Genomic DNA, 113,034 nt, shown 5'->3' on the forward strand with positions numbered 1-113,034 from the left:
CGGTCCCATTCCGAACCCGGAAGCTAAGCCCGCCAGCGCCGATGGTACTGCCAGGGGGACCTGGTGGGAGAGTAGGACGCGGCCGAACTAAATTTGGTACTCAGGCCCCGAACCTTTGGTTCGGGGCCTGAGTCGTTTTGGCGTGCCGTCGACGGCTCGGCTAACGGCTCAGCAGCGCACAGACCGCGTCTTCCTCGACCTTCCGCATCTGGTCGAAGAGCGTCTGGTCGCTGTTGGGAGTGATCTGCGCGTTCACCGAGAACGTCATCGAGTGCGTGCCGTCCGGCGAGGCCGCGGTGAACTGCGTGTACCCCGACGTGTTGCCGGTGTGTCCGTAGACGACTCCGCACCGGGTCGAGTAGCTGAAGATCCCGAGCCCGGCCGCGTTGGTGCCGGGCCCCGGCGGTTCGGAGCTGCCGGCGATGAACGTCAGCTGCGCCTGGCGCACGCTCTCTGGCAGCAGCCGGGGGCCCGCGTAGGCCGCGATGAACGTGTTCAGCTCTCTCGGTGTCGACACGATGCCTCCGGACGCCCAGGAGGCCGATGCGCTGTACTCCGTGCTGACGTCCTTCAGCACGCCGTCTCGGACTCCGTAGCCGTGCATGTAGAAGGGCGGCATCTTGTAGCCCTTCGGAAGGCTCGTTCTGTAGAGCCCGAGGCGGGTGTAGAGCAGAGCGTTCAACAGCTGCTCGTACGTCCGGCCGGTGGCGGCCGCGGTCATGAGCGCGACCGCGATGTTGTCGGAGTTGGAGTACTGATACTGCGTACCCGGTGGGAACCGCAGGGGCTGTGCGGCTGCGAAGGACAACAGCTGGCTCGGCGCGAACACGTGATGGGGATCCGCGATGAGCACGGCGTGGAACGCCGGCTCCGCCGAGTAGTCCGGGAGCCCGCTGGTGTGCTGCAACAGCTCGCGGAGTGTGACGCGGCCCCAGGCGGCCGGCAGCGTCGGGAGCCAGCGTGCGATGGTGTCGTCGAGCCCGAGCACTCCCCGCGCGGCGAGAGTCAGCGCCACGGCACCGCTGTAGGCCTTGGAGACGCTGGCGATGCGCATGGCGTCGTACTGCCCTGGAAGCCGTCCTGTAGCCAGATCTGCGACCCCTGCGCGGTAGACGCTTAGAGCGTTGTGACTCTTGAGGGTCACGATGACTCCAGGCGGCCCGCCGGGTTCGTGTACCAACGCTTCCAGTTCCTGCTGGAGACCGGGATTGTGGTGCGTTGCCGGTCTCGGGTTGCCGGCCGCTGTGGCCGTCGCGGTCGCTGTCGTGGCGGAGACCGCGACCAAGCCGGCAACGGCTGCGCAGGCCGCCACGAAACGGAGGTGTCCGAACATGGAGCAGATCTAGCCGGACGGCTCCCGGGACAAACGCACTGGTCCGGCCATGCAGTCATATGCAGTAGCGCGAAGAAACGCATTGGGGCCTTCCAGACTTCTCTGGAAGGCCCCAATGCGTTGTGTGGACCTGAGGAGATTTGAACTCCTGACCCCCTCGATGCGAACGAGGTGCGCTACCAGGCTGCGCCACAGGCCCTTCAACGAGTCTGAAATCTATCACATGGGCCGACTCGTTCTGAAACCCGTTTCCCAGCGCTAGCCGTTCGCCGCACGCCGGTACTCGTGCTGGGACTGCGCGGGGCGCCACACGGTGGATTCCGGCTCGCGCACCACCGCGTCGGCGGGCGCCACCTGGGGCGCCGGCGCGGACGTCCGCTGCTCGGCCTGGCGCTGCCGCTCCCGGCGCCGTTCGGCGACCAGGGCGGCCTGGCGGCGGCGGAAGCGCTCGCGGGCACGCTGCTTCTCGTCCCGGCGGATGTAGACCACGTAGCCGGAGAACAGCGCGGCCGGGGCCAGCATGGCCCAGATGTAGTCCAGGCCCAGGAACGTGCTCACGACGGCGCCCAGGGTCGCCAGCGTGAACAGCGCGGCGACCACGCGGCGGCGGCGCATCAGGAGCACGCCGCGGCGCCGGGCGGCGGTCGCGGCCGTCGACGCCGGGGACGGCTTGGCGGCGGGCTTGGCGACCTTCGCGGCCGGCTGCTGGTGGTGCGGCAGGTGCGCGGTGACACCCTTGCGGGGCTGCGCGGCCGCGGCCGGCTTCGGCTTGAGCGCGGGCTTCTGCTTGACGCTCTCGACGGAGGCTGGCGTCGGCAGGACAGCGGTCTTGCGCGGCGCGGGCTTCTCCGGCGTGCTTCCGTCGCCGGCGCGCGGGCCGGGAGCGCCGTCGGTGCCGGTGGCCGCCAGCGACTCCTCGGCGAGCACCTTCTTCTCGAAGCGTTCGCTGCGGCCGAGGGTGCGGATGGCAGCGGCGTATCGCGCCTTCTCGCGCGCCTCGTTCAGCTGCTCTTCTCTGCGCAGCCACACTGGGACGAGGTACACGGCCCAGGCGCCGACGATTCCCGCGTAGATGAGGCCGCTACTGCTCACAACACAGCACAGTAGAGGGGCCGACGATCATCAAGGCGCATTCTGTCGGCGTGTCGTTGAGGTTGTGACGAGACTGTTGTGACAGATGGGGCCAGTTGATCAGTCTAGGGTGTCCGCTGTTCCCCCATCAAGCACGCTCCACACCATTTGTCACCCTGTCGGAGTAGAGCCGGTGCTCGAAAGAGTGACGTGCCAGCGGGCGAGCAGCCCGTCGGGCACCTCCTCGGCGGTCAGCGCGAACGCCTCGTGGTCGCGCCAGTCGCCGTCGATGTGCAGATACGCGCGGCGCAGCCCCTCGGAGCGGAAGCCGAGCTTGTGGACCACGCGCAGGCTCGCCGCGTTCTCCGGCCGGATGCAGACCTCGATCCGGTGCATGCCGGCGGCCCGGAAGCAGTGGTCGACGGCCAGGGCGACGGCGGTCGGGGTGATGCCGCGGCCGGCGACGGTCTCGTCGACCCAGTAGCCGACGTTGGCCGAGCGCAGCGAGCCCCAGGTGATGCTGGAGACGGTGAGCTGGCCGACCAGGCGGTGCACGGCCGGCGCGGCCGGCTTGCCGGCGGGGCGGCGTCCGCGGCGGGAGTGCCCGGACAGCTCATAGTCGGCGAGCTCGTCGTCCGGCAGGTCGCTCGGGTCCGGGGGCTCGGCGTAGTCGATGGCGAACGGCAGCATCCGACCGGCCAGCGCCTCGGTGCGCAGCCGCCGCACCATCTGCCGGAAGGTGATCCGCCCGCTGGTGTCGCCGGGCGGCACGGTGGCCTCCCAGCGGGTCAGCCAGCTCCGGTTCCGCTCCTTGAGCTCGCGCCACGCCGGGGCGTCGGACAGCGCCAGCGGGCGCAGCCGTACCGGTCCGTCGGCCAGCACAGCGGGCCAGGCCGCGCCCCACCCGGCGGGCCGGTTCAGTGGTCGCCCCCGTGCAGCTGGTCGAGCGCGTGCCCGAGGATCCGCCCGAGCACCGCCATGCCGTCGCGCACGCCGCCGGGCGAGCCGGGCAGGTTGACGATGAGAGTGTTGCCGGCGACCCCGGCCGTGCCCCGCGACAACGCCGCGGTCGGCACCTTCGGCAGCCCCTCGGCGCGGATCGCCTCGGCGATCCCCGGCACCTCGTAGTCGAGCACCCGCCGCGTCATCTCCGGGGTCTGATCCGTCGGCGAGATGCCGGTCCCTCCGGTGGTGACGATCGCGTCGTACCCGAGCGAGAGCATCCGCCGCAGCGCGGCCTCCACCGGCGCCCCGTCGGGCACCACCTCGGGGCCCGCGGCCGCGAACCCGAGCTCGGTCAGCCGCTCCACGATGATCGGGCCCGTGGTGTCGGCGTACACGCCCTGCGCCGCACGGTTGGACACCGTCACGACCATCGCGCGCCGCATCGCGTTCCCCCTGTTCGGTTGAGTGTCGCCCGCCAACGGTACTCACTTTCCTCGCCGAGGGAAGCTGGAAACGAAAGAACCCCGCCGGTCACCCGACGGGGTTCTGCAGTCGTACTCCGAGGTGGCCAGGGGCGGGGTCGAACCGCCGACCTTCCGATTTTCAGTCGGACGCTCGTACCAACTGAGCTACCTGGCCCTACCGCGAAAGCGTCCGGTCTCCCGGACACCTCGAACAGCATACCGGATGGCGGGGGGTGCCTCCCACCGAGTTCGGCGGACCCGTTCGGCGGTACCGGCTACAGCTGTACGAGGGCGGCGCGGCGGCAGCCTCGCGGCAGCGCGGTCAGCGGTATCCGTACCGGTAGTCGGCCTGCTGGGTGGTGACGATCTCCTTGCCGAGCGGGGCCAGCGAGACCGGGATGAGCTTGAAGTTCGCGATGCCCAGCGGGATGCCGATCACGGTCAGGCAGAGCAGCACACCGGTCACCGCGTGACCGATGGCCAGCCACAAGCCCGCGACGATGAACCAGATGACGTTCCCGATGAACGACATGGCACCGGCAGTCGGCTTGGAGACGATGGTCCGCCCGAAGGGCCACAGCGCGTAGTTCGCGATGCGGAACGAGGCCAGCCCCCAGGGGATGGTGATGATCAGCACGCAGCAGATGATCCCGGCCACCACGTAGCCCAAGGCCATCCAGAACCCGCAGAGCACCAGCCAGATGATGTTCAGGATGAAGCGCATGTCTCCCCGTTTCCCCTCGCGCAGGCAGTTCGAACGGTGAACGGTTGAGCTGATCACCGGGTTCCATCATGCCGAAGGCCTGCGGCACGGACCGGCGATGCAGACCGGCGGTTGTAGGCCGCTCGGGTGGCCGCCACCGGCACACGGAACGCAGAAAAGCCGCCTTGCGGCGGCTCTTCGTGTGCGGTCCCGACGGGATTTGAACCCGCGGCCTCCACCTTGACAGGGTGGCGAGCACTCCTAGCTGCTCCACGGGACCTTGTATGTACTTGTCTTGCTTTGCTTCACCAGTTCGGCCGATTCCCCGACCGCCCGCTAGAGCATATCGGATTACCGCCCCGGTTCATAACCGCCTCCGGGCCCAACTGGTACCGCGTACCCCCAACGGGATTCGAACCCGTGTTACCGCCTTGAAAGGGCGGCGTCCTAGGCCTCTAGACGATGGGGGCTGGTCTGCCCTCAACGTCCATCCGTCCGTCGGGGACGAGTTGAAGCATAGAGCACGATCAGCCCGGGAGCCAAAATGATTAGCGGGTACCCGCGGCGCGTCCACCCGGCGAGCGACCCGTGAGCGAACCCGTAACCGGTTCTGCTAACGACGACCGACCCGCTACCCTGGTACGCGACACACGCCAGAGCGTGTGTGGGGCGCTAGCTCAATTGGCAGAGTAGCGGGCTTTTAACCCGTGGGTTGTGGGTTCGAGTCCCACGCGCCCTACGAACATGTTTGCGGGCGCCTCCGATTCGGGGGCGCCTTTTTGCTGGTCGGGGTGGTGCGGGGGCGGGAGCGGCGACCGGAGCTGATGGCGGATCCGGCTCACACCGCGGCGATGGGGTTCGGCTGGGCAACAGGCTCCGGGAAGTGGAGTGCCAGTCGTTCGAAGGCGGCGACCGAGTCCTTGTCGCTCACCGGATCGCCCAGCTCATCGGCCAGCCAGTCTCGGATCTTCGGGAAGCCACTGTCGCTGTTCCAGAACCGGACGTGCCAGTTGATCAGCTTGTCCAGGAAGTCGACGGCATCGGGCTTGTCCTTGGGCCGGCGGTGCCTGTCGGTCATGCTGCTCCGCCCGCCTTCTATCCGTTCGAAGCTCCAAAGGAGCGTGAAGTATGCGCGGCGGACGTCACCCACGTCGTGTCCGGGTGACGCCGCGTCGGTGAACGTCACAGTGCCCAGCAGGGCGCGGGCGTCGGCGACCAGGCCGGTGGTCAGATCGGTGTGCAGGGCGCGGGCGAGTTCGAAGTCTTCGCGTCGGTGCTGGACGCGGGCCTGGAGCGCTGTGAAACCGGCGGCTCCGAGTGCGACGATCGCCCCCAGCGCGCTGCCGTAATCCCCGAGGTTCGACATGCGGGGCAGTCAACCATCTCAGGGTCCTGAGGTAAATCCGGTCGGCCGGTTCGTCGGAGTCGTGCCGAACGGTGATCGGCGGCGGTGGCCTGGTTATCCTGGCGCACAAGGCGGGGTCGGTGGGGGCCGCGATAGGCGAATACGGGGGAAGCTTGTGAACAGCCGGTCTGTTCGGGTGGCGGCGGTGGCCGCGATCGCGGGGGTTCTGATCGCCGGGTGTGGTGGCGGCGGAAGTGGTTCGGCGCAGGGGGCGGTGTCTGGGGGCGGGCTCCGGTTCAGCGTGAGTGCTGCTTCGCCCGGGGTTTACGATCCGGTGGATGTGCGGCTGTCCGGGCTCAAGCCTGGCGCGGCTGTCACCATCACGTCCGACAGTGCGGATTTTGATGAGGTCCACTGGCATGGCAGCGGCCAGTTCCAGGCGGATGCGTCGGGTGTGGTGGATGTGGCCAAGCAGCCTTCGACGGCGGGCACCTATACCGGTGTGGACGAGATGGGCTTGCTGTGGTCCATGGATGCGCCGCAGCCTGCCGACAGTTCTGCCGTCTACTTCGGTAGCAACTGTTCCGCGCCGTTCGTGGTCACGCTGACGGCGGTTGTCGGCAAAGCCTCGGCCACCACGACTCTGACCCGCCTGTGGCAGGTCCCGGGCGTCACCACCACGGCGCTCTCGGTGGCGGCGGATGGCTTCGAGGGCAGGCTGGCCATGCCGTCGTCCGGGGGCGGTACCCGGCCGGCGGTGCTGCTCTTCGGCGGGTCCGAGGGCGGGAATCTCGAGACCTGCCGGGCGGAGATGCTGGCGGAGAAGGGGTTTCCGGCTCTGGCCGTGGGTTATTTCGGCGAGCCTGGTACGCCCAAGACGCTGAACGACATCCCGATCGAGTACTTCGCGAAGGCGGCCAAGTACCTCGCCGGCCAACCCGGTGTCGATCGCGGTCACATCATCGTGCTGAGTCTGTCGCGGGGGTCTGAGGCGGCGCTGCTTCTGGCGCAGAACTACCCCGATCTCATTCACGGCGCGATCGTCATGGCGCCGAGCGCCCAGGTCGGCCCGGGGTTTCCGACGGGTCCCCACGGATGGACCCTGGGCGGTGTCGGGCTGCCCACGGACGAGACGATCCCGGTCGACAAGATCAGCGGTCCGGTTCTGGCGCTCACGGGAGTCGATGACAAACTCTGGGGATCGTTCATTTGGGCCCCGCAGATCATGAGGGAACTCGATGCCGCCCACAACCCGTTCCCGCACAAGGCCGTGCTCTATCCGAATGCGGGACACGACATGGTCGACGACCCGTGGATGCCGGGGATAGGGCACCTCGACGAGCGTGGCGGCACGCGTCCGGGGAATGTCGCCGCCGCGAGTGAATCGTGGGACCAGATCCTCAGCTTTCTGCGAGGGCTGCCGCGCTGACCGTCGGCGTAAATGTGGCCGGGCAGCGGCCGGAGAGGTAGTACCTTCCACGCAGTGATCACTGTGTCGAACGACGACCTCATCGCCGCCGCCCAAGCCGTCGTCCATCCGCATCGGGTCGGTGACCGGCTGTTCGGTGACGTCGGTGCGGCGTTGGTTACCGAGGACGGCAACGTCTACGCGGGTGTGTGCATCGATACCGGGTCGGGCACCGGGTTCTGTGCGGAGGCCGCGGCGATCGGGGCTATGGTCACCGCTCGTGAGTACCGCATCGCGCGGATCGTTGCGGTTTGGCGTGACGACGACGGGGTCTGGGTGGTTCTGCCGCCGTGCGGACGGTGCCGGGAGTTCATTCGTCAGATCGACTGGGCGAACATCGATACCGAGGTGATTCTGGGACGCGGGCGGACGGCGCTTCTGCGGGAGCTGCTGCCCGCTCACGAGTGGCCCGGGCCGCTTGACTGATGCGGTCAGGCGGCTTGCCATGGGCGGATCTTCTCGGGGTTTGCCACTGCCCAGATGTGCCGGATGCGTCCGTCCACGACTTCGAACGCGAACACGCTCAGGGTGCGGCCGTCCTGCTGTGCGACCAGTCCGGGTTGTCCGTTGACCGTGTACTCCACGAACATCGCGCGGTCTGCCACCGCGTACGCGAGCTTGGCGTAGGCGTGGGCGATCTCCACGCCGCCCACGATGGGCTCCGGGTGCGTGGGGACGAAACCGCCGCCGTCGGCGGTGGCTGTGGCTTCGGGGTCGAGGAGGCCGATCAGCGCGTCGATGTCCTGGGTCGCCCACGCCGCCTTGAAGTCGCGGACGATGGCGGCCTGGTCGGCGCTGGGGCCGGCCGGTGTTCGTGCGGTGCGGATGCGGCGGCGTGCGGAGGAGGCCAGTTGGCGGCAGGCTGCCGGGCTGCGGCCGATGACCTCGGCGACTTCGCTGAAGGGGTAGCGGTAGACGTCGTGCAGGACGAAGGCGACGCGCTCGGCCGGGGTCATCGCGTCCAGGACCACCAGGAAGGCCATCGTCACCGACTCGTCGAAGGTCACCCGGTCGGCCGGGTCGCCTCCGACGGCGGCGCGGGGTCCGGCGACCCACTCCGTGGGCTCGGGCAGGGGCTCCGGGATCCACTCGCCGACGTACGTCTCCCGCCGGGCCCGTGCCGAGGCCAGCAGGTTCAGGCAGATGCGGCCGGCGACCGTGGTCAGCCAGGCGCCGGGCGACGCGATCTCCTGCTGCTCCCGCGCGGACAGGGCGTACCAGCGGGCGTACGCCTCCTGGACGACGTCCTCCGCGTCGGCGAGGGAGCCGAGGAGGCGGTAGCCGATGTTGATCAGCGAACGCCGCTCGCTCATGAGCGCGCTCACGGCGGGGTCGAGTCCGCCGCGGCCCGGCTCGGATCGCGTGGTCATGGTCCCTCACCTCCTCGGTCGTGTGTGTCGCTACGTCTCCACCTATATCGACAAGACAGCGTGGTGGATTGTGAGGTCGGTCCACCTCACATTTCATGCGGCTGTCTTGTCGAAGTGGTGAGACCTCAAGACAGGAGACCGCCATGAGTGAGTCGTTCGCCACCCCGGCGAGCCCGGACCAGCTGGACCGGGCCGCTGCCGCGCTGCGCGACCACGGCTTCGTCGTCGAAGTGCTCGACGACGTCGCCGCGGCCCGGGTGCGCATCGCGGAGCTGATACCCGAGCAGGCCACCGTCTTCACCGGCGCCAGTGAGACCCTGCGGCGGTCCGGCATCGACGACGACATCAACGCCGGCGGCCGGTACGACGCCGTGCGGCCGCGCGTGCTGGCCGCCGACCGTGCCACCGAGGCCGACGCGATCCGCAGGATGACCGCCAGTCCCGACTACGTCGTGAACAGCGTCGCCGCGGTCACCGAGACCGGCTCGCTGGTTCTGGCCTCGGGCACCGGCAGTCAGCTGCCGGCCAGCGCGGGTGGCGCCGCGCACGCGATCTGGGTCGTCGGCGCGCAGAAGGTGGTGCCCGACCTGGCGGCGGCGCTGCGCCGAGTCGAGGAACACTGCCTGCCGCTGGAGAGCGCGCGCACGATGCGGGCGTACGAATCGCCCAGCATGGTGAGCCGCATGCTCGTACTCAACAGAGAGCTGATCCCGGGACGCGGAACCGTGCTGCTCCTGCGCGAGGCCATCGGATTCTGACCGTCTGACGTCAGAGTACGATGTGCCAGCGAACCGCGGTCCGGCTCACCGCCGGCGTCGAGATCGAGGGGGCCGGCCGGTGTCGGAACTGCCGCAGCACAATGTCGTGAGCCCCGTGAGCGAGGGGTGGGCGCCGCCCGAGGTGGACACCTCGATCGCCCATCCGGCGCGCATGTACAACTACTTCCTCAAGGGCAAGGACAACTACCCCGTCGACCGGGCCGCCGCGGGCAAGGTCCTGGAGTTCTATCCCGAGGCGTTCGCGATGGCGCAGGCGAACCGCGAGTTCCTGGGGCGCGCGGTGCGGTTCCTGGCCGCCGCGGGGATCCGGCAGTTCCTGGACATCGGCACCGGCATCCCGGGGCCCGGCGGGACCGGCGAGGTCGCGCACGCCGTGGCGCCGGGCTCGCACGTGGTGTGCGTCGACAACGACCCGATCGTGCTGGCGCACTCGCGGGCGCTGCTGGTCCGGCCGGACCTGGCGCCGACCACGATCGTCCAGGCCGACCTGCGCCGCCCCGAGGAGATCCTGAACCACCCCGAGGTGCGCGCCGCGCTCGACTTCGACCGGCCGGTGGCGCTGATGCTGGTGGCGGTCCTGCACTTCGTGACGGACGCCGAGGATCCGCGCGGGATCCTCGACCGGCTGCTGAAGGCGCTGCCCTCCGGCAGCTACCTGGCGATCTCGCACGTCACCGACGACTTCGACTCCGAGCGGGCCCGGGCGACCGCGGCGGCGTACGACAAGGCCACGGCGCCGATCGTGCTGCGGCCGCAGGCGGCGGTCGAAGAGTTCTTCGACGGTCTGGAGTTGGTCGAGCCGGGTGTCGCGCACCTGCCCTGGTGGCGGCCGGACGGAGAGCCGCCGGAGGGGTCCGAGCGGATCTGGTACTACTGCGGGGTCGCGCGCAAGCCCTGAGCTGACGGGATGCCGAGCCGACCGGACCCTGAACCGGCCGCCGACGTCCGGCGCAGGGACAGCCGATGTCCTGGCCCCTCGTGCGCTGACTACCGACTCACCGCCCGGACATGAGCGCGCTCGCCCTGCCGCCCGATGAGGCTCAGGTACTCGACGGGCCCGGCCGCGGTGGCCCCGAACCAGTGCGGGGTCCGGGTGTCGAACTCCGCGACCTCGCCGGGCTTGAGCAGCAGGTCGTGTTCCCCGAGGACCAGCCGGAGCGTCCCGTTCAGCACATAGACCCAGTCGAACCCCTCGTGCGTCCGCAGGTCCGGGGCGTCGTCGTCCCGGCCGGCCGGCCGCACGAACTTGTACGCCTGGATCCCGCCGGGCCTGCGGGTCAGCGGCAGGATCACCGAGCCGTCGTCGCAGGAGATGGGCCGCAGGTTGAGGCGGGGGTCGCCGGTCGGCGGCGCGTCGACGAGCTCGTCGAGGGTGACGCCGTGCGCGCGGGCCAGCGGTAGCAGCTGCTCCAGGGTCGGCCGGCGCAGGCCGGCTTCGAGGCGGGACAGGGTGCTGGCCGAGATGCCGGTCTGCTTCGCCAGGTCGGTGAGGGTGACGTCGCTGCGCTGGCGCAGGCGTTTCAGCCTCGGTCCGACGGCGTCCAGCGTGCGGTCGATGTCGTCGTGGTCCTCAGGACCCTCGGGATTCTCCTCCATGACTCCATTTTGCCATTCGGCAAGAAGGTTTGCGTTTCGGTGACACGGTCCGCACTCTGACGGCGTACCGCTCGCGAAGGGAAACGCTCATGCCGACCAACCGGTCCCCTCAGACCTCCGGCCTCGATACGGCCGTCCTAGACCCGCGGCAGCGCCGCACGATCCTCGCCGCCGTCTGCATCGCTCTGATGGCGGTCATCGCCTCGGTGTCCGGACTGAGCGTCGCGCAGCCGGAGCTGTCCGCATCGTTCGGTGCCTCGCAGACCGAGGTCCTGTGGATCATCAACATCTACACCATCACCCTGGCCGCGCTGCTGCTGCCGCTCGGCGCGCTCGGCGATCGCTGGGGCCGCAAGCCGATGCTGCTGGCCGGCCTGCTCACCTTCGGCGTGGCCAGCGCGGCGGCCGGTCTGGCCGGCTCGCCGGAGGTCATGCTCGGCGCCCGCTTCCTGAGCGGCGTCGGCGCGGCGATGATCATGCCGGTCACGCTCGCGGTCATCACCTCGACCTTCCCCGAGGCCGAGCGCGCCAAGGCGATCGGCGTATGGACCGGTGTGGCCGGAGGCGGCGGCATCCTCGGGATGTTCCTGTCCGCCGCCCTCGTCGACCTGGCCAGCTGGCGGTGGCTGTTCGTGCTGCCGGTCGCGCTCGTCGTGGTGGCCGGCGCGATGACGCTGCGGTCGGTGCCGAACTCCCGCGAGGTGCCGACGCACCGCTTCGACCTGGTCGGCGCGCTGACCTCGATGGTCGCGGTGGTCGGGCTGGTCTACTTCCTGCATGAGGGCCCGGCCAGCGGCTGGACCGCGCCCGCGACGCTGCTGAGCGCGCTGGTCGGAGTGGTCGCCGGGGTCGGGTTCGTGGTCTGGGAACTGCGCAGCGCGGCTCCCCTGCTCGACGTCCGCCTGTTCCGCCAGCGCGGCCTGGCTGGCGGTTCGGTGTCGCTGCTGGCCGTGTTCGGGGTGCAGGCGGGCATCTTCGTGGTCCTGTTCCCGTTCTTCCAGGCCGTGCTCGGCTGGTCGGGCCTGGAATCCACGCTGGGCCTGATGCCGATGGCGCTGCTGATGATGGCCGCCTCGGGCCTGGCCCCGCAGCTCGCGCCGCGCGTCGGCAGCCGCGCGACGATGGCCGTCGGCATCCTGCTGAGCAGCGGCGGGCTGGTGCTCATGGCCGCGATGGTGTCCGTCGGCGGCGGCTACCTCTCGATCCTGCCCGGCATGCTCGCGATGGGGCTCGGCATGGGCCTGACGATGACGCCCGCAACCGAGGCCATCACGAGCTCGCTGCCGCGCGAGAAGCAGGGCGTCGGCTCGGCGCTGAACGACGTGACCCGGGAGTTCGGGACGGCGCTCGGCATCGCGCTGCTCGGTGCGCTGGTGACCACCGGCTACCGGAGGGCCATCGGTTCGCGGCTCCACGCGGTCCCGGCCCAGGTCGCCGACACCGCTCGCCAGGGCGTCGCGAACGCCCTCGCCGCCGCGCACGAGGCCGGGCCGCAGGCGCACGCGGTGGCCGTCGCCGCGCGCGAGTCGTTCGTGAGCGGTTGGCAGCACGCGATGTGGGCCGGTGCGGTGGTGATGGCGATCGTGGGCGTGGTCATCCTGGTGCCGGGCTCGCGGCGGCCGGCGCACCAGCAGCCGGAGCCGCACCTGGAGCCGCAGCTGGAATCGCAGCCGGAATCGCAGCCGCAGCCCTCAAACAGCGATGCCTCGGCGAATGAGGAGCTCATCGCCGAGGCGCGGTGAACCGGCCACGAGCCGCCGGCTACCAGGGCAGAGCGGCCTTGTCCCAGTTGATGAAGGACCCTGTGACGGTGTCGTCCGGGGACAGCGCGAGCCGGACGGCTGCGGCGGCAGCCTCGGACGGGTCCCCTCCGTTCGCCGACGCAGCGTTGAGGCCGGTGCGCCGTAGTCCGGGCGCCAGGGAGTTGACCGCAATCCCGTCGCCAGCCAGGCTCTGCGCGTAAAGGACAGTCAGGGCATTGAGCGCGGTCTTCGAGGCCCGGTAGGAGGCATAAGCGCCCTGGTACTTCGCCATCTCCCCAGTCGCCAGGGCCAGCGAGCCGGTGCCGCTGGAGATGTTGACGATCCGGGGCCGCGCGGAGCGTCGCAGCGCAGGCAGGAACGCGTTCGTCACCGTGACCACGCCGAAGACGTTCGTCTCGAAGACAGCGCGGAAGGCGTCGGCGTTCTCATCCTGCGCGGGACGGCCCTCGGACGGCGAGACACCGGCGTTGTTGACCAGGATGTCGAGGACTTCGACCTGCTTCGCCGCCGCAGCGACGCTCGCCGCATCCGTGACATCCACGACCAGCGGCCGAGCATCCGCGCCGATGTCCGCCGCCGCTTCCTGAGCGCGGTCGGCGGTTCGGGACCCGACGTGGACGGTGAGGCCGGCCTCGGCCAGCTGGCGGGCGATTTCCTTGCCGATCCCCTGGCTGGCGCCGGTGACCAGTGCGATCAATTGAGTCATGGCTTCAGACTCACTCGCCTCCGAGGGAGCAGCCAGGGACAATTAGTACCAGCGAGTGACGCCGTGGCGAGTTGCGAGCTGCCGGCAAGCGCAGAGGGAGGTGAGCCGCGATGGCCAGAGACGAACTGGCGCGCTTCCTGCGTGACCGCCGGGAGCAGCTCCACGCGCCCTCCACAGTCACCGCACCTCAGCGCCGCACTCCGGGCCTGCGCCGCGAAGAGGTCGCCGACCTGGCGAACATGTCGCTGGACTACTACGTCCGCCTGGAGCAGGCCCGAGGCCCGCGCCCCTCGCCGCAGATCCTCGAAGCCCTGGCCGGCGCCCTCCGCCTGGAACCGGCCGAGCGCATCCACCTGTTCGCCCTCGCCGGCCAGAACCTGCCCTCTCCCGAGAACCCGCCCCGCGAGGTCACGCCGCACGTGACCGACCTCCTCCGGCGCCTCCCCCTCGCCGCGGCCCTGGTCACCTCCGCCGCCTACGACGTCGTGGCCTTCAACCCCCTGGCCCAGGCCCTCTTCGGCGACCTGGACACCCGCCCCAACCTGGCCCGCCGCCGCTTCCTCGACCGCGAACAGGTCCTCACCGACGGCCACGAGGACTTCGCCGAGATCGCCGTCTCCCGCCTTCGCGCGTCCGCCGACCGCTACCCCCGCAGCCAGCACCTCCGCGACCTCCTGGCGCAGCTCAGCGCGGGCAGCGCGGAGTTCCGCGACCTGTGGGCCGGCAAGCAGGTCCGCCTCCCCGGACACCGCACCAAGTCGATGTTGCACCCGGAGCTCGGCCTGCTGCGCGTGAACTGCGACGTGATCCCGATCGCGGACGCCGACCAGCAGATCGTGTTCATCACGCCCGACCCCGATACCCCCAGCGCCGACGCGCTGAGCTGGCTGGCGCGCGCAGCGGTGTCTTAGTGGCCTGACGCGTCGCTATGCACGCTTCAGGCAGTACGCACCTTGAGATGCGCACGCTCTCCCTGCTTCCCGAACAGGATCAGCAGCTCGACGGTCCGGTCGCCGTCCGCCCCGAGCCAGTGCGGCACCTGGGTGTCGAACTCGGCGGCCTCGCCCGGCTTGAGCACCAGGTCCTGGTCGCCGAGCACGAGGCGCAGCCGGCCGGCGATGACGTAGAGCCACTCGAATCCCTCGTGGGTCTTCGGCTCCGGCTCGGTGTCGGGCCGCGGCGGGATGAGGAGCTTGTGGGCCTGGACGCCGCCGGGATGGCTGAGCGGGATGTGCGTCATGCCGTGGCGGGTCACCGGCCGCAGGTGGATGCGCGGGTCGCCGGTGCGGGGCGCGCCGACGAGGTCGTCGAGCGGGACGGCGTAGACCTCGGCGAGGGGGAGCAGGAGCTCCAGCGTCGGTTTGCGGGTGCCGTTCTCCAGCCGGGACAGGGTGCTCTCGTTGACGCCGGTGTGCTCGGCGAGCTCGGCGAGCGTCATTCCGCGACGGTGGCGCAGGTCGCGCAGGCGGGGGCCGACGGCGTCCAGGATGTGCTGCTTGGTGTTCGCCATGGCTCCAGATTGCTGAAAAGGCACGAAGGATTGCAAGTTCGGCAGGGCGCGGCGCAAGGTCGACGGTGACGGACCACGCTGCGAAAAGGAGACCTCAGGTGCACAGCGACCTTGATACCGATACCGACTCCGCGACCTTCTGGGAGGCGCACTACGCGCGGCTGAACGCCAACTGGGGCACCAAGCCCAACGTGGTGCTGAAGGACCTCGTCACGACCTTCGCCCCGACCCCGGGCGCGGCGCTGGACCTGGGCTGCGGCCACGGCGGCGACGCGATCTGGCTCGCCGGCCTGGGGTGGGACGTCACGGCCGTCGACGTCTCGCAGACCGCGCTGGACCGCGTCGCCGAGTGCGCCTGGGCGGTCAGCGTGGCCGACCGGGTCCACCCTGTCCGCAACGACCTGGCCGAGAGCTTCCCCTCGGGCGACTTCGATCTGGTCTGCGCGACGTACTTCCACACGCCGCTTGAGTTCCCGCGCACCGAGGTGCTGCGTCGGGCGGCGCACGCGGTGGCGCCGAACGGTCTGCTGATCGTGGTGGAGCACGCGTCGGTGGCGCCGTGGTCGTGGCAGGCGGGTCAGGACGTGCGGTTCCCCACGCCGGCGGAGGTGCTGGCGTCGCTGCGGCTCGATGAGGGATGGCGCGCCGAGCGGTGTGACGCGCCGCGGCGCACGGCCACCAACCCGCAGGGGCAGACGGCGACGGTCACCGAGAACATCATCGTGGTGCGGCGCCTTGCGACGCCGGACCTGGGCCCGAACCAGATCCAGAACCCGAACCCGAACCCGAACCCGAACCAGGTCTAGGACAACCGGGTCGCGGTGTAGTTCTTGAACAGGATGTACGTGTCGATGATGTCCGAGGGCGCGCTCTCGATCGAGCGGTAGATGCCCCACTTGGGCCGCACGTACGACGTGTTCGCGGGGATGACCACGTTCTTCTCGCTGCCCTTCATGTAGACGGGAGAACTCGGGTCGGTCCCGTCGAGCAGCGCGAAGGTGGCCGCACCCCGCTGGCCGATGGTCAGCGTCCACTGCACCGTGACCCACTTGTCCCGCAGCGGTGCGAGGCGGCCGGCGGCGATGTCGGGCGCTCCGGGGGTGCCGTACGCCCTCGCGTTGATCATCTCCGTCCCGCCTGAACCGCGCGTCAGGTCGAGCGTGCACCAGGGGCCGGCGTCGGGGTCGACGGTCTTGGTCTGGAAGATGTGCGTGAAGCGGCTGGTGCCGTGCAGCGTCGAGGGCATGTACATGGCGTACTCGATCTGCCAGGTCTGGCCGTTCAGCATCTTGAAGGCCGTGCCGTTCTGCACCATGCCCTTGACCTCGGTGCGCTGGCGGTCGTTGTTGCCGGTGGTGTCGAGGTCGTCGTGCCAGATGTTCAGCCGGTAGTGGTCGGCGTCCTCGACCAGGACGTACGTGCGGTTCGGGTGCCGGTGGCCCCGGTCGGCCTCGACGCCCTCGAACGCGTTGAGCTTGTCCACGGCCGGGACCGGATGCCACAGCGGCGTCGCCGCGGGCCGCGATCCGGTGGCCCAGGCGGGTGCTTCGCCGAGCGCGGCGAGTGCGGCCGGTGCGGCGATCGAGGAGACCGCCAGGGAGCGGATGACTGTGCGCCTGCTCATGATCGTGGGGCGACGGGTGGGGTCTGTCATGATCACGATTCCTTCCGTCTCAAGGGCGAGGAGAGGCTTCACGGTGGGTTCGCGCGGGCGCGACGTGATGTCTCATACATCTGATATCTCATCAGGTTAGTTAAGTTTCCTAACTCTGTAAATACTCGAATCCGGCCTCTGGGGGAACGCCGAAGGCGCGCCCGGAGCGATCCTGTGGGGATCGTCCGAGCGCGCCCTCGGCGTGTCAGTGTGCGTCGATTACTCGACGAATCGACTCATCGACTACGAACTCATCGGCTGTGTCATCGACTACGGCAGCGCCGGAGCGTCCCGGTCGACCGCCGACTCCCAGGCACCGGACCCGAACGCGTTGTTCGCGATCGCGCCGAGCGCGCCGTTGCTCACCACCGAGGTCCCGCCGAACACGACGAGCCCCTTCAGGTGCGCGCCGCTCACCACCGCGGCCTGCGAACCCGGGGTGCCGGCGGCGTCCGCGAGCAGCAGCGGGCCGCCCTGGTTGCCGATCAGCGCGCCGCCGGACAGCGCGTCCGGCCAGTTGCCCGCGGTGGCGACGCCGACCATCGAGTAGCGTCCGGCCGCGCCGGAGCCGAACAACGGCGAGGCGGCGACCTTGGCCGCGGTCTCGTAGCGGTTCGCGCCGGCCAGCGGCGTGACGCCGGTCCAGGACGGGAACGCCGCCGCGACCGCCTTCACCGCCTGGCCGCCGACCGCGTAGACGCGCTGGACGTGCGGGTCGATCTGCTTCAGGTAGTCCGCGGTCTCCTTCGGCATCGATGTGCCGTCCGTGAGCACCACCACGCCGCCGTTGAGGGCGTTGGACTCGCCCGGCCCGGTGTAGCGCTCCTGCCCGGCCGCGACACCGGCGGCCAGCGCGTCCGGGTAGTCGACGCCGGTGGCGACCAGCACCGAGCCGGTCTGGTGCGGGGTCCCGCTGATGTCCTCCGCGATCGCCACGGCGGTCCCGTAGCGGTTGTCGCCGGCGACCCGCTCGACGTTGTAGCCGAGCGCGGTCAGACGGTTCGCCACCGCCGGGCTCAGCGCCGCGGTCCCGCCGAGGACGAACACCGTCGAGTGCGGCTGCAGAATGCGGGTGAGCTCGCTCTCGACGCCCTTGTCCAGCGACGCCGTCGGGGTGAGCAGCAGCGGGCCGTTCTCCTGGATGGCCAGCGCGGTACCGCCGAGCGCGTCGGCGAAGGTGTCGCTGCGGGCCAGGACCGCGGAGGAGGCCTTGCGCCCGCTGCCGTCCTTGTCGTCGTAGGTCCACTTCGACGCCGCGATCGACGTGGCGATCCGGTCGCCGCCGCCGACGCGGTCGGCGACCGGCCGGGCGCCGAAGTTCGCCGAGCCGTCCACCCAGTCCACGAACTGCACCGGCATGGTGTTCGGCTTGGTGCCGACGATCGTGGCGACCGTGTGCGGGGCCTGGTTCGGCCGGTCCGGGACGGTCTGGATGGTCGAGGTCCAGGTGTCGTTCCCGGGGCTGGTCTGCACGGAGGACGTGTCCGCGTAGACCAGGCTGCCGGACGCGCCGTAGGCGAGTGCCTGCATCGTGTGGGTCGCCGCCAGGCGGACCGTGGGGTGCATGATGTCGTCGCTGTTCACCGGATCGACGAACAGCGTGTCGGCCGGCTGGGTGGAGCCGGGCTGGGCCAGTTGGTAGTCCATCGCGTACCGGGTGCCGTCGGGCGAGATCGCCGAGGGCGTGAAGTTGCTCCCCCCGGTCGGTACGGGCAGCAGGTCGCCGGGGCGGTGGATCGCGTAGCCGCCGTACTGGGCCGGCGAGCGGCCCGAGCAGACGCGGACGAAGTAGATGTAGCCGTTGTGCGTGGTCTGCGGCGAGGTGTCCTTGCAGTTGCCCGAGTCGGTGAACGCGACGGTCGGGGTGCCGGAGCCGTCGGCCTTTGTCTGGAAGATCTGGCCGTTCGCGGAATAGTAGACGAGCTTGCCGTCCGGCGACCAGGCCAGGCTGGTCCGGTAGGTGTCGTCGATCACGCCGACGACCTTGTGCGCGCCGCTGCCGTCCGCGGCGGACACCCACAGTGCCGACCCGCCGCTGCCGCCGGCCGCGAACGCGGCGTGCGATCCGTCCGGCGAGTACTTGAGGCCGAACACGGCCATCGTGCCCGGGTCGTAGCCGCCGCCGCTCGGGGTGATGGCGTGCTGGTCGGAGCCGTCGGCGTTGACGACCGACCAGCCCGGGCCGGTGCCGCCGAAGGCGATGAACGAGTTCTGATAGGCCGGAGCCGCCTGCGCCGCGGGCTGCGACACGGCCAGCATCCCGCCGACCGCTGCCGCCGCTACTGCGGCCGCGCCCAGGCGGACGCGCATACGTGAGGTCATTTCTTGCCGATCCCTATAAGCAGACGAGATAAGGAGACGAGAGGAGGATTCAGGACTACTTGAGCGCAGGAGCCTGGCGGTTCAAGCCCGCGTCCCAGCCGCCCGCACCGAACGCGGTGTTCGCCGTCGCGTTCAGCACCGCGCCGGAGACCACGGACGTGCCGCCGAACACCGCGATCCCGCCGAGTCCAGGCGTACCCAGGACACTGGCTTCCTGCGCGGTCAGACCGTTGGGCCCGGCCAGCAGCAGCGGCCCGTGCTGCAGCCCGATCAGCGCACCGCCGGACAGCGCGTCCGGCCAGTTCGCAGCCGTCGCGATCCCGACCTCGTGCAGTGTCGGACCGAACATCGAGTGCGTCGCGACCTGGTAGGCGGTCTGGTAGCGGTCGGCGCCGGCCAGCGGTGTGGTCAGGCCCTTCCACTGCGGGAACGCCTTGGCCACGGCGGCGGTCGCCTGGCCGCCGACGGTGTAGACGTGCGTCTTGGCCGGGTCGAGCTTGGCCAGGTAGGCCTGGGTCCAGGGCAGCAGGCCGGTGCCGTCGGAGAGCATCACGACGCCCAGGCCGTTCGGGTCCTGAGCCGCCGCCGCGCCGGCGGCCAGCGCGTCGGGGTAGTCCAGACCGGTCGCGACGAACACCGAGTGCGGGGCGGAAACCGGGACCCGCACGCCGGCCCGCCAGCTGAAGCCGGTGATCTGGTCGGCGATGGCCTGCGCGGTGCCGTAGCGGTCGTCGGCGTAGGCCTTGCCGTCGCCGGCCACCCGCACCGGCGTGAAGCCCAGCGCTCCGACCTCGGTGTCGATCTCGGTGCTCAGCGCCCTGGTGCCGCCGAGGATGTAGACGTTCGCACCGCGCGGCAGGATGCGGGTCAGCTCCGCGCCGACCCGCGGGTCGAGCGCGGTGGTGCCGGTCATGAACAGCGGGCCGTCCTTCTCGGCCGCCAGCGCGTTGCCCGCGAGGGCGTCGGCGAACAGGTCCGAGCGGGTGATGACGGCGCTGGCCGCCTGACGGCCGCCGGTGCCGGTGGTGTCGAAGGACCACTGGGAGGCCTTGACCGAGGTGTCGACGCGGTCGGCACCGCCGATCCGGTCGGCGACGGGGCGGGCCGGGGCGGTGCTCGGGCCGTTCTGCCAGCTGGCCTCGGCGCCGATGGTGGTGTTGGTCGCGATGGGCACCAGCGGGGAGTCAGCCTTGACGGCGACCTTGTTCAGCACGTTGATCTGCGTCGAGGGACCCATGGGCGCGCTGGGCTTGCTGGTCCAGGTGAGCAGGCTCGCTCCGTCCGGGGACCAGGTGATCGAGCCGAAGACGTTCGCGGCGCTGATCTGGATCGGGGCGCCGCCGGCGGCCGGGATGATGTTCAGACCGGTGCCGCTGGGTCCGGCGTTCGAGATGTAGGCGATCCACTTGCCGTCGGGGGAGTAGGCGATGGACGACTGCGGCCGAAAGCCCAGCTGGCGCAGCGAGGTCGCGCCCGGGTCCAGGGCCACGGGGACCGCGAAGGAGGACCCCGCGCAGACTTCTGCGAACGCGACGAGGCCGTTCGGCGCCACGGTCGGCGAATACGACACGCAGTTGGTCTGCCCGGGCAGTACGGACAGTCCCGAACCATCGACGTCGACCACGTTGACCTGGCCGGTGTCGTACGGCTGCGTCTTGTCCCCGACGAAGTAGATCTTCGTGGCGTCGGGGGACCACGCCAGGTTCCGCAGGTGGGCGAACGCGGCGACACGGTGCGCGTTCGCGCCGGACGCGTCGGCGATCCACAGCTCGGCCCTCGCGCTGGAGTCGGTGGGCGTCGCCCGGAGCACCAGGACGAACGCGACCTTCGTGCCGTCCGGCGAATACTCGACCTGCGACACCACGCCGGCATCGGTGTACCCGCCACCTGTTGGGGTCACCGCGTGGGCGTTGGAGCCGTCGGCGTCGGCCTCGGTCCAGCCAGTAGTGCTGTCGACCCAGATGATGTGGCCGTTGACATGCTGTGCGGCCGCCTGCGCGGCGGTCGACGGCAACGCCATGACCCCGGCGGCTGCGGCGAGCACGCCGACCGAGGCCAGCACGCGGGACTTGCGTCGAGACATGGAGGATCCCCCTGTTGATGGACTTGAGGGGATCTTGGGGCTTGGAGTACCGCGACGGGTCCCGCAACCTGCGTATTCAGGGGACGTACAAAGTGTCTATACGCAGGTTGCGATGGGGGTCAGTTGATGCAGGGGATCCCGTTCTGCGAATCGGGGCCGTTCCCGGCGATCGTCCCGCCGTTCTCGCCGTTGCCGGAATCGGTCGTCGTTGCCGAGGACGACGGCGTCGAACTGCCCGACGTCGTGCTCGTCGTGCTCGTCGTGCCCGACGTCCCCGGCGTCGTCGGAACCGTCCCGATCGTTCCGGCGGCGATCGCGTCGCCCTTGTCCGTGCCGATGAAGACCTGCACCGCGCCGGCGTTCAGCGAATCGCTGGCGGTCGGGGTCACCCCGGCGCCGAGTTGCGCGGCGACGGCCTGGGCGGCTGCCGAGGCGCCGCTTCCGTACAGCACCGTCGTGTGCTGGTGGTAGGGGCGGATGTTGTTGCCGATCGAGGTGGTCAGGCCGAGGGTGGTCAGGGCCGCGGCCTCCTTGGTGGCCACGTCGTTCACGCCGGAGGCGTTGAACACCATGGCGGTGCCGCTGACGTGCGGGGGCGGGGTGCTGGTCGCGGTGGAGGTCGGGGCCGGGGTCGGCGAGGTGATTGGCGTTGTGGGGGCCGGGGCGGTGGCGTCGCTGCCGGCGAAGGCGTTCTTCACGAAGGCCTGGACCGTCGGGATGTCGATGCCGTTGCCGACCTCGTGGTTCTTCCCGATCCACTTCCACTCCGAGTCGGTGACGATCGGGGCGGTGCGGAAGGAGGTGCTGCTGTCGGACAGGCTGGAGGCGTTGCCTGCGAAGTCCAGCAGGTCCCAGCCGCTGTCGATGATGACGTCCTTCTCGGCGGTGCCGATCAGGCTGTCCATCTTCGACAGGTCGCTGAGGATGCCCTGGTCCTTGAGCTTCTTCAGCACCGCGGTGATGTAGGCCTGCTGGCGGTGCGTCCGGTCCAGGTCGCCGTTGGGCAGGTCCTCGCGCTCCCGGACGAAGGACAGCGCCTGCGTCTGGGTCTGGAGGGTGAAGACGCCCGCCGGGAAGTCCGCACCGGAGTTCGCGTCCTTGGTCGCCCGGTTCAGGCAGACCTGGACCGGGCCGACGTCGCCGGCGACGTCGTAGAACCCCATCAGGTTCACCTCGGCGAAGTGGTCGATCGGGATGTTCAGCAGCGTCTCCAGGGTGGCGATCTGCGCCTTGATCCCGGCGGCGTGGCCGATCTTCGCGAGCTGGTGGACGTCGGTGGTGCCGGCGGCCGAGGCCTTCTGCGTCGCGTAGTAGTAGGCGTTGCCGTAGGCCTCCTTCACCTTCATCGTGCCCATCGAGTTGCCGTCGCCGTCCTGGGCGTCGACCCAGTCGTCGCGCGGGATCGACACCGCGGTCGGCGTCCCGTTGTTCGCCGGGATGTGCAGGATGATCTCGCTGTTGGCGTTCTCGCCGCCGAGCAGGTCGGAGGCGGAGCCGGCGTGGAGCTCGTCGTGCACGACGCTGTCCGGCAGCGGGTCGCCGTTCATCGCGTACCGCGAGTCGAGGCCGACCAGCAGGACGTTGACGGACTTGTCCAGGCCGGTGTGCTTGGGAGCCGGCGCGCCGTGGGCCAGGTGTACCTGGCTGGTGTCCACGGTCTGCACGCCGCTGTCCAGCTTGTGCACGCCGTACCAGGCCACGCCCGAGCCGGCCAGGACGGCGGCCCCGGCCAGTGCGAAGACGCTGCGCGCGGCGATGATCGCCGGCGGGGTGCGGCGCACGGCGGTGCCCGCCTGCGCGGCCTGCCCTGCCTGCCCTGCCTGCCCGGCCTTTTTCTCTGTCTTAGCCACGGTGCGCCCCAGCCGACTTCGGCTCCACACCCCGACCGACGGCGGCCTTCAGCAACGCCACGACGAGCACCGCCCCCAGCGCCACCAGCGTGATGACGAAAGCATGGTGCAGCGCACTCACGGTGTCCGTGCCCATCTTCGTGCGGTTGGTCCCGCTCGGCTCGGACAGCAGCATCCCCAGCACCGCGGAGGGCACCACGATCATCGGCTGGGCCGGCAGCAGCCACCACAGCCCGCGGCGGGTCGCCAGCAGCGTCGCCGCGCACGCGCCGAGGACGGCGCCGGCCTGGAACACCGGACCGTCGCCGTTGCCGCGCATCCCGGCCGCGATGCCTGCCGCGACCGGGATGCCCACGGCGAGCAGGGCTGTCAGCCCTGCCCGCGCGCGTTCGTCGAGCCCCGCCATGTCCTGACCCCCATCTGCGCTGTGCTTTCTCCCCAAGTGGGGGACGCATGGATGTTCGGGGCGGTTCCCTGTCGTGACAAATTTGTGACGGCCGTGCGCTCAGGAGATCGTGAGCACCGCGTTGCCCCGCACCCGGCGCTCGTAGACGTCGGCGATGGCCTGCGCGGTCTCGGCCCAGTCGGCGACCCGCCCGATCTCGGGGTGCAGACGGCCCGCGCCGACCAGGCGGACCAGGGTGGCGATGTCCTGGCCGTCGGTGAACAGCGAGATCCAGTGTGGGAAGTGCTTGATGGTCAGCGGGGTCGCGGCCATCAGGCTGAAGAAGTCCAGGGTCGGCGCTTTCAGACCGGCCTGGCCGTACCAGAGCACCGTGGCGCCGGGCGCGGCCTTGCCGACGGCGTCGGCGAACTCCTGGCCGCCGATGGATTCGAAGACCAGGTCGTAGCGGCCTTCGGCGTCGGCGGCACGCTGCACGACCGCTGCGGCGCCGAGTTCGCGCAGCCGGACCGCCCGGGCGTCGTTCGACGTCACGGCGACGATCTCGGCCCCCGCGCCGGCCAGCAGCTCGGTCAGGAAGAAGCCGACGCCGCCGGCCGCGGCGGTGACCAGCGCGCGATGCCCCACGACGTCGCCGGCGGCCCGGACCAGCCGCAGCGCCGTGAGCCCGGCGAGCGGGAGCGCGGCCGCGGCCGTGGTGGAGACGTCGTCGGGCAGCTCGGCGAGTTTGCCGGTCGGGACCGCGACCCGCTCGGCCCAGCCGGTGCCCTCCGGGTGGCCGGCGACGCGGGTGCCGACGGCCGGACCGGAACCGTCGGCGGCGGCGCGGACCACCACGCCGGCGACGTCCTGGCCGGGACGCCAGCCCTTGTCCGCGGGGCGGCCGTAGCCGCCGGTCAGGAACAGGGCCTCGCCGCGGTTGACGGAGAAGGCTTCGACCGCGACCACGGCTTCGTCGGCCTGCGGCGCGGGCTCGGGGACGTCGGCGATTTCCAGGGAGTCGGCCAGCACGTTCAGGCCGGTGGCGATGACAGCTTTCATGTCCTCGACGGTAGGCAGCCAACTCTCTCATTGAAAGAAGGCACTCGTCGGTTGTATAGGTACCTGGTGGAAACCATCGAGGTAAAGACCTGGAACGTCTTCGAAAGCAACTGTCCTTCCCGGCAGATCTTCGAGCGGATCTCGGACCGCTGGACCGGCATCGTCCTGATGGCGCTGGAGGACGGGACGCTGCGCTTCTCGGAGCTGAAACGGAAGGTCGAGGGCGTCAGCCAGAAGATGCTGACCCAGACCCTGCGGGCCCTGGAGCGCGACGGACTGGTCAGCCGCGAGGTCTTCCCGACCGTGCCGGTGACCGTCGAGTACACGCTGACCCGGCTCGGAACCAGCCTGCTGGCCACGGTGCAGCAGGTGCGGGCCTGGGCCTACGCCAACATCGAGGAGATCGACGCGGCGCGCGGCGAGTACGACCGGCGCGCGCTCAGTTCCTGACGCGGCGCACCCGTGCGGCCGCCGGCTGGACCGCGACCGCACCGGCCGGCGGCGTGGCGGGGATCGCGCGCAGCGCCTCGGTCGCGGACTTCACGACCTCGGGCGGCAGCCCGGCGAACACCGCCTCGTGGGCCGCGCTGGTGGCCCGGACCGCGCGCTCGGCGAGGGCCACGCCCTCGGGGGTGAGGCGGACCAGGGTGCTGCGGCCGTCCGCGGGGTCCGGTTCGCGGTGGACCAGGCCGTCGGCGGCCAGCCGGTTGATCACGTTGCTGGTGCCGCCGGTGCTGAGCAGGAGGTCCTGGGTCAGCTCGTTGGAGCGCAGGCGGTAGGGCGCGCCGGCGCGGCGGAGGGTGAGCAGGACGTCGTAGGCCGCGACGGTGAGGCCGAGGGCGGGCAGTTCGGCGCGGGTGGCGGCGTCCAGGCGGCCGGCCAGGATGAGGACGCGCTTGGTGAGCTCGGTGGTCGGGCCCAGGATCTCCGGCAGCTCGGCGCGCCAGGCGGCCATGAGCTGTTCGGCGCGGTCGGGAGGGCTCGTCACGCTTGACAGCGTAGACCCCTTCCCCGATAGCTTTTAAGAAAGCTTTCCTTGGAGGGGATTTCCCATGAGCGCTTCCCGCCTGCTCGTTTCCGGCATCGCGTGCCTCATCGACTTCGACGACGCCGGTCCGTCCAGACCGCCGGCTTCCGCCGTCCCGACCGTGCGCTCCGGCGTCGACCTGCTGATCGAGGACGGTCGCGTGATCGAGGTCGGCGTCGGTCTGCCGGCCGGGACCGCCGAGGTCGTCGACGCCTCGGACCGCGTGGTCCTGCCCGGCTTCGTCGACACCCACCGCCACCTGTGGCTGACCGCGCTGCGCGGGCTGACCGCCGAGACCGACCTCGGCGGCTACCTGGAGCTGGTCGCGGGCCGGCTCGGACCACGGTTCACGCCGGACGACCTGCGCGCGAGCGCCTACTTCGGCGCCCTGGAATGCCTCGACGCCGGGGTCACCACGGTGCAGGACTACGCGCACGCGATGCGGTCGCCCGACCACGCCGACGCGGCCGTGTCCGCGCTCGACGCGTCCGGGATCCGCGCGGTGTTCGGCTACGGCTTCCCGGTCTTCAGCACGTCCCGCGACCTCGCCGACATCCGCCGCGTCCGCGAGCGCTATTTCCCGACCGACAACGGCCTGCTAACCATGGCGCTGTCGCCGATGGGGCCCTCGTACTCACCGATCGAATCAGTGCGCGAGGACTGGAAGCTGGCGCGCGAGCTGGCGCTGCCGATCGCCGTCCACGTCGGCGCCGGGCCGGTTGCCGAGCGCCCGATCGCCACGCTGGAACGCGAGGGGCTGCTCACCGCTGGCACGGTCTACGTCCACGGCAACTCGCTTCCGGACGAGGAACTGCGGCTCATCGCGTCCTCCGGCGGCTCGGTGGCGATCGCCCCGGCGGTCGAAGCCCAGATGGGCCACGGCGCGCCGATGATCGGACGGCTCCGGGCCGCGGGGATCGGCTACGGCCTCGGCGTCGACGTGGTCACCGCCACTGCCGGCGACATGTTCACACTGATGCGCGCCGCCCTGGTCACCGGCTACCTCGGCGAGGGCACGCGGCCCTCGCCGGCCGACGTGCTGCGGGCCGCGACGCTCGGCGGGGCCGAGATCCTCGGCCTGGCCGGGAAGGTCGGCTCGCTGCGCCCCGGCAAGCGGGCCGACCTGGTGCTGCTCCGCGCCGACGCGCCGAACCTGCTGCCGCTGCACCACGACCCGGTCGGCACGGTCGTCTCGTCGGCGCACCCCGGTAACGTCGACACCGTGATCGTGGACGGTCGCGTGGTGAAGCGGGACGGGGCGCTGGTCGCCGGCGGTCTTCCGGCCGCGCGCGAAGCCCTGCTGGCCGCCGCGCACCGTATCGCGCAGTGAAATCGGCTTATACACTCGCCATGGACGTGGTGGGTTGAACACGAGGGGGGCGTGAAATGCCAGATCTTGCTGTTGACGTCGATGCGCTGGACACCTTCGGCGGCCAGTTGGAGTCCATCAGGACGCGGATGAACGCGGCGCGCGACTGGACGCACCAGTACGACGGACAGATGGGCGCGGCGGAGGTCGAGGACGCGTTGCACTCGTTCTCGTCGGGGTGGAAGGACGGCCGGTCGGAGATCGACGGATCCCTGAAGGCCCTGTCCGACATGCTGAAGAACTCGGCGGAGAACTTCCGGCAGATGGACACCGATATGGCGAAGCCGCTGCAGCAACAGCAGTAGCGGCCGGGATCCGACGCGGCGTCGGCGGCCATGGGTCGTCGGCGCCGCCCGGTTGAACGCTGTCGGACAGTTGAACACCCCGTGGAAATAAGACGAGCTGACGGTACTCTGTCAGCTGCTTGTCAGACGGACGGGGAGGGAACCGATGACCGAGCAGCCGAATAGCGGTCAGCCGTACTACGGTCAGCCGAACCAGCAGCAGCCGCAGCCCTATCCGCAGGGGCAGGCGGCGCAGCAGCCGTATCCCTATCCGCAGCAACAGCAGGGGTATCAGGGTCCGCCGCCGCAGCAGCCCTCTGGGAATCCGTACCCGCCGCAGCCAGCTCCGCAGCAGCCATACCCGCCGCAGCAGTACGGAGCGCCGCAGCCGTATCCGCAGCAGCAGCCGTATCCTCAGGTCCCGCCGCAGCAGTACCCCGGCCAGCCGCCTACGGGCCAGCCGTCTCAGGGGCAGCAGTATCCGGGCCAGCAGTATCCCGGGCAGCAATTCCCAGGCCAGCAGTACCCGGGGCAGCAGTTCCCGGGCCAGCCGCCGCAGGGTCCGGACCAGGCGCAGGCTCAGGCGGCTCCGAAGCCGAAGAAGAAGCACGGCTTCTGGTGGTACTTCTTCGTCATCCTCTTCAGCCCCCTCATAGCCGTCGCATTCGTGCTGTACGGCCTCTACTGGACCCTCTGCTGGGTCCTGACCCCGGTCGCGCTGGTCCTCCACCTGGTGTTCTGCGGCCTCGGCCTCATCTGGTACTCGGGCGTGAAGGTCCTGGCCTCGGGCCGGTCGAAGTTCCGCCTGTTCCAGCCGCTGTACCCCAAGTTCCCGCCGCTGTGGACCGGCGAGTACTGGGTCCGGCTCAACAGGAACATCCGGTCGTTCTTCGAGTTCCTCGGCGGCCTCGCGGAGCTGCTCAACTGGTGAGCTACCGGGCCAGATCCGCCAGGTGCCCGGCCATGACCGCCCGGGCCTCGTCCGCGGACAGCCGGGGCGGATCGGCCGTCAGCTGGATCACCAGTCCGTCCAGCAGCGCGTGCAGCCGCTGGGACTCCAGGGCCTGATCCCGGCCGGGCCCGAGCCGCCCGATCTGGTCCAGCACCATCACGACGCTCTCCACCGAGCCCCTGATCGCGTCGTCGATCTCCTGCCGCCGCCGGGCCAGGCGGACGTCGGACCGGGCCAGCGTGACCAGGGAGAACCAGACCTCGGATTCCACCCGGCGCGGCGGGTCCAGCGGCAGCAGCTGCTCCAGGTGCTCCTGCAGCACCTCCGGCGTGGGCACGCCGCCGCCGCCCTCGTGCAGCTCCCGGACCCGGTCCTGCGCCATGCCGACGATCAGGTCCACGGCGAACAGGACCATCTCCGCCTTGTCCGGGAAGTAGTGCCGCAGCGCACCGGCCGACCAGCCGGCTTCCTGCGCGACCGAGCGCACCGTCACCGCGTCGAAACCGTCCCGCAGCGCGACCCGCCACAGGGCCTCGCTGAGCTCGGCGCGGCGGCGCTCGTGGTCGACGACTTTCGGCACGGCGCCATTCTCACACACGTGTGTTAGATTGTTTTTGATACCGATGTGTTAAAAACGGGAGGCAGCCATGAACGGCGGATGGACTCGGCGGGGGCCCTGGTGGCTCTACGTGCTCGTGGTGGGCGGCCTGAACGTGGTGCGCCAGATCCTGTTCCCGCCGTCGCGGGTCGGGAGCCTGGCCACGATCGGCCTGTTCTTCGTGGTGCTGATCGTCAGCTTCGTCGTGATCGAGCTCCTGCGGCCGCTACGACACCGGGCCGACCGGCCCCGGTGATGGCGGGGTCGGCCGGCCCGGCGGTCGGCGGACCGGTCCCCACGGTGGTGGGTCCGGTCTATTGGGCCGGTTGTTGAATCCCGGCCCGTCCATGGTGGAGAAACAGGCTCCTCTGCCGCAACATTCCTCGGGACATCCGCAGTGTGGCGAACGCCTCAGATCACTGATTCAGGCCGGAGACCGCGGCCTGCCGCAGCTCCTTGCGATAGGCGCCGGGCGGCATCCCGAACCGCCGCTTGAACGCCTTCGCGAACGCGAACTCCGAGGTGTAGCCGTTGCGCTGGGCGATCGCCGCCAGCGGAGCGCCGGACTGCCGCAGCATCCGGGCCGCCGTGACCATGCGCCAGTCGGTGAGGTAGGTCAGCGGCGGGTCGCCGACCACGGTCGCGAAGCGGCGGGCGAACGCGGCGCGCGACAGCCCGGCGCGCTCGCCCAGCGACTCCACGGTCCAGGGATGGCCGGGATCGTCGTGGATGGCCTGGAGCGCCGGGGCGACCACCGGGTCGTCCAGGGCGGCGGCCCAGCCGCGGGCACGCTGGTCTGGCTGCTCGGCGTACCAGGACCGCAGAATATAGAGGAGAAGCAGGTCGACCAGCGTTGCGACCACCGTGTCCGAACCGGGCTGCGGCGCCTGGATCTCCGCGCAGAGCTGCTCGACCGCCGAGCGCAGCGCGGGGTGCCGGCCGGGGCGGGCGGGCAGGTGGATGACCTCCGGCAGGTCGCCGAGGACCGGGTGCCGACGCTCGACGTCCAGCGGGTACGCGCCGCACACCAGGACCGCGGCGGCGCCGTCGCCGGGCACGGTGAAGCGGCCGATCGGGGAACCCGCGCCGACCTTGTCCGGGACGAAGTCGATCGCCGGGGTGCCGGGGGTGTCGCAGAGGGTGTGGCCGCTGCCGCGCCGCAGGAAGATGATGTCGCCGGGGCCGAGCGCCAGCGGCTCGCCGTCCGGCGGCACCAGATGGCAGCCGCCCTCGGCGACCACGTGGAACCCGGCCCCGGCGACCGGCTGGAAGCGGACGGCCCACGGCGCGCGGGCCTCGGTGCGCACCACCGCGGGCCGGCCGGTGCGCAACGCGTCGAGCGCGTCGCTGAGAATGTCCATGACGCCACGGTAGCCGCCGATCGGCGAGACGATAAGACAGCGAATCAAGATTCTTAGCCATTCATCGTCTCGCCTCGCCGACGTACTTTCATCGCATGACGACCACAGTGCTCGAACAGACGAAGGCGGACGCCGCGTCGGGCCCGGCCCGGGCGCGCCGGCCCCTGGGCCCGGACGCGGGCCTGTCCAAGAAGACGACACTCCTGTTCTCCGCCGCGGCCGGGATCGCGGTCGCGAACCTCTACTACGCGCAGCCCCTGCTCACCGCCATCGCGAAGTCCTTCGGCCTCGGGCCGGGCACCGCCTCGCTGCTGGCCACGGTCGGGCAGGTCGGCTACACGGTCGGGCTGGCGCTGCTGGTGCCGCTGGCCGACGTCGTCAACCGGCGGCGGCTGCTCGTCGGACTGCTCGCGGTGACGGCGGCGGCGCTGGCCGCCTCGGCCGCCGCGCCGGGGTTCGCCGTCCTGGTGGTCTCGGCGGCGGTGCTGTCCACGGCGGCGGTGGCCGGGCCGGTGCTGGTGCCGTTCGCCGCGACGCTGGCCGAGCCGCGGCAGCGCGGAGCGGTGACCGGGTCGGTGATGAGCGGCGTGCTGATGGGGGTCCTGCTGTCGCGCACCGCCGGCGGCCTGCTCGCGCAGCTCGCCGGCTGGCGCGCGGTCTACGCGGCGGCTGCGGTGCTGACGCTGGGCCTGGCCGCGGTGCTACACCGGGTGCTCCCCGACCTCGCGCCGTCCCAGCACCTCGGTTACGGCGCGCTGCTGGCCAGCGTGGTCCGGCTGGTGCGGGAGGAAGCGGTGCTGCGGCAGCGGATGGCGTTCGGCTTCCTCGGCTTCGGGGCGTTCTCGGTGCTGTGGACGTCGGTCGCGTTCCAGCTGGCGCGGCCGCCGTACTCCTTCGGCGAGGCGGCGATCGGCCTGCTCGGTCTGGCGGGCGCGGCCGGTGCGACGGCGGCGAAGGTGACCGGCCGGGCCACCGACTCCGGACGCGACGGCCTGGTCAGCGGCCTGATGTTCGCGACCATGCTCGGCGGCTGGCTGCTGCTCGGCGTGCACGGCGGGCACTGGCTGCTCGCGCTGGTCGCCGGCGTCGTGGTGCTGGACCTCGGGGTCCAGGGCGCGCACGTCACCAACCTCGCCGTCGCGCTGCGGCTGCGTCCGGAGGCGCGGAGCCGGATCACCACGGCCTACATGACCTCGGTGTTCCTCGGCGGCGTCGCCGGTTCGGCGGCTTCCGGCGCGGCGTTCGCGGCCGGCGGCTGGACCGCGGTCGCCCTCACCGGGGCCGCGTTCTCCGGAGCGGCGCTGGTGTTGTGGGCGGCCGGCGCGATCGCAGGCCGGCAGGACTGATAGTCCGTTTTCGACAGCAACGCTTTGACGTACTCGCCGCGTCGTAGTGGTTAGACGGGTTCTGGACCGTGGGGCGGTCCGGAACCCGTCTTGTTTGCAGCGCGCGGCTCTTCAGCGCGCGATGCCGAGCCCTTCGAGGACCTGCGCGCCGGGCAGGCCGGCGATCGCGGTGCCCGGCAGCCACAGCTTCGAACCCCGGATCCCGGAGCCGACCACCGCGACCGGGGCCGCGGCCACCGCCGCGTCGACCAGGATCGGCCAGTCCTCAGGAAGGCCGATCGGTGTGATGCCGCCGTACTCCATGCCGCTGAGCTCCACGGCCGTGTCCATCGGTGCGAAGGACGCCTTGCGCGCCCCGAGGTGCTTGCGGACCAGGGAGTTGACATCAGCCTTCGTGGTCGCCAGGACCATGCAGGCGGCGTAAGAGGTCTGCTCACCGCGGCGGGCCGCGACGATCACGCAGTTCGCGGACTCCTCGGGCAGTACTCCGTACGCGGCGCAGAACGCCTCGGTGTCGGCCAGCTCGGGGTCGATCTGCGCCACCTCGACCAGCGGGGCGAGGGCCGGCAGCGCGTGCAGCGCGGTCGCGACCGGCGCCGCGAGCAGATCGGGGCGGTCCAGGGCGGGGGTGCGGACTACGGCTTCGGTGGGCATGGACCGAATCTACGCCGGTGATCCGAGCGGCGCGGAGGCCGCTCGGGGACGGGTTCGGGTGACGGCGCGACTTACCGCGCGACCGGTTACATCGACCGGTTACAGCTGCCGGCTACAGCTGCCGGCTACAGCACGACCGGGATCGGCGCCTCGGCCGCGGTCGCGGTCAGCTCGGCGGCCAGCACCGCGCGGTGCGTGGGCCGGGCCTCGGCCAGCCGCTGCATGCCCTCGTCGGTCAGCACCACGAAGACGCCGCGCCGGTCGGAGCTGCACAGGGCCCGGGTGACCAGGTTCTGGGCCTCCAGGCGGCCGATCATCCGCGACAGCGCGCTCTGTGTGATCGGGACGTGCGCGGCCAGCTCCTGGACCCGCGGCGGGTCGGCGCAGTCGTACTCCGACAGCGTGTCCAGCACCTCGAACTCGCTGGCCGACAGCCCGTGCTGCCGGTCGAGCTCCAGCTCCAAGGCGTTCCACACGCGGGTCTTGCGCGCGACGAGCTCTCGCCACTGTTCGACGAGGTTTCGCTCAAGGAGGGACTCGGTCTCCATGGTGCCATGGTAACACGTGCCAGTGCACAAGGTTCTCCTGCACAAGGTTCCATCACATAAAGTGCCGTCGCATAAATTGCTTGCGCACTATGTGCACGTGCATGTAATCTCCACGGCATGAGCCACAGCGACACCTCGACAACTCTGCGTCCCGGCGAGTCCGTCTCGTCGGGACGTTGGCCACTTCGTTTGTGGGGCGCCCTCATCGTTCTGTGCGGTGCCCTGTTCCTCGACGCCCTCGACACCTCGATGGTCGGCGTCGCGCTGCCGTCGATCCGTGAGTCCCTGCACCTGTCCACCTCGTCGTTGCAGTGGGTCGTCAGCGGGTACGTCCTCGGCTACGGCGGTTTCCTGCTGCTCGGCGGACGCGCGGCGGACCTGCTCGGCCGGCGCCGGGTGTTCCTGACCGCGCTCGCGGTCTTCGCCGTGGCCTCGCTGCTGTCCGGCCTGGTCGACGACGGCAGCCTGCTGATCGCGACCCGGTTCGTGAAGGGGATCAGCGCGGCGTTCACCGCCCCGGCCGGCCTGTCCATCATCACCACCACGTTCGCCGAGGGGCCGGACCGCAACCGGGCCCTGAGCATCTACACCACCTGCGGCGCCGCCGGGTTCTCGCTCGGCCTGGTGCTCTCCGGACTGCTCACCGAGGCCGGCTGGCGCTGGACGCTGTTGGTCCCGGCGCCGGTGGCGGCACTGATCCTGGTGATCGGCGCGAAGCTGATCCACCGCGACCAGCCGGTCGCCAGGCAGGACCGCGGCGGGTACGACATCCTGGGCGCGGTGACCAGCACCGGCTCGGTGCTGCTGCTGGTCTTCGGCATCGTCCGGGCGCCGCAGATCGGCTGGCTGGCGCCGGTCACCATCGGCACGTTCGTCGCGGCGGCCGCGCTGGCGGCCGGGTTCGTCGCCACCGAGCTGCGGGTGGCCAACCCGCTGGTGCGGCTCGGCGTGCTGCGCTCCCCGTCGCTGATCCGGGCCCTGATCGGCGGCGGTCTGATGTTCGGCGGCTACGCCTCGTTCCAGTTCGTCGTGACGCAGTACCTGCAGACGCTGTCCAAGTGGAGCGCGCTGCACACCGCTCTGGCGTTCCTGCCGGCCGGCCTGATCGTCCTGGTCGCCAGCTTCAAGATCGCCGACGTCCTCAACAAGTACGGCACGGCCCGGGTCGGCGTCGCCGGCTTCGCCGCCCTGTCGCTGGGCTACCTGCAGTTCCTGCGCATCGGCTCGACCCCGAGCTGGTGGGTGATCCTGCCCTCGATCGTGCTGCTGGGCCTGGGCTTCGGCCTGGCCTTCCCGGCGATCAACGTGCAGGCCGCCTCCGGCATCGCCGACGAGGAGCAGGGCCTGGTCTCCGGACTGCTGAACACGGCGCTGCAGGTCGGCATCACCGTGGTGCTGGCCGCCTCGACCGCGATCATCGCCGCCAACGGCGGCAACACCGCCCAGACCAACGCGCAGGTGCTCTCCAGCTACCGGCCGGTCCTGGTGTTCGTGGCCGTGGCCACGGTCGGCGGCCTGCTGATCCTGGCCGGGGGGCTGTTTCGCAGCCGCCGCACCCCGGTCGAGTCCACGCTCGCCGAGGAGCTTGAAGACGAGCTCGACGTCCTGGTTCTGCGCGAGCAGGATCTGATGGTCTGAGGTCACCAGCCATCTGGTAGGACGCCAGAGCGCGCATCGGCGCCGGCCCCCGGAAACGGGGGACCGGCGCCGATGAGTTTCGCGAAGCGGTTTCGTCTGTTGTGCTGGGGGCGGGAAACGCCTCGCGATCCACGACTCACGACGTATGAACACGAACCGCTGGAGGACCGCCATGGCCGACAAGACCGTCGCCGAGAAGCTCGCCATCAAGCCGGGCCGCTCGGTCTGGACCTCGCATCCGGACCGGTTCGCCGAGGTCGGTCAGCTGCCGGACGGTGCGGAGCGGATCGAAGACCTGGCGGCGGCCGACGTCGCGGTCCTGTATGCCGACGACGCCGACTCGGCCCGGGCGCTGCTGACCGCGAACAAGGCCGACATCGTCAAGCCGCCGGTGGTCTGGATCGCCTACCCGAAGGCCAACCGGACCGACATCAACCGCGACAGCCTCTGGCCGATCGTCGTGGAGTTCGGCATGCGGCCCAACGGGCAGGTGGCGATCGACGAGGTCTGGTCCGCCCTGCGGTTCCGCGCCGACAAGCCGGGCGAGGAACCGTTCAAGGGCGGGGCACAGAAGTAAGGAAAGCCCAGAAGTAGTCGAGCGGCGCCGTTACTCGACGACGATCTCGACCGGGATGTTGCCGCGGGTCGCGTTGGAGTACGGGCAGACCTGGTGCGTGGCCTCCAGCAGGGCCTTGCCCTTCTCGCCGTGCAGCTCCTCGGGGAGCTCGGCGCGCAGCACCACCGACAGGCCGAAGGCGCCGCCGTCCAGGCTGTTCAGCGTGACCTCGGCGGTCACCGAGGCGTCGGAGACGTCCACGCCCTGCTGCTTGGCGACCAGCTGCATCGCGCTGGCGAAGCACGCCGAGTAGCCCGCGGCGAACAGCTGCTCGGGGTTGGTGCCCTGGCCGTTGCCGCCCAGCGACTCCGGGAAGGCCATGTTCAGGTCGAGCTTGCCGTCGTCGGTGAAGGAACGGCCTTCGCGGCCGACGGAGGTGGCGACGGCGGTGTAGACGGGCTTCATGAGCGGGCCTCCAAGGTGCGGGAAGGGCTTGCACTAGACAGATCTGTCTGTCTGGTTCGCTGCTTACACTAGACAGATCTGTCTGGTACCGTCAAGTGTGTGAGGTCAGCCCGTACCCGTGTTCTCGAAACCGCCACGTTGCTCTTCTACCTGGAGGGCATCCACACCGTGGGGGTCGACCGGGTGATCGCCGACGCCGGGGTGGCGAAGGCGACCTTCTACCACCACTTCAAGTCCAAGGAAGAGCTGGTCGTGGCCTATCTGGCCACCGAGTACGAGCGCCAGCGCGAGCTGTTCGGCGGTGTCCCGGGCGACGGCGTCGAGCGCATCGAGACCATCCTCGCCAAGCTGGCCGAGGTCAGCGTCGGCCCCGGGTTCCGGGGGTGTCCGTTCCTCAACGCGGCGGCGGAGTTCGCCGATCCCGGCCATCCGGTCCGGCACCTCGTCGACGACTACCGCGCCTGGTACCGCGACCTGATGCGCGACATCCTCGTCGCCGCGGGCCGCTCCGACGTCGACCAGAAGGCCGATCTGCTGCTGCTGGTGCGGGACGGGATAGCCGTGGCCGGCGGTCTCGGGGACAAGGCGGCCGTGGAGGCCGGCGTCCGGACCGCCCTCGCCGGGCTGTGAGGGCTCTGCTCTGATCGGCGCTTGGCGCTCGACCAGGTCTCAGGCCGAGGTCACCGAGACCGCGCCGGCGTCGGACGACACCTTCACGCGGCGGCTCGCGGAGGGGTCGTCGGGGACGTCCACGGTTCGCGCGCCGGCCTTGCTCGACGCGTCGACCGCGTAGGCCCCGTTCGGCACCGCCACGGTCACCTCGCCGGCCTTGCTGTGCACCGTGACGTCGTCCGGCGGCGCGGCGAACGTCAGGTTGACCGCGCCGGCCGAGTCCTCGACCCGCACGGTCGGCGCGCGCAGGTCGTCGCCCTCGACGTGGCCGGCGGACGCGGTGACGTCGACCGCCCCCGAGACGCCGTTCACCGTCACCTCGCCGGCGTGGTCGACGACGGTCACGGCGACCGAGGCCGGCACGGTCACGTCGTAAGCGATCCCGCAGCTGTCGCACCCCGAGGTCAGCTCCAGGACGCCGCCGGTGACGGTCTGGCCCGGGGTCGGCGGCTGGTCGGTGTGGTAGTCGATGTCGCGGTGCACCACGATGCCGCCACCGGTGTCCCCGGCGTGGACCACGATCTGGCCCGCGGGGTTGTCGATCCGCAGGGCCTGGACCTTCTGGGTGATCGTGGCGTCGTTCTCGACGTGGTGGTCGTTCAGGTAGCCGCACCCTGACACGCCGACCACCACCAGGGCCGCGGAGCAGGCAGCCGCGATCGCGGCGACCCGGCCTGGATTCGTCCGGCCCGGATTCGTTCCACCTGCGATGCCCACGGCACCCACCCCCATCGGTGACGAGCCCGCGACGGCGCTGCTCGCCCCGCGGCCGTGGTCCACCCTAGAGACCGCAGAGAGCTTTTGCAAAGCATCTCTGCAAATATCTTTGCAGAACTCTCGGCACCCTGGGAGGTGCGAGGTAGGGTGACGCCGTGCCCCAAACGCCCCCCGAGCCGATCGGCACCGCCGCCGGCGACCGGTCCACCATCTTCCGCGTGCTGGCCAACCCGCTGCGCCGCCGGATGCTCGCCTACCTGCAGCAGCACCGGGAGGCCAACTCCACGAGCCTGGCCAAGGCCCTCGGCGAGAGCACCGGCACCACCAGCTACCACCTGCGCAAGCTGGCCGAGCTGCGGTTCGTCGAGGAGATCCCGGAGCGCTCGGCCGGCCGCGAGCGCTGGTGGCGCGCGCTGCCGATCCAGCTGGAGGCGCCGGATCCCTCGACGATGGACCCCGCCGAGTTCGCCGCGCTCGCGGACCGGGCCCGGGAGCAGGCGACGCACGACATCGACCTGTACTACCGCGTGCTCACGCAGTACGAGGGCCCGGAAGGGTCGGCGCACATCTTCCGCGGCGGGTTCTGGATGACCAAGGAGGAGCTGGCGGGATTCCTGCGCGAGTACAACGAGCTGCAGTGGAAGTACGGGCACGCCGACCCCCGGGAGGCGCCGGAGGGCGCGCGGATGATGGCGCTGCGGATGTTCGTCGTCCCCGAACCGCCGGAGGATCCTCCGGCGCAGTGAGGTCAGGCCACGGGAAGCACGATCGCGGAGCCGGGGCGGATCGCGACGTGGAACGCCTCGTGTCCGGCGGCGAAGCGCGGATGGGCGCCGCCGCTGATCTGGACGCGTATTCGGTGGCCGGGCCGGAAGCGGTGGGCGGTCGAGGACATCGCGATGGTGACGGCGGTCCGCCGGGATCCCGGATCGGTGCCGGTCACGCGGGCGATGCCGTCGCAGACGTTCCAGGAGCGGCCGCGTTCGTCGACATCGCAGAGCCGGACGAACAGTGTCGCCGAAGGCGCCTGTCCGCCGGGATCGGCCAGGATCTCAGCCGCCACCGCGCCGACGACCTCGATCGCCTCGGTCAGCGGCGGACTGGTGAACACCAGCACGTCTCCACGGCGTTCCAACGCCCTGTTGTCCCGCGTACCTGCCTTCTGCGCCAGGCCGCTGCCACCGACGGACGGGGTCGGATCGGCCGGGTCGTAGCGCACGGTTCCGGCTGCGGTCCCGGCGGCACCGGACTGTGGCGGCTCGCGTGACAGTCCGCCGTCAGGGTGCGGATACCAGGCCACCGGTACGGCCGCCGGCGGCCAGGTCGGCAGCTCACGCCACTCGCTGCTACTGCCGCCGCTGCTACCAGTGCTGCCGGTGCCACCGACGGCCACGCGGACCCGTCCCTTCGGCGGAGCGGGGTCGACGAGGTGTCCGCGCAGCCAGGTCACGGATTCGGCGAACACCGTCCCGACACCCCGCTGCAACGTCGTGGTGTGCGTCCACGGCCCGACCAGCAGCGACCGCCGCCCCGACGGCAGCCGCGCGTACTGCTGGAGCGCCTGGTCCAGCGCCACGTCGGACCAGCCGCTGACCACCAGCGTCGGGACCTCGAAGTCGGCGGCCCCGGCCAGCAGATCCGTGCCCTGCCAGTAGCCGTCGGCGGCGTCCGGATGAGCGACGGCGCCGGTGAGGAAGGCCGGACTGCGGCCCATGACCTGCGCGTACGCCTCGACCGGCGACTCGGCTCGGACGATCCGCTTCATCGACCGCGCCAGCCGCAGCGTCGCGCCGAGGAACCGCCGCGGGCCGAGATGCTGCGTCTGGACGGCCGTGGTCGCGATCAGTGCGTCTTCGAGGGCGAACAAGCCGTTCCGGTGGAAGAAGCCGTGCGGGTTGTGGAGCGGGACGTGCACCACCATCGCCTTCAACTCCGGCGGTGGATCCGCGGCCAGCGACCACTGCGCGTACGCCATCGCACTCGGCCCGACCAGGCCGAGTCGTCCGTCGAACCAGACCTGGCGCCGCAGCCAGGCGATCGTCGCACGGCCGTCGGGCCCGTCGTCCCGCCAGGGTTGGAAGACGCCGCCCGAGCCGGCGGTCCCGCGGGCGCTCTGGATCAGGACATGGAAACCCTGCTCGGCGAAGGCCACGCCGTACAGCGCCGCCCACGGGAAGCCGCGACCGTACGGCGAGCGCACGACCAGCGTCGGGAAGTCCTGCACCGCGGCCGGATCCGGGAAGTAGTGGTCGGCCGAGAGGTCCACGCCGTCGGCCATCGGGACCGACAGGCCGGGTTCCCATGACACGGCGAACCGCGGCGTGGGCAGCCCGCCCAAGGTCCGGCGCGCGATGCGGGTGCTGAGCGAGAGCTTCATGGCGGTGCCTCCTGGCTGACTGGTTCTCGTACCATGTACGAGAATAGGGCTGGCAAGATTGTCTGTGCAACCGATCTTCACGATCGCCAGGTCAGAGCTCGAAGGAACCGAAGGAACCAGGGGAGACAAGGCGTGGATCCCGAAACGCTCTGGTCCGAGCGCCGCCATCACCGGGGCCGGCCGCCGGCGCACACCCGGGAGGCGGTGGTCGCCACGGCCGTCGGCGTGGCCGACGCCGAAGGCCTCTCGGCGCTCACCATGCGCCGGGTGGCGACCGCCCTCGGCTCCGGCACGATGTCGCTCTACACCTACGTCTCCGAGCGGGACGCGCTGCTGGAGCTGATGATCGACGCCGTGACCGGCGAGCAGCGGCTCCCCGCGCCGACCGGCGACTGGCGCGCCGACCTGGCCGCCTTCGCCCGGGAGCAACGCACGCTGATGACCCGCCACCCCTGGCTGCCGGTCGCGCTCACCGGCCGCCGCACGCTCGGCCCGAACACCCTGAAGGCGCTGGACCACGCGCTGGCCCTGCTGGCGCCGTCGGGCCTGCCGCCGCGCGCCAGGACCGAGGCCTTCGCGCTGGTCAGCGGCTTCGTGGCCAGCCACGTGGGCTACGAGGTGGCGCAGCAGCAGGCGCTCGGACGGAGCGACGACGTGCGCGAGTTCGTCGCGTCGAACGCGCGCTACCTGGCCGCCGCGGTCGGGTCGGGGGCGTACCCGCATCTCGCGGAGGCGATGGCGGCGGACGGCGCGGAGCCGCCGGACGCCGACGAGACCTTCGAGCGGATGCTCGCGCGGGTGATCAGCGGGCTGGCGTAGAGACCGAGGCAACCTGCGCGGTGGCCGGGCGTCATTGTGAACGAGAAGGCTTTGTCCAGGGGAGGTAAACACATGAGCATCAAGGCGTCCGTCGCCCTAGCCATCCTCGCGGTGTCGACCGTCGGGATCAGCGCTTGCGCATCGTCCGCGTCGAAGGGTGGCTCCGCTGCGGGGCCCGCCGCCGGCGGTTCGACGAGCGCGACCGCTCCGGCGACCTCGGCGCCGCAGACGGCTCCCACCACCTCGGCGTCGACCGACGCCTCGGGCACGCCGAACTCCGCGAACACCCCGATCCACACCAACGTCCCCGACGCCGCGATGCTGAACCTCCCGGACCTGGCTCCGCCCCGGGTCGGGACCTGGAGCTCGAACAGCGTCGGTCAGACCGTCTCGCAGGCGCAGATCGTCGACCCGGACGACTGCGACCCAGTCGTGCGCCCGCAGTACGTGGATCCCAACTACCCGGTCAACCACGCCTGGGCGACCATGCGGAACGTCATGTGGTCGAGCCCGACCTACGCGCAGCTCAGCGAGTCGGTGCTGACCTACACGTCCGCCGCCGCGGCCGCGGACGACTTCACCAAGCACCGCAGCTGGGTCGCCAACTGCGCGGTCCACTTCCAGTGGACGGACCAGCCCGCGAAGTACTCGGTGTCGAGCGTCCACCTCAGCGGTGTGGCCGACGAGTACGCCGTTCGCGTCGCGATGTACGCGCCGGACCAGCCCGCCTCGACCGCCGGCAGCCAGGGCTACGTCTACATGGCGGTCATGCTGCGGGGCAACAGCCTCACCGTGCTGACCGTGTCCGAGGCGGGTTCGGGGACTGCGAAGCCGCAGGAGCCGGCCCTGAGCGCGGTCGAGCACGACGTGCAGGTGGCCGCCGCCAAGGTCGGGAAGGCCTTCCCCTCCGGACAGCACTGATCAGCCGACCGGTTCGGCGAGCCTCTCCCGCCCCCACTGCGAAGGGCTCATCCCCTTCGCCCGCTTGAAGGCGACGCTGAACGCGAACGCGTCCTGATACCCGACCGCCCGCGCCGCGGCGGCGACCGTGGTCCCGGCCTCGTCGCGCAGCAGGTCGGCGGCCAGCGTCATGCGCCAGTCGGTCAGGTAGGCCATCGGGGGCTGTCCCACCAGCTGCGCGAAGCGCGCGGCGAACGCGGCGCGCGACAGGCCCGCGACGGCCGCGAGGTCGGCGACCGTCCAGTGCCGGGCCGGATCGGTGTGCAGGTGGTCCAGCGCGGCGCCGATCGAGGGGTCGGCGAGGGCCGAGTACCAGGACGGGAAGACCGGGCCGGAGCGGGCGCACCACCCGCGCAGCGCCAGGACCAGCACCAGGTCGAGAGAGCGGTGCAGGACGGCTTCCTGTCCCGGTTCGTCGCGGGCCGCCTCGTCAGCCAGCAGGGCCAGAGCCGCGCCGGTGCGCGGTCCGGCCGGCACGACGCCCAGCGGCGGGAGCATCGCCAGCAGCCGCCGGCCGGCGTCGCCGCGCAGCTGGAACATCCCGCGCAGGACCCTCGTCGCCCCGGGCAGGCCGTCGCCCCAGGTGCGCGGCGCCAGGTTCGCCTCCAACTCCGGATGCCGCGAGGGGTCGCCGAGCAGCTGCTTGCGGCCGCCGCTGATCACCACCTGCGGCGGCGTGGCCAGGTCGTCGGAGATGGTGTGCCGGGTGCTGTGCGCGACCAGCGCGATGTCCCCTTCGGCGAGCTGCACCGGAGGCACCGACGGCACATCCTCCAGCCGCAGGGCCGCGTGCCCGCCGAGGGTGGCGAACACCGTGAGCGCCGGGGCCTGGGCATACGTGATCGACCACGGAGGCCGCTGGATCAGCTGCCGTACCTGGGCGTCCACCGCTCCGGCGCGGCGGAGCAGATCGCTGAGCGTGTCCATCGCACCAGACTAGACGCTCACAAAGGTTTTGGCGACGTTCTCCCATGGAGAGTCCACGCCGATCGCGATTACCTGAAGAGGTGAAGAACTTCCTGATCCTCGGCGGCACCGGCAAGACCGGCCGCCGCATCGCGTCCCGCCTCACCGCCGCCGGCCACTCGGTCCGCACCGCCGGCCGCACCGGCGGTGACGTCCGGCTCGACCTCGACGACCCCGCCACCCACGCCGCGGCCGTGGCCGACGTCTCGGCCGCCTACCTCTTCGAACCGAGCCCCGATGCCGGCCGCCAGACCACGCCCCGGATGGCGGCCCTGGTCGAGGCCGCGGCGGCGGCGGGGGTCCAGCGCCTGGTCGTGCTCACCGCGCAAGGAAGCGGCAACGAACAACACGGGCTCCACAGCACCGAGCAGGCCGTCGTCCAGTCCGGCCTGGAATGGACCGTCCTGCGGCCGGGCTGGTTCGCGCAGAACTTCAGCGAGGACTTCTGGCTTCCAGCGGTCCGCAGCGGAACGCTCGCGCTGCCCGGCGGCGAGGGGCGGCTGCCGTTCCTCGACGCCGAGGACATCGCCGACGTGGCCACGGCCGCGCTCACCGAGGACGGCCACGCCGGTCAGGCCTACGACCTCACCGGCCCGCGGGCGATCGGCTTCGGCGAGGCCGCCGAGCTGATCGCCAAGGCTTCCGGGAAGCCGCTCCAGTACCTCGACATCACTCCCGAGGAGTACCTGGAGCAGCAGGTGTCCGCCGGGGTCCCGCAGAGCGCGGCCGAGCGCATGACCCGCCTGGTGACGATGGGCCGCGACGGTGCCGCCGCGGGCTTGGCCGACGGTGTCGAACGCGCGCTCGGCCGGTCCCCGCGCCGCTTCGAGGACTTCGTGGTCGCGGCGGCCGCCACCGGCTGCTGGAGCTGAGCGGCTGGCGTTCACCGGATGGCGGCAGCCGTCACCGCCTGGGGGCGCGCCGCCGCCGTGGCCCGGTTACCAAGGACCCATGCCCGACTTCGTGACCGGTGAGCAGTACGAGATCACCGCCGGCCCCTACCGCGCGGTGATCACGGGAGAGGGCGCGGGGCTCAGAGAACTGACCCACGACGGAGACCCCCTCGTCCTCACCTACGCCGCCGACGAACCCGCGCCGGCGGCGTTCGGGCAGCTCCTGATCCCCTGGCCGAACCGCGTGGACCGGGGCCGCTACACCTTCGACGGCCACGACCACCAGCTGGACCTGTCCGAGCCGGATCTGGGCAACGCCATCCACGGACTGACGCGCTGGGCCGCCTGGGCCCCGGTGGAGCAGCGTCCGGACGCCGTCCGCCTGGCCTGCGCGCTGCACGGCTCGACCGGCTACCCGTTCCGCCTCGACGTCGAGGCGGAGTACCGCCTGGACGCCGCCACCGGCCTCACGGTCACGCTCGTCGCGACCAACCCCGGCACCCGGGCGCTGCCCTACGCCCACGGCATGCACCCTTACCTCACCGTCGGCGAGCCGCTCGACACCTGCACCGTCCAGCTCCCGGGCGGCCTCTACCAGCCGGTGGACGACCGGATGATCCCGACCGGCGGCCCGAAGGACGTCGCGGGCAGCGAGTACGACCTGCGCGCCGGCCGGGTGCTCGGCGCGCAGAAGATCGACATCGCCTTCACCGGCCTGGAGCGCGACGCCGACGGCCTGGCCCGGGTCCGCCTCACGGGCAGCCGGCGCGGCGTCTCGTTCTGGCTGGACAAGGCGCAGCCGTGGCTGGAGATTTACACCGCGGACAACGTCCCCGCCGACAGCCGCCGCCGCGGCCTGGGCTGCGAGCCGATGACCGGCCCGCCGAACGCCTTCGCCAGCGGCGTGGACCTCATCCGCCTGGAACCGGGGGCCGAACACCGCGGCTCGTGGGGGATCGCGGCCGGCTGACCCGCCGTCCGCCTCCCGGTTCCGCCGACACCACCAGCAAGGGAGCCCGCTCATGCCGTTGTCCGCCAGCGTCACCTCGACCCACAACCACGATCTGGAGGGCGCCGACGTCCTGGTCCTCTACGGGATCACCGGCGACCTGGCCAAGAAGATGCTGCTGCCGGCGCTGTACCGGCTCACCGAGCGCGGCATGCTCAAGGTGCCGGTGGTCGGCGTGGCCTACTCGGACTTCGACGACGAGGCGCTGCGCGCGCACGCGCGCCAGTCGGTGATCGACGCCGGCTACACCATCGACGAGAAGGTGTTCAAGAAGTTCGCCGCCGGCCTGAGCATCGTCACCGGCGACTTCACCGACCCGGCGATCTACGCGAAGGTCGGCAAGGCGATCGCCGGGAAGGGGTTCGCCGCGCACTACCTGGCCATCCCGCCCTCGCTGTTCGACAAGGTCGCCGCCGGGCTGGCCGAGGCCGGGCTGAACAAGAACGCGCGGCTGATCGTGGAGAAGCCGTTCGGCCACGACCTCGCCTCGGCCCGGGAGCTGGAGGCGGTGCTGGAGCAGTACTTCGACCGCGACCACCTGCTGCGCGTCGACCACTTCCTGGGCGACGAGTCGGTCGAGGGCCTGGGCACCTTCCGCTTCGCCAACACCCTGCTGGCGCCGGTCTGGGACCGGTCCTACATCGACAACGTACAGATCACCCTCGCGGAGGACTTCGACGTCGCCGACCGCGGCTCGTTCTACGACGCCGTCGGCTGCCTGCGCGACGTCGTCCAGAACCACCTGTTCCAGGTCATGACGCTGCTGGCGATGGACGCGCCGACGGTCGGCGACGCGCAGGCGCAGTCCCTGGAGAAGTGGCGCCTGCTGCATTCGGTGCGCACCATCGACCCGGCGGACGTCGTGCGGGGGCAGTACGAGGGGTACCTCGACGTGAAGGGCGTGAAGAAGGGCTCGCACACCGAGACCTACATCGCGCTGCGGCTGTGGATCGACAACTGGCGCTGGGCCGGCGTGCCGTTCTACATCCGCAGCGGCAAGGCGCTGGCGGTGACCGCGACGGAGGTGTGCGTGCAGCTGCGGCGGCCGCCGTCCGAGCTGTTCCGGGGGCTGGCCGCCGACGTCCCGCCGAACCTGATCCGGATCCGCCTGGAGCCCGGCGCCGGGATCGCCTTCGAGCTGATGGCCCGCCGGGGCGAGCGCGGCCAGCTGCCGGTGGCGTTCCCGATGGGCATCGACTTCGAGAAGGTGCTGGGCGGTCAGGCCAAGCCCTACGAGAACATCCTCTTCGCGGCGATCGTCGGCGACTCCAGCGGCTTCGCGTTCTTCCCGGCCATCGAGGAGAGCTGGCGGATCGTCGGCGACATCTTGAAGGCGACGAAGCCGACCGTCTACAAGTCCGGCAGCTGGGGGCCGGAGGCGGCGGCGAAGCTGCCCGGGGCGGACGGCTGGCACGACCCGGCCGGGGAACTGCTCGAAGAGCCGCAGATCGAGGACGGGACGCCTGCGGCGAAGGGCGCGACCATGAAGAAGTAGCGGATCGGCCACTGGTCGGCGGTAGACCAACCACTCTGCCGCTGACTGTGCGGCCGGCGCAGGAGGCTGCGGTTCACCGCCGATCCTGACGGCGATCGGCGGGATCGACCGCCGAGCCGGCGTCGGTGCGCCCGGCGTCGTAGGACGCCGCGGACGTCCGCGCCTCCGGCACCGGCTGCATGCCGAACCGCCGGAACAGCGCGTTCTGGACCTCGTTCGTGTCGCGGTTCTTCGTCTCCGGCACGTAGCGGCCGACGAACAGCAGGCCGACGACGCACACCCCGGCGAAGATCAGGAACGTCTGGCCCTGGCCGATCCCGTTGGCCACGGTCAGGAACGACTGGCTGACGATGAAGTTCGACAGCCAGTTCACCGTGGTCGCCGCGCTGGAGCCGTCGGCCTTGGCCCGGGTCGGGAAGATCTCGCCGACCAGCACCCAGAACACCGGGCCCAGGCCGCCGGCGAAGGCCGCGATGTAGGCGACCATGAACAGCAGCGTCAGGTTGGAGTTCCAGCTCCAGATGAAGCTGAAGCCCAGCAGCGCCACGAAGCCGGCCATCCCGGCCAGCGAGAGCAGCAGCAGCTGGCGCCGGCCCAGGCGGTCGATGGTGTTGATGGCGACGATCGTCATCACGAAGTTGATGATGCCGATGTAGACCGAGTAGATGATCGAGTTGCTGGCGCTGCGGCCGGTCTGCTCGATGATCGTCGGGGCGTAGTAGATGATCGTGTTGATGCCGCCGAACTGCTGCAGCGCGGCCATCGTCAGCCCGACGATCATCGCCGGCCGTACCGCCGGGGTGAGCAGGATCCGCCAGCCCTTCTCGTGCGCGCCGCGCGCCGCCTCCTGCCGCGCGGCCTGCTCGGTGCGCTGCCGGTAGACCTCGATGATCTCGTCGGCCTGCTCGCCCACGGTCACCTTCAGCAGCCCCTGCCGCAGCTGCTCGATCCGGCCCTGGCCGAACAGCCAGGTCGGCGACTCCGGCACCACGAACCACACCCCCAGGCTCAGGACCAGCGCCGGGATCGCGCCGAAGGCGAACATCGCGCGCCAGTTCCCGCTGCCGGAGAACGCCAGGTCGATCAGGTACGAGCAGAGGATGCCGACGGTGATCAGCAGCTGGTTCAGCGACAGGATGCGGCCGCGGATGTTCGCCGGGGAGATCTCGCCGAGGTAGACCGGGACCTGCGCCGAGGCGCCGCCGACGGCCAGGCCGAGGATGAACCGCGCGGCCAGCAGCGTCCCGTAGTTCTGGGACACGACCGCGACCAGCGTGCCCAGGGCGAACACCAGACCGAAGATGGTCACCGCCTTCTTGCGGCCCAGCGAGTCCGAGATCCGGCCGGCCACCAGCGCGCCGATCATCGCGCCGATCAGCAGGACGCTGACCACGCTGCTCTTCTCGGAGTTCGACAGGTGGAAGTCCTTGGCGATGTACAGCAGCGCGCCGGACACCACGCCGGTGTCGAAGCCGAACAGGAAGCCGCCGACCGCGATGATGATGGCCCAGCCCCAGACCCGCCGCTCACCGGCCTTGGGCAGGGTGATGGTGATCGGCCCGGTGGTGCCGGGTTCCCGGGAGAAGCCTTGCATCGGTCGCTCGCATTCTCACGTGCCAGGGCGGGGCGGCGGTCGCCTCTGCCATCGTGGTCGCGCCCGGCGCCGACGGCACGCGTGGTGACCCGAACGGTGAGCGGCCGTACTGGTGTGCGCTTCCGCTTGCTCAGAGGCCTGCGAGCAACCGCGGCTCGCCCCGCTCGGCGGCCTGCCGGTCCCGCTCCGCCAGGATCTCGGCGGTCTCGGCGTCCGCGGGCAGGAACGATTCGAGCACCGACTCCGCGACCGTGACGTCCACGGCCGTGGCGAACGCGGTCAGCGCGGTCATCAGCCGCAGCTCGCCCTCGCGCACGCTCAGGCGCATCGGCACCGCGAAACCGAGATACGCCTGGTCCACCGGGGCGTCCGGCACGTAGCCCGCCAGTTCGTCCACCAGCGCGTTCAGGTTCCGGTCAGGACTCTGCATCGCGAGCAGCCGCAGGTTGTCGATCACGTGACGCCCCCACTGCGCGAGGTTCGCGACGCGGGGCGCGACGCCGTCGGGGTGCAGCATGATGCGCAGGAGGTTGATCGGCGGCGCGAGCAGTTCCGGAGAGCACCCGTCCAGGAAGACCGAGAACGCCCGGTTGGCCGCGATCACGCGCCCCGGCCGCCGCAGCACCAGCGCCGGATACGGCAGGTGTCCTTCGATGACCCGCTCCAGCGCCTCGCGCACGGGAGCCATCGCCGGGGCGTCGTAGCTGGTCTCCTCGTACGCCGGGGCGTAACCGGCGGAGAACAGCAGGGCGTTGCGCTCCCGCAGTGTGAGCCGTAGCGACTCGGCCAGCCGCAGCACTATCGGACGCCCCGGATGGGAACGGCCCTGCTCCATGAAGCTCAGGTGGCGCTGCGTCGTGCCGGCGCGGTTGGCCAGCTCCAGCTGGCTCACGCGGCGCAGCGTCCGCCAGCGCCGCAGCTCGGTGCCGAACGCCGGGGAGGGCAGCGTCGATGAGATCTGGGAGATCGCGGTGCTCACACCGGAAGTCTTCGGCATCGCGGCGCCACTGGTCCATTCCCTTCAGGGAATTGGATCACCGCGCGCGTCGCCGCACGCTGAAGCCATGCGTACTTATCGTTTGCCCGGACTGGGATCTCTGGACGACCTCACCCTTCACACCGAAGACGTGCCGACCCCCGGACCCACGCAGCTGCTGGTCAAAACCGGTGCCGCGTCGATCAACCGGCGCGACCTGCTCATCACGACCGGCCGGTATCCGCTGCCGGCACGCGCTGATGTGATCCCGCTCAGCGATGGTGCCGGTGAGGTCGTCGGCGTTGGCGACGCGGTGCGTCGCTTCTCCGTCGGGGACCGCGTCACCGCGTCGTACTGGCCGCGCTGGATCAGCGGTCCGCTGCGTGCGGAAGTCATCGACCAGCTCGGCTGTACTTCTGACGGCTGGCTGGCCGAGTACGTCCTGCTCGACGAGGCCGCAGCGGTTCGCATCCCCGACCACCTGAGCTACGCCGAAGCCGCTGCCCTGCCGTGTGCCGGCGTGACGGCCTGGAATGCACTGACCCGGCCCGGCACGCTGACCGCCGGACAGACGGTGCTGGTTCTCGGAACCGGCGACGTCTCGGTGCTCACCGCACAACTCGCCAAGGTGATGGGCTGCCGCGTCATCGCCACCACATCGAGCGCGGCGAAGGCCGAGCGGCTGCGCGAGATCGGCGTGGACGAGGTGGTCGACTACGCCGCGACGCCGGAGTGGTCCAAGGAGGTGCGTGCGCTGACCGGAGGTGCGGGCGTCGATCTGGTCGTGGAGACGCAGGGCCCGGCCACCTTCGGGCAGTCGCTTCGCGCCGCTTCCGCCTACGCGAAGATCTGCCTGCTCTGGGTGGTGTCGGAGAATCCGGAGGCGATCACCATCACCGAGGACGACATCAGCGGTTCGCTGGCCACCATCTGGCGGGAGTTCGTCGGGAACCGCTCGGATCTCGAAGCGTTGTGCCGGGCCGTCGGGGCGCACCGGATTCGGCCGATCGTGGACCGGACGTTCGGCTTCGACGAGGCGATTGCCGCGTACCGGTCGTACCGGGACGAGGACAGCTTCGGGAAGGTCGTCATCGAGATCGGCTGATGTCACAGGCGGCTGGGCTGTCTCGTCTTGATCGATGACAGGCTGGCACGATGATCTCGGGAACCGAGGAAGGGGCGGGCCATGACACGCGACGAGGAGTTCGAGGACCTGCGCCCGCTGCTGTTCTCGATCGCGTACCGGATCCTGGGGAGCGTGGCCGAGGCCGAGGACGCCGTGCAGGACACGTGGCTGCGGTGGCAGGGGACCACGACGGTGCCGGTGTCCGTGAAGGCGTTCCTGTCGGCGGTGGTCACCCGGATCTCGATCGACGTCCTGCGCTCGGCGCGGGTGCGGCGCGAGGAGTACGTCGGGCCGTGGATGCCCGAGCCGCTGCTGTCGGATCCGTATGAGGACCCTGAGCGTGCGGCGGAGTTGGCGGACTCGTTGTCGACGGCCGCACTGCTTCTGCTGGAACGCCTCTCTCCTTTGGAACGCGCGGTTTTCGTGCTCCGCGAGGTGTTCGGCTTCGGCTTCCCCGACGTGGCCTCGGCGGTCGGGCGCTCGGAGACCGCGTGCCGACAGCTCGCGGTCCGCGCGCGGCGGCACATGAACGACGGCCGGCCCCGGTTCGAGGCGGATCGCCGCGAGCGCGAGGAACTGGCCGAGCGGTTCTTCGACGCCTTCCGCGTGGGTGACGTCGCCGGGCTGCGCGAACTGCTGGCGGCCGACGTGTCGATGGTCGGCGACAGCGGCGGCAAGGCCCCGCTGGTCGCGCAGGAGGCGTACGGCGTCGAGGCGGTGGCGGCGCTGATGGTGCTGGTGGCGGAGCGCTTCGAGCGGATCGGGGTGCGGCTGGAGCCGCACGCGCTGAACGGTCAGCCCGGCGCCATCTTCCACGCGCCGGACGGGAAGGTGCTCAGCGTGATGACGCTCGATGTGCTCGATGGACGGATCCAGGCCATCCACGCGGTGGTGAATCCTGACAAACTCGGCCACGTCGGTCCGGTTGCGGATATCTGGGCACTGAGTCGCGCGGCTGCGGAGGCAGAGGCGGGGAAGTAGGCCGAACCGGGCCGCCCTGACATCTCAGGGCGGCCCGTCAGTGCTTTGCGGCACGCTTCCGATCCGCCGCGTCGAAGGCCGCCAACGTCCGCGCACCTGCCGTCAACGCGTCGGCAAGCCCTTCCATCTGCGTCGGATCAAGCCCGCCGAGCTCTTCCGAGATCTCCTCCGCAGCGTCCTTCGCGATCTCCGCCGCCACGATCTCCGGCGCGCTGCCGGGCCCCAGCTTGCTCACCGCGGCGGCGGCGCGCGTCGGGGTCAGCAATGCGGAAGCCTGTACCACCAGCCAAGCCGGAACCCCTGCCGCGCCTTCCGGCGGCGCGATATATGGCCGTGCGCCGGCGAAGCGCTCGTCTTCTGCGAAAGCCTTCTGCTTCACCTTCAGCATCGGGCGCTCGGGGCCTTCCTCCCATTCGACAGCCGGCTTCAGGACATAGCCTTCCGCCAGGTTGCCCTCGACCTCCGGCAAGCCGAACAACGCCGGTACCCGGCTCGGAAAGGCTGCCGGCAAGTCCTGCAACTGTTTCAAGGCACCACGGGCCAACACCGGGACGCTCAGCAGCCCCGCTTCCGAGGCGGCGGCGCGGATTTCTCGCTCCGCGATCCACCAGCGGCGCTCGCCGGGTTCGCCAAGCTCGCCGGGTTCGCCAAGCTCAACGGATTCGCCGACCGTCACCTGCGCGTCGAACAGCAGCCAGAACAGGCCCGGCGCGTACCAGACCCCGGTCTGCACCGGCTGCGCGCCGTCGACCTCGGCGACATCAGGATGCGGATAGCGGCCGCCGGCCAACTCCCCGTACAACGTCACGACCGCGTCCTCGGCCAACCCGGCACCGCCGCGCAGCAACGCCGCGCATCGCGCGGCCGCTACCGCCACCGTCGGCCAGATCCGGCTCACGCCGAAGAACTCGTCGAGCTCGTCCTCGCCGAGCAGTTCCCGCCGTTTCGCGGGCCGCACTCCGGCGGCGTCGCAGACGAGCGCGAAGTGCGCGCCGTGCACCTTCTCGGTCGCGACCCACTCGCGCGCGGCGGGGGTGTCGCCTTTGCCCTTCGACGCCATCTTCGGATACGGCCGCAGCGCCCGAGGCCGCGGAACACTTCCAGACATTGGCGGATCCTCGCTCATCCGGCCCCGGCGGACAACCGAGAAAACACCGCCGCGTCGTCGGCGGCCGTCCGGGTGCGTCGACTTCGTGCCCTTGTTAAGGATTTCATCGTTTCGCGACCTTTTGGCCGGGTTCCCGGGCTAGGCGCCCGACGAAGCGTGGTGACGAATTCGTAAAACTGTGATCAACTCGCCGCCTGCCGATCAAACTCATGTGCTTCTTACCCTTGTGTTTTCCTATCGGCCGTCTATAGAAATGACCGACGCGGGCTCGTATCCCACTGCCGCGATGCGCTTTTCGGGCATTGGGAACATACATCCCTCTTTTCGGGAAGGGAACACGCACTATGACCAATGCCGTACCACGGCACCGCCGACGAATAGCCACGGCCACGACCATGACGGCCGTCGCGGCGTTCGTGACCGCCGGCGTGGCGCTGGCCGCGCCGTCGAACGCCGACTCCGGCTCGTCGACGCTCGCAGGCAGCACCCCGGCCTACGCGACCGCCTCGGCCGACCTCGGCCAGACCGGTACCGCCGCGACGCTGAGCGTGCGGGTGTACCTCTCGGGTCAGGACGCGGCAGGGCTGGAGGCCTATGCCCGCGCCGTCAGCGACCCGTCCAGCTCCACCTACAAGCACTACCTGAGCGCCGCTCAGGTGCAGAGCCGTTTCGGCGCCTCGCAGAAGCAGATCGACGCGGTCACCGCGTGGCTGAAGAAGTCGGGCCTGAACGTCGCCGGGACGAACACCCACTGGATCGACGTCACCGGCACCGTCGCCGCCGCGCAGAAGGCGTTCGGCACGCAGCTGCACAACTTCGCCACCTCGCAGGGCACGCTGCGCGCGCCGCAGAGCGACGTGAAGGTCCCCTCGGACCTGGCCGGCGTGATCCTGGGCGTGGCCGGTCTGTCGCAGACCACCACGCACGCGGTCACCAACAGCACGAAGGACCCGGCGACCACCACCAAGAAGGGCGGGATCTCCAACAACGACCCGTCCTGCTCGGACTACTACGGCCAGAAGCCGGCGCCGTCCTCGGCCCCGGCCGTCCCGTCCGGCTACACCACGCCGGCCACGCTGGCGCAGTGCTCGGTGGTCCCCTCCGAGCTCCGTAAGGCCTACGGCGTCTCCAGCACCGGCCTGACCGGCAAGGGCGCCACGATCGCGATCGTCAACTGGTACGGCTCGCCGACGATGGAGGCCGACGCCAACCAGTACTCGGTCAACCACGGCGACAAGCCGTTCGCGCCCGGGCAGTACTCCGAGGTGAACGACCCGTCGCAGTACACGAACCAGGCCCTGTGCGGCTTCGGCGACTACGGAGAGGAGTCGCTGGACGTCGACATGGCCCACGGCCTCGCGCCGGACGCCAAGGTCATCACGGTCGCCGCGAACTCCTGCTTCGACAGCGACCTGATCGCGGCCGAGGCGAAGATCGTCGACAACCACCTGGCCGACATCGTGTCGAACAGCTGGGGCGAGCTGCAGTACACCACCGGCGGCGACATCGACCCGGCGGTGACCAAGGCGTTCGACCAGATCTTCATGGAGGGCGCGGCCGAGGGCATCGCCTTCGACTTCTCCTCCGGCGACTGCATGAACAACGACGCCTACTCCATCTCCAAGGGCCTGAACTGCGACCCGACCTCGTCGCGCGCGCAGATCGAGTGGCCGACCGGCTCCTCGTGGGTCACCTCGGTCGGCGGCACCGCCCTGGCGCTGAACAAGCAGGGCGGCTACGGCTTCGAGGCCCCGATGGGCGACACCCGCAGCGGGCGCACCGCTCCGGGCTCGGCCTCGTGGACCCCGGCGGGCGACACCTTCGGCGGTGGCGGCGGCGTCAGCGAGAACGAGACGCAGCCCTGGTACCAGAGCTGGACGGTCCCGAACAAGCTGTCCACCACGCTGATGAGCGGCGCCAAGGCCACCCAGCCGATGCGCACCATCCCGGACATCTCGCTGAACGGCGACCTGTACTTCAGCAGCACCCTGGTCGGCCAGACCACCAACGGCGTCTACGGTGAGGCCGGCTACGGCGGCACCTCGGTCTCCGCGCCCTCCTGGGCGGGCTTCCTGGCCGACGCGCAGCAGGCGCAGTGGGGCGTGCCGGTCGGCTTCGCCAACCCGGCGATCTACGCCCGCTCGTGGCTGGCCACCGATGTGGTCCAGACCCCGAAGCAGATCGCGACCTCGCCGACGCACTCGGTGGTGTTCCAGTACCCGGCCAGCAGCCCGGCCGCCGGCCAGTACCGGCTGATCCAGTACGGCCTGGACGAGGGCCTGCCGGCCGCGCGCGGCTACGACGAGGCGACCGGTGTCGGCTCGCCGAACGCCTGGTTCCTGCGCTCGTTCGGCTTCGGCTTCTGAGCACCTGAATCGGTGACGGAGTCCGCGCTGTCATGAGCGGACCGGCCGCCTCGCCCTTCGGGGCGGGGCGGCCGGTTTGTTTCGGGGTTCGGACCCGGTACGTGGTCGGTGCGGTACGTGGTCGGTGCGGTGCGGTGCGATCGCGGTTGCGCAGTCGCGGCGGGCGGGTGCATCATTCCGGGTGTCCGTCGTCCCCGATGACCACCTGCGAAGAATGCTGATGCACAGATTGGAGGCCGCCGACCCCTTCGTTGCCCGATGACGGGAACGGAGCCGGTGCGGACGGCTGATCGTGTTGATCGTGTGGGCTCGCGCTCCGGTGGAGCGTTCGACGGCCCTTTTGGTTCCGGTGCCCATGGTGCGCCGGATGTGGTTTCTTCTCCTGGCTCGGCTGCTGCTTTCGGTGGTGCCGTTTCGCCTGCCTCGTCGGCGACGCTCTCCGAGACGCGTGCGCGTGCGGCCGTTGCGGCGCGTCGGTACGGCGTTCCGCCGACGATGATCGCGGCGGTCGCGGCGCGGCGTGCGGTCGGCGATTGGCGGGGCGCTTGTGCTGCGGCCGATGTCGACGTGTGTCTGAGGCTTGATTCGGTCCGTCGGCACTACGGTTCTGAGATCGCCGACCAGTTGCTGAGCGTCTTGACGGCCCTGGCGCCGGACCTGTTGCGCTGGCATTTGCCGAGGCGTGGGCACGGTCCGGGCGATCTGCTGGCCGGGCTGCTCGTGCCGTTGGCGGAGGTCACGGACGGGCGCCGGCAGCTGACGTTGGCGGCCGCGACGCCTCAGTTCGCGCTCGATGCCGGTCAGCGGATCGTGCTGGTGCTGCTCGGCGGTCGCGAGGACGAGGCGACGCGTGCGGTGCTGGAGGCCGTGCGGCTGAAGCATCCGGCGCGGCTGAGCCTGGTGCGGCATCGCATGTTCTGGAGCGCGGACGCTGCGCCGGATATCGCAGACCTTTGTGACGCCACGGCCGACGAGCACGAGCTCACTCGGCTGCAGGACGCGGGCCGATGCGCGGAGGCGTGGCACGCCGCCGGCTTCTCACTCTGCCTCCCGGCCACGGCCAGCCGCACGCGCTGGCTCGCCGCGCTCCCGATCCGGATCCCCGGACTGGCCGACCGCGTGCGCGGGGCGCTGCCCGGCGTGGACGCGGCGGTCGTGCGGTCGGGCGTCGGCGCGCTGGTGCTCTCCGGCCTGGACTCGGGCGACGCGGTGACGGTGCGCGTGGCGGGGGACCGCTCGGAGCTGGCGCTCGGCGTGCCGGTCGTCCCGAACGCGGTGTGGTCGCGGCTCCTGGACGCCGATCTCCTCCGGCTCGGCCACCTCGCCGACCACGAGCTGCACCCGCTGATCGCCGAAGCGCTCCTCGCCGACCCGCAGCAACCGATCCCCGCCGAAGAATGGCTCTACCGCGAAGTCCCCTTCATCGCAGGCCCCTGCCAAACCCCCGACGCGAGCCCGGCCCTGTGGATCACCTGCGGCCCGCACCACCACCGCATCGCCTACGCCCACGGCGCCTGGCACATCCTCGACCACTCAGCGAACCCCGCCCGCGAAGCCCTCCTGGCCCGCCTCGGCGGCCCCACGAACCCATGCCAGCAGGCCCTGAACTACCTGATCTCGGGCCGGCACATCGTCGACCTCACCGAATCCCTCCTGGCCCACGGCCGCGCCACCGACGCCCGCACCCTCATCCACACCCACACCGGCGCCCGCACAGACCCAAGCCGCATCACCCTCCGCACCGGCGAAACAGCCGCCGCCGCCCTCGCGACCCTCGCCGAGAACACCACGCGCCACCGCATGATCCTGGCCGCGGCAACCCGCCGCCCCGAAGCCCCCGACCAGCGCCGGCGTGCCCGAAAGGGGGTTCCGGCCCGAGCTCACAGGTGACCATGACACTGACGACTGAGATACAGACTTCTGAGATAGACCTCGCCGATGCCGCTGGTGATCCGGCAAGCGACGCCACCGCACCCGCCGCGCCGAAGCCTCGCACTACCGCCGATCCTTCCGCCGACGCGCCCGAGATGCCCGCCGCCGATGCCGCGCAGGCTGCCGAGCTGCTGACCGCACAGTTGCCTTCTACCGCCGCGCATTCTGCCCACCCACGCGCTGCCGAGCCGCCGCTCACTGCGACTCCGCACGTGCCCGCGCCCGAGATGCCCGCCGCCGATGCCGCGCAGGCTGCCCGGATGCGGCCTGCACAGTTGCCCCGCGCCACCGACTCGGTGCCGCCCGCCGGAACTGCCCGTGCGCCTGAGCGAGTTGCCGCGCAGGCTGCCGAGCTGCTGCCGGCACCGTTGCCCCGCGCCACCGACTCGGTGCCGCCTGCCGGAATTGCCCGCTCGCCTGAGCAAGTTGCCGCGCAGGCCGCCGAACGACCTACCGTTCCTGCCGTGCCGCAGCCCGCCACCGCCGCGTCCCAACTCCAGGCTGCGGACCGCCTCATCGCCCTTACCCGCGCGGCGGGCAGCGAGTCGCGTGCCGATCCGGCTGTGCAGGCGCTCGCGCTGGCCGTCGCCGCCAACCTGCCTGTCCTGCTCTGGGGGCAGCCGGGTATCGGCAAGTCGTCCACGCTCGTGCAGCTCGCGCGGGGGCTCGCGTTGCCGCTGGAGACCGTCATCGCCAGTGTTCATGACCCCTCCGACTTCGCGGGGTTGCCCATCATCGGCGCTGATCCGGCTTCGCAGGGGGTGGCGATGGCGCCGCCGGACTGGGCCGTGCGGTTGCATCGGGCCGGCAGCGGGTTGCTCTTTCTCGACGAGATCTCGTCCGCTCCGCCGGCGGTGCAGGCCGCGTTGTTGCGCGTCGTGTTGGAGCGGCAGGTTGGGAGTCTCCGGCTGCCCGCCTCGGTGCGCATCGTCGCCGCTGCGAATCCCGCGGGGAGTGCTGCCGACGGGTGGCAGTTGGCGCCGCCGTTGGCCAACCGCTTCGTGCACCTGGCGTGGGTTCACGATCCCGACGTCGTCGTCCGCGGCCTCGGCGGGGTCTGGCCGCACGTCCCCCTCCCGCAGCTCGACCCGGCCAAGCTGGAACGCTCCGTTGCCAGAGCGCGCGCCGCCATCTGTGCCTTCCTCACCGTGCGCCCCGACTACACCCACCGCATGCCCGCCACCGCTGCGGCACGTGCCGGGGCCTGGCCGTCGCCGCGTACCTGGGAGATGGCTATGCGCCTGCTTGCCTTTGGCTACGCGGCCGGTGCCGGAACCGGAGCGGGCGCAAACACAGAAGCAGCAGACCACACCACCACCGAAGCCGTGGCCCTCGCCGTCCGCGGAGCCGTAGGCGACGGCGCAGGCCTCGAATTCCTCGCCTTCCTCGAACGCCAAGACCTCCCCGACCCCGAAACCGTCCTCGCCGATCCCGACCACGCCGACCTCCCCGAACGCGGCGACCTGGTCCACGCGACCCTCGCCGCCGTCGTCGACGCCGTCGCCCGCACCACCACGCGCGAACGCTGGGAATCCGCCTGGACCCTCATCGCCCGTCTCGCCGCGACCGTCCCCGTCGACCTCCTCGCCGCACCGGCCATGCAGCTCGCGACTCTGCGTGAACCGGCCTGGGACCTCCCGGCACAGCTGGACGGCCTCACCGCCCTCGAAGCCCTCCTGGCGTGGAGCGAATGAGCGCGACAACCACAGTGAGCACCCTGAAGATCCCGACGCCGGCGGTGATGGCTGGCCCCAGCCGACTCACCGCCCGCCCGGCGGGCCTGCCCGCGCCGTGGGAGGGGCAGCCGGCGAAGGCTGCCGCATCACAAGCAGCGCATCATGAAGCTGACAGAGCCGAAAGGCGAGACCGAGCCCAAGCCGCCGCCGACCTCGACACCCCCAAACTCCTGGCCGCCCGCCACCTGGCCGTCACCACCTGCCCCTACCTGGCCGTGGCCCTCCACGCCATAGCCGTCGTCCCCACCTACGCCGTCCCCACGATGGGCGTCGACCGCCACTGGCGCTGCTACGTCAACCCCGCCTTCGTCCGCGCCCACCCCGTCCGCGAACTCGCCGGCGTCTGGCTCCACGAGGTCTCCCACCTCGTCCGCGACCACCACACCCGCGCCCGCCGCCTCACCGAGGCCAGCGCCCGCCACGAGGCCGCCGGCCGTCCCGGTTCGGCTCCGCTCGACCCTGACAACCCCCGCCGCGAGCAGGTCCGCCTCAACATCGCCATGGATCTGGAGATCAACGACGACCTTTTCGAGAGCCTGCGGGGTCCCGACAAGCCCCGCACACTCCACAGACGCAGCAAGACCGACGACGCCGACGACGCCAACGACACCACCCCACGCCTCCCCGAAGGCGCCCTGACCCCGTCCCGACTCCGCATCGCCAACTGCGACCTCTTCGAGCAGTACCTCCACCACGTCACCCCCACCATGGTCGCCGACCACTGGACCGACTGCGGCTCGGGCGCCCACGACGGCCCGGTCCCCTGGGAGGACGACGCCGCCGGCGCCCACCCCCTCGGCCCGCACGAAGCCGCCGCCATCCGCATCAGCGTCCGCGACGCCATCGCCGCCGGCCGCGGCACCGCCCCGAGCGGCTGGCAGCGCTGGGCCGAGCACTACGGCAAGGCCCCGCAGGACTGGCGCACCCTCCTGGGCGCCGCCTTCCGCACCTCGCTCGGTGCGGCGGGCGGCGCCGGCGACTACACCTACCGCCGTCCCAACCGCCGCACCGCGAGCCTCGGCGGCCGCCTGGTCCTGCCCGGCCTGCACCGTCCGCTGCCGCAGGTGGCCGTGGTCATCGACACCTCCGGCTCGGTCTCCGACATGGACCTCGGCAGTGCCCTGACCGAGGTCGCCGCCATCACCCGCGCGCTCGGCGTCACCGGCCGCAACGTCGCCGTCTATACCTGCGACGCGGCCGTCCAGACCGCCCAGAACGTCTGCCGGGCCGAGGAACTCACCCTGGTCGGCGGAGGCGGCACCGATCTGCGCGAGGGCATCCGGGCCGCGATGACCCGCCAGCCCCGTCCCGACGTGACCGTCGTCCTCACCGACGGCGGCACCCCCTGGCCGGAGGAGCAATCGGGCTGTCGCGTCGTCGCCGGCATCTTCGCCTCCCACCGCTCCCTCACCCGCTTCGGGAGCGACGGCACCTTCATCGACTGCCGCCCGCCGGAATGGATCGAAACGGTCTATCTGGAGTGAGAGCCGCCAATGGGAACCCAGACCCAGACCCAGAACCTACCCCCGCAGCTTCCGAGCCCGCGCCCCCAAATACCGCTGCTCAGCGATACTCGCCGTCGCCTTCGCCGCGCTCCGGAAGTTCTCATACGCGCCGTCCGTGTCCCCGGCCATCTCCAACAGATGCGCCCGCACCGACAGCAACCGGTGGTGCCTGGCCATCCGCTCGTCGGCGTCCAGCGTCGCCAGCACCGCGAGCCCGGCCTCCGGCCCCTCGATCTCGGCGAGCGCGACCGCGCGGTTCAACGTCACCATCGGGTTCGGCGCGATCCGTTCCAGAACCAGGTACAGCGCGTGGATCTGCCGCCAGTCGGTGTCCGCGGGGTCGGTCGCGACAGCGTGCGTGGCGGCTATCGCCGCCTGCAACTGGTACGTCCCCAACTCCGTGCCGCCCAGCGAGCTCTTCGCCAACTCCAGCCCCTCGGCGATCAGCTCGGCGTCCCACCTGGTCCGGTCCTGCTCGGCCAGCGGCACCAGGTCGCCGCCCGCCGTCGTGCGCGCCTCGCGCCGGGAGTGCGTCAGCAGCATCAGCGCCAGCAGCCCGGTCACCTCGCCGTCGTCGGGCAGCTGCGCGTGCACCATCCGGGTCAGCCGGATCGCTTCGGTCGCCAGGTCGACACGGTCCAGGTCGGTGCCGGACGACGCGGTGTAGCCCTCGTTGAAGATCAGGTAGAGCACGTGGAGCACGACCTGCAGCCGCTCCTCGCGCTCCGGCCCCGCCGGGAGCTCGAACCGGCTCCCGGCCGCCCTGACGCGCTGCTTGGCCCGGCTGATCCGGGCCGCCAGCGTGGCCTCCGGGACGAGGAACGCGCGGGCGATCTCGGCCGTCGTCAGGCCGCCGACGGCGCGCAGCGTCAGCGCGGTCTGCGAGGCCGCGGTCAGCGTCGGGTGGCAGCACAGGAAGAGCAGGACCAGGGTGTCGTCGGTGTCCGGGACCTCGTCCGGGACCACCTCGGAAGCCCAGACCTGCTCTTCCCGTTCGCGCCGTGCCGAGTCGCTGCGCACCTGGTCGATGAGCCGGCGGGAGGCGACCGTGGTCAGCCAGCCGCGCGGGTTGTCCGGCAGGCCCTGGGCCGGCCACTGGACCGCGGCGGCCAGGACGGCCTCCTGCACCGCGTCCTCGCAGCCCTCGAACCGGCCGTACCGGCGGACCAGGGCGCCGAGGACCTGCGGGGTCAGCTCGCGGAGCAAGTCCTCGATCGCCGGTGCTGTCATGCCTCCAATTGTCCATCGGAGAACATGACCTGGCGCACCTCCACCCCGAGCCCGTCGATCGAGGCGTCCGGGATCTGCGAGGCCAGCTCGACGGCCCGCGCCTTGTCCTCGACGTCGACCAGGTAGAAGCCGCCCAGGTACTCCTTGGCCTCCAGGAACGGGCCGTCGGTGACCACCGGCTGACTGTTGCGGACCCGCACCACGGCCGCCTGCGACGGGTCGACCAGCGCCTGGGTCAGGATCAGCTCCCCGGAGTCCTTCAGGGACTGGATGAACCGGCCGTGGCCCTCGCCGAGCCCGGCCTTCTCCTCGTCGGTCAGCGCGTCCAGCACGGCGGGGTTGATGTGCAGACTGATCAGGAACTTCATCTCATCACTCCTTGTGTCACGGTCGCCCGGTGGCGCCCTTCCACCCGGTTGTCGGAGCCGCCGCCGCGTCCTTGACATCCTCCTCCGAACCGACGTCAAGAACCGGCGGGCCGCTCCGACAGCCCGGTGAAGACATCGGGAAGTCGAGAAGAGGAGACACGGAGATGCGTACGAACCGGGCCTGGCTGGGACTGACACTCCTCATGCTGCCGACACTGCTCGTCGCGATGGACATGACCGCGCTGATCCTCGCGCTGCCGCACCTGAGCGCCGACCTCGGCGCCAGTGCGGTGCAGCAGCTGTGGATCAGCGACAGCTACGGCCTGATGGTCGCCGGCATGGTCATCACGATGGGCACGCTCGGCGACCGCATCGGACGCCGCCGGCTGCTGCTGACCGGCGCCTCGGCCTTCGCGGTGCTCTCGGTGGTGGCGGCGTTCTCGGTGAACCCGCTGATGCTGATCGTCGTGCGGGCGCTGCTCGGGATCGCCGGGGCCACCCTGGCGCCGTCCACACTGGCGCTGATCACGAACATGTTCCACGACGACCGCTCCCGCGGCCGCGCCATCGCGATCTGGGCCACCTGCCAGTTCACCGGCGGCGCGGTCGGCCCGGTGCTGGCCGGGTTCCTGCTCCAGCACTTCTGGTGGGGTTCGGTGTTCCTGGCGGCGGTGCCCGCGATGGTGCTGCTGGCGGTGGCCGGCCGGTTCGTGCTGCCGGAGTTCCGCGGCTCGCGGGCCGGCCGGCTGGACCCGGCGAGTGTCGGGCTGTCGCTGGCCGCGGTGCTGCTGATGGTCTACGGGATCAAGCAGCTGACCGTGGCGCACGCCGTGGCCGTCCCGGTGGCGACGCTGGCGATCGGGGCGGGCCTGGGCGTGGTCTTCGTCCGCCGGCAACTCCGCCTGCCCGCGCCGCTGCTGGACCTGCGGCTGTTCCGCAGCCGTCCGTTCACTGCGGTCCTGATCGCGCTGGTCTTCGCGGGTCTGGCGATGGCCGGGGTCGGGCTGCTGGTCACGCAGTACCTGCAGGGCGTGCTCGGGCACGGGCCGATGGCCGCGGCGATCCTGTTCGCCCCGATGGGCCTGGGCGTCGCGGTCGGCACCATGACCGCGCCGACTCTGACCCGCCGGATGAAGCAGCCGACCGCGATCGCCGGCGGCCTGGCGCTGTCGGCCGTCGGCGGGCTGCTGCTGACCGTGGTCCACGGGGCGGGCACCCTGCCGATCCTGATGATCGCCATCGCGGTGCTGGCCTTCGGCGCCGGTCCGTTGTTCGCGCTCGGCACCGGACTGGTCATCGGCAGCGTCTCGCCGGAGCGCGCCGGCAGCGCGGCCTCCATGTCCGAGACCGGCAACTACTTCGGCGGCTCCCTCGGGCTCGGGCTGCTCGGCGCGGCCGCGGCCGTCGTCTACCGGGCCCACGCCCACGGGACCTCCGACTCTCTGGCCGCCGCGCTCGCCGCGAGCAGCCGTCAGGGCGCGACGCAGGCGTCTGCGACGCTCGACACGGCCCGCGCGGCGTTCACCGCCAGCCTGCACGTGACCGGACTCGTCGCAGCCGTGATCTTCGCGGCCCTGTCGGTAGTGGTGTTCGTGATGCGGCCGGCCGAGTCGCGGTCGCAGTCTCAGCCCGAGTCGCAGTCGCAGTCGCAGTCGCAGTCGCAGTCGCAGCCGGAGTCGCAGCCGGAGCCGCAGCCGGAGGAACCGGCCCGCACCAGCACCGAAACGGCCGTCCCGGAGCCGGTGGCGGCCTCCCATTGAGATCCGTCCGTATGGGTGACTTTTCGAGGTTCCTTTCACAAAGCTCTGACCTGCGGAGACAGTGAGTCAGGGCACGGTCTTCCAGGCGGGGGAGGCTTTCGCCCGGAAGATGTAGTCCGGTTTACGACCGATGGCTGGAAAGTGTAGAGCTTGCGGTGGTTCGCACCTCCAACGTCAGGGAGCTTCAATGAGCATCCGCAAAACCCTCGTGGCCGTGGCCTGCGCCGCGTTCGCGGTCCTGGGCACTGCCGGCACCGCCTCCGCCTCCGGCGCGGGCGCGATCGGCAGCGCGTTCGGCTCGCCCGGTCTGCTGTCCGGCAACGTGATCCAGATCCCGGTCAACATCCCGATCAACGTGTGCGGCGACAGCGTCGGCATCCTGGCGGCGCTGGTCGGCAGCGCCGGCAACGTCTGCGTCAACCGCTGACGTTCTCCACGCTCCCAAGGACCCCGGGCCACCTGTGGCCCGGGGTCCTGCCGTGCCCGCCGCCGGGGCCTCATGGTTTGCCATATCCGGCAGCGCGGGAGAGCGTTGTTCGGGAGTCTGTTCTCAAGGAGGCGCACGGATGTCGCACAGCCACAGCGAACGCGATCTGAGCGGGGACGTGGACGTCAACCCGCTGTTCGCCCGGCCGGGGGAGTTGCGCAGCCGGCCCCGGACCCGGCTGGCCGACCTGCCGATGCTGCCCGAGACCGCCTACCAGGTGGTGCACGACGAGGCCATGCTCGACGGCAACGCCCGGCTGAACCTGGCGACGTTCGTCGGCACCTGGATGGACGACCAGGCACGCCGGCTGTACCTCGAAGCCTTCGACAAGAACATGATCGACAAGGACGAGTACCCGAGCACCGCCGCGATCGAGGAGCGGTGCTGGCGGATCCTGGCCGACCTGTGGCACGCCCCGGACCCGGCGCGCGCCATCGGCACCTCGACCATCGGCTCCTCCGAGGCCTGCATGCTCGGCGGCCTGGCGTTCAAGCGGCGCTGGCAGGAGGCGCGGCGCGCGGCCGGCAAGCCCGCCGACCGGCCGAACCTGGTGATGAGCTCGGCGGTGCAGGTGGTGTGGGAGAAGTTCTGCAACTACTGGGACGTCGAGGCGCGCTACGTCCCGATCACCGAGGAGCACAAGACGCTCGACGGCACGGACCTGAAGTCCTATGTCGACGAGAACACCATCGGCGTGGTCAGCATCCTCGGCGTCACCTACACGGGCATGTACGAACCCGTGCTGAAGGTCAGCCACGCCCTGGACGAGATCCAGCGCGAGACCGGCCTGGACATCCCGATCCACGTCGACGGCGCCTCCGGGGCCATGGTCGCCCCGTTCCTGCAGCCGCACCTGGAGTGGGACTTCCGGGTCCCGCGCGTGGCCTCGATCAACACCTCGGGCCACAAGTACGGGCTCGTCAACCCGGGCCTGGGCTGGGTCCTGTGGCGGGACCGGGACCTGCTGCCGGAGAGCCTGGTGTTCAAGGTGAGCTACCTGGGCGGCGAGATGCCGACGTTCGGCCTGAACTTCTCGCGCCCGGCCGCGCAGGTGCTGGTGCAGTACTTCCAGTTCCTGCGGCTGGGCCGGCTCGGGTACCACGAGGTGCAGAAGGCCTCCCAGGACGTCGCGAAGTACCTCGCCGACCGGATCGGCGCGATGGACGCCTTCGAGCTCTGGAACGACGCCTCCGACATCCCCGTGTTCGCCTGGCGCCAGAAGCCCGGCCACGGGCCCAACTGGACGCTGTACGACGTCTCTGACCGGCTGCGGATGAAGGGGTGGCTGGTGCCGGCGTACCCGATGCCGGACAACCTGGCCGACACGGTGGTGCAGCGCGTGGTGATCCGGAACGGGATGAGCATGGATCTGGCCACGAACCTGCTCGCCGACATCGAGGAGGCGGTCGCCTACCTCGACAAGCTGACCCAGCCGCTGCCGGATGTCGAACGCTCGGTGTTCCACCACTGAGCCGCGAGTACTGACAGGCAGAGCATCCCGGGGCCCTTCTCAGGCCGCGTGCTCGGCGAGGAGCCCGGTCATCAGCGCCAGCCACTCCGCCGGCCGCTCGGCGAACGGCAGGTGCCCGGTGGCGATCCGGGCCAGGCGCGCGCCGGGGATCTTCCTCGCCAGCTCCTCGTGCAGGTGCGGGGAGACCAGCGGGTCCGCGGTGGTGGAGATGACGAGCGTCGGCGCGGTGATCGAGGCCAGGTCGCCGCGCACGTCGACGCTTCGCACCAGGTCCACGTGCTCCGGCGTGCCGGCCGGGATGAGCTCGGCCAGGCCGTCGATCGCCAGCCGCAGGTGGCTTTCGGGGGTGGCCTCCAGCGTCTCGGCGCCGAACGCGACGAGCGTCAGGAACTCCGAGAGCCGGACGGCGTCGCCGGCCTGGTAGAGGTCGTTCCACAGCTTCGCCGCGAGGTCCAGCCGCGCGTCCCGGTAGGCGAAGGTCGCGGTCAGGATCAGGGCGCTGACGCGCTCGGGGTGCCGGGCCGCGGCCCGGATCGCCACCGGCCCGCCGAGCGAGAACCCGGCCAGCGCGAAGCGCTCCAGCCCTTCGGCGTCGGCGGCGGCGACCAGCTGGTCGGCCAGGAAGTCCACGCTCAGCGGTCCGGCGGCGCGCGGCGTGCGGCCGGTCCCCGGATAGTCGATCCCGACCACGGTGTGCCCGGCGCCCAGGCCGTCCAGGACCGGGCCGTAGTTCAGGGCGACGCTCCCGCCTGCGCCGTGTGCCAGCAGCAGGCCGGGGCCGGTGCCCCCGACGGTGCGGGCCAGGACCGGCTCGACGGCGAAGGGCGTGCTGACGACAGGCATGGAAGCCCCCTCACAAGTATTTGTAGCGGTCGCTACAGAAGAACCGTACCACGTTCTGTATCGATCGCTACGGAAAACGCGGGAGGCGCGCCGCCGGGTCCGGCGGCGCCCGGACGGTTTGGCAGGATGGCGGAGTGGATCAATCAGTCCCCGCCGACCTGCTGGAGATCGCCGAGGCGCTCGTTCCCGGCGCTCCCCTCGGCTCCGCACGCCTTGCCGAGCACGGGAATCTGCACCACGTCGTGCTGTTCCCCGGCGTCGCGGCGGTGCGCGTCAGCAAGCGCCCCGACACCGCCGCCGAGATGCCCCGCCGGGTCGGGATCCTTCGGGCGGTCGCGGCGGCCGGCCTGCCTTTCGCCGTACCGGAGCCGCTGAGCTCGGTGACCATGTTCGGGGAGCATGCGGCGGTCGCGATCTCTTGGATCGATGGTGAACCCTTGCCGGAGGGCGTCGGGGATCCGGCAGCGTTCGGGATGCTGTTGGAAGCACTGCGCGATGTCGAGCTCTCGCCAGACCTCGCGGCCGTTCTCCGCACGCCGCGCCGGTACGCCGACGGTCTGGGGTGGGCCGACATTCTCAGCGCCGAGATCATTCCGCTTCTGCCCGCGAGGTGGCGCGACGGAGTCCGGCACAGCCTGGACACGCTGCTGGCGCTCGACGAGGTTCCGGCCGGGCTCGTCCACGGCGATCTCGGCGGCGGAAACGTCCACTTCGGCGCGGACGGCAGCCTGACCGGGGTCCTCGACTGGGACCTGGCGATCCGGTCCGACCCGGCGATCGACGCGGCGCTGGTCGGGTCCTGGCACGGCTGGGACGTGCTCCGCGCGGCCGCCGACGAGCAGACCTACCGACGCGCCCGGGCCTGGAACGACGTCGTCGGCGTCGAACATCTCCACGCGGTGTTCAGCAACGAGCCGTTGGCGAGCGTCGACGGCTTCGTCAGCTCGGTCGTCGCCTGGTTGGAGGCGCGGGAGTAGGGCAGTGCTCTGGTCGAGTTCAGTCGGCTGTCGCCTCAGATGATCGTCCGCGAGAACACACTGTGCCCGTGTGCCTCAGCCCGCCGAGCCAGCGCCCGGAACTGCTCGACGGAACTCCGTGCCTCGACGAAGTCGTCGAACGTGACCTCGGTGATCTCCATCCACTGCGCGGCGAGCATCGGCACATGGTCGTCGGTCACCGCGGCCAGCGTCGTGACCCAGACCTCCGGCATCACCTGTAACAGCAATCCGGATTCCCACGGCGACACCTCGCCGGCCCGTTCCTCCCCGTAGGGCCACGCCTCCTGGTCCGGCCACACCAGCCGCGGCACCGCGCCGCTCCGGATCTTGAACGGCACCCCCTCGGCGAACGCGACCAGCTGCCCGACCACCACGTTCACGTCGAGCCCCTTGGCCTCGAACCAGTCGGCCCCGTGGTCGTCGAGCCCCACCTCGGCGGGCTCCCGCCAATCCCCGCCCGGCCCCACCGCCCACGCGATCGCCGTGGCCGGGTCCGGCGCGCGGAAGTAGTCATGAAACACGCCCATGGCGAGAGCGTAGCCGCCGGTCAGGACAGTTTCCGGGCGACGGCCCAACCGCTGAGCCCAACGCTGAGCCGATTACTGAACCGGTTGCCGGGCCGATTCCTGAACCCCCGCACCAGAATCTCGATATGCCAAGGCATCCCTATGCTTGCCCGCATGGCGAGGAAGAAGAAGCGGCTGCCGAAGGACTTCGACACCACCCTCCGCTCCGGCGACCTGGACGCGATGAAGGCGGTCTTCGACACCACCGACCTCGACGCCCACGACGGCATGTACGGCCCGACCGCGCTCGGCATGTACGGCGTCCCGCCGGAACTGGTGGCCTGGCTGGTCGAGCAGGGCGCCGACGTCGAGGCCGTCGACCGCTCCGACCACACCCCGCTGTGGCGGCACGCGCGCGTCGGCCACGACGTGATCGTCACCGCCCTGCTCGACGCCGGCGCCGACATCGCGAACCCCCTGCGGCCCGCGCTCCACTCGGCCGCCGAAGGCGTCCAGCCCTCCACGGTGAGCCTGCTCCTGGATCGCGGCGCGGATCCCCTTTTCCTCCAAGGCCGATTGACGGCGCTCGCCTCGGGTCTTCAGTACTGCTCCAACATCCAGCTGTCGAAGATGGCCGAAGTCGCCCGGATCCTCCTCGACGCCGGCACCCCGATCACTCCCATGATGCGCGAGCGCGTAGAGGCGATCGGCAAACGCTTCGAGTTCTACCGAGCGGGCTTCAACCCCGACCACGTCGACGAGGCCGACGCGGGCCTGACTCGCCTGTACGAACTGTTCGGCGTCACCCCGGTCGGACAGCGCCGCAGCCACGACGGCGTCTCCCCGATCACCGTGACCGCCACCGCCTGGGACGACCGGCACCAGGAACTCTGGGACCACCTGGTCCCCGGCCGGGGTCCGGCCGCCACGGCCCAGGGCGAGGCCATCCGCATCACCGGCCGCCTCGCGCACGAAGTCCTCGACAACGGCGGCATCAACTGGGACGGCGACTTCCGGTCGATGGCCCGCACCCTGCCGAGGTTGTTCGCCTCCGGCGTGCCGTTGCCGGACGCGCAGCTGAGCGAGGCGACCACGCTGGCCCTGAACTGCCGCCGCGACAGCCCCGAGGAGCACATCCAGCGGCTCAGTGAGCTGGCGGTGTGGTGGGTGCTGGCCAACCCTGAACCGTTGCCGGCGCCGGAGCCCGCCTACCTGCGCTGAGGGACCACGCGGTCAGTCCCCTGAATCGCTGCGGATCCGCACGTCGGCGACCCTGCTGACGTGCCGCGCCCCGCACACGTCCCCGGGCACGACCAACTGCGGCCCCTCCGCGTCCAGCGCGTCGCCGTCGCGCGTCAGCCCGAGCAGCACCGGGATGTTCGCGAACTCCGGGTCGATCTCAGCCCACGACAGCACGACCCGGTGCCCGTCGTGCGCCCGGATCGAGATCAGGAACCGCAACCGGTCCTTGCGCTCCCCGGGCACGAAGGCCGGCTCCGCGAGCCGCGCAACGTCCAGCAGCAGCGGCCCGGAGAACCGGTGCCGCCGCGGCCCGCTCTTGCGGCAGGTGAACTCCACCTCGCACTCGTGCCGCCGCAGCGACCACAGGTCGGACACGCTCAGGACGCGGGGCGACCGCACCTCCCCGCCGAGCCGAACGAACCCGCCGGCGGCCGTACGGACCGTGCCGGTCTGCTCACCGAGCATGGGATCCTCCCTCGCGCGGACCGCCTCCGTCCGGCGGACACGGCCCACGATCCACAGTAGGCCGGGTCCCGGCAGAAGCAAGGGTTGTCACAGCACCTGCGAGATGATGTGTGCCTTCCGTTATGAATATGCAAGGTCTTCCGGCCTTTCCCCCTGGCGTCTGCGCTGTAAGCTCACCGCGTGGACGTCTACCGGATGGGTGAGGCCGCCGAACTGCTCGGCGTCAGTGCCGACACCGTGCGGCGCTGGGCCGACGCCGGCCGGCTGAGCGCACAGCGCGACGAGAACGGACACCGGGTGATCCCGGGGCCCGAGCTCGCCGCCTTCGCCTCGTCGCTGGCCTCCGCCGCCGACGAGCGCTCGGAGGTGTCCTCGGCCCGCAACCGGCTGCGCGGCATCATCACCGCGGTGACCAAGGACGCGGTGATGGCGCAGGTGGACATCCAGGCCGGGCCGTTCCGGGTGGTGTCGCTGATGAGCCGGGAGGCCGTGGACGAGCTGGACCTGCGGGTCGGCGCCACGGCGGTCGCGGTGATCAAGTCCACGACGGTGGTCGTGGAACGCGGTGCGGCCCGGGCGCCGCACGCGAGCAGCGCGACCAGCTCAGGCACCGCGAGCGGCACCGGCAAGCCGAAGACGGACCAGGCCGCCTCCGACAGCGCGGCCGATGTGGAACCGGACATGACCGTGCAGACCCCAGGGGGGCGTTCGTGAAGAAGTCAGTCGCCGTAGTCATCGCCACCGGCCTGTTGCTGGCCGGGTGCAGCAGCTCCAAGAGCTCGCCGAAGGCTGCCGGGGGATCGAGCTCGACGTCTGCTTCGTCGTCCTCCACCTCCGCCTCGTCCTCGGCGCCCGGCGCGACCGGCCCGGTCAAGGTCGCCTACGCCGCCTCGCTGGCGAACCTGATGGAGCACGACCTCGGCCCGGCCTACGACAAGGCCACCGGCGGCGACTTCCAGGGCAACGCCGCCGGCTCCACCCAGCTGGTCAGCGAGATCAAGGGCAAGGTGAAGCAGGCCGACGTCTTCATCAGCGCCTCCACCGACGCCAACACCGGCCTCATCGGCGACGCCAACGGCGGCTGGGAGACCTGGTACGCGACCTTCGCCACCGCGCCGCTGGTCATCGCCTACAACCCGAACAGCAAGTTCGCCGCCGACATCAAGTCCAAGCCCTGGAACCAGGTCATCACCGAGTCCGGCTTCAAGATGGGCTCGACCGACCCCAAGCTGGACCCCAAGGGCAAGCTGGCCGCGCAGGCGCTGACCAAGGACAACATCCCCGCCTCGGCGGTGCAGGTGTTCCCCGAGGAGCAGCTGGTCGGCCGCCTGCAGTCCGGGCAGCTGGACGCCGGCTTCTTCTACTCCAGCGAGGCCACCGAGCTGAACATCCCGACCGTCCAGCTCGGCGACATCCACCTGCAGGCCACCTACACCGTCAGTGTCCTGAACAAGGCCCCGGACGCGGACGCCGGCGTCGCCTTCGTGCAGTTCCTGCTCGGTGACGCGGGCAAGGCCCTGATGACCAAGCACGGCCTGCAGCTGCAGCCGATCAAGGTCACTGGCACCGCCGGGTCGGTGCCGGCGCCGCTGCAGTCCCTGCTCAACGCCGGCTGAATCTGAGTACCGACACAGTGCGGCCGACCGTCGGGGGCTCAGGCGCGCGGATGCTGCGCACCCCGCTTCCGTGGCTGGCCGCACTGCTGGTCGCCTACCTGCTCGTCCCGCTGGTCGCGTTCCTGGTCCGGGCCCCGGGCCAGGGCGTCTCGGCTACCGCGGCGCCCGGCGTCGGCGACGCGCTGCGGACGTCGATGGTCACGGCGACCATCAGCACCGCGGTGGTCACCCTGCTCGGCGTCCCGCTGGGGTACCTGCTGGCCCGCTCCGGCAGCCGCACCGCCGGCGCGCTGGGCGTCGCGGTCCAGCTGCCGCTGGCGCTGCCGCCGCTGATGAGCGGCATCCTGCTGATCTACCTGGTCGGGCCGTACACCACGATCGGCCAGTTCTTCCACGGCGGGCTCACCGACAGCGCCACCGGCGTCGTGCTGGCGCAGTGCTTCGTGGCCGCGCCGTTCCTGGTGGTCTCGGCGCGCTCGGCCTTCGCCGCCGTGGACCCGGCGCAGCTGGACGTCGCCGCGACGCTGGGCCACGGCGCGCTGTCGCGGACCCTGCGCGTGGCACTGCCGATCGCGGCGCGCGGGATCCGGGCGGGGATGCTCCTGGCCTGGCTGCGGGCCTTCGGCGAGTTCGGGGCCACGATCGTGCTGGCCTACCACCCCTACACCCTGCCGGTGTTCACGTACGTGCAGTTCAGCAGCACCGGCCTGGCCGCGACGACGGTTCCGGTGCTGGTGACGCTGGGCGCGGCGCTCGTGGTCCTGCTGATCGCCGACCGCGGTCCGGCCCGCCGCGCGCACCGCCGCCGCCCGGTCCGGCTCCCCGAGCCCCGGCCTCCGGCCCTGTCGCAGGGCCCTGTCCTCGACTTCCGCATGACGGCCCGCCTCGGCGCCTTCCGGCTGGCGGTCGAGCACCGCGGCGAGGGCCGCAACCTGGCCATCCTCGGCGCCTCGGGCTCGGGCAAATCCGCGACCCTGCGCCTGCTGGCCGGGGTCCTGCCGACGCATGACGCGCACATCACCCTCGGCGGCCGGGATCTGGCGGCGCTGCCCGCCGAACACCGCGCCATCGGCTACCTCCCGCAGCACCCGACGCTGTTGCCGCATCTGCGCGTCTGGGAGCAGGTCACGTTCGGCGTCGGTGCCGATCCGGCCCTGGCGGCGTTCTGGCTGGACCGGCTGAGACTGACCGACCTCGCCGACCGGTATCCCGACCAGCTCTCCGGTGGCCAGGCCCGCCGGGTCGGCCTGGCCCGGGCGTTGGTGCGCGAACCTCGACTGTTGCTGCTGGACGAGCCTTTCGCCGGACTGGACGCCCCGGTGCGCGACGAACTGCGCCGCCTCTTGCGTACGGTTCTGCGGGAAACCGCTCTGACGTCGGTCTTGGTAACGCATGACCCTGACGACGCGGCGCTGCTGTCGCAGGACACGTTGTTGTTCGCCGACGGCGCGGTGCTTCAGGACGGTCCCACGCGTGCTGTTCTCACCCATCCAGCGGGCCCGAACGCGGCGCGCCTGCTCGGCGTCCGCAACATCGGGCACGGGCATGTCGACGCCGACGGAGTGTTGGAGAGCGGGCCGTTGCGCATCGCGCTCCCCAAGTCGGCCTTGGAAACTCCGGCGTGGGAGGACGCGCCGCCGCCGAGCGCGGTCGCGTGGTGCGTCCAGCCCCACGACGTGCGCCTGGTCCCCAGCGGTGGGACCCGGGCCGTGGTCGACGACGTCGCGCATCTGGGCCCGGTCGCCGAACTGGTGCTGCTCCTCGACGACGGCACCGAACTGACCGTCACGGTCCCCAGCGGCCAGGAACCGGAAACCGGTGCAGAATGCCAGGTGGACGTGCCGGCCGAAGCCGTCATCGTCTGGCCCGAAGGCTGAGCGTCCCTGGAGCTGCCCGATGTCCGAGAACCCGCACGTCGTCACCAAAACCGCGAGCACGTCGGTCACCGAGACCAGCCGCCGCCTGCTGGAGCTGCTGGAGCACGCCGGCGCCACCGTCTTCGCGGTCATCGACCAGGCCGCCGCGGCCCGCACGGTGGGCCAGGACCTGCGCGACACGATCCTGGTCCTGTTCGGCAACCCGGCCGCGGGCACTCCGGTCATGGCCGCGCAGCCGCTGGCCGCGCTCGATCTGCCGTTGCGGATCCTCATCTGGGACGACAACGGGACCACGCGCGTCAGCTACCTGGATCCCGCGGCGCTCGCCGACCGCTACGGCGTCGACCCCGAGCTGCTCGCGAAGCTCAGTGTGGTCCACATGCTCAGCGACAAGCTGGCCGCCGACGACGCCGCGAGCTCATAGAACACCGTCCGCACAGCAAACAGCCCCCGACGCGTGGAGACGCGGTTCGAGGGCTGTTCGCGGTTGCCTCAGGCCGTCGGCCTCAAGCGGTCGGCCTCAAGCCGTCAGTCGTTCCCGGCCTCGATCGCGGCGCGGTCCAGCAACTCCTCGTCGCCCTCAGCCTGGGCCTCCGTCGCCGGCCGCGCGGCGATGCTCTGCGCCCCGCCGTCGGTCATGGCGCCGATCAGCTCGCTGGAGAAGGGATGGCCGCCGGACACTGCCGTCGCGCCCTCCACCCCGGCGCCGCTGCCGACCATGCCCAGGTGCGCGTACTGCTCAAGCTTCGTGCGCGAGTCGGCGATGTCGAGGTTGCGCATGGTCAGCTGCCCGATGCGGTCGACCGGACCGAAGGCCGCGCCCTCGGTGCGTTCCATCGACAACTTCTCCGGGTGGTAGCTCAGGGCCGGGCCGGTGGTGTCGAGGATCGAGTAGTCCTCGCCCCGGCGCAGCCGCAGCGTCACCTCGCCGGTGATCGCGCGGCCGACCCAGCGCTGCAACGACTCGCGGACCATCAGCGCCTGCGGGTCCAGCCAGCGGCCTTCGTACAGCAGCCGGCCCAGGTGGCGGCCCTGGTTGTGGTACGCCGCGACGGTGTCCTCGTTGTGGATCGCGTTCACCAGCCGCTCGTAGGCGATGAACAGCAGCGCCATGCCGGGGGCCTCGTAGATGCCGCGGCTCTTGGCCTCGATCACCCGGTTCTCGATCTGGTCCGACATGCCCAGGCCGTGCCGGCCGCCGACGGTGTTGGCCTCCTGCACCAGATCGACCGCCGAGCCGAAGGACTTGCCGTTGATGGTGACCGGCCGGCCCTGCTCGAAGCCGACGGTGACGTCCTCCGCGGCGATCTCGACAGCCGGGTCCCAGAACCGGACACCCATGATCGGCTCGACGATCTCCAGGCCGGTGTCGAGGTGCTCCAGCGACTTCGCCTCGTGCGTGGCGCCCCAGATGTTCGCGTCCGTGGAGTACGCCTTCTCGGCGCTGGCGCGATAGGGCAGGTCGCGCTCGGTCAGCCACTGCGACATCTCCGAGCGCCCGCCGAGCTCGCTGACGAAGTCGGCGTCCAGCCACGGCTTGTAGATCCGCAGCGCCGGGTTCGCCAGCAGCCCGTAGCGGTAGAACCGCTCGATGTCGTTGCCCTTGAAGGTCGAGCCGTCGCCCCAGATCTGGACGTCGTCCTCGAGCATCGCGCGCACCAGCAGCGTGCCGGCCACCGCCCGCCCCAGCGGCGTGGTGTTGAAGTAGGCCCGGCCCCCGGACCGGATGTGAAAGGCGCCGCAGGCCAGGGCCGCGAGCCCCTCCTCGACCAGCGCGGCACGGCAGTCGACCAGCCGCGCCAGCTCGGCGCCGTAGGCCTTGGCGCGGTCCGGCACGCCGGGGAGGTCCGGCTCGTCGTACTGGCCGAGATCGGCGGTGTAGGCGCACGGCACGGCGCCCTTCTCGCGCATCCACGCGACCGCGACCGAGGTGTCGAGCCCGCCGGAGAAGGCGATGCCGACGCGCTGACCTGCTGGCAGGGATGTGAGTACCTTGGACACGAGTGCAACTATATACGACTGGCTGAATAATCATGCCACCGTGTCCACATGATGGGCACGGCGCGCCGCCATCCGGGCCGCTCGCAGCCTTTCCCGGGTGCTCCGGCGCGTCAGACGGCCTTGACGACGGTCCCGGCCGCTTCGAGCGCGGCCACCTCGTCGCCGGGCGCGCCGGCGTCGGTGACGACGGTGTGCAGGATCGTCGACGGCCCCACGTAGGCGTGCGCGGTCCGCCCGAACTTGCTCCCGTCGGTGGCCAGGATCGTGCGGCGGGACGAGGCGATGCCCGCCTTCTTCACCGCCGCGTCGTCGAGGTCGTAGGCGGTCAGCCCCTCGGCGGCGCTGAGCCCGCAGCAGCCGAGGACGGCGGTGTCGAAGCGCAGCGCGGCCAGCGACGCGAGCGTCAGCGGACCGGTCAGGTCCCCCTCCGAGGTCCGGGGCCGCCCGCCGGGCACCAGCAGCGCGGCCCGCCCCGGCGTCTCGCTGAGCACGCGGATCGCCTGCAGCGACACCGGCATCACGGTGACCGGCCGCTGGTGCAGCAGGCGCGCGACCTCCAGGCAGGTGGTGCCGCTGTCCAGCACCACGGTCTCGCCGTCGGCGATGAGCGACGAGACCTCGGCCGCGATGCGGCGCTTGGCCTCGACGGCGTCGTGGGCACGCAGCGCGAAAGGCGGCTCCTCCCCGCGCAGCAGCAGCGTGCGGGCCCCGCCGCGGACGCGTTCCAGCACGCCCTGCGCGGCCAGCACGTCGAGGTCGCGCCGGATGGTCATCTCCGAGGCGCCGGCGAGCTCGGCGAGCTCCGGGACCGTGGCGCTGCCCGACTCTTTCACGGCCTCGGCGATCCGCCGGTGACGGTCTGCGGTGCTCATACCGGCGATTGAACACCACGCACAACGAACATGCAAACTGTTCGTTTGCTGGCCTTCCAAACACAGATTCTGTTCGTTATGGTGGTCCGCATGGAACGATCACTCCGGTCCGCCCGAATAGCGACCTTCACGTACTTCATCCTCTGCGGGACGCTGATGGGTACCTGGGTGGTGCACATCCCCGCCATCGAGCACCAGGTCGGCATCAGCCACGCGACCCTCGGCGGCCTGCTGGTGCTGCTCGGCCTCGGCGCGTTCGCCGGCATGCAGGTGTCGGGGCGGCTGGCCGACCGCTTCGGGCCCCGCGTCGTGGTGCCCACGGCCGGCGCACTGTGCGGCGCGACCCTGGTACTGCCGGGGCTGGCCCGTGAGCCTTGGACGCTGGCCGCGGCGTTGCTGGTGTTCGGGTTCTTCAACGGCTGCCTGGACGTGAGCATGAACGCCCACGCGGTTCACGTGGAGAAGGCCTACGGCCGGCCGGTCATGTCGGCGTTCCACGCCGCGTTCTCGGTCGGGGGAGTGCTCGCCGCGATCATCGCCGCCGGCACTTCGGGCGTCGGCATGAGCCCGGCGGCGGCGCTCGCGATGATGGGCGCGGTGGGCGTCGTGGTTGCCGTTCTCACGACGCGTGCTCTGCTTCCCGCCGAGCCGCGGCCCATCACTGCTTCGGGACTGGCTCTGGCTGCTGAGGACGAGCGCCCGCCGCTTCCCTCGCCCTTTACTACGCGTCGCGGCGCCGGAAAGCGCATCTGGCTCCTCGCCGCCCTGGCGCTGATGATCATGCTGTGCGAAGGCGCGGCGAACGACTGGAGTGCGCTGCACATGAAGGACGTCCTGGGAGCGCCGGCCAGCACCGCGGCCTTCGCGTACGGCACGTTCGCCGCGGCGATGACGCTCGGCCGACTGCTCGCCGACCGCATCTCGGCCCGCTTCGGGGCGATGGCGATCCTGCGGTACGGCGCGGCCATTGCGGCCGTCGGCATCACGATCGTGGCGCTGGCGCCGTGGATCTGGGCCGCGTTCGCCGGCTGGGCACTGTTCGGCCTGGGACTGTCCGGCTGTGTCCCGCAACTCTTCAGCGCGGCCGGTCACGCCGACCCCGCAGCCGCCGGCACCAACGTCTCGCGCGTCGCGGGACTCGGCTACGTCGGCATGCTGGCCGGCCCCGCCGTGATCGGCTGGATGACGCACGTGATGGCTCTGAACCACGCGTTCCTTCTGCTGACCGCGATGTGCGTGACCGCCGCGACCACCGCCGGCGTCCTGCGCGCCGGTTCGGAGCGCACGCCGGAGTTGGTGCTGAGCGGCGCCTGAGCGGCGGGTGTCCGCAGCAATGACTTGAAGGCTAAACTCATCGCATGACCGCCCCGCCGATAGCCGAGCAAGCCGCACCATCCACCGATGCCGCCGCCAGCAACGCCGCTCCCTGGCTCAGCGCAAACGAACTCTCCTCCTGGCTGTCCGTGGTCCGCCTCATCACGCGCCTCCCCTGGGCCATCGACGGCCAACTCCAACGCGACGCCGACGTGAGCATGGTCGAGTACATGACGATGGCCATGCTCGCCGAGGCACCAGACTGGACAATGCGCATGAGCACACTCGCCGAAGAGGCCTCAGTGTCCCTCTCCCGCCTGTCCCACATGGCCAAGCGCCTAGAAGCACGCGGCTACATCCGCCGCGAACCCGACCCCACCGACGGCCGCTTCACGAACGCGATCCTGCTCCCCGCCGGCATGCACACCATGCAGCAGGCGGCACCGGCCCACGTAGCCTTCGTCCGCCACCTGGTCGTGGACAACCTGTCACCCGAACGCCTACGCCGCCTCGGCCAAGACGCCGAGCGCATCCTGCGCCGGATCGACTCGCCCGCCCGCTGACCCGCACCGCGCTGTGCCGGTGGCGCCGCGCCGCATCGCGCCAGCCGCACCGAGCCGATCTGTCTCGCGCTGCACCGCACCAAGCTGCACCGCGCCGAGCCAAGCCGCGCCGCACCAAGCCGCACCGCACCGAGTGGCCCCGCATTGTGCCAAGCCGCACCGAGCCGATCTGCCTCGCGCCGCACCGCACCAAGCCGCACCGCATCGCGCCAGCCGCACCGAGCCGATCTGCCTCGCGCCGCACCGCACCAAGCCGCACCGCATCGCGCCAGCCGCACCGAGCCGATCTGCCTCGCGCCACACCGCGCCGAGCCAAGCCGCGCCACACTGCGCCGAGTTGCCCCGCGCCGCGCCGAGCCAAGCCGAGCCAAGCCGCGCCGCGCCGAGTTGCCCCGCGCCGGGCCGAGCCAAGCCGCACTGCACCGAGTTGCCCCGCGCCGGGCCCAGCCAAGCCGCATTGCACCGCACCAAAGCTGCACCGCGCCGCACCAAGCTGCGCCGCATCGCGCCAAGCCGCAGCGAGCCGATCCGCCTCGCACCGCACCGCACCGCGCCAAGCTGCACCGCGCCGGGGCGAGCCGATTTATGCCGAGCCGAGCCGTCCCATGCCGAGCTGTGCCGCGTCGCCCCGAGCCAATCGCACCGCGCCGCACCCAGTCACCCCGAGCCCAGCCGCGCTGCCTCCGGGCTCCGAGCCGCAAGCTGGGCCTCGCGCCGAGACTCCGTCCCCAGCTCAGCCCCAACTTCCCAACTATCACTTGAATGTTCATGTCATCAGCGCTAGATTTACTCCTGTCAGCACAACCCGCTCGGGAAACCCCCCGACAATGACATGAAGCTTCAAGTCCTCTCGAAGGAGACCACCATGAGCGACCTGCGAATCGCCGTCATCCTCGGCAGCACCCGCCCGGGTCGGCGGGGCGAGGTCGTCGCGGACTGGGTCATGGCGCGCGCCAAGGCTCGCAGCGGGGTTGAGTACTCGCTGGTTGATCTGCTCGACTATCCGCTGCCGCACATGGATGAGCCGCTGCCGCCGTCCTTCGGGCAGTACGTCGGCGAGCACACCAAGGCGTGGGCCGAGACCATCGGGTCCTACGACGGCTTCATCTTCATCACGCCGGAGTACAACCACTCCATCCCCAGCGTGTTGAAGAACGCGATCGACTACGTCTACGCCGAGTGGAACGACAAGGCTGCCGGCTTCGTCGCCTACGGCACGGTCGGCGGCACGCGCGCCGTCGAGCAGCTGCGCGGGATCCTGTCCGCCGTCAAGATCGCGCATGTGCACCAGCAGTTGTCGTTCTCGGTGTTCACCGACTTCGACGAGGCGGGCGCGTTCACCCCGGACCCGCGCAACGAGCAGGCCATGAAGACGCAGTTCGACCAGGTCGAGTCCTGGGCCCGGGCGTTGAAGACCGTCAGGGCTTGATCATGGTCGCCATCGACGTCCGCCGCGCCGCCGACCGCACGGAAACCCGCCTGTCCTGGCTCCACGGTCGCCACTCGTTCTGGATCGGCGGCCAACCGTACGACCCCGCCAACACCCACCACGGGCTCCTCCTGGTCCACAACGAGGACACCATCAACCCCGGCGCCGGATTCGAGACGCACCCCCATCAGGACATGGAGATCGTCACCTGGGTCCTGGAAGGCGCCCTGGTCCACCAGGACTCCGAGGGCAACTCCGGCATCATCTACCCGGGCCTGGCCCAGCGCATGAGCGCCGGCACCGGCATCATGCACTCCGAGAAGAACGACTCCTGGCGCCTCGGCAGCGCGCTGCACTCGGACCCGGTCCACCTGGTCCAGATGTGGATCGTCCCCGACGAGCCCGGCGTCACCCCCGGCTACGAACAGCTCGACATCGACCACGACCTGCTCGCCGGCGGCCTGGTCACCGTCGCCTCGGGCCGTCCCCGGCACGCCGCCGAGACCGCGATCCGGATCCGGAACCGGGACGCCGCCCTGCACGCGGCACGCCTGGTCCCCGGACATTCGGTCCAGCTCCCCGAAGCCCCGTACCTGCACCTCTACGTCACCCGCGGCTCCGTCGACCTCGAAGGCGCCGGCCCGCTCACCGCCGGCGACGCCGCACGCCTCACCGCCACCGGCGGCCAACGGATCAGCGCCACCGAACCCGCCGAGATCCTGGTGTGGGAGATGCACGCCGGCCTCGCTCACGCATGACCAATCACTTGATAAATCAAGTAAAAGCGCACAGTCAACCACCCCCGAAGGAGCGAACGCCATGCACGAGAACGAGAAGATCATCCGCGCCGCCTACCAGGTCGCCGAGGACCAGGACGTCGCCGGCTGGAGCGCCGCCTTCACCGAGGACGGCACCTTCACCGACGAATCCATCCCCCACACCTACCGCGGCCCCGCCGAACTCGGCCTGACCGTCGAGGTCTACGCCAAGGCGTTCCCCGACATGCACCGCGAGCTCGAGAAGTTCTACGTCGTCGACAACATGGTCATCGTCCAGCTCCGCCTCCAGGGCACCCACACCGGCCCGCTGGAGCTCCCCACCGGCACCGTCCCGCCGACCGGCAAGCGCATGGACGCCCCCTGCTGTGACGTCTTCGAACTCGTCGACGGCAAGATCAAGCGCTTCGACTGCTACGCCGAGGGCTCGGTCATCGCCAAGCAGCTCGGCCTGGCCTGAGATACCCGCAGCGCACGACCACGGCGCACGACCACGGCGCCCGCGACCCCGATCATGGGATCCCGGGCGCCGTCGCGTTCCGCTGTCCAGACGTTGTCCTCGGGGCCTTGCGCCAATGCCGCGTGGTACCTTCCTGCCACGGAACAGGGGCCGAGGTGGGGCGGGGATTTATGTCTGAGACTGAGCTCACTGCTGCGCCCGAACCTTTGCTGCCAGCCACGCCGGACACGCGAGACACGTCAGACGTGCCGGAGTCGCCGGGAGTGCCAGAGCCGCGGGAGGCGTCGGACTCTCCCGACCCCGAATCCCCCAACCCCGAATCCCCCGACCAAGACCTGGCCGCCTCCGACCCCCGCCGCCGCGACAACCGCCTCGCCGCGACCTTCGACCGCCTGGTCCGCCGCGACATCTTCGGCGTCAACGCCGCGGTCCTGCTCTTCCTCCTCGCCCCACTGGCCTTCGGCTACTACGCCCGCCTGCACTGGCTGGCCCACTCCTTCCCGCCGGACAGCCGCTACTACGTCACCATGACGCTCCGCGACCTGGGCTGGAGCGACGCCCACGCGCTGACGAAGCAGTGGACCGACGGCGGGAACATCGCCGAGTCCTGGTACTTCGCACACAGCGACCCGACCTGGCTGATGGTCCAGTCGCGCATGCTCTACCCCTTCTTCGCCGCGCCGTTCGTCCTGGTCTTCGGCCTGGGCGAGGGGATGCCGATCGCCTCGATGGTGGCCTTCGCGGTGATGCTGTGGGCCGTGGCCCGCCTGGTCCAGCGGCTCTACGGCCCGACCGCCGCCCTCGCCGCCGGCGCCGTCCTCGGCGCGTGCGGCTTCATGATGAACCTGGCCGAGGCGGTCACCGATCCGGTGGCGATCGCCGTCCTGGCGCTGATCCTGCTGAATCTCCCGCTCGGCCGCCGGGCCCGCGCGCACAACCTGGTCCTGCTCGTGCTGCTGTCCGTGCTGCTGGAACTGAGCCGCCAGGTGATGCCGACCGCCGCCGTCATGGCGTTCTTCGCCTGGGCCTGGGCGACGGTGTTCCCCGGACGCGGCCGGTCCCGCCGGTGGCGCAACGACTGGCTGTGGCCCTCGGCGATCGTCGCCGGCACGACCGTGTTCGTCCACCTGCTGGAGGGCCAGATCTCCGGTCGCGGGGCCGGCTCCCAGATGTCGCAGGTGACCTCGGATCCCACGCACATCGCCTGGACCATCACCCGCTACGACGTCCTCAGCACGGTGCAAGGGGACCGAGCGCTGTCCGTCCTGCTCGCCGGCGCCCTGCTCTTCGCGCTGATCCGCTTCACCGACATCGTCTCGGGGCTCCTGCTCGGGGCGATCGCGGGCACCTACGTGATCATGATCGCCGGCATCGAGCCCTCCGACATGCGGTACGAGTCGATCATGTTTCCGGTGGCCGGCCTCGCGGTCGGGGCGCTCTTCCACCACCTGGCCCCGGCCTCGCTGCGCGGCGGCGTCGTCGGCGACGGGACGCTCCGCTCGGACCGGCTCCCCGCGGTCGATACCTGGTGGCAGCGCGGCCCGCGCCGGATCCCGGTCCTCGGCGCGTCGGCGGTCGTCGGCCTGGCCGTCCTGGTCGGATGGTCGGCGACGCACGGCTCGCAGTCCATGGCCGGCGCCGTGCCCACGGCTCCCGCCGCCGCCGCGGCCCTGGCCGGCGATCCGCACGCTTCGCTTCCCGACCACACCATCGCCGCCGAGGCCGTCCTGTCCTCGGAGTTCACCGAGGCCGAGAAGATGGCCAAGGGTGCCGGCTCCGCCTTCCTCCTCTACGCCGACTGGCGCCACCCGATGCGGTACCGGCCGTTGGCGCCCGACCAGCCGGGTTGGAACCACCGCGGCGCGGACGGCACGGCCGTGCTGTACCCGGGAGACCTGGACGACTCGGACTGGACCGCGCTGTCCCGGGCCTTCACCTACAACGGCACGCTCGACCCGAAGTCGGTCAAGGTGACCTCCCGGCAGACCAGCGCCTACGGCCAGGACGTGACGTTCACCGTCACCGCCGGCGGCACCGTCCACCGCGGCCACGCCACCGTCGTCTACCCGATCCGCGCCGTGATGCCCGGGATCGTCACCGAGATGGTCTTCGACTCCTGAGTTCCCAAGCCGATGCAACCGTGCGCGGACGCCCAGGCGTACAGCGCTCGACACATCGGCAAGGGAGGGGAGCGGCATGACGGGGAAACACACGGAGTCGGCTGCCACAGACTTCGACCTCATCTACGCGGCGAACGCGCCGCGCCTGGTCGGCCAGCTCTATTTGATGATCGGTGATCTCGCCGAGGCCCAGGACTGCGTCCAGGAGGCCTTCGCCAAGGCCTGGCTGCGGTGGGACTCGCTGACCGACGGTCGCGGCGACCCGGTCGGGTGGATCAAGACCACGGCGTACCGCATGGCGGTCTCGCACTGGCGGCACTGGAAGTCCGGGGTCAAGGCCCTGCGCAAGCACGGCGCGCCGCCGGACGCCCCGGAGCCGTCCCCGGACGCCGTCGCGCTGCGCGACGCACTGGCGCGACTGCCCAAATCCCAGCGCGTCGCCCTGGTCCTGCACCACCTGAACGACATGCGGGTCGAGGACGTGGCCCGCGAACTCCGCGTGGCCCCCGGCACGGTCAAGGCCCGGCTGTCCCGCGGCCGCGCCGCCCTCGCGGTCCTTCTCGCCGACTGGCACACGGACGTTCTGGCAACGGAGGAATCCCATGCTTGACAACGAAGTCTTCATCGAAGCCACGCGCCCCGAGGACTGGACGCACCTGGCCGGCACCGGTGCCGCGGCCCGCGCCAAGAGCGTCGGCCTGCGCCGCACCCGCCACGCCGGGATCGCCGGCGGCACGGCCGCGGCCGTGGTGGGCGCCGCGGTGATCGTCGGCACCCTGGGTTTCGGCGGCAGCTCGGCGGCCTCACCGGCCTCCAGTGGCAGCTCGACGAAGTCCGGCCCGGTGACGATGGCCGACGTCTTCGCGCGCTGGAAGACCTGCCCGGACTCGGAGTTGACCGTGGCGGCCTCCGCCCCGAAGGACTTGCGCGACCAGCAGCAGGCCGAGCGCGACGCCTGCCGCCGCTATGAAGGGGCCCTGTCCGCGCTGCTGCCCACCTACGAGATCACGCCGGATATCAGCTTCTTCTCGCAGCCCAGTGGTTCCAATCCCGACTGGCCGGATTACGAGAACCCCGCGTTCGTCGTCCCGGCCGGCTACATGCCGCACATGACTCCGAATCTGTATCGAGTCGTCAGCTCCGATGGCAGCATCTCGTCGGTGATGATCCGCGCGTACCGCCGCGTGGACATGAAGCCGATCTCCGGCGAACAGGTCACTCTGCCCAACGGGATGAAGGCCACGCTGGGCCTCGGCACCGGCGACTTCATGAACAAGGGTGACAAGGGCTACGGGATTTTCATCCTGGACGGCACCAAGTCCTTCTTGATGACCGCAAGCGCAGGCGACATCGGAAAGCCATCCTCCAAATCGTCGCCGAACTTCGATTTCAAGGCCCTGGTGATGACCCCGCAGTTCGCGCACCTGGTGACGCAGTCCCTGGCCGAGCCCGAGAGCTGAGCCTCAACCCGTGCCGCGTCCCATCAGATGGGGCGCGGCACGGATCCGCGTTCCCTCCCGCCTCAGACCAGCGGCCCGAAGAACGCCCGCAGATCCGCGGCGAGCACATCAGGGCACTCCATCGCCGGGAAGTGCCTCCCGCGCTCGAACTCGCTCCAGTGCGCGTCCGCCGGGGTCGGAACCAGCTTGCGGACCGTCGGATCCGCGCCGAACACCGCGAAGCCGTGCGGCACGGGGGAGGGGGCGCCCCAGTCGGAGGAGTGGAACTGGTCGTAGAGCGTGTGGGCCGCCGACGCCCCGGCGCCGGTGAACCAGAACAGGCTCACGGTCGTCAGCAAATGGTCCCGGTCGATCGGCAGGTCGGTCCACTGCTCGAACTTCTCCGCGATCCACGCCAGCTGCAGGACCGGCGAGTCGACGAGGCCGTAGCCGATGGTCTGCGGCCGGCTGTTCTGGATGGCGAGGTAGCCCGACCCCTCCTTCCGGAACGCGGTCATCCGCTCCAGCGCCAGCGCGTCGACGGGATCGGCGGGGTCCAGGCGGTCGGCCAGGCCCGGCAGGAAGGTGGCGACGTTGGCCGCGGTCAGCGGGTCGGTGGTCACGTGGACCCCGGTGACGTGCTCGGCGTCGTACCCGGCGACCATTCCCGATACGCCGCTGCCGATGTCGCCGCCGTGCACGCCGTAGCGGTCGTAGTCCAGCCGGCGCATGAGCTCGATCCAGGCGCGCGCGGTCCGGCTCAGGGTCCAGCCCTGCGCGGCCAGCGGCGTGGAAAACCCATAGCCGGGAAGGGAAGGCGCGACGATGTGGAACGCCGGGTCCTCGTCCCGTTCCGGGGCGACCAGCGGCTCGATCAGGGTCAGGAACTCGGCGACCGAGCTGGGGAAGCCGTGCGTGAGCAGCAGCGGCTTGGCGTCCGGGCGCGCGGACCGGACGTGCAGGAAGTGGACGCGCTGACCGTCGATCTCGGTCACGAACTGCGGGAGGGCGTTGAGCGCCTTCTCCTGTGCCCGCCAGTCGAAGCCGGTCCGCCAGTACTCCGCGAGCTCCTTCAGATAGTCCACGGGCACCCCGCGCTCCCACCCGGCGCCGGGCACGGACGCGGCCCAGCGGGCGTTCGCCAGCCGCGCGTGGAGGTCGTCGAGCTCGGTCTGCGGGATCGCGATCTGGAAGGGCTGGATCGCGGTGTTCATCGGGGCCTCGGTGCTCATCACGGTCTCGGTGCTCATCAGGGTCTCCATCCGACGCTTGGTCTGCTGGTCCACCGATCGACCGGGGTCGATCGCCTCTGACGCGAGCCTAGGAACGAATGCGGAAAGGTCCGTTCCGCTATCCCGGATACGGTTCAAGAATGTTGGAGACCTCGGCACGGCTGCTGCGCCTGCTGTCCCTCTTCCAGGCCCGGCGCGACTGGACCGGCACCGAACTCGCCGAACGGCTCGGCGTGACCACCCGGACCGTGCGCAACGACGTCGAGCGCCTGCGCGAGCTCGGCTACCCGGTCGAGGCCCGGCCCGGCGTCGCCGGCGGCTACCGCCTCGGCCCCGGCGCCGCGCTGCCCCCGCTGCTGCTGGACGACGACGAGGCAGTGGCCGTCGCGCTCGGCCTGCGGATCGCGGCCGGGGGCGCGGTCATGGGCATCGAGGAGACCTCACTGAGCGCACTGGCCAAGCTCCAGAGCATCCTGCCGACCCGCCTGCGCCACCGCGTCGAATCCTTCGCCTCCCACGCGCTCCCGGTCCCGGCCCGCGGTCCGGCCGTGGACGCCGAAGTCCTGACGACCCTGGCCCTCGCCTGCCGCGACCACCTGGCCCTCCGCTTCGACTACGAAGCCCACTCCGCCACCCCGACCCGTCGCACCACGGAGCCCTACCGCCTGGTCCACCGCCGCCAACGCTGGTACCTGTTCGCCTGGGACCTGGAGCGCGCGGACTGGCGCACCTTCCGCGCCGATCGCATCAGCCCGACCGGACCGCCCGGACCACGCTTCACCCCGCGCCCCACCCCGCCCGACAGCGAGATCGCCACGCGGGTCGACAGCGGCGTCGCCCGCGCGCCGTGGCGCTACACGGCGCGGGTGATCGTGCACGCGTCCGCCGACCATGTACGGGCCCGCATCCCGACCCCGATCGAGATCGAGGAACTGGCCGCCGACCGCTGTGCCTTCGAGCCGGGCTCCGACGATCCCGATCGCCTGGCGCTGTATCTGGGGATGCTCGAAGCCGACTTCGAAGTGGTGGACGCGCCAGAGTTGGCGGCGGCGTTGGAGCGGGTCATCGCGCGGTATCGGCGGGCGATCGACGGCGGGGATCGCGGCGTCGACCGGGGAACGGATCGGGGAGCGGATCGGTAGGGCTTCGTGGTCGTCCCGCCGACCACAAGGCGGCCGACGCTCCCGTTCGAGCGCCGGCCGCCTTCAGTCACCCCGTTGTCGCATCGGCAGCTGCGTGTGTGCTCTGCTTCTGCTCCGTGGAACTACGGCATCGCGGCCGGATCGGTGACGCTGTCGAACCCGCCCGGTCCGGCGATCGTGCTCCCGAGCTGCGCCTCCTCCGTGCCGGTCACCGCCGCGGTACCGCCGAAGATCACCGCGTCGCCCAGCCCGCCGGAGTTCGCCGACACCCACTGCTTCTCTTCGGGCGTGAGACCGGTCTTCGGGTCCACGAGCAGCAGCGGCCCGTACGCGTGCCCCATCACCGCGCCGCCGGACAGCGAGTCCGGCCAGTTGAGCGCGGTCGCGACGCCGACCTGCGGGGTGTCCACGCCGAAGAACGCGCGCGCCACCAGGAACGAGGTCTCGTAGCGGTCGGTCCCGGCCAGCGGGACGACCATGGAGGGGCTCCCCGGGCTGCCGTACGCCGGCCACAGGCCCTTGGTCGCGGCCACGGCCTGGCCGCCGATCTCGTAGATGATGGCCGGCGCCGCGGTGGCCGTCGAGGCACCCGCCGACTTCAGGTACGCCGCGGTCTCCGGCGGCATCGTCTTGTCGTTGGTGAGCACGACCACCGACGGCCCGGCGGCCGCCCCCGCCGCCGCGCCCGCCGAGAGGGCGTCCGCGTAGCCGTTGCCGGTGGCGACCAGGACCTGGTAGGGGTGCGGGGAAATCGCCTTGGCGATCGCCACCGAGGTCGCGTAGCGGTCCGGGCCGTCGAGGCGGGTCACTGTGTATCCGAGGTCGGCGACCGCCTTCGCCACCGCGGGGGACAGCGCCTGCTCTCCGCCGAGGACATAGACGGTGGGCCGCCAAGAGGCGGTCGCCGGTCCCAGCACCCGGACGATCTCGTTGCGCACCGCCGGGTCGAGCCCGGTGGTCGAGGTGAGCAGCAGCGGCCCCTGGTGCGCGGCCAGCGCGCTGCCGCCGAGGGCGTCGGCGAACTGGTCGGAGCGGCTCAGTACCACGGCCGTGGCCTGCGAGCGGGTGTGGTCGGACGTCCCGGCGCTGGCCCACACCGCCTGCGAGGTGGCGATGGCCGTCGCGCTCCGGTCGGCGCCCGCGAGCCGGACGACGTGCGTCTTGGTCGCCGGACGGTACGACGGCACGCCGGGCCTGGCCGACTCGACGGTGGCGCTTCCGCCCGCCGCCGGGATGGACTCCACGTCCTTGGCGACATCCGCGGCACCGCCGCTACCCGGGGCGAACGCCTCGTACGCGATCCGGGACCCGTCGGGCGAGAAGGTGGGGTGCTGCTTGTGCGACGAGTCCGAGGTCAGCACCTTCGGCGCGCGAAGGCCGCTGGAATCGATCGCCGCCCGGAGGTCGATCACCGCGATCTGGCCGGCCGGATTCACGAACGCGACGAGGTTCCCGTCCGGGGAGACGGTGGGCTGGGAGCCGTTGGCGACCTTGAAGCCGACGGGCTGGGTGTGCGGGTCCGCGACCCAGATCTCCGGCGCGCCTCCGCCCTTCGGCAAATGCTGGTAGACGACATGGTCGCCGTTCAGGTAGTCGTGAACTCCGCTCGGGGCGGAGAACCCGTCCGGAGAGGAGTCGGCTCCGCCGTCGTTCGTCGCCGGGATCTCGCCGCCGAACGAGGCGTCCGTACCGCCGCTGACCGGCTTGCCGTAGCCGTCGGCCTCGGCGGTCCTGATCGAGCCGAAGACCCCGTTGTCGGCCTCGGCGTAGGCGACCTGCGCACCGTTGTTCAGCCAGGTCGGGTGCGAGAACACCGCACCGGGCTGGGGCTTGGACAGCAGCCGGACGTCGCTGCCGTCGGCCCGCGCGGACACCAGGTTCCCGCTCTTGTCCACATACGCCATGCGGCTGCCGTTCGGTGCCCACGTGACATCGGTGGCGGTGGTCGGCAGCGTGCTCGCGGTCCCCCCGATGAGGAGCGTGGAGCTTCCGTCACTGACCGTCAGAGCACTGTCGGCGGGCCCGGCGTTCACCGCGTTCGCGTCGGAGGCGGCCAGCCCCATGCCGGCCGTGAGGGACGCGGTGACGATCGCGGACAGCGCCAACGGCCGCCGGCGGTACTGCTTGGACATGCACTCTCCCCAGGATCATGGCTTGATTACGGGTGACACATTCGCATGGACGTTCGGCCCTGTGTGGTGGTTGCCAAAGGGAGTGAGGAATCGTCCGCGACCCATTGACCCAGCACTCTGACAGTGGCTCGATATCCGGTATGACCGCCAGCGCCTCGGCACCGAGGCCAGCATCGGATCTCCTCACCGGCGCCACCCCGCGCCAGCTCGCGCGCAGCGCCGGCGCCCTCTACCTGGTCAACATCGTCCTCGGCGCGTTCGCCATCGGGCTGGTACCGAGCATGCTGTTCGTCTCCGACCTGGCGAAGACGGCGCACAACATCCAGACCCACGAGACGCTCTACCGCCTCAGCCTGGCGGCCCACGTCGTGGTCACGCTGACCAACGTTCCGATGGCGTTGCTCTTCTACGAACTCTTCAAAGTCGTGAACCGGCGCCTGGCGCTGCTGGACGTGTTCTTCACCCTCGTCGCGACCGCCGTCGAGACAGCCGGCATCGTCAACGAGTTCACGCCCCTGGCCCTCCTGCACGGCCAGACCTACACCGGCGCCCTCCCGGCCGCGCAGATGCAGGCACTGGAACACCTGCCGGGCGACCTGTCCTCGGTCGACTACAGCATCTACGGGATCTTCTACGGCTTCGACATCCTCTGCGTCGCCTACCTGGTCCGCAGATCGACCTTCATGCCGAAGTCCATCGGCATCCTGCTGACGATCGACGGCCTGGCCTACCTCGTCGGCGGCTTCACGGCCATGATCGCCCCGGGCGTCACGAGCCACCTCGGCCCCTGGATCCAGATTCCCGCGCCGATCGGCGAGGGCTCGCTGTGTCTGTGGCTGCTGATCGTCGGCGTGGACGTCGAGCGCTGGTACCGACGCGCCGCCGAATCGTCGGTGGCGGCAGCGACGACAGCGACCGCCTGACAACGACGTCGGGCAAATCAGCCCTCGAGCACCGACCGATCAAAAGCCCCCAGGATCTCCTCCGCCGCGTTCGTAGCCGTCATCGCCCCGGCCCGCACCCGCTCCTCCACCATCGGCGCAAGCTTCCGAATCCCCGGATCCTCCCGCAACCGCGTTAGCAACCGGTCCTCGACCATGCTCCACACCCAGGCCACCTGCTGATCCCGCCGCCGCGCCGCCAACTCCCCGGCCGCCTCCAGGATCCGGCGGTGCCGCCCGATCTCCTCCCACAGCTCCGCCAGCCCGCTGTCCTCCAGCGCGCTGCACGTCAGCACCGGCGGATTCCACGCCGCGTCCGCAGCCGAATCGCCGGTACGCAGCAACCGCAGCGCCCCGGCCAGTTCCCGGGCGGCGGCGCGCGCATCGCGTTCGTGCGGGCCGTCGGCCTTGTTCACCGCGATCAGGTCGGCGAGCTCCAGCACGCCCTTCTTGATCCCCTGGAGCTGGTCGCCGGTACGCGCCAGCGTCAGCAGCACGAACGTGTCCACCATCGCCGCGACCGCCGTCTCCGACTGCCCGACCCCGACCGTCTCCACCAGCACCACGTCGTACCCGGCCGCCTCCATCACCACGATGCTCTCGCGCGTGGCCTTCGCGACGCCGCCGAGTGTCCCGGACGTCGGCGACGGCCGGATGAACGCGGCCGGATCGGCGGCGAGCCGCTCCATCCGCGTCTTGTCGCCCAGGATCGAGCCCCCGGTCCGGGTCGAAGACGGGTCCACGGCCAGCACCGCGACCCGGTGTCCCCGCCCCGTCAGCAACGTCCCGAGCGCGTCGATGAACGTCGACTTGCCCACTCCCGGAACGCCGGTCACGCCGACCCGCACCGCGCCGCCCGAGAACGGCAGCAGCGCGGTCAGCACCTCCTGAGCCAGGACCCGGTGATCGGCGCGCGTCGACTCCAGCAGCGTGATCGTCCGCGCGATCACCGCCCGGGACCCCGACCGCACTCCCTCCACGAAGTACCGCGGATCCCGAGGTGCCACGGTCACAGCTCGTGCCCGAGCGTCCGGGCCAACTCCCGCACCAGGTCCCGTGCGGCGTCGGGGATCACCGTCCCCGGCGGGAACACCGCGGCCGCGCCAGCGGCGTACAGCGCCTCGAAGTCCTGAGGCGGGATGACACCCCCGACCACGATGACGATGTCCTCCCGCCCCGCCGCCGCCAACTCCGCGCGCAGCGCCGGCACCAGCGTGAGGTGCCCGGCGGCCAGCGAAGAGACGCCCACGATGTGCACGTCCGCCTCCACCGCCTGCCGCGCCACCTCCGCCGGCGTCTGGAACAGCGGGCCGACGTCCACGTCGAAGCCGAGGTCGGCGAACGCCGTGGCGATCACCTTCTGCCCCCGGTCGTGCCCGTCCTGCCCCATCTTCGCCACCAGGATCCGGGGACGCCGGCCTTCGGCCTCGGCGAAGGCGTCGACCAGCGCCCGCGTCTCGGCGACCGGCCCGCCGGCCCCGGCCTCGTCCCGGTAGACCCCTGAGATGGTCCGGATCTGCCCGGAGTGCCGTCCGTAAACCTGTTCCAGCGCCTCGGAGATCTCGCCCACCGTCGCCTTCGCCCGCGCCGCGTCGACCGCCAGCGCCAGCAGGTTGCCCTCCAGCGATCCGTCACGCTGCGCCCCGGCGCGCGCCGAGGCGGTCAGCGCGCGCAGCGCGTCCTGGCAAGCCGCCTCGTCCCGCTCGGCCCGCAGCCGCCGCAGTTTCTCCACCTGCTGCGCCCGCACCTGCGCGTTGTCGATCTTCAGGACGTCGATCTCGTCGCCGCCCGACACCCGGTACTTGTTCACGCCGATCACCGGCTGCCGCCCGGAGTCGATCCGCGCCTGCGTCCGCGCCGCCGCCTCCTCGACTCGCAGCTTCGGGATCCCGGCATCGATCGCCGCCGTCATCCCGCCGGCCGCCTCGACCTCCTGGATGTGCTGCCACGCGCGCTCCGCGAGGTCGTGCGTCAGCCGCTCGACGTACGCGCTGCCGCCCCACGGATCGATGACGCGGCACGTCCCCGACTCCTGCTGCAGCAGCAGCTGCGTGTTCCGGGCGATCCGCGCGGAGAAGTCCGTCGGCAGCGCCAGCGCCTCGTCGAGCGCGTTCGTGTGCAGCGACTGCGTGTGGCCCTGCGTGGCAGCCATCGCCTCGACACATGTGCGGGTCACGTTGTTGAACACGTCCTGCGCGGTCAGCGACCATCCCGAGGTCTGGCAGTGCGCGCGCAGCGACAACGACTTGGCGCTCTTCGGGTCGAAGTCCTTGACCAGCCTGGCCCACAGCAACCGCGCCGCCCGCAGCTTCGCGACCTCCATGAAGAAGTTCATGCCGATCGCCCAGAAGAACGACAGCCGCGGCGCGAACGCGTCGACATCCAGCCCCGCGTCCAAACCGGCCCGCAGATACTCGACGCCGTCGGCCAGCGTGTACGCCAACTCCAGGTCGGCCGTGGCCCCGGCCTCCTGGATGTGGTACCCGGAGATGGAGATCGAGTTGTACCGGGGCATCCGCTGCGAGGTGTACGCGAAGATGTCGGAGATGATCCGCATCGACGGCTGCGGCGGATAGATATAGGTGTTGCGGACCATGAACTCTTTGAGGATGTCGTTCTGGATGGTCCCGGCCAGCTGCTCCGGCGCGACCCCCTGCTCCTCGGCGGCGACGATGTACAGCGCGAGGATCGGCAGCACCGCGCCGTTCATCGTCATCGACACCGACATCTTGTCCAGCGGGATCCCGTCGAACAGCTGCCGCATGTCGTAGATCGAGTCGATCGCGACGCCGGCCATCCCCACGTCGCCGGTGACCCGCGGGTGATCGCTGTCATAGCCGCGGTGCGTGGCCAGGTCGAAGGCGACCGACAGGCCCTTCTGCCCGGCCGCGAGGTTGCGCCGGTAGAACGCGTTGGACTCCTCGGCCGTCGAGAAGCCCGCGTATTGCCGGACCGTCCACGGCTGGTTCACGTACATCGTCGGATACGGCCCGCGCAGATACGGCGCGATCCCGGGATACGTGTCCAGGAAGTCGAGCCCGTCCAGGTCGGCGGCCGTGTACAGCGGCTTGACCGTGATGCCCTCAGGCGTCTCCCACAACGCCTCCTCGACATCCTTGCCGGTCTCCTCGCGCCAGGCCGCGCGCCAGTCCGCCTCGGAGGCCGCAGCCGCCGGGGCGGCGGCCGGGTCCTCGAAGTCCACCTCGGAGAAGTCGGGAATCATCAGGACGCTCCGATCTCGGCGTAGGCGGCACGCAGCGCGGCGAGCACGTCGCAGCCCACATATACGAACTCGTCGATACCGGCGCTCCGGTATTCCTCTTCCCGCTCGCCGGGCCGTCCCGCCAACGAGACCCGGCCGATCCCGGCCTCGCGGAGAACTCCGGCCGCGGCGGCTGCCTGCTCGGCGTACACGGCGTCGCTGGAACACAGGCAGGCGACTCGCGCGCCGCTGTCGGCGAGCGCCTTGACCAGGGCTTCGGCGTCGATACCGGCGTCGATACCGGCATCGCTGCCTGCCCCGTTCGGTACCGGCACGACAACCGTCTCGATGCCGCCGGCCTGGAACAGGTTCGCCGCGAACGAGGACCGTGCCGAATACACCGCCTCGGTACCCAGCCCGATCAGCGCCATCCTCGGACGCGTCCCACTCGCCGCGAGCTGCGCATCCGATCGCGCGCGCAACTCCTCGAAAGCTTCAGAACGCCGCACGACCGGCAACCCGCTGCCGCGCGGAGCAGGCGCCGCCGGCCGGACCAGCCGCTCCTCACCGAGGTGCGGGAACTCGCTCACGCCCAGAATCGGCTCGCGGCGCCGTGCGATGTCCTTGCCGCGCTTCTCCCACGCCGCGCCGATCCGCTCGGCGACCAGTCCGGAGGCCAGCGCCTCGCGCAGACCCGCGGCGCGCTCGATCTCCTGGAACCAGCTCCAGGCGGCCCGCGCCACGTCGCGCGTCAGCTGCTCGACGTACCAGGACCCGCCGGCCGGGTCGACGACCCGGCCCAGGTGCGACTCGTCCAGCAGGATCGACTGGGTGTTGCGGGCGATGCGGCGGGCGAAGTCGTCGGGCAGGCCGACGGCGGCGTCGAACGGCAGCACCGTCACCGACTGCGCGCCTCCGACGCCCGCCGCCAGGCAGGCCACCGTGGTGCGCAGCATGTTCACCCACGGATCGCGCTCGGTCATCATCACCGACGAGGTCACCGCGTGCAGCCGCAGCTCGCCGGCCGCCTCGGGGGATCCGCTGGCCTGCAGGACCCGGGCCCACAGCAGTCGGGCGGCGCGGAGCTTGGCGACGGTGAGGAACTGGTCGGCGGTCGCGGCGAAGCGGAACTCCAGCTGCGCCGCCGCGGCCGGCACCGAAAGTCCGGCCGCAGTCAGCTCCCTGAGATAAGCGACGGCCGTGGCCAGGGCGCTGCCGAGCTCCTGCGCCGCGGTGGCCCCCGCGTCGTGATAGGCGAGGGCGTCCACCATCAGGGTACGAACACCGGGCCGGTCCCGCGCGGTGTCGACGGCCAGCTCGGCCGCAGACCGCAGCAGCTCCTCGGTCTGCGCATCGGAGCCGGTGCGAGCCAGCAGCCCGAGCGGATCGGCGCCGATGTTGCTGCCGGCGCCGGCCGATCCGGCAGGCAGGCCGCGCTCGTCGTACAGCGCGAACAACCGGCGCGCCGCCTCGCGGAAGTCCGCTCCGGCGTCGAGGACGACGGCGGCCAGGTCGAGAAGGACGCCGTCCAGCACTGTCGGCAGCGCGTCGATCGCCGTCCCGCGCTCGCCGACTTCGAGCCAGACCGACGTGACGCCGTTCTCCAGGTCGGCCAGCACGGCCTCGTTGGTCCGCCGAGGGTCCGGATCCGCGTGGTACTGCCGGATGTCCCAGCCGTCGAGCACCGCGCCCTGCGGCCGGGTGCCCCGGACGTACGGCGCGAACCCCGGCGGGCCCGGCTCGGGGAGCGCTTCGCCGGCGGTGTACAGCGGCAGGACGGTCAGGCCGTCGTCGAGCCGGGTGCTCAGCGCGGCCTCGGCGGCGGCGCCGTCCAAGCCCTGCTTGCCGGACTTCGCCAGGACCCCGGCTACCAGACGCTGCCACTGCTCGCGATCCGCCGCCGGGAACTGCGTGGCCGACGGTGTCATGTGCAGGCCTCCTCGTGGGGTGCCTCGCCCCGGGCTACGGAGACCACGGGCCAGCTCGCCTGACCTTCGGATCGGGTGCGGCGCGCAGGTCCTCCGGACTTCCAGCCGTCCCTCGGACGTGCTGTGGCCGTGGGTCCCGCGCACCGTGGTCTCGTTATGTGGATGTCTGTCCGTGACGATGCCGGAGGCCGTGCCGCCGCGTCAACGCTCTTCGGCTGTGGCGAGCGACACGCCGGACGGCCTCGGAGTCACCTCCTCGCGCACGCCTCGGGCGGCCGCGACCAGATGGGCCAGCGCGGACCGCACTTCCGGCCAGCCGCGGGTCTTCAGTCCGCAGTCCGGGTTGACCCACAACCGGTCGGCCGGAACGGCTCGGAGCCCGGTCCGCAGCAGCTCGGCCACCTCCGAAGCGCTCGGGATGCGCGGCGAGTGGATGTCGTAGACGCCGGGCCCGACCTCGCGCGGGTACTCGGCGGCGGCCAGCTCGCCGGCCACCCGCAGGTGCGAGCGCGCCGCCTCCAGGCTGATGACGTCGGCGTCGAGGTCGTCGATGGCGGCCAGGATGTCGCCGAACTCGGCGTAGCACATGTGCGTGTGGATCTGCGTCTCCGGCCGGACGCCGGCGGTGGCCAGCCGGAACGCCTCGGTCGCCCACGCCAGGTACGCCGGACGGTCGGCGGCGCGCAGCGGCAGCGTCTCGCGCAGCGCCGGCTCGTCGACCTGGATCACCGCGGTCCCGGCCGCCTCCAGGTCGGCCACCTCGTCGCGCAGCGCGAGGGCCACCTGCCGGGCGGTGTCGGCGAGCGGCTGGTCGTCGCGGACGAAGGACCAGGCGAGCATCGTCACCGGGCCGGTGAGCATGCCCTTGACCGGCTTGGCCGTCAGCGACTGCGCGTAGCTCGTCCAGCGGACGGTCATCGGGGCCGGGCGCGAGATGTCGCCGGCCAGGATCGGTGGCCGGACGTAGCGGGTGCCGTAGGACTGGACCCAGCCGTGCCGCGTGGCCAGATAGCCGACCAGCTGCTCGGCGAAGTACTGGACCATGTCGTTGCGTTCGGCCTCGCCGTGCACCAGGACGTCGAGCCCGACCCGTTCCTGGAAGCCCACGACCTCGCGGATCTCGGCCTCGATCCGCTCCCGGTAGGCGGCGTCGTCGATGCGGCCGGCGCGCAGGCCGGCCCGGGCCGCGCGCAGCTCGTCGGTCTGCGGGAACGAGCCGATCGTGGTCGTCGGCAGCGGTGGCAGCGCCAGCCGGGCCCGCTGGGCGGCGGTGCGTTCGGCGTACGGCTGGGAACGGTGGATGTGAGCGTCCGTAACGGATGCAGCGCGTGTCCGTACCTCCGGGTCACCGGTCACCGCCGATCCGGCCCGGGAGGCCAGGTCGGCCCGGTTGGCCGCGAGCTCGGCGGCGATCGTGTCCGTGCCCTGCGACAGGCCTCGGGCCAGCACGGCGAGCTCGGCGGTCTTCTGCCGGGCGAAGGCGAGCCAGCGGGCGATCTGCGGGTCCAGGCCGCGTTCGGCCTCGGCGTCCAGCGGCACGTGCAGGAGCGAGCAGGAGGCCGCGACGTCCACACGGTCGGCCAGACCGAGCAGCGTGCCCAGCGTCGACAGCGAGGCGGCGAGGTCGTTGATCCACACGTTGCGGCCGTTCACGACCCCGGCCACCAGCCGCTTGCCCGGCAGGCCGCCGATCGCCGCCAGGGCGTCCAGGTTCGCGGCGGCCGGACCGGTGAAGTCCAGCGCCAGGCCCTCGATCGGGGCCTGCGCGAGCACCGGCAACGCCGCGCCGAGCCGGTCGAAGTAGGAGGCGGCGAGGATCTTCGGCCGGTCGGTGAGGCGGCCGAGGTCGAGGTAGGCGCGCGCGGCGGTGCGCAGGATCTCCTCGGGCTGGTCCTGGACCAGGGCGGGCTCGTCGAGCTGGACCCACTGGGCCCCGGCGGCGCGCAGGTCGGCGAGGATCTCGGCGTAGACCGGCAGCAGGCGGTTGATCAGGTTGACCGGCTCGAACAGCGGCGAGGCGCCGAGCACCGGCTTGGCCAGCAGCAGGTAGCTGACCGGGCCGAGGAGCACCGGCCGCGCGGTGTGGCCGAGCGCCGTCGCCTCCTTGAACTCGGCGACCTGCTTGCCGGCATCAGCGGTGAAGACGGTGTCGGGCCCGAGCTCGGGGACCAGGTAGTGGTAGTTGGTGTCGAACCACTTGGTCATCTCCAGGGGCGCGGTGTCCTGCGTCCCACGGGCCATCGCGAAGTAGCCGTCGAGCGGATTCGCGGCCACGGCGGCCCGGTGCCGCGGCGGGATCGCGCCGACCATGACGCTGGTGTCCAGGACGTGGTCGTAGAGCGAGAAGTCGCCGCTGGGCACCTCGTCGATGCCGGCCTCGGCGAGCTGGCGCCAGTTCTCCCGTCGCAGGTCGGATGCGGTCTGGTGCAGCGCTTCCGCGCTGACGCGGCCGTGCCAGTACCCTTCGACGGCCTTCTTCAGCTCCCGGTTGCAGCCCTGGCGCGGGTAGCCGTACACGGTGGCGCGTGCGGCTGTCGTCCTGGTGGTGGTCTTGCGGGTCAAGACGCTCTCCTTCGCGAGCAGTTCTCCTGCGATCCCGGAAGGGGACGAAGGCGCGAAGGGGTGGCGTCGCAGACCGGGCCCGGGCGCTGTCGCGGCCCGGCTCGTCCGCTGCTGTCCGTCGACCCGCCCTCGAGGTCACCGAGATCTCCGCGCACGGTCGCGCGCGGGCAGTGGCAGGTCTTCGGACTCGCGGGCACGCCGGCCGGGAAAGGCCGACTCCTACTGGCCGTCGCTTCCCAGGCCCTCGCGGGCCCAGTGCTGATGACGGCGGTCGTTCCCACTCACCGCTGCGGGGCAGTCCCGGAATTCCACCGGGTTCCCTCTTACGCCGCCGATGTCTGGATGACATCGGCGAACCGACTGCTCTTTCACTGTAGGGCGGTTCCAGGGGACGGACCAGGCTGCCCGCATGTCGGACGGCGTGGCGTGGCGTGGCGATATCAGATCGCCAGGCTGAGCAGCCCTGCTGCGGTGAATCCGACCACTGACAGGATCGTCTCCAGCACGGTCCACGTCCGCAGCGTGTCCTTGACGGTCATGTTGAAGTACCGCGAGACGATCCAGAACCCGCCGTCGTTCACATGCGAGGCGATGATCGATCCGGCCGAGATGGCCACCGCGATCAGCGCGATGTGCGGCTGTGCGAAATGGCCCTTCTCCACCAGCGGCGCGACGATGCCGCCGGTCGTGACGATCGCGACCGTGGCGGACCCCTGCGCCAGGCGCATGCCGCAGCTGATGACGTAGGCCAGGAGGATCAGCGGGAGGCCGGCCGTGGTCAGCGACTGGGACAGGGCCTTGCCGACGCCGGTCGCGGTGATCACGGCGCCGAAGAAGCTGCCCGCCCCGATCACGAGCAGGATCATCGCCACCGGACGCAGCGAGTTCGAGCTGAGCTCGGCCAGCTCCGCGCGGCTGAATCCGCGCCGCGTCCCGAGCAGCCAGAAGGCCAGCAGGACGGCGATGGTCAGCGCCACCGAGGGGGTGCCGAGGAACGTGAGCACCGGCAGCGCCGAGCTCTTCTTCAGATAGACGGTCCCGAACGTCGCACCGAGGATCAGCACCAACGGCACCGCGATGAGACCGATGATCATCGACAACCGCGGAGCCTTGCGCCCCACTGCTGCGTCTGTCTCCACGGCGGCCTCTTCCGACAGCGCGGCCACCTGATCGCCATCGCCACTCCGGCCGTCCATCTCGGGCACGGCGATGATCACCCGCTTGCCGATCCAGCTGCCCCACGCCACCCCGGCCACCAGAAACGCCGGCAGGCCGCAGATCAGCCCCATGATGAGCATCCACCCGAGGCTGACGCCGAGCAGCCCGGTGACGGCGACCGGGCCGGGGTGCGGCGGCAGGAACGCGTGCGTCATCGACAGGCCGGCGAGCATCGGGAGCGCGTAGACCACCAGCGAGTGGCCGCCGCGCCGGGCCGCGACGTAGACCAGCGGCGCCAGCACGAAGATGCCGACGTCGAAGAACACCGGGATGCCGAAGATGAGGCCGGTCAGCCCCATCGCCAGCGGCGCGCCCCGCTCCCCGAAGGCCGCCTGCAGCCGCGCGGCCAGCACGTCGGCCCCGCCGGAGCGCTCGAGCAGCGCGCCGAAGATCGTGCCGAGCCCGATGATCGCCGCGCTGTGGCCGAGGATCGAGCCGAATCCGGTCTCCAGCAACGACTTGTTGCTGACCAGCGCGGTCCCGACGATCGTCGAGACCGGGAGCCCGGCCGCCAGCGCGAGCACCAGGCTGGCGGCGATCAGGGCGATGAAGGGTTCGAGCTTGATCTTGATGATGAGGAACAGCAGCAGGGCTATGGAGCATCCGCAGAGCGTGAGCAGGCCGCCGGTGTCGTGCTGCAGCCAATGGACGAAGCCGTGCACAGTGAACCTCCGCGCTGATCGGGGCCGAGGCAGGCCTTGACAGGTGCCGGGGATGATCAGCCCAGTTCAGCGGTGCGGCGCAGCGCCGAAGGGCTCGATGCCGGCTGACGTTAGGCGGGCCGGCGGCGGCCGGACAAGGGCTTGCTTCAAGTCTTTTGCATAGCAAAATGGCGTGTCGAAGACCGCGCCGAACACAGCAACCGAGAGGACATGACGCGATGGCGGAACAAGACGGCCAAGCCCCGCCGGCTCCAGGAGACCGCAACCAGTCGTCGTCGCTGCGGCGCGCGCTGGCGGTCCTCGGATACGTCCGCGAACACGCCGGCAGCGGCCGCGGCGTCCCCCTCGGCAAGCTGGCCGAAGACCTCGGACTGAACAAGAGCACCGTGCTGCGCCTGACCGGCCCCCTGCTCGAAGAACACCTGCTGGACCGCGACCGCGAGACCGGCTGGTTCCGCCTCGGCCACGGCGCCCTCCGCCTCGGCCAGGCCTACCTGTCCACGCTGGACCTGCGCGGCATCGCCGTGGACCACCTCCGCAAGCTCCAGCGCGAGGTGGGGGAGACCGTGCACCTGACGGTCTGGGAGTGCCCTGACATCGTCTACGTCGACAAGGTCGAGAACGAGACCAACGTCCGCATGGCGTCCCGAGTCGGCAGCCGCGCCCCGGCCTACTGCACGGCCAGCGGAAAGGCGATGCTCGCGTGGCTCCCGGAGGAGACGGTCCAGGAAGTGGTCGCCGCCGGGATGCGCCCGATCACCGCCTGGACCCTCTCCGACGAGTCCCAACTCCGCGCGGACCTGGCCCGCATCCGCGCCCGCGGCTACTCCATCGACGACCGCGAGAACGAGCCGGAGGTCCGGTGCGTGGCCGCGCCGATCTTCGACCACACCGGCGAGGTCGCCGCGGCCCTGTCGGTCTCCGGCCTGACGTCGCGGATGACGGTGGCCCGGGTGCGCACGCTGGGGTCGGTGGTCGCGCAGGTCGGCCAGCGGATATCCCGGGAGCTCGGCGCGGACGTGGGAGGGACGTCGACGGCATGACTTGAACGCGTTCAAATCCGCTGCTACGGTTCCGGTATCGGAGGAAGTTGAACGTGTTCAACTTGGAGGGGAACCATGGACCTGACAGTCCTGTCCTACGTGATCTATCTGTTCATCAGCATCGTCTTGACCGTCTGGGTGGCGCGCACGCTCAGCCGCGCCGGCCGGGTGTTCCTGGCGCAGGTCTTCCCGGGCTCGGAGCACCTGGCGGAGGCGGTGAACCACCTGCTGGTCGTCGGGTTCTACCTGGTGAACCTGGGCTTCGTGAGCCTGTACCTGAAGAGCGGGGCGACGACCGAGACCGCGCGCCAGGTCTTCGAGGGGTTGTCGGTCAAGGAGGGCGTCGTGCTGCTGGTCCTGGGCGGCATGCACCTGGGCAACGTCTTCGTGCTCAACAAGCTCCGGTCGAACAGCCGTCGCGACTTCGCGGTCATCCCGCCGATCCCGCCGACCGGGTTCCTGCCGGAAGTCGAGGCGTGACGGTGACGGTGCCGACGACCTCGCAGGCCGCGCGTCCGGTGCGCGGCCTCACCGTGCTGTACGACCCGCACTGCCGGCTGTGCCGGGCGGTGCGCGAATGGCTGGGCCGCCAGCGGCAGCTGGTCCCGCTGGCGTTCGTCGCCGCCGGCTCGGCCGCCGCCTACGAACGGTTCCCCGGCCTGGACCACGCAGCGACGCTCAGCGAGATCACGGTGATCGGCGACGGCGGCCAGATTTTCGCCGGCGACGCGGCTTGGATAGCGTGCCTGTGGGCGCTGGCCAAGCACCGCGGCCTCGCCTACCGCCTCGCCACCCCGGCCGGCCGGCCCCTGGCCCGCGCCGCGGTGCTGGTGGCGGCGAAGCTGCGCGCGTCGCTGACGGACGCCGGGCCCGGCGGCGACTGCGCCGACGGGACCTGTGCCGTCGCGGCGCCGCGACCGGATGGAGGACGACGAGAGCATGGCCGAGCCGCGCGAGCCCCAAACGGGGCGCACCGATGGTGAGATCGGCACGGCCCGGGACCGCGTGGAGAACACCACCCCCCGCGGCGACGAGCGCAAAGCCCTGATCCTCGAAACGGCCCTGAGCCTCTTCGAGCGCGACGGCTACGAGAAGACCACCATGCGAGCGATCGCCAAGGAGGCGGGCGTCTCGGTCGGCAACGCCTACTACTACTTCGCCTCCAAGGACCACCTGATCCAGGCCTTCTACGACGAGGTCTCCGACCGGCACGTCGAACAGGCGCTGGCCGCCATGCGCCCGCACCGCGACCTGGCATCCCGGCTGTCGGTGGAACTGCATACCTGGATCACCGTGGCCGAGCCCTACCGCGAGTTCGCGTCCCAGTTCGTGAAGAACGCGGTGGACCCGAACTCCCCCCTGAGCCCCTTCTCCCCGGAGTCGAAGCCGTCCCGCGACAAGGTGATCGCGGTGCACCGGCACGCCCTGCGGGGCTCGACGGCGAAGGTCTCCCCGGAGATCGCGGAGAATCTGCCCGATCTCTTGTGGATGCACCACATGGCGATCGTCCTGTTCTGGGTCTACGACCGCTCACCGGGTGCCCGGCGCACCCGGGAGCTGGTCGACCGGACGTCGCCGATGGTCGCGCGGGTGATCGGGCTGAGCCGGTTCAAGGTGGTGCGGCCGTTGTTCCGGGAGGCGGACAAGCTGATCCGGGACTTCCTGCTGCCGGGGGACGAGCCGGCTGAGGGCTGAGGGCTGAGGGCGACCCGCTTCAGGCCTACGCGGACTTCCTGCGTCCGATGACGAACAAAAGGGTCCGCACTTCGCGGTGCAATACACGTCGACGTCCGGTCGTACGTACTTCGGATACAACGCTCATGGCCTCTCCCCGACACCCGGCGGAGCACTGGACAACGCGCGACCGGAATCGTGAACCAGCGAAACGCTCTCGCGGGCGTGGATCCGGATCACAGAGGCCTGCATCCCCACCGAATCCCCGCCGATACTGACGCAGCACCTTGACCCACCCCCGCTTCCGCGCAGTAGTATACCGAGTATGCTACTGCCGCGAACGCTCGAGACCGCGAAGCGCTGAACCCGAATGAGCTTCCGCCACGCCCTGTTGGCCCTGCTCAGCGAGGGCCCGAAATACGGCCTGCAACTCCGCCAGGAGTTCGAGGCCCGCACCGGCGAGGTCTGGCCCTTGAACGTCGGCCAGGTCTACACCACGCTCCAGCGCCTGGAGCGCGACGGCCTCGTCGAGCCCGTCGAGGACGGGGACGGCGACGCCGGCTCGCAGAAGTCTTTCCGCATCACCGCCGAGGGCGCGGGCGAGCTCGACGCCTGGCTGCGCACGCCTCCGGATCTGAGTCTGCCGCCGCGTGACGAGCTCGTCGTCAAAGTCCTGGTTTCGCTGCGGCTTCCGGATGTCGACGTGCACGAGGTGATCCAGGTGCACCGCCGCTATCTCGTCGAGCTGATGCAGCAGTGGACCCACCTGAAGGAAGACGACGACGGCGCGGACCTGGGGTTCGCGCTGGCCGTGGACGCCGAGTTGTTCCGTCTGGACTCGGTCGTGCGCTGGCTGGACTCCGCCGACGGCCGCATCAAGCGCGCCGCCGTCGAACCGCTGCCGGAGGCCCCGGCCGGGATGCCGAAACTGAGACGCCGCGTGGGGGTGCGCTGATCATGCTCGAGCTGAAGAACGTCTCCAAGTCCTACACCGACGGATCGACCGAGGTGCACGCGCTGCAGGGCGTCAACCTGAGCGTGGAGGCCGGCTCGCTGGTCGCCGTCATGGGCCCCAGCGGCTCGGGCAAGAGCACGCTGCTGACCGTGGCCGGCAGCCTGGAGGACCCGACCGAGGGCGACGTGCTCATCGACGGCCGGTCGCTGACCTCGCTCAGCCGTGACGCCAAGGCCGCGCTGCGCCGCCGCCGCATCGGCTACGTGTTCCAGGACTACAACCTGCTCGCCGGCCTCACCGCGGCCGAGAACGTCGCCATGCCGCTGGAGCTCGACGGTGTCCCGGCCCGCAAGGCGCGCGTGGCAGCCCTGACCGCCATGGAGGCGCTCGGCCTGGTCGACCGCGCGAGCCACTTCCCCGACCAGCTCTCCGGCGGCGAGCGCCAGCGCGTGTCGATCGCCCGCGCGATCGTCGGCGAGCGCGGCCTGCTGCTGGCCGACGAGCCGTCCGGCGCGCTGGACTCCGCCAACGGCGAGGCGGTGATGCGGCTGCTGGTGGCCGCGTGCAAGCGGGGTGTGGCCGCGGTGTTCGTGACCCACGACGCGCAGCTCGCGGCGTGGGCCGACCGGGTCGTGTTCATCCGCGACGGCCGGATCGTGGACCAGGCGCTGCGTCAGCGTCCTGAGTCGCTGCTGGAGTCGGCTCCGGGGAGCGGGCGGTGAGCGCCGGCGCCACGCCTGGCACGCCCGCCACGCCCGCCGCAGTGCTCGAACGGGAGCGCGCCGATCGCCCGCCGCGCGGTGGCCGACCGGCCAAGCGGGCCGTTCGGCGCTGGGCCTGGCGGCTGTTCCGTCGCGAATGGCGCCAGCAGATCCTGGTCCTCGCGCTGATCACGACAGCGGTGGCGGTGACCACGCTGGGCGGCGCGATCCTGACCAACGCGCCGGTTCCGCCGACATCCACCTTCGGTACCGCCTCCCATCAGGTCGTGCTGGAAGGCGACGGCGGCAGCGCGGCTCTGGCCGCCGACATCGACGCCGTCCGCACGCACTTCGGCGGTGTCGACGTCATCGAGAATCAGGATATTGCCACCGGTGCCAAAGGCGGCGCGCAGCTGCGGTCGCAGGACCCGAATGGTCTGTACGGGAATCCTCTGCTCGCCCTGCGCTCCGGGCACTGGCCGACCGGCGCCGGCCAGACCGCGTTGACCGCGAATCTGGCGTCCCAGCTGGGCTTGCACGTCGGCGACACCTGGCACGCCGCCGGACACGACTACGCCGTCGTCGGCACCGTCGAGAACCCCTGGAACCTCGGCGACGCCTTCGCGCTCGTCGCCCCGGGAGCCCTGACCGGGCCGGTACAAGCCACAGTGCTCTTCCACGCCACCGCGGAGTCGCTCGCCGGCTTCACCTTCCCGCAGCACGTCCAGCCGATCACACCGCAGGCGGCGTCCGGTATCCCGCCGGCCTTCCTGGTCCTGATCTTCACCTGCCTCGGTCTGGTCTTCGTGGGCCTGGTGTCCGTGGCCGGGTTCACGGTCCTGGCCCAGCGCCGCCAGCGTGCCCTGGGAATGCTCGCCTCGCTCGGCGCCACTGACCGCGACGTGCGCCGGGTCATGGTCGCCAACGGCACGGTGGTCGGGGTGGCCGGGGCCGTCGCAGGGGCCGTACTCGGCCTGGCGGTCTGGATCGCCTACGCGCCCGGCTTCTCGGCCAGCGTCAACCACCACGTGTCCTGGAGCCAGGTGCCGTGGTGGCTGATCGGCACCGCCATGGTCCTGGCGGTCGCCACCGCGACGCTGGCAGCCCGGCGGCCGGCACGGGACGCCGCGCAGATGTCGGTGGTCGCCTCGCTCGCCCGGCGGCCGATGCCGCCCAAGCCGATCGTGCGTACCGCCTGGAAGCCGGTGGTCCTGCTGACGGCCGCCCCGGTGCTGCTGTTCGTCAGCGGCGGGATCGCCGCCACCGGCGGCGGCCGGGCGCAGGTCGTGGTGCTGGCCGCGCTGCTGTGCGCGGTGTTCGGGCTGATCTCGGTGGCACCGGTCGCCGCCGGGGCGCTGGGGACCGTCGCCGGCCGGATGCCGTTCGCGGCGCGGGTCGCGTTCCGGGACGTGGCGCGCTACCGCTCACGATCGGGACCGGCGCTGGCGGCCAGTTCGGTGGCGGTGTTCATGGCGATGGCGGTCATCCTGATCACCGCCGGCCGTTTCTCCGACAGTGTTGACTACGTCGGGCCGAACCTGCCGTACAACGCGTTTATCGTCGCCGGCGGGTCGTCGGACGTGGCGCAGGGCTTCGGGTCTTCGGCGTCACAACCCACCACCACTGCGGCGCAGGACCAGGCCGCTGCCGCGGCGATCGGCACGGCTGTCGGCTCCTCCGATGTCCTGCCGCTGGACATCGCGGAGGCTGGAGTCGGTACTTGCTCGGGCGGAAGCGGTGGTCGCAACTGCCGCAGTAACGGTGTCGTTTATGTGGCCACGCCGGAACTGCTGCGGCACTACGGGATCGACCCGGCGGCCATCAGCCCGGACACGATGATCATCACCGCCAGGCAGCGACTGGATCAGGCGGCGAACCTGGGCATCATCCCGCATCGTCAGGGCCCTTCGCCCGAAGGGGCGGCGTCTGCACCCTTCACGCATCCGAAAGTCCAGTACTTCGCGCAGCTCCCGACCGGCACCTCCGAGCCCAATCTCGTGCTGACCCAGCACGCTGTGGACGTCATGCACCTCGGGACCGCCGCCGACAGCTGGCTGATTCACATCCCGAAGTCGCTGACCGACACGCAGGCCGCCGCCGCACGGCGGCTGGCCGCGGCGCACGCCCTGACGATCGAGACGCGCAACAACATCCCGACCCTGAACCAGGTCCTCGGGTTCGCCTCGGCGATCGGCATCCTGCTCGCCCTGGGCATCCTGGCGACCACCGTCGGCCTGGTGCGCAGCGAGACCGCCGGGGACCTGCGGACCCTGGCCGCCACCGGCGCGCGGCGGCGCACGCGCCGGGCGATCACGGCCGCGACGGCCGGGGCGCTGGGGCTGTTGTCCTCGGTGCTGGGGACGGTGGTCGCCTACGTCGGGATCGTCTGCTACTTCCAGGACGAACTCAGCGCCCAGATGCACAACGTGCCGGTGACCGACGTGCTGCTGATCGTCGTCGGCATTCCGGCGGCGGCAGCGGTCGGCGGGTGGGTGTTCGCCGGGCGTGAGCCGCGGTCGATCGGGCGGCAGGCGCTGGAGTAGGACGAGGACGACTGACCCGCGTCAGTCGCCCCGATCGACCGCCGGGAGCTCGGTCGGCCCGGTCCAGGAGGCCAGGCCCAGGTGCGCGTGGATCTCGGCCGGCGGTTCCCAGAACGCCCGGACCGAGTCGATCAGCCCGTCGTCGTTGACGCGCCACAGCTCGATGCTGTCGACGCAGGCGGGACGGCCCGCGACCGCGCCGTGGTTGCGCATGTGGACCTGGGCTTCGCGGCCGCAGGCGATGATGAGGACCGGTTCCAGGACCCACAGCTTCTCGGGGGTGAAGGACTTGTCCCAGGCCTGGACGGACATCACGTCGCGGCCGCGGGCCGCGACGGTGCCGACCGGGTCCTCGTAGGCGACGTCCTCGGCGAGGAGTCCGAGCCAGGACTCTTTGTCCTGCGCGTTCCAGTGGCGTACGTGGGCCAGGACTGCTTCCCGGGCCAACTCGGTCAAGCTCTTCGGTTCTGTGGTCACGGGTCTCCTGTGTCTTCCTGTTGAGTCTCAGGATGCTGCGGTGCGTGGTTCGCCGAGCCGCCGCTGTCGCTCGACGACAGCCAGGTAGAGGGCCCAGGGGAAGGCGAAGCTCGTGAACAGGCTGGCGACGAAGAACAGCCACGGGCGCCTGATGCCTCGACGCCGGCCGTCGACGATGGTCATCAGCGGCAGCAGGACGAGGTTTCCGATCGTGTAGTCCTGGCCGGCGGAACTCGCTGCGGGGTTCGCGTACATGAGCTTGATGTACTGGGCCCAACTACCGCCGCCCCAGATCGGGTTGGTGTGGCCGTGGGCGTATTCCTGCACGAATCGGATGTTGAAATACCAGCCGACGGCGACCGACGCGATGCCGGCCGTGTAGTAGAGGAATTCGAGCACTGAGATTGCGGGGCCGGTCTCCGGGCGGCGGAACACCGCCGGGTTCGAAGCGACGATGAGCCAGACGACCGTCACGCCGAGGATCGCGTGCACGATGAGAGCGACCATTTCGCGAGCGTCGATCCAGCGCCTTGTTTTGTCAATGGTGACAAAACAAGGTCGGCGACGTCCGGTCGCCGACCGGCCGGCAACGGTATCTTCTGCTCATGGCGAGGTCGGCGCAGACGGTGCGCAGCGAGCGGACGCGGGAGGCGCTGCGGCGTGCCGCGCTGGTGCGGTTCCTCGCTCAGGGCGTCGAGGACACCTCCGCCGAACAGATCGCGGCCGACGCGGGTGTGTCGCTTCGGACCTTCTACCGCCACTTCACGTCCAAGCACGACCTGCTGTTCGCCGACTACGACGCCGGCCTGCACTGGTTCCGCAGCGCGTTGGCCGCGCGTCCGGACGACGAGCCGATCACAGAATCGGTACGGGTGGCGGTTCTAGCCTTCCCCTATGACGTCCAGGCCGTGACACAGATCGCGACACTGCGCTCCGGCACACTCGACGCCGAGCGCATCGTCCGCCACATCCGCGGCGTCGAGGCGGACTTCGCGCGGGCTGTCGCCGAGCGGCTGGCGCACCGGCCGTCCGCGCGTGGCTTTGACCGGGACGCGGTCGCCGAGCGCCTGGCCGTCACGGTGACCGCGCGGTGTGTCGCCGCCGCGGTCTTCGGCGCGATGGAGGTCTGGATGCTGCGGGACGAGCGTTCGCTGCCGGAGTTGGCAGAGCTCTGCCACGCCGCGCTGGCGTCGCTGGACGGCGGGCTCGTCGACGGCATGTTTCGTCAATATTGACAATAGGAGCCCCGAGTGCGACGGTGCGCCGAGAACGGGAAGGCGGCGGATCTGCGACCCGGGAAGGCGGCGCGCGATGCAGCGCTACGACGCGATCGTCATCGGTTCGGGCCACAACGGCCTGGCGGCAGCGGTCCTGCTGCAACAGGCGGGCCTGGCCACGGTGTGCCTGGAGGCGAACCGCTACGCGGGCGGCATGGCTTCGACCGTGGAGCTCTTCGACGGCTACCGATTCGAGATCGCGGGCTCCGTCCAGTTCCCGACGTCGGCCGTGGTGAGCCGCGCCCTCGGCCTCGACGGGCTGCCGACCATCGAGATGGACGTCATGTCGGTCTCGATGCGCGGCATCGGCGACGAGCCCCTGGTCTACTTCACCGATCCGATGCGCATGTTCACGCACCTGGTCGACGTGCACGGCGAGGACGCGGCCAACGGCCTGGCCATGCTGATGGCCTGGAGCCAGGCGCCGACCCGTGCCCTCGGCCGTTTCGACGCCGCGCGGCCGGCGAAATCCCTGGACGAGATGTACGCCTGCGCGACGAACGAGCTCGAACGCACCAGCATCACCGATCTCCTGTTCGGCTCGGTGACGGACGTCCTGGACCGCTACCTCCCGGACAAGGAGCGGCACGGCGCCCTGCGCGGCATGCTCGCGCTCCTGGCCTGCAACACCACCTACCGCGGACCGGCGACACCGGGCAGCGCGGCGGCCCTGGCCTTCGGCCTCGCGGTTCCGGACGAGAACACGGTCCTGACCCACAAGCTCCGCGGCGGCATCGGAACTCTCACCGAGCACCTGGAACGACGGCTCCGGTCCGACGGCGGCGAACTGCTGCTCCGCAGCGAGGTCGCGCAGATCCTGGTCGCCGATTCACGCGTGACAGGCGTCCGCCTCACCGACGGGACGACGTTCGAGGCACCGGTCGTCGTCTCCTGCGTCTCCCCGGACCTGACGGTCACCGGCCTGGTGCCGGCCGAAGCAATCGCCGCCGATGTCCGCGACCGCTACTCCCGCGTCGACCACCGCGGCAGCTACGTCCAGATGCACTTCGCCCTGGACGCGGCCCCGGAGTTCGCCAAGCCGTACGAACTGCTCAACGAACCGACGATGCAGGCCGCGATCGGCCTGTTCAGCACGCCGGAGGAACTTCAGCAGCAGTGGGAGGACTGCCGCCGCGGCATCGTCCCGGCCGACCCGACCATTGCCTTGCAGATCCCCTCAGCCCAGGACCCCGACCTAGCCCCGCCCGGCAAACACGCGGCATCGGCCTTCGCCCTGTGGTTCCCCGTCGAGGCCGACCACGCGCACTACGGCCGCCTCAAGGCCGAGATGGGCCAACGCGTGATCGACAAGATCACCCGCATCGCCCCGAACTTCGAAAGCCTGATCACGAAGCACACGACCTTCACCCCGCGCCACATGGCCACAATGTTCGCGGCCCCCGGCGGCGACTTCTGCCACGGCCTGTTCCACCCGGACCAGATGGGCCCCAACCGCCCAGGCCCGAACGGCCACCCGGACCAACCCCTGGGCATCAAAGGCCTCTACCTCGGCAGTGCCGGCTGCCACGGCGGCCCGGGGATCACGTTCATCCCCGGGTACAACGCGGCGCAGGCTGTGCTCGGCGAAGGCTGAACGCGGTCTTGTTGTGGTGGTCGTGGACCTAGGGCTCAGGCGGGCGCCACGTAAATGTACTGATCAGCCGCGCTGATCGCGCTGGTATCGACGTCGGTGGTGACCGTGACGTCGACAACGCCTCCCGGCTGGCTCGAGCCCGATGTTCCCGCTGCGGGTGCCATCGTCGACGACCACGCGGGTGTGACGACGGTGATCGTCGAATCGGATTTCAGCGTGTAGGGCACCGCGACGCCGCCGAAGGCCACGCGGAAGGTGCCGGTGAAGCGGATGCCGGTGATCGTGACTGTGCTGCCACCGGCGGTCGGGCCTGTGGCGGGGCTGACCGCGGTCACCACCGGTACGGGGGAGAAGAACGTGAACTGGCTGCTGGGGACGGACGTGCTGACGCCGATCGCGTTCGTGACCGACACGTTCACGGTGCCGTTGGTCTGTGCCCTCGTCACGGCGGTGACCTGCGTGGGGGAGTCCACGGTGAACGAGGAGGCCGCGGTGCCGCCGAAGTACACCGACTTGGTGATGGACAGGTCGGTGCCGGTGATGACGACCGTGGTGCCGCCGCTGGACACTCCGCTGTTCGGAGTCAGGGCACTGATGGCCGGTGCGGCCTGTAGGTAGGTGTACCCGCCGGCGGGTCCCGCGGCGCTGGTGCCGTTGTCGTTGGTGACGGTGACCGCGACCGTACGGAAGGTCTGCGGCGGGGCGAAGGCGGTGATCTGCGAGTCGGAGTCGATGGTGAAGCTGGTGGCGGGGACCCCACCGAAGCTCACAGCGGTGACGCCACCGCCGCCGCTGAACGGACCGCCGTAGATCACGACCTTGCCGCCGGCCTCGGAACCTTGCGCGGGACTGACGGCGGTCACCGTCGGCACGAGCGCGGCTCGGACGAACGCGGCCGCCGCCACCGGGTTGTCGAGCGCGACCCCGGGCTGGATCGTGGCGGTGACGGTCCCGGTCGGGACGTCGATCACGGATACGCCGCCGGTCCTGCCCAGGATGGCGTACAAGGTGTTCCCATCGGGGGCGAACGCCAGCGACCCGGCGGTGTAGGTCGGATCGCCGCAGGGGAGCGCCAGCGTTCTGGTGATCGACCTGCTGGCCAAGTCCACGACCTCGATGTCGGTGCCGTTGACGCAGTAGTAGACAGCGGTTCCGTCCGGGTTCAGGACACCGCCGTCGGGACTCCCGCCCATGGGGATCGTGGCGGCGACGGTGCTGCTGGCGGTGTCCACCACCGCGACCGAGTCAGAGTGCTGTTGCGAGACGAGCAGCGTGGCGGCGTCTGGGCTGAGGACGAGTCCCAAGCTGTAGTTCTCGTCGTCGATACCGGCAGTGACCGCGCCGGTCGCGCTGTCGATCGCCTCGATGCCGGGAGTGCCCGTCGAGAAGACGAAGTACGACGCGTAGACGGTGGAACCGTCAGCGGCAAAAGTGAGGCCGCTTACGTCCGCGCGCATGCTGATGGTCTTGGTGACCGTCGCGGTCGCGGTGTCGATCACCACGATGCCGGTGAAGCCGCAACCGACCCAGAGCTGGGAGCCGTCCGGCTTCATCGCCGCGGCCCCGGGCTCGCCGCAGGCCGAGATGGTGTGCGTGACCGTGCTGGTGCCCGCGTCGATCACCGAGACCGAGCCGTCGTAGCCGAGGACGTACGCGGTGCGCCGGTCCGGGCTCGTCACGACCCGCCTCGGGCTGTCCCCCAGCCGGATCGTGCCGACGATCGTGCTCGTGGCCACATCCACCACGTTCACGCCGTCGGTGCCGGAACCGGAGTTCAGCACGTACGCCAGATCCATCGCCGTGGTCGCGCGCGCCGGCGCCGCAGTGACGACGCCGACCAACCCGGCGACAGCCAGCGCGAACGCACACACCGCGGACGTCGATCTCCGCCAGGCACTCCTGAACTTGGGCAACACCATGGGATCCCCCTCCGGAAACAAGCTGTATCAGGCTCGTTTGAGCCGATAAGGGGTTTGCGCGCCAACTTAATCAGAGTTCGAATATAGCCGCGACACCGGCCGCCGGGACGGGCTCGACCGTCCGAGCGTGGCGCCGACGCAGGATGTCGGCACCCACTTGAACGGCGTGTACGGCGCCCGGCCGTCTTCTGTGGGGCGTCGGCCAGCCGGCGCCAGCCTCCGTCTCAGCAGGCGATCGAACTGTCTCAAATCATCTCAGGCGAGGCAACTGCAACCTGCTGGTTGACCAATCAGGGGTCTGAGCAGAGATCACGAGCTCGTTGGTCCGGCGGCGGATTGGGTGATGCGCGATGGGCGCAGACTGGGCCGCTGTTGCCGAACCGTTCGTCGACGACCGTGCCCTGAAAATCTGACTATTGACTCGTTCGAGTGTGGTCGGCCCAGCCTTGCGAAAAGGGCAGGTCAACAGCATGGATGATCTTGTTCGGGACACCTTGGCGATCTAGTAAAAGGGTGCCCCCTGCCCGGAGTCGACTCAGGCCTCGGGTGTCTTTCACAGATCCTGGAGATTCCATGCGACATGTTTCCCGCCAACGAGTGCGCGCTCTGGCCGTAGGGCTCGCACTGACGGCGTCCACGCTCTCGCCCCTGGCCTCCGCCGGCGCGGCGGATTCGTACCAGTGGGCCGCGTTGGGCGACTCCTACACCGCCGGCGGCTTCGTCGGGGACCCGCTGCCCCCGCTGGGCGACGCCAGCCGGGACGGCTGCGACCGCACCACCAACGCCTACCCCGACGTCGTCGACCGGGAGCTCGCCGAGTTCCCGCCCGGCAAACCCGTCCACCTCACCAACGTCAGCTGTGGCAACGCCACCATCGCCGACATCGCCACCGACAGGCAGAAACCGATCAGCCCGGTCCAGCCTCCCGCAGACGGCTGGCCCACGGTGCCCACGCAGATCCAGCGCGCACAGCTGGACAACAAAACCGACGTCGTCACCATCGGCGTCGGCGGCAACAGCCTGCCGTTCGGCGGCATCCTCCTCAAGTGCCAGGAGACAGGCCTGCTGGGCAAGTCGTGCCGTGACTACTACACCAATCCCCCCGCAGGCGAGGAGAGCATGCAGGACAAGCTCGCCCGCGTCCAGGACGAGTACATCGAGATGCTGGCCAAGGTCCACGAGGCCGCACCCAACGCCAAGGTGATCACCGTCGGCTACCCGGCCGTGCTGCCGGAACAAGGCAGCGACTGCACCCGCTTCAGCCTCACCCAGCTCGGCGCCGTCACCCCCGCCGACATCAACTGGCTCCGTGACGACGTCCTCAAGCAGCTGAACAACACAATCCAGCGAGTCTCCAACTTCTTCGGCGACCGCTACGTCGACACCTACTCGTCCAGCGTCGGCCACGACGCCTGCAAGCCGGCCGGCACCAAGTGGGTCGAGGGAATCTGCGGCGACGCCGCGGACTACTGGCCGACCTCACTCCCCGGCACACTCCTGAACTGCGCCCCCATCAACAAGCGCCTCACCCTCGTCCACCCCAACGCCGCCGGCTACGCCAACACCGCAGCCCACGTGGAACGAGCCATCCGCATCGCCCTGCTCGAACGCTGAACAGCCGCAGTCCGAACACGACTAGGGCAATTGGTCCCGCCGCTGTCGGATCACCGGTCCGACCAGGTGACGATGCCTGCGGCAGGGAGCGCGGCCGGGCAACCGGTCGCGCTCTTGTCGTACCCGGTGGGAACACGTGTCTGGCCTTCTGGCAGGTACAACCACCCGTCGGGTTCGGAGCCGGTCGGTGACAACGGGAAGCTCCTCCAGTAGCCCTCGACGCAATGGCCTGATGGACTCCTTTTCCGTTGCCGACCAAGGCGACAGAGGCGTTGAGGTGTGACATTCCCCGCTGCGAAGCGCACCGACCTCCCGTTTGCTGCATGGGGCAGCCTTCACATCTCAGCGTTCTAGTCCGCGGGCCGCTCTAGGAGAGCAGCAGCTGCCGCTTCGGAATGTAACCCGGAAGGCAACCCTTAAGCCTGACCGACGCGGGCGGCTTGTTGCGGCGCGCAGTACTGGCTGACCAGCCCTTGCCACGTTCTGTAGACGCCTCAGCATCGAGGGTTACCGGTCAATGGTGCATTTGAGTAGACTCCCCACCGGGGTGATCACGTAGGCGACAGAACTCTGTCACTCACGTGCGCTTGACTGACGTAAAACGGGGGAGGGGTTCGACGTTGGTGCGCCCGACTGGTTGGGATGTTCTCGGTCTGGACGGTGACCCGACACCTGGTGTCGTGGAGTCTGTGCAGGCTCTGGCCAAGGAGTTTGGGGACTTCGCACATGATGTAGAGGCTGCGTACCGAAGTCTGAACTCATTCGGCTCCGACACCGCGGCCTTGCAATGGGTGGGCCAGACTGCCGATGCGTTCAAGGGCAAGTACGGTCCTCTGCCGGGGCGCCTGCAAAAGCTGTACACGTCCTACGGCGAAGCCTCCGACGCACTGTCCGCGTACTGGCCGCAGTTGCAGGCCGCACAGACCAAGGCCGACACGGCGCTTCGCCAAGCGCAGGATGCGCATGCCGATCTGCAGCGCGCTACGACTAACGCCAACAGCGCGACATCGGATTTGAAGACGGCGCAGCAGAACCAGGCTGCCAACCCGAATCAGCAGGCTGTCACTGACGCACAGACCGCGCATGACACCGCGCAGACGAATCTGGACAACGCCAAGGCCAAGATGGCTGCGTTGACCAAGCAGGCCAACGACGCCTACAACGACCGCATCAGCGCCGCCAAGACCTGCGCCAGCGCCCTGCACCACGCCCAATCCGACGGCATCCACAACAAGTCCTGGTGGGACCACGTCGGCGAGGACCTGTCCAAGTGGGGCGGGGAGATCGGCAAGATCGCCGGCGAGCTTGCGCCAATCCTGGACATCATCGCGCTGGCCACCTCGTGGATCCCCGGTGTGGACGTGGTCACCGCGGCGCTGGCCGAGGCCGACAACATCATCGCGCTGGCAGGCACGGCCATCGGCGCCATCGGCGACGCCATGCAAGGTCACTGGGGCGACGCGCTTCTCGGCGCCGGCATGCTCGCGCTGACCTTCGTCGGCGGCCGGGCCCTGGGCTCCGGGGCCGAAGACCTCGAAGGCGAAGCGGGAGCGTTGGAAGGTGAAGCCGGCGCGCTCGACGGGGAGGCCGACAGCCTGGGTAGTAGCGCGCGTGACGTCGACGGCAACGAGCCCGCCGTCTGTGAGAACGACCCGATTGACGTAGTCTCCGGTCAGATGCTGATCACTGAGACCGATCTGGCGTTGCCCGGTGTGCTTTCGTTGGTCCTGCGCCGCGCGTACGCTTCCGGTTATCAGAACGGCCGATTGTTCGGTCCCGGCTGGTCGTCCACGCTGGACCAGCGAATTGCGATCAACGCTGCGGGTATCCACTTCGCCGGGGACGACGCACAGACCCTGCACTATCCGCTACCAGACACCGCCGAGGCGCCAGTCCTGCCAGACCGCGGCGCTCGTTGGCCGTTGGTGTGGGACCGGGACCTGGA

Annotated in this window: 102 protein-coding genes, 5 tRNA genes, 1 rRNA gene, 1 pseudogene and 1 riboswitch (1 of these 110 only partly in view); of the genes and pseudogenes, 60 read left to right on the forward strand and 49 right to left on the reverse strand. The window is 70.7% G+C overall.

All coding sequences use genetic code 11. From position 1 onward, the window contains the following. Window positions 1-88 (forward strand): 5S ribosomal RNA (gene rrf / locus ABH920_RS12230); the annotation flags it as partial. A 72-nt stretch (window positions 89-160) separates the two neighbouring features. Here the strand turns inward: rrf and ABH920_RS12235 are convergent. The 9 genes from ABH920_RS12235 to ABH920_RS12275 form a co-directional block, all read right to left on the reverse strand. Further along, window positions 161-1,333 carry a serine hydrolase domain-containing protein gene (locus ABH920_RS12235; RefSeq protein ID WP_370349044.1) on the reverse strand — a complete coding sequence of 391 codons (1,173 nt, stop codon included), beginning with the start codon at window positions 1,331-1,333 and terminating at the stop codon, window positions 161-163. A 125-nt stretch (window positions 1,334-1,458) separates the two neighbouring features. Continuing rightward, window positions 1,459-1,532: transfer RNA gene (locus ABH920_RS12240), tRNA-Ala, on the reverse strand. Window positions 1,533-1,591: 59 nt separating this feature from the next. Next, window positions 1,592-2,425: a hypothetical protein gene (locus ABH920_RS12245; protein WP_370349045.1), complete on the reverse strand. Its 834-nt coding sequence runs from the start codon at window positions 2,423-2,425 to the stop codon at window positions 1,592-1,594. 150 nt (window positions 2,426-2,575) lie between these two features. After that, on the reverse strand, window positions 2,576-3,286 hold the full coding sequence (locus ABH920_RS12250; protein ID WP_370349046.1) for a GNAT family N-acetyltransferase: 711 nt from the start codon (window positions 3,284-3,286) through the stop codon (window positions 2,576-2,578). Between the two features lie 35 nt (window positions 3,287-3,321). Beyond that, the gene (locus tag ABH920_RS12255) at window positions 3,322-3,792 is read right to left on the reverse strand and encodes a molybdenum cofactor biosynthesis protein B (RefSeq protein WP_194919263.1); all 471 of its coding nucleotides are present in this window, start codon (window positions 3,790-3,792) and stop codon (window positions 3,322-3,324) included. A gap of 122 nt (window positions 3,793-3,914) precedes the next feature. Beyond that, window positions 3,915-3,988 (reverse strand) — tRNA-Phe (locus ABH920_RS12260). A 147-nt stretch (window positions 3,989-4,135) separates the two neighbouring features. Continuing rightward, the gene (locus tag ABH920_RS12265) at window positions 4,136-4,537 is read right to left on the reverse strand and encodes a YccF domain-containing protein (protein WP_370349047.1); all 402 of its coding nucleotides are present in this window, start codon (window positions 4,535-4,537) and stop codon (window positions 4,136-4,138) included. Window positions 4,538-4,721: 184 nt separating this feature from the next. After that, window positions 4,722-4,796 (reverse strand) — tRNA-Asp (locus ABH920_RS12270). 117 nt (window positions 4,797-4,913) lie between these two features. Next, window positions 4,914-4,986: transfer RNA gene (locus tag ABH920_RS12275), tRNA-Glu, on the reverse strand. Window positions 4,987-5,182: 196 nt separating this feature from the next. Between ABH920_RS12275 and ABH920_RS12280 the strand changes: the two genes are divergently transcribed. After that, a tRNA-Lys gene (locus tag ABH920_RS12280) sits at window positions 5,183-5,255 on the forward strand. Between the two features lie 99 nt (window positions 5,256-5,354). Here the strand turns inward: ABH920_RS12280 and ABH920_RS12285 are convergent. Continuing rightward, window positions 5,355-5,882 carry a hypothetical protein gene (locus tag ABH920_RS12285; RefSeq protein ID WP_370349048.1) on the reverse strand — a complete coding sequence of 176 codons (528 nt, stop codon included), beginning with the start codon at window positions 5,880-5,882 and terminating at the stop codon, window positions 5,355-5,357. Window positions 5,883-6,066: 184 nt separating this feature from the next. On the opposite strand from ABH920_RS12285, the gene ABH920_RS12290 reads away from it, so the two are divergent. Together ABH920_RS12290 and ABH920_RS12295 are read left to right on the forward strand one after the other, a co-directional pair. Beyond that, window positions 6,067-7,290 carry an acyl-CoA thioesterase/BAAT N-terminal domain-containing protein gene (locus ABH920_RS12290; protein ID WP_370349049.1) on the forward strand — a complete coding sequence of 408 codons (1,224 nt, stop codon included), beginning with the start codon at window positions 6,067-6,069 and terminating at the stop codon, window positions 7,288-7,290. Window positions 7,291-7,344: 54 nt separating this feature from the next. Next, entirely contained in the window at window positions 7,345-7,755 is a 411-nt protein-coding gene (locus ABH920_RS12295) for a cytidine deaminase (protein ID WP_370349050.1), read from the forward strand. Between the two features lie 5 nt (window positions 7,756-7,760). Here ABH920_RS12295 and sigJ read toward each other — a convergent pair whose 3' ends face one another. Then, window positions 7,761-8,699, reverse strand: a complete 939-nt coding sequence (sigJ, locus tag ABH920_RS12300; protein WP_370349051.1) for an RNA polymerase sigma factor SigJ — start codon at window positions 8,697-8,699, stop codon at window positions 7,761-7,763. Window positions 8,700-8,842: 143 nt separating this feature from the next. Here sigJ and ABH920_RS12305 point away from each other — a divergent pair, with 143 nt between their 5' ends. After that, a complete protein-coding gene (locus ABH920_RS12305) occupies window positions 8,843-9,457 on the forward strand; it encodes an LUD domain-containing protein (RefSeq protein ID WP_370349052.1) in 615 nt (204 codons plus the stop codon). Between the two features lie 115 nt (window positions 9,458-9,572). Then, a complete protein-coding gene (locus tag ABH920_RS12310) occupies window positions 9,573-10,376 on the forward strand; it encodes an SAM-dependent methyltransferase (protein ID WP_370349053.1) in 804 nt (267 codons plus the stop codon). 89 nt (window positions 10,377-10,465) lie between these two features. Here ABH920_RS12310 and ABH920_RS12315 read toward each other — a convergent pair whose 3' ends face one another. After that, the gene (locus ABH920_RS12315) at window positions 10,466-11,074 is read right to left on the reverse strand and encodes a helix-turn-helix domain-containing protein (protein WP_370349054.1); all 609 of its coding nucleotides are present in this window, start codon (window positions 11,072-11,074) and stop codon (window positions 10,466-10,468) included. 89 nt (window positions 11,075-11,163) lie between these two features. Here ABH920_RS12315 and ABH920_RS12320 point away from each other — a divergent pair, with 89 nt between their 5' ends. Then, window positions 11,164-12,816: an MFS transporter gene (locus ABH920_RS12320; RefSeq protein WP_370349055.1), complete on the forward strand. Its 1,653-nt coding sequence runs from the start codon at window positions 11,164-11,166 to the stop codon at window positions 12,814-12,816. Window positions 12,817-12,835: 19 nt separating this feature from the next. Here the strand turns inward: ABH920_RS12320 and ABH920_RS12325 are convergent, their stop codons facing one another. Beyond that, window positions 12,836-13,543 (reverse strand): SDR family NAD(P)-dependent oxidoreductase, encoded by a 708-nt coding sequence (locus ABH920_RS12325; RefSeq protein ID WP_370349056.1) that lies wholly within the window; start codon window positions 13,541-13,543, stop codon window positions 12,836-12,838. 110 nt (window positions 13,544-13,653) lie between these two features. Between ABH920_RS12325 and ABH920_RS12330 the strand changes: the two genes are divergently transcribed. Next, window positions 13,654-14,454 carry a helix-turn-helix transcriptional regulator gene (locus ABH920_RS12330; protein WP_370349057.1) on the forward strand — a complete coding sequence of 267 codons (801 nt, stop codon included), beginning with the start codon at window positions 13,654-13,656 and terminating at the stop codon, window positions 14,452-14,454. 26 nt (window positions 14,455-14,480) lie between these two features. Here ABH920_RS12330 and ABH920_RS12335 read toward each other — a convergent pair whose 3' ends face one another. After that, window positions 14,481-15,053, reverse strand: a complete 573-nt coding sequence (locus ABH920_RS12335; protein ID WP_370349058.1) for a helix-turn-helix domain-containing protein — start codon at window positions 15,051-15,053, stop codon at window positions 14,481-14,483. 98 nt (window positions 15,054-15,151) lie between these two features. Between ABH920_RS12335 and ABH920_RS12340 the strand changes: the two genes are divergently transcribed. Further along, on the forward strand, window positions 15,152-15,859 hold the full coding sequence (locus ABH920_RS12340; RefSeq protein ID WP_370349059.1) for a class I SAM-dependent methyltransferase: 708 nt from the start codon (window positions 15,152-15,154) through the stop codon (window positions 15,857-15,859). Here ABH920_RS12340 and ABH920_RS12345 read toward each other — a convergent pair. The 6 genes from ABH920_RS12345 to ABH920_RS12370 form a co-directional block, all read right to left on the reverse strand. Beyond that, window positions 15,856-16,707 carry a hypothetical protein gene (locus tag ABH920_RS12345; protein WP_370349060.1) on the reverse strand — a complete coding sequence of 284 codons (852 nt, stop codon included), beginning with the start codon at window positions 16,705-16,707 and terminating at the stop codon, window positions 15,856-15,858. The two genes, ABH920_RS12340 and ABH920_RS12345, sit on opposite strands and share 4 nt — an antisense overlap. A 270-nt stretch (window positions 16,708-16,977) precedes the next feature. Then, on the reverse strand, window positions 16,978-19,029 hold the full coding sequence (locus ABH920_RS12350; RefSeq protein ID WP_370349061.1) for a cell wall-binding repeat-containing protein: 2,052 nt from the start codon (window positions 19,027-19,029) through the stop codon (window positions 16,978-16,980). A 55-nt stretch (window positions 19,030-19,084) separates the two neighbouring features. After that, complete coding sequence (locus ABH920_RS12355; protein ID WP_370349062.1) at window positions 19,085-21,112, reverse strand: cell wall-binding repeat-containing protein; 2,028 nt, start codon at window positions 21,110-21,112, stop codon at window positions 19,085-19,087. A 119-nt stretch (window positions 21,113-21,231) separates the two neighbouring features. Next, window positions 21,232-22,962 carry an LCP family protein gene (locus ABH920_RS12360; protein WP_370349063.1) on the reverse strand — a complete coding sequence of 577 codons (1,731 nt, stop codon included), beginning with the start codon at window positions 22,960-22,962 and terminating at the stop codon, window positions 21,232-21,234. After that, window positions 22,955-23,368 carry a DUF6542 domain-containing protein gene (locus ABH920_RS12365; RefSeq protein ID WP_370349064.1) on the reverse strand — a complete coding sequence of 138 codons (414 nt, stop codon included), beginning with the start codon at window positions 23,366-23,368 and terminating at the stop codon, window positions 22,955-22,957. Before ABH920_RS12365 ends, ABH920_RS12360 begins: the two co-directional genes overlap by 8 nt. 99 nt (window positions 23,369-23,467) lie before the next feature. Next, entirely contained in the window at window positions 23,468-24,406 is a 939-nt protein-coding gene (locus ABH920_RS12370) for a zinc-binding dehydrogenase (protein ID WP_370349065.1), read from the reverse strand. A gap of 66 nt (window positions 24,407-24,472) precedes the next feature. Between ABH920_RS12370 and ABH920_RS12375 the strand changes: the two genes are divergently transcribed. After that, window positions 24,473-24,856: a winged helix-turn-helix transcriptional regulator gene (locus ABH920_RS12375; protein ID WP_370349066.1), complete on the forward strand. Its 384-nt coding sequence runs from the start codon at window positions 24,473-24,475 to the stop codon at window positions 24,854-24,856. Here the strand turns inward: ABH920_RS12375 and ABH920_RS12380 are convergent. Beyond that, window positions 24,846-25,394 carry a MarR family winged helix-turn-helix transcriptional regulator gene (locus tag ABH920_RS12380; RefSeq protein ID WP_370349067.1) on the reverse strand — a complete coding sequence of 183 codons (549 nt, stop codon included), beginning with the start codon at window positions 25,392-25,394 and terminating at the stop codon, window positions 24,846-24,848. The two genes, ABH920_RS12375 and ABH920_RS12380, sit on opposite strands and share 11 nt — an antisense overlap. A 64-nt stretch (window positions 25,395-25,458) precedes the next feature. Here ABH920_RS12380 and ABH920_RS12385 point away from each other — a divergent pair, with 64 nt between their 5' ends. From ABH920_RS12385 to ABH920_RS12395, 3 genes are all read left to right on the forward strand, one after another. After that, the gene (locus ABH920_RS12385; protein WP_370349068.1) at window positions 25,459-26,763 is read left to right on the forward strand and encodes an amidohydrolase family protein; all 1,305 of its coding nucleotides are present in this window, start codon (window positions 25,459-25,461) and stop codon (window positions 26,761-26,763) included. 56 nt (window positions 26,764-26,819) lie between these two features. Continuing rightward, window positions 26,820-27,107 (forward strand): hypothetical protein, encoded by a 288-nt coding sequence (locus ABH920_RS12390; protein ID WP_370349069.1) that lies wholly within the window; start codon window positions 26,820-26,822, stop codon window positions 27,105-27,107. 145 nt (window positions 27,108-27,252) lie between these two features. Then, window positions 27,253-28,017 (forward strand): hypothetical protein, encoded by a 765-nt coding sequence (locus ABH920_RS12395; RefSeq protein ID WP_370349070.1) that lies wholly within the window; start codon window positions 27,253-27,255, stop codon window positions 28,015-28,017. A gap of 1 nt (window position 28,018) precedes the next feature. Here ABH920_RS12395 and ABH920_RS12400 read toward each other — a convergent pair whose 3' ends face one another. Beyond that, complete coding sequence (locus ABH920_RS12400) at window positions 28,019-28,618, reverse strand: TetR/AcrR family transcriptional regulator (RefSeq protein WP_370349071.1); 600 nt, start codon at window positions 28,616-28,618, stop codon at window positions 28,019-28,021. Between the two features lie 67 nt (window positions 28,619-28,685). Between ABH920_RS12400 and ABH920_RS12405 the strand changes: the two genes are divergently transcribed. After that, window positions 28,686-28,892, forward strand: coding sequence for a hypothetical protein (locus ABH920_RS12405; protein ID WP_370349072.1), 207 nt, complete (start codon window positions 28,686-28,688; stop codon window positions 28,890-28,892). 160 nt (window positions 28,893-29,052) lie between these two features. Here ABH920_RS12405 and ABH920_RS12410 read toward each other — a convergent pair whose 3' ends face one another. Beyond that, window positions 29,053-29,997, reverse strand: a complete 945-nt coding sequence (locus ABH920_RS12410) for an AraC family transcriptional regulator (RefSeq protein WP_370349073.1) — start codon at window positions 29,995-29,997, stop codon at window positions 29,053-29,055. Window positions 29,998-30,092: 95 nt separating this feature from the next. Between ABH920_RS12410 and ABH920_RS12415 the strand changes: the two genes are divergently transcribed. After that, window positions 30,093-31,343 carry an MFS transporter gene (locus ABH920_RS12415; protein WP_370349074.1) on the forward strand — a complete coding sequence of 417 codons (1,251 nt, stop codon included), beginning with the start codon at window positions 30,093-30,095 and terminating at the stop codon, window positions 31,341-31,343. 111 nt (window positions 31,344-31,454) lie between these two features. Here the strand turns inward: ABH920_RS12415 and ABH920_RS12420 are convergent, their stop codons facing one another. Both ABH920_RS12420 and ABH920_RS12425 read right to left on the reverse strand, forming a co-directional pair. Then, window positions 31,455-31,997, reverse strand: a complete 543-nt coding sequence (locus ABH920_RS12420; RefSeq protein ID WP_370349075.1) for a YbaK/EbsC family protein — start codon at window positions 31,995-31,997, stop codon at window positions 31,455-31,457. Between the two features lie 125 nt (window positions 31,998-32,122). Next, a complete protein-coding gene (locus ABH920_RS12425) occupies window positions 32,123-32,545 on the reverse strand; it encodes a MarR family winged helix-turn-helix transcriptional regulator (protein WP_370349076.1) in 423 nt (140 codons plus the stop codon). Window positions 32,546-32,662: 117 nt separating this feature from the next. On the opposite strand from ABH920_RS12425, the gene ABH920_RS12430 reads away from it, so the two are divergent. Then, entirely contained in the window at window positions 32,663-34,183 is a 1,521-nt protein-coding gene (locus ABH920_RS12430; protein ID WP_370349077.1) for an MFS transporter, read from the forward strand. Window positions 34,184-34,355: 172 nt separating this feature from the next. Continuing rightward, window positions 34,356-34,760: a hypothetical protein gene (locus ABH920_RS12435; RefSeq protein ID WP_370349078.1), complete on the forward strand. Its 405-nt coding sequence runs from the start codon at window positions 34,356-34,358 to the stop codon at window positions 34,758-34,760. 30 nt (window positions 34,761-34,790) lie between these two features. Here the strand turns inward: ABH920_RS12435 and ABH920_RS12440 are convergent, their stop codons facing one another. Next, window positions 34,791-35,204 carry an organic hydroperoxide resistance protein gene (locus tag ABH920_RS12440; RefSeq protein WP_194912442.1) on the reverse strand — a complete coding sequence of 138 codons (414 nt, stop codon included), beginning with the start codon at window positions 35,202-35,204 and terminating at the stop codon, window positions 34,791-34,793. Between the two features lie 99 nt (window positions 35,205-35,303). On the opposite strand from ABH920_RS12440, the gene ABH920_RS12445 reads away from it, so the two are divergent. Continuing rightward, window positions 35,304-35,834: a TetR/AcrR family transcriptional regulator gene (locus ABH920_RS12445; protein ID WP_370349079.1), complete on the forward strand. Its 531-nt coding sequence runs from the start codon at window positions 35,304-35,306 to the stop codon at window positions 35,832-35,834. A gap of 39 nt (window positions 35,835-35,873) precedes the next feature. Here ABH920_RS12445 and ABH920_RS12450 read toward each other — a convergent pair whose 3' ends face one another. Further along, window positions 35,874-36,593 (reverse strand): DUF4097 family beta strand repeat-containing protein, encoded by a 720-nt coding sequence (locus ABH920_RS12450; RefSeq protein ID WP_370349080.1) that lies wholly within the window; start codon window positions 36,591-36,593, stop codon window positions 35,874-35,876. 155 nt (window positions 36,594-36,748) lie between these two features. On the opposite strand from ABH920_RS12450, the gene ABH920_RS12455 reads away from it, so the two are divergent. Beyond that, window positions 36,749-37,339 (forward strand): ArsR/SmtB family transcription factor, encoded by a 591-nt coding sequence (locus ABH920_RS12455; RefSeq protein WP_370349081.1) that lies wholly within the window; start codon window positions 36,749-36,751, stop codon window positions 37,337-37,339. A gap of 2 nt (window positions 37,340-37,341) precedes the next feature. On the opposite strand, the gene ABH920_RS12460 is transcribed toward ABH920_RS12455, so the two are convergent. Next, window positions 37,342-38,970: a CocE/NonD family hydrolase gene (locus ABH920_RS12460; protein ID WP_370349082.1), complete on the reverse strand. Its 1,629-nt coding sequence runs from the start codon at window positions 38,968-38,970 to the stop codon at window positions 37,342-37,344. 132 nt (window positions 38,971-39,102) lie between these two features. Between ABH920_RS12460 and ABH920_RS12465 the strand changes: the two genes are divergently transcribed. Beyond that, window positions 39,103-39,789, forward strand: a complete 687-nt coding sequence (locus ABH920_RS12465; RefSeq protein WP_370349083.1) for a TetR/AcrR family transcriptional regulator — start codon at window positions 39,103-39,105, stop codon at window positions 39,787-39,789. A gap of 72 nt (window positions 39,790-39,861) precedes the next feature. Further along, window positions 39,862-40,710 carry a hypothetical protein gene (locus ABH920_RS12470; RefSeq protein WP_370349084.1) on the forward strand — a complete coding sequence of 283 codons (849 nt, stop codon included), beginning with the start codon at window positions 39,862-39,864 and terminating at the stop codon, window positions 40,708-40,710. Here the strand turns inward: ABH920_RS12470 and ABH920_RS12475 are convergent, their stop codons facing one another. Continuing rightward, window positions 40,711-41,676: a cupin domain-containing protein gene (locus tag ABH920_RS12475; protein ID WP_370349085.1), complete on the reverse strand. Its 966-nt coding sequence runs from the start codon at window positions 41,674-41,676 to the stop codon at window positions 40,711-40,713. It lies immediately after the preceding gene. Between the two features lie 80 nt (window positions 41,677-41,756). On the opposite strand from ABH920_RS12475, the gene ABH920_RS12480 reads away from it, so the two are divergent. The 3 genes from ABH920_RS12480 to zwf all read left to right on the forward strand — a co-directional run bounded on the left by ABH920_RS12480 (window position 41,757) and on the right by zwf (window position 45,112). Continuing rightward, window positions 41,757-42,587 carry an NAD(P)H-binding protein gene (locus ABH920_RS12480; protein ID WP_370349086.1) on the forward strand — a complete coding sequence of 277 codons (831 nt, stop codon included), beginning with the start codon at window positions 41,757-41,759 and terminating at the stop codon, window positions 42,585-42,587. A gap of 79 nt (window positions 42,588-42,666) precedes the next feature. Further along, the gene (locus ABH920_RS12485) at window positions 42,667-43,578 is read left to right on the forward strand and encodes an aldose 1-epimerase family protein (protein WP_370349087.1); all 912 of its coding nucleotides are present in this window, start codon (window positions 42,667-42,669) and stop codon (window positions 43,576-43,578) included. Window positions 43,579-43,630: 52 nt separating this feature from the next. Continuing rightward, complete coding sequence (zwf, locus tag ABH920_RS12490; protein WP_370349088.1) at window positions 43,631-45,112, forward strand: glucose-6-phosphate dehydrogenase; 1,482 nt, start codon at window positions 43,631-43,633, stop codon at window positions 45,110-45,112. Between the two features lie 73 nt (window positions 45,113-45,185). Here the strand turns inward: zwf and ABH920_RS12495 are convergent, their stop codons facing one another. Together ABH920_RS12495 and ABH920_RS12500 are read right to left on the reverse strand one after the other, a co-directional pair. Then, window positions 45,186-46,706, reverse strand: coding sequence for a sugar porter family MFS transporter (locus ABH920_RS12495; RefSeq protein ID WP_370349089.1), 1,521 nt, complete (start codon window positions 46,704-46,706; stop codon window positions 45,186-45,188). Between the two features lie 130 nt (window positions 46,707-46,836). After that, complete coding sequence (locus ABH920_RS12500) at window positions 46,837-47,703, reverse strand: helix-turn-helix domain-containing protein (RefSeq protein ID WP_370349090.1); 867 nt, start codon at window positions 47,701-47,703, stop codon at window positions 46,837-46,839. 67 nt (window positions 47,704-47,770) lie between these two features. On the opposite strand from ABH920_RS12500, the gene ABH920_RS12505 reads away from it, so the two are divergent. Both ABH920_RS12505 and ABH920_RS12510 read left to right on the forward strand, forming a co-directional pair. Then, window positions 47,771-48,787, forward strand: a complete 1,017-nt coding sequence (locus ABH920_RS12505; protein WP_370349091.1) for an NAD(P)-dependent alcohol dehydrogenase — start codon at window positions 47,771-47,773, stop codon at window positions 48,785-48,787. 81 nt (window positions 48,788-48,868) lie between these two features. Beyond that, window positions 48,869-49,789: an RNA polymerase sigma-70 factor gene (locus ABH920_RS12510; RefSeq protein WP_370349092.1), complete on the forward strand. Its 921-nt coding sequence runs from the start codon at window positions 48,869-48,871 to the stop codon at window positions 49,787-49,789. A gap of 37 nt (window positions 49,790-49,826) precedes the next feature. Here ABH920_RS12510 and ABH920_RS12515 read toward each other — a convergent pair whose 3' ends face one another. Then, window positions 49,827-50,849, reverse strand: coding sequence for an RNA ligase family protein (locus ABH920_RS12515; protein WP_370349093.1), 1,023 nt, complete (start codon window positions 50,847-50,849; stop codon window positions 49,827-49,829). 392 nt (window positions 50,850-51,241) lie between these two features. Here ABH920_RS12515 and ABH920_RS12520 point away from each other — a divergent pair, with 392 nt between their 5' ends. From ABH920_RS12520 to ABH920_RS12535, 4 genes are all read left to right on the forward strand, one after another. Further along, entirely contained in the window at window positions 51,242-53,263 is a 2,022-nt protein-coding gene (locus ABH920_RS12520) for a protease pro-enzyme activation domain-containing protein (RefSeq protein ID WP_370349094.1), read from the forward strand. 636 nt (window positions 53,264-53,899) lie between these two features. After that, the gene (locus tag ABH920_RS12525) at window positions 53,900-55,153 is read left to right on the forward strand and encodes a hypothetical protein (RefSeq protein WP_370349095.1); all 1,254 of its coding nucleotides are present in this window, start codon (window positions 53,900-53,902) and stop codon (window positions 55,151-55,153) included. Between the two features lie 446 nt (window positions 55,154-55,599). Next, window positions 55,600-56,889, forward strand: a complete 1,290-nt coding sequence (locus ABH920_RS12530; RefSeq protein WP_370349498.1) for a sigma 54-interacting transcriptional regulator — start codon at window positions 55,600-55,602, stop codon at window positions 56,887-56,889. Beyond that, a complete protein-coding gene (locus tag ABH920_RS12535) occupies window positions 56,886-58,415 on the forward strand; it encodes a VWA-like domain-containing protein (RefSeq protein ID WP_370349096.1) in 1,530 nt (509 codons plus the stop codon). The genes ABH920_RS12530 and ABH920_RS12535 overlap by 4 nt, the downstream gene beginning before the upstream one ends. 36 nt (window positions 58,416-58,451) lie before the next feature. On the opposite strand, the gene ABH920_RS12540 is transcribed toward ABH920_RS12535, so the two are convergent. Further along, window positions 58,452-59,666 (reverse strand): RNA polymerase sigma factor, encoded by a 1,215-nt coding sequence (locus ABH920_RS12540; protein WP_370349097.1) that lies wholly within the window; start codon window positions 59,664-59,666, stop codon window positions 58,452-58,454. Continuing rightward, window positions 59,663-60,034 (reverse strand): YciI family protein, encoded by a 372-nt coding sequence (locus ABH920_RS12545; RefSeq protein WP_370349098.1) that lies wholly within the window; start codon window positions 60,032-60,034, stop codon window positions 59,663-59,665. Before ABH920_RS12545 ends, ABH920_RS12540 begins: the two co-directional genes overlap by 4 nt. 164 nt (window positions 60,035-60,198) lie before the next feature. On the opposite strand from ABH920_RS12545, the gene ABH920_RS12550 reads away from it, so the two are divergent. From ABH920_RS12550 to ABH920_RS12560, 3 genes are all read left to right on the forward strand, one after another. Then, window positions 60,199-61,794, forward strand: a complete 1,596-nt coding sequence (locus tag ABH920_RS12550; RefSeq protein ID WP_370349099.1) for an MFS transporter — start codon at window positions 60,199-60,201, stop codon at window positions 61,792-61,794. A 187-nt stretch (window positions 61,795-61,981) separates the two neighbouring features. Then, window positions 61,982-62,221 (forward strand): chaplin, encoded by a 240-nt coding sequence (locus ABH920_RS12555; RefSeq protein WP_370349100.1) that lies wholly within the window; start codon window positions 61,982-61,984, stop codon window positions 62,219-62,221. 139 nt (window positions 62,222-62,360) lie between these two features. After that, window positions 62,361-63,752 carry a glutamate decarboxylase gene (locus tag ABH920_RS12560; RefSeq protein WP_370349101.1) on the forward strand — a complete coding sequence of 464 codons (1,392 nt, stop codon included), beginning with the start codon at window positions 62,361-62,363 and terminating at the stop codon, window positions 63,750-63,752. 39 nt (window positions 63,753-63,791) lie between these two features. On the opposite strand, the gene ABH920_RS12565 is transcribed toward ABH920_RS12560, so the two are convergent. Beyond that, entirely contained in the window at window positions 63,792-64,595 is an 804-nt protein-coding gene (locus tag ABH920_RS12565; protein ID WP_370349102.1) for an alpha/beta fold hydrolase, read from the reverse strand. 134 nt (window positions 64,596-64,729) lie between these two features. On the opposite strand from ABH920_RS12565, the gene ABH920_RS12570 reads away from it, so the two are divergent. Then, on the forward strand, window positions 64,730-65,572 hold the full coding sequence (locus tag ABH920_RS12570) for an aminoglycoside phosphotransferase family protein (RefSeq protein WP_370349103.1): 843 nt from the start codon (window positions 64,730-64,732) through the stop codon (window positions 65,570-65,572). Between the two features lie 35 nt (window positions 65,573-65,607). On the opposite strand, the gene ABH920_RS12575 is transcribed toward ABH920_RS12570, so the two are convergent. Then, complete coding sequence (locus ABH920_RS12575) at window positions 65,608-66,120, reverse strand: hypothetical protein (RefSeq protein WP_370349104.1); 513 nt, start codon at window positions 66,118-66,120, stop codon at window positions 65,608-65,610. 153 nt (window positions 66,121-66,273) lie between these two features. Here ABH920_RS12575 and ABH920_RS12580 point away from each other — a divergent pair, with 153 nt between their 5' ends. Next, window positions 66,274-67,320 (forward strand): ankyrin repeat domain-containing protein, encoded by a 1,047-nt coding sequence (locus tag ABH920_RS12580; RefSeq protein WP_370349105.1) that lies wholly within the window; start codon window positions 66,274-66,276, stop codon window positions 67,318-67,320. 12 nt (window positions 67,321-67,332) lie between these two features. Here ABH920_RS12580 and ABH920_RS12585 read toward each other — a convergent pair whose 3' ends face one another. Further along, window positions 67,333-67,806 (reverse strand): hypothetical protein, encoded by a 474-nt coding sequence (locus tag ABH920_RS12585; RefSeq protein ID WP_370349106.1) that lies wholly within the window; start codon window positions 67,804-67,806, stop codon window positions 67,333-67,335. 195 nt (window positions 67,807-68,001) lie between these two features. On the opposite strand from ABH920_RS12585, the pseudogene ABH920_RS12590 reads away from it, so the two are divergent. The 4 genes and pseudogenes from ABH920_RS12590 to ABH920_RS12605 all read left to right on the forward strand — a co-directional run. After that, window positions 68,002-68,370: pseudogene (locus ABH920_RS12590) on the forward strand (molybdopterin-binding protein); the annotation flags it as partial. Between the two features lie 146 nt (window positions 68,371-68,516). Next, window positions 68,517-69,422 carry a substrate-binding domain-containing protein gene (locus ABH920_RS12595; protein ID WP_370349107.1) on the forward strand — a complete coding sequence of 302 codons (906 nt, stop codon included), beginning with the start codon at window positions 68,517-68,519 and terminating at the stop codon, window positions 69,420-69,422. Between the two features lie 50 nt (window positions 69,423-69,472). After that, on the forward strand, window positions 69,473-71,299 hold the full coding sequence (locus ABH920_RS12600; protein WP_370349108.1) for an ATP-binding cassette domain-containing protein: 1,827 nt from the start codon (window positions 69,473-69,475) through the stop codon (window positions 71,297-71,299). A 19-nt stretch (window positions 71,300-71,318) separates the two neighbouring features. After that, a complete protein-coding gene (locus tag ABH920_RS12605) occupies window positions 71,319-71,723 on the forward strand; it encodes a DUF302 domain-containing protein (protein WP_370349109.1) in 405 nt (134 codons plus the stop codon). A 104-nt stretch (window positions 71,724-71,827) separates the two neighbouring features. Here the strand turns inward: ABH920_RS12605 and argG are convergent, their stop codons facing one another. Together argG and ABH920_RS12615 are read right to left on the reverse strand one after the other, a co-directional pair. Beyond that, window positions 71,828-73,300, reverse strand: coding sequence for an argininosuccinate synthase (argG, locus tag ABH920_RS12610; RefSeq protein ID WP_370349110.1), 1,473 nt, complete (start codon window positions 73,298-73,300; stop codon window positions 71,828-71,830). Window positions 73,301-73,410: 110 nt separating this feature from the next. Continuing rightward, window positions 73,411-74,172 carry a DeoR/GlpR family DNA-binding transcription regulator gene (locus tag ABH920_RS12615; RefSeq protein ID WP_370349111.1) on the reverse strand — a complete coding sequence of 254 codons (762 nt, stop codon included), beginning with the start codon at window positions 74,170-74,172 and terminating at the stop codon, window positions 73,411-73,413. 90 nt (window positions 74,173-74,262) lie between these two features. Here ABH920_RS12615 and ABH920_RS12620 point away from each other — a divergent pair, with 90 nt between their 5' ends. The 8 genes from ABH920_RS12620 to ABH920_RS12655 all read left to right on the forward strand — a co-directional run bounded on the left by ABH920_RS12620 (window position 74,263) and on the right by ABH920_RS12655 (window position 82,294). Further along, a complete protein-coding gene (locus ABH920_RS12620) occupies window positions 74,263-75,486 on the forward strand; it encodes an MFS transporter (protein ID WP_370349112.1) in 1,224 nt (407 codons plus the stop codon). A 44-nt stretch (window positions 75,487-75,530) separates the two neighbouring features. Continuing rightward, the gene (locus ABH920_RS12625) at window positions 75,531-76,049 is read left to right on the forward strand and encodes a MarR family winged helix-turn-helix transcriptional regulator (RefSeq protein ID WP_370349113.1); all 519 of its coding nucleotides are present in this window, start codon (window positions 75,531-75,533) and stop codon (window positions 76,047-76,049) included. An 865-nt stretch (window positions 76,050-76,914) separates the two neighbouring features. Beyond that, on the forward strand, window positions 76,915-77,478 hold the full coding sequence (locus tag ABH920_RS12630; RefSeq protein WP_370349114.1) for an NADPH-dependent FMN reductase: 564 nt from the start codon (window positions 76,915-76,917) through the stop codon (window positions 77,476-77,478). A 2-nt stretch (window positions 77,479-77,480) separates the two neighbouring features. Beyond that, window positions 77,481-78,236 (forward strand): pirin family protein, encoded by a 756-nt coding sequence (locus ABH920_RS12635; protein WP_370349499.1) that lies wholly within the window; start codon window positions 77,481-77,483, stop codon window positions 78,234-78,236. Between the two features lie 61 nt (window positions 78,237-78,297). After that, on the forward strand, window positions 78,298-78,714 hold the full coding sequence (locus ABH920_RS12640) for a nuclear transport factor 2 family protein (protein WP_370349115.1): 417 nt from the start codon (window positions 78,298-78,300) through the stop codon (window positions 78,712-78,714). Window positions 78,715-78,977: 263 nt separating this feature from the next. Continuing rightward, the gene (locus ABH920_RS12645) at window positions 78,978-80,834 is read left to right on the forward strand and encodes a hypothetical protein (RefSeq protein WP_370349116.1); all 1,857 of its coding nucleotides are present in this window, start codon (window positions 78,978-78,980) and stop codon (window positions 80,832-80,834) included. A 76-nt stretch (window positions 80,835-80,910) separates the two neighbouring features. Further along, a complete protein-coding gene (locus tag ABH920_RS12650; RefSeq protein WP_370349117.1) occupies window positions 80,911-81,444 on the forward strand; it encodes a SigE family RNA polymerase sigma factor in 534 nt (177 codons plus the stop codon). Then, a complete protein-coding gene (locus tag ABH920_RS12655; protein ID WP_370349118.1) occupies window positions 81,437-82,294 on the forward strand; it encodes a hypothetical protein in 858 nt (285 codons plus the stop codon). Before ABH920_RS12650 ends, ABH920_RS12655 begins: the two co-directional genes overlap by 8 nt. A gap of 62 nt (window positions 82,295-82,356) precedes the next feature. Here ABH920_RS12655 and ABH920_RS12660 read toward each other — a convergent pair whose 3' ends face one another. After that, the gene (locus tag ABH920_RS12660; RefSeq protein WP_370349119.1) at window positions 82,357-83,523 is read right to left on the reverse strand and encodes an epoxide hydrolase family protein; all 1,167 of its coding nucleotides are present in this window, start codon (window positions 83,521-83,523) and stop codon (window positions 82,357-82,359) included. 122 nt (window positions 83,524-83,645) lie between these two features. On the opposite strand from ABH920_RS12660, the gene ABH920_RS12665 reads away from it, so the two are divergent. Continuing rightward, a complete protein-coding gene (locus ABH920_RS12665) occupies window positions 83,646-84,647 on the forward strand; it encodes a helix-turn-helix transcriptional regulator (protein WP_370349120.1) in 1,002 nt (333 codons plus the stop codon). A gap of 122 nt (window positions 84,648-84,769) precedes the next feature. Here the strand turns inward: ABH920_RS12665 and ABH920_RS12670 are convergent, their stop codons facing one another. Further along, on the reverse strand, window positions 84,770-86,779 hold the full coding sequence (locus ABH920_RS12670) for a cell wall-binding repeat-containing protein (protein ID WP_370349121.1): 2,010 nt from the start codon (window positions 86,777-86,779) through the stop codon (window positions 84,770-84,772). A 140-nt stretch (window positions 86,780-86,919) separates the two neighbouring features. On the opposite strand from ABH920_RS12670, the gene ABH920_RS12675 reads away from it, so the two are divergent. Further along, window positions 86,920-87,702: a DUF4386 domain-containing protein gene (locus ABH920_RS12675; protein ID WP_370349122.1), complete on the forward strand. Its 783-nt coding sequence runs from the start codon at window positions 86,920-86,922 to the stop codon at window positions 87,700-87,702. 17 nt (window positions 87,703-87,719) lie between these two features. On the opposite strand, the gene meaB is transcribed toward ABH920_RS12675, so the two are convergent. The 5 genes from meaB to ABH920_RS12700 form a co-directional block, all read right to left on the reverse strand. Further along, the gene (gene meaB, locus ABH920_RS12680; RefSeq protein WP_370349500.1) at window positions 87,720-88,727 is read right to left on the reverse strand and encodes a methylmalonyl Co-A mutase-associated GTPase MeaB; all 1,008 of its coding nucleotides are present in this window, start codon (window positions 88,725-88,727) and stop codon (window positions 87,720-87,722) included. A 2-nt stretch (window positions 88,728-88,729) separates the two neighbouring features. Continuing rightward, entirely contained in the window at window positions 88,730-90,943 is a 2,214-nt protein-coding gene (gene scpA, locus ABH920_RS12685; RefSeq protein WP_370349123.1) for a methylmalonyl-CoA mutase, read from the reverse strand. Further along, on the reverse strand, window positions 90,943-92,850 hold the full coding sequence (locus ABH920_RS12690) for a methylmalonyl-CoA mutase family protein (protein WP_370349124.1): 1,908 nt from the start codon (window positions 92,848-92,850) through the stop codon (window positions 90,943-90,945). The genes scpA and ABH920_RS12690 overlap by 1 nt, the downstream gene beginning before the upstream one ends. Window positions 92,851-93,051: 201 nt before the next feature. Further along, complete coding sequence (gene metE / locus ABH920_RS12695) at window positions 93,052-95,412, reverse strand: 5-methyltetrahydropteroyltriglutamate--homocysteine S-methyltransferase (protein ID WP_370349126.1); 2,361 nt, start codon at window positions 95,410-95,412, stop codon at window positions 93,052-93,054. 154 nt (window positions 95,413-95,566) lie between these two features. Then, window positions 95,567-95,788, reverse strand: a riboswitch (cobalamin riboswitch). Between the two features lie 64 nt (window positions 95,789-95,852). Then, window positions 95,853-97,292: a GntP family permease gene (locus tag ABH920_RS12700; protein WP_370349127.1), complete on the reverse strand. Its 1,440-nt coding sequence runs from the start codon at window positions 97,290-97,292 to the stop codon at window positions 95,853-95,855. A gap of 218 nt (window positions 97,293-97,510) precedes the next feature. Here ABH920_RS12700 and ABH920_RS12705 point away from each other — a divergent pair, with 218 nt between their 5' ends. The 7 genes from ABH920_RS12705 (at window position 97,511) to ABH920_RS12735 (ending at window position 104,208) form a co-directional block, all read left to right on the forward strand. Next, entirely contained in the window at window positions 97,511-98,335 is an 825-nt protein-coding gene (locus ABH920_RS12705; RefSeq protein ID WP_370349128.1) for an IclR family transcriptional regulator, read from the forward strand. Window positions 98,336-98,410: 75 nt separating this feature from the next. Next, complete coding sequence (locus ABH920_RS12710) at window positions 98,411-98,815, forward strand: hypothetical protein (protein WP_370349129.1); 405 nt, start codon at window positions 98,411-98,413, stop codon at window positions 98,813-98,815. A 2-nt stretch (window positions 98,816-98,817) separates the two neighbouring features. Beyond that, entirely contained in the window at window positions 98,818-99,318 is a 501-nt protein-coding gene (locus ABH920_RS12715) for a DCC1-like thiol-disulfide oxidoreductase family protein (protein WP_370349130.1), read from the forward strand. Then, window positions 99,275-100,030: a TetR/AcrR family transcriptional regulator gene (locus tag ABH920_RS12720; RefSeq protein ID WP_370349131.1), complete on the forward strand. Its 756-nt coding sequence runs from the start codon at window positions 99,275-99,277 to the stop codon at window positions 100,028-100,030. Before ABH920_RS12715 ends, ABH920_RS12720 begins: the two co-directional genes overlap by 44 nt. Before the next feature lie 349 nt (window positions 100,031-100,379). Beyond that, on the forward strand, window positions 100,380-100,964 hold the full coding sequence (locus ABH920_RS12725; protein ID WP_370349132.1) for a PadR family transcriptional regulator: 585 nt from the start codon (window positions 100,380-100,382) through the stop codon (window positions 100,962-100,964). Window positions 100,965-100,966: 2 nt separating this feature from the next. Continuing rightward, window positions 100,967-101,686 (forward strand): ABC transporter ATP-binding protein, encoded by a 720-nt coding sequence (locus ABH920_RS12730; protein ID WP_370349133.1) that lies wholly within the window; start codon window positions 100,967-100,969, stop codon window positions 101,684-101,686. Next, on the forward strand, window positions 101,683-104,208 hold the full coding sequence (locus ABH920_RS12735) for an FtsX-like permease family protein (protein WP_370349134.1): 2,526 nt from the start codon (window positions 101,683-101,685) through the stop codon (window positions 104,206-104,208). Before ABH920_RS12730 ends, ABH920_RS12735 begins: the two co-directional genes overlap by 4 nt. Window positions 104,209-104,229: 21 nt before the next feature. Here ABH920_RS12735 and ABH920_RS12740 read toward each other — a convergent pair whose 3' ends face one another. Beyond that, window positions 104,230-104,685 (reverse strand): nuclear transport factor 2 family protein, encoded by a 456-nt coding sequence (locus ABH920_RS12740; RefSeq protein ID WP_370349135.1) that lies wholly within the window; start codon window positions 104,683-104,685, stop codon window positions 104,230-104,232. A 27-nt stretch (window positions 104,686-104,712) separates the two neighbouring features. Next, complete coding sequence (locus ABH920_RS12745; RefSeq protein ID WP_370349136.1) at window positions 104,713-105,192, reverse strand: DUF2834 domain-containing protein; 480 nt, start codon at window positions 105,190-105,192, stop codon at window positions 104,713-104,715. 98 nt (window positions 105,193-105,290) lie between these two features. Here ABH920_RS12745 and ABH920_RS12750 point away from each other — a divergent pair, with 98 nt between their 5' ends. Both ABH920_RS12750 and ABH920_RS12755 read left to right on the forward strand, forming a co-directional pair. Beyond that, the gene (locus ABH920_RS12750) at window positions 105,291-105,920 is read left to right on the forward strand and encodes a TetR/AcrR family transcriptional regulator (RefSeq protein WP_370349137.1); all 630 of its coding nucleotides are present in this window, start codon (window positions 105,291-105,293) and stop codon (window positions 105,918-105,920) included. 76 nt (window positions 105,921-105,996) lie between these two features. Further along, window positions 105,997-107,556 (forward strand): phytoene desaturase family protein, encoded by a 1,560-nt coding sequence (locus ABH920_RS12755; protein WP_370349138.1) that lies wholly within the window; start codon window positions 105,997-105,999, stop codon window positions 107,554-107,556. Window positions 107,557-107,591: 35 nt separating this feature from the next. Here the strand turns inward: ABH920_RS12755 and ABH920_RS12760 are convergent, their stop codons facing one another. Then, window positions 107,592-109,475 carry an IPT/TIG domain-containing protein gene (locus ABH920_RS12760; RefSeq protein ID WP_370349139.1) on the reverse strand — a complete coding sequence of 628 codons (1,884 nt, stop codon included), beginning with the start codon at window positions 109,473-109,475 and terminating at the stop codon, window positions 107,592-107,594. A gap of 573 nt (window positions 109,476-110,048) precedes the next feature. On the opposite strand from ABH920_RS12760, the gene ABH920_RS12765 reads away from it, so the two are divergent. Continuing rightward, on the forward strand, window positions 110,049-111,089 hold the full coding sequence (locus ABH920_RS12765; protein WP_370349140.1) for an SGNH/GDSL hydrolase family protein: 1,041 nt from the start codon (window positions 110,049-110,051) through the stop codon (window positions 111,087-111,089). A gap of 680 nt (window positions 111,090-111,769) precedes the next feature. Then, window positions 111,770-113,034, forward strand: the start of a protein-coding gene (locus ABH920_RS12770) for a DUF6531 domain-containing protein (RefSeq protein ID WP_370349141.1). 3,268 nt of this gene lie beyond the right edge of the window; the window shows 1,265 of its 4,533 coding nt (coding positions 1-1,265); it begins with the start codon at window positions 111,770-111,772; its stop codon lies beyond the right edge, outside the window.

This window comes from Catenulispora sp. EB89 (genome assembly GCF_041261445.1).
In the GTDB taxonomy this organism is placed as follows: domain Bacteria; phylum Actinomycetota; class Actinomycetes; order Streptomycetales; family Catenulisporaceae; genus Catenulispora.

Bases quoted from the DNA above. Each gene is read 5' to 3' on its own strand.
- ABH920_RS12235 (WP_370349044.1), bottom strand. From the start codon at position 1,333: ATGTTCGGACACCTCCGTTTCGTGGCGGCCTGCGCAGCCGTTGCCGGC.
- ABH920_RS12255 (WP_194919263.1), bottom strand. From the start codon at position 3,792: ATGCGGCGCGCGATGGTCGTGACGGTGTCCAACCGTGCGGCGCAGGGC.
- ABH920_RS12265 (WP_370349047.1), bottom strand. From the start codon at position 4,537: ATGCGCTTCATCCTGAACATCATCTGGCTGGTGCTCTGCGGGTTCTGG.
- ABH920_RS12285 (WP_370349048.1), bottom strand. From the start codon at position 5,882: ATGTCGAACCTCGGGGATTACGGCAGCGCGCTGGGGGCGATCGTCGCA.
- sigJ (WP_370349051.1), bottom strand. From the start codon at position 8,699: ATGACCACGCGATCCGAGCCGGGCCGCGGCGGACTCGACCCCGCCGTG.
- ABH920_RS12305 (WP_370349052.1), top strand. From the start codon at position 8,843: ATGAGTGAGTCGTTCGCCACCCCGGCGAGCCCGGACCAGCTGGACCGG.
- ABH920_RS12315 (WP_370349054.1), bottom strand. From the start codon at position 11,074: ATGGAGGAGAATCCCGAGGGTCCTGAGGACCACGACGACATCGACCGC.
- ABH920_RS12320 (WP_370349055.1), top strand. From the start codon at position 11,164: ATGCCGACCAACCGGTCCCCTCAGACCTCCGGCCTCGATACGGCCGTC.
- ABH920_RS12325 (WP_370349056.1), bottom strand. From the start codon at position 13,543: ATGACTCAATTGATCGCACTGGTCACCGGCGCCAGCCAGGGGATCGGC.
- ABH920_RS12330 (WP_370349057.1), top strand. From the start codon at position 13,654: ATGGCCAGAGACGAACTGGCGCGCTTCCTGCGTGACCGCCGGGAGCAG.
- ABH920_RS12335 (WP_370349058.1), bottom strand. From the start codon at position 15,053: ATGGCGAACACCAAGCAGCACATCCTGGACGCCGTCGGCCCCCGCCTG.
- ABH920_RS12345 (WP_370349060.1), bottom strand. From the start codon at position 16,707: ATGACAGACCCCACCCGTCGCCCCACGATCATGAGCAGGCGCACAGTC.
- ABH920_RS12350 (WP_370349061.1), bottom strand. From the start codon at position 19,029: ATGACCTCACGTATGCGCGTCCGCCTGGGCGCGGCCGCAGTAGCGGCG.
- ABH920_RS12355 (WP_370349062.1), bottom strand. From the start codon at position 21,112: ATGTCTCGACGCAAGTCCCGCGTGCTGGCCTCGGTCGGCGTGCTCGCC.
- ABH920_RS12365 (WP_370349064.1), bottom strand. From the start codon at position 23,368: ATGGCGGGGCTCGACGAACGCGCGCGGGCAGGGCTGACAGCCCTGCTC.
- ABH920_RS12370 (WP_370349065.1), bottom strand. From the start codon at position 24,406: ATGAAAGCTGTCATCGCCACCGGCCTGAACGTGCTGGCCGACTCCCTG.
- ABH920_RS12385 (WP_370349068.1), top strand. From the start codon at position 25,459: ATGAGCGCTTCCCGCCTGCTCGTTTCCGGCATCGCGTGCCTCATCGAC.
- ABH920_RS12390 (WP_370349069.1), top strand. From the start codon at position 26,820: ATGCCAGATCTTGCTGTTGACGTCGATGCGCTGGACACCTTCGGCGGC.
- ABH920_RS12395 (WP_370349070.1), top strand. From the start codon at position 27,253: ATGACCGAGCAGCCGAATAGCGGTCAGCCGTACTACGGTCAGCCGAAC.
- ABH920_RS12405 (WP_370349072.1), top strand. From the start codon at position 28,686: ATGAACGGCGGATGGACTCGGCGGGGGCCCTGGTGGCTCTACGTGCTC.
- ABH920_RS12410 (WP_370349073.1), bottom strand. From the start codon at position 29,997: ATGGACATTCTCAGCGACGCGCTCGACGCGTTGCGCACCGGCCGGCCC.
- ABH920_RS12415 (WP_370349074.1), top strand. From the start codon at position 30,093: ATGACGACCACAGTGCTCGAACAGACGAAGGCGGACGCCGCGTCGGGC.
- ABH920_RS12420 (WP_370349075.1), bottom strand. From the start codon at position 31,997: ATGCCCACCGAAGCCGTAGTCCGCACCCCCGCCCTGGACCGCCCCGAT.
- ABH920_RS12425 (WP_370349076.1), bottom strand. From the start codon at position 32,545: ATGGAGACCGAGTCCCTCCTTGAGCGAAACCTCGTCGAACAGTGGCGA.
- ABH920_RS12430 (WP_370349077.1), top strand. From the start codon at position 32,663: ATGAGCCACAGCGACACCTCGACAACTCTGCGTCCCGGCGAGTCCGTC.
- ABH920_RS12435 (WP_370349078.1), top strand. From the start codon at position 34,356: ATGGCCGACAAGACCGTCGCCGAGAAGCTCGCCATCAAGCCGGGCCGC.
- ABH920_RS12440 (WP_194912442.1), bottom strand. From the start codon at position 35,204: ATGAAGCCCGTCTACACCGCCGTCGCCACCTCCGTCGGCCGCGAAGGC.
- ABH920_RS12460 (WP_370349082.1), bottom strand. From the start codon at position 38,970: ATGAAGCTCTCGCTCAGCACCCGCATCGCGCGCCGGACCTTGGGCGGG.
- ABH920_RS12470 (WP_370349084.1), top strand. From the start codon at position 39,862: ATGAGCATCAAGGCGTCCGTCGCCCTAGCCATCCTCGCGGTGTCGACC.
- ABH920_RS12475 (WP_370349085.1), bottom strand. From the start codon at position 41,676: ATGGACACGCTCAGCGATCTGCTCCGCCGCGCCGGAGCGGTGGACGCC.
- ABH920_RS12485 (WP_370349087.1), top strand. From the start codon at position 42,667: ATGCCCGACTTCGTGACCGGTGAGCAGTACGAGATCACCGCCGGCCCC.
- zwf (WP_370349088.1), top strand. From the start codon at position 43,631: ATGCCGTTGTCCGCCAGCGTCACCTCGACCCACAACCACGATCTGGAG.
- ABH920_RS12495 (WP_370349089.1), bottom strand. From the start codon at position 46,706: ATGCAAGGCTTCTCCCGGGAACCCGGCACCACCGGGCCGATCACCATC.
- ABH920_RS12500 (WP_370349090.1), bottom strand. From the start codon at position 47,703: ATGCCGAAGACTTCCGGTGTGAGCACCGCGATCTCCCAGATCTCATCG.
- ABH920_RS12505 (WP_370349091.1), top strand. From the start codon at position 47,771: ATGCGTACTTATCGTTTGCCCGGACTGGGATCTCTGGACGACCTCACC.
- ABH920_RS12510 (WP_370349092.1), top strand. From the start codon at position 48,869: ATGACACGCGACGAGGAGTTCGAGGACCTGCGCCCGCTGCTGTTCTCG.
- ABH920_RS12515 (WP_370349093.1), bottom strand. From the start codon at position 50,849: ATGGCGTCGAAGGGCAAAGGCGACACCCCCGCCGCGCGCGAGTGGGTC.
- ABH920_RS12520 (WP_370349094.1), top strand. From the start codon at position 51,242: ATGACCAATGCCGTACCACGGCACCGCCGACGAATAGCCACGGCCACG.
- ABH920_RS12535 (WP_370349096.1), top strand. From the start codon at position 56,886: ATGAGCGCGACAACCACAGTGAGCACCCTGAAGATCCCGACGCCGGCG.
- ABH920_RS12540 (WP_370349097.1), bottom strand. From the start codon at position 59,666: ATGACAGCACCGGCGATCGAGGACTTGCTCCGCGAGCTGACCCCGCAG.
- ABH920_RS12545 (WP_370349098.1), bottom strand. From the start codon at position 60,034: ATGAAGTTCCTGATCAGTCTGCACATCAACCCCGCCGTGCTGGACGCG.
- ABH920_RS12550 (WP_370349099.1), top strand. From the start codon at position 60,199: ATGCGTACGAACCGGGCCTGGCTGGGACTGACACTCCTCATGCTGCCG.
- ABH920_RS12555 (WP_370349100.1), top strand. From the start codon at position 61,982: ATGAGCATCCGCAAAACCCTCGTGGCCGTGGCCTGCGCCGCGTTCGCG.
- ABH920_RS12560 (WP_370349101.1), top strand. From the start codon at position 62,361: ATGTCGCACAGCCACAGCGAACGCGATCTGAGCGGGGACGTGGACGTC.
- ABH920_RS12565 (WP_370349102.1), bottom strand. From the start codon at position 64,595: ATGCCTGTCGTCAGCACGCCCTTCGCCGTCGAGCCGGTCCTGGCCCGC.
- ABH920_RS12575 (WP_370349104.1), bottom strand. From the start codon at position 66,120: ATGGGCGTGTTTCATGACTACTTCCGCGCGCCGGACCCGGCCACGGCG.
- ABH920_RS12580 (WP_370349105.1), top strand. From the start codon at position 66,274: ATGGCGAGGAAGAAGAAGCGGCTGCCGAAGGACTTCGACACCACCCTC.
- ABH920_RS12585 (WP_370349106.1), bottom strand. From the start codon at position 67,806: ATGCTCGGTGAGCAGACCGGCACGGTCCGTACGGCCGCCGGCGGGTTC.
- ABH920_RS12600 (WP_370349108.1), top strand. From the start codon at position 69,473: ATGCTGCGCACCCCGCTTCCGTGGCTGGCCGCACTGCTGGTCGCCTAC.
- ABH920_RS12605 (WP_370349109.1), top strand. From the start codon at position 71,319: ATGTCCGAGAACCCGCACGTCGTCACCAAAACCGCGAGCACGTCGGTC.
- ABH920_RS12615 (WP_370349111.1), bottom strand. From the start codon at position 74,172: ATGAGCACCGCAGACCGTCACCGGCGGATCGCCGAGGCCGTGAAAGAG.
- ABH920_RS12620 (WP_370349112.1), top strand. From the start codon at position 74,263: ATGGAACGATCACTCCGGTCCGCCCGAATAGCGACCTTCACGTACTTC.
- ABH920_RS12625 (WP_370349113.1), top strand. From the start codon at position 75,531: ATGACCGCCCCGCCGATAGCCGAGCAAGCCGCACCATCCACCGATGCC.
- ABH920_RS12630 (WP_370349114.1), top strand. From the start codon at position 76,915: ATGAGCGACCTGCGAATCGCCGTCATCCTCGGCAGCACCCGCCCGGGT.
- ABH920_RS12635 (WP_370349499.1), top strand. From the start codon at position 77,481: ATGGTCGCCATCGACGTCCGCCGCGCCGCCGACCGCACGGAAACCCGC.
- ABH920_RS12640 (WP_370349115.1), top strand. From the start codon at position 78,298: ATGCACGAGAACGAGAAGATCATCCGCGCCGCCTACCAGGTCGCCGAG.
- ABH920_RS12650 (WP_370349117.1), top strand. From the start codon at position 80,911: ATGACGGGGAAACACACGGAGTCGGCTGCCACAGACTTCGACCTCATC.
- ABH920_RS12655 (WP_370349118.1), top strand. From the start codon at position 81,437: ATGCTTGACAACGAAGTCTTCATCGAAGCCACGCGCCCCGAGGACTGG.
- ABH920_RS12660 (WP_370349119.1), bottom strand. From the start codon at position 83,523: ATGAGCACCGAGACCGTGATGAGCACCGAGGCCCCGATGAACACCGCG.
- ABH920_RS12665 (WP_370349120.1), top strand. From the start codon at position 83,646: ATGTTGGAGACCTCGGCACGGCTGCTGCGCCTGCTGTCCCTCTTCCAG.
- ABH920_RS12670 (WP_370349121.1), bottom strand. From the start codon at position 86,779: ATGTCCAAGCAGTACCGCCGGCGGCCGTTGGCGCTGTCCGCGATCGTC.
- ABH920_RS12675 (WP_370349122.1), top strand. From the start codon at position 86,920: ATGACCGCCAGCGCCTCGGCACCGAGGCCAGCATCGGATCTCCTCACC.
- scpA (WP_370349123.1), bottom strand. From the start codon at position 90,943: ATGATTCCCGACTTCTCCGAGGTGGACTTCGAGGACCCGGCCGCCGCC.
- ABH920_RS12690 (WP_370349124.1), bottom strand. From the start codon at position 92,850: ATGACACCGTCGGCCACGCAGTTCCCGGCGGCGGATCGCGAGCAGTGG.
- ABH920_RS12705 (WP_370349128.1), top strand. From the start codon at position 97,511: ATGGCGGAACAAGACGGCCAAGCCCCGCCGGCTCCAGGAGACCGCAAC.
- ABH920_RS12710 (WP_370349129.1), top strand. From the start codon at position 98,411: ATGGACCTGACAGTCCTGTCCTACGTGATCTATCTGTTCATCAGCATC.
- ABH920_RS12720 (WP_370349131.1), top strand. From the start codon at position 99,275: ATGGCCGAGCCGCGCGAGCCCCAAACGGGGCGCACCGATGGTGAGATC.
- ABH920_RS12725 (WP_370349132.1), top strand. From the start codon at position 100,380: ATGAGCTTCCGCCACGCCCTGTTGGCCCTGCTCAGCGAGGGCCCGAAA.
- ABH920_RS12730 (WP_370349133.1), top strand. From the start codon at position 100,967: ATGCTCGAGCTGAAGAACGTCTCCAAGTCCTACACCGACGGATCGACC.
- ABH920_RS12745 (WP_370349136.1), bottom strand. From the start codon at position 105,192: ATGGTCGCTCTCATCGTGCACGCGATCCTCGGCGTGACGGTCGTCTGG.
- ABH920_RS12750 (WP_370349137.1), top strand. From the start codon at position 105,291: ATGGCGAGGTCGGCGCAGACGGTGCGCAGCGAGCGGACGCGGGAGGCG.
- ABH920_RS12755 (WP_370349138.1), top strand. From the start codon at position 105,997: ATGCAGCGCTACGACGCGATCGTCATCGGTTCGGGCCACAACGGCCTG.
- ABH920_RS12760 (WP_370349139.1), bottom strand. From the start codon at position 109,475: ATGGTGTTGCCCAAGTTCAGGAGTGCCTGGCGGAGATCGACGTCCGCG.
- ABH920_RS12765 (WP_370349140.1), top strand. From the start codon at position 110,049: ATGCGACATGTTTCCCGCCAACGAGTGCGCGCTCTGGCCGTAGGGCTC.